This is a genomic window from Streptomyces sp. NPDC041796, from assembly GCF_055590785.1.
Genome location: NZ_JBVJAH010000013.1, coordinates 1 through 115,343, shown reverse-complemented (window position 1 = coordinate 115,343; position 115,343 = coordinate 1). Strand labels below are relative to the sequence as shown.

The 115,343-nt window shown below is 71.7% G+C and carries 73 protein-coding genes and 3 pseudogenes; 41 read left to right on the top strand and 35 right to left on the bottom strand.

Annotated elements, in window-relative coordinates:
- Window positions 1–130 precede the first annotated feature (130 nt).
- A complete protein-coding gene (locus tag ACZ6C1_RS25860) occupies window positions 131–844 on the bottom strand; it encodes a uridine kinase (RefSeq protein ID WP_469243658.1) in 714 nt (237 codons plus the stop codon).
- A 54-nt stretch (window positions 845–898) separates the two neighbouring features.
- Here ACZ6C1_RS25860 and ACZ6C1_RS25855 point away from each other — a divergent pair, with 54 nt between their 5' ends.
- Window positions 899–1,261 carry a hypothetical protein gene (locus ACZ6C1_RS25855; protein ID WP_469243657.1) on the top strand — a complete coding sequence of 121 codons (363 nt, stop codon included), beginning with the start codon at window positions 899–901 and terminating at the stop codon, window positions 1,259–1,261.
- Between the two features lie 78 nt (window positions 1,262–1,339).
- Here ACZ6C1_RS25855 and ACZ6C1_RS25850 read toward each other — a convergent pair whose 3' ends face one another.
- Genes ACZ6C1_RS25850 through deoC form a run of 3 tightly spaced genes read right to left on the bottom strand, consistent with a single transcriptional unit; the run spans window position 1,340 to window position 4,627 of the window.
- On the bottom strand, window positions 1,340–2,248 hold the full coding sequence (locus tag ACZ6C1_RS25850) for an aldehyde dehydrogenase family protein (protein ID WP_469243656.1): 909 nt from the start codon (window positions 2,246–2,248) through the stop codon (window positions 1,340–1,342).
- A complete protein-coding gene (locus ACZ6C1_RS25845; protein ID WP_469243654.1) occupies window positions 2,238–3,674 on the bottom strand; it encodes an aldehyde dehydrogenase family protein in 1,437 nt (478 codons plus the stop codon). Before ACZ6C1_RS25845 ends, ACZ6C1_RS25850 begins: the two co-directional genes overlap by 11 nt.
- A gap of 5 nt (window positions 3,675–3,679) precedes the next feature.
- A complete protein-coding gene (gene deoC, locus ACZ6C1_RS25840; RefSeq protein ID WP_469243838.1) occupies window positions 3,680–4,627 on the bottom strand; it encodes a deoxyribose-phosphate aldolase in 948 nt (315 codons plus the stop codon).
- A 251-nt stretch (window positions 4,628–4,878) separates the two neighbouring features.
- On the opposite strand from deoC, the gene ACZ6C1_RS25835 reads away from it, so the two are divergent.
- From ACZ6C1_RS25835 to ACZ6C1_RS25825, 3 genes are all read left to right on the top strand, one after another.
- Window positions 4,879–6,012: an LPXTG cell wall anchor domain-containing protein gene (locus tag ACZ6C1_RS25835; RefSeq protein ID WP_469243652.1), complete on the top strand. Its 1,134-nt coding sequence runs from the start codon at window positions 4,879–4,881 to the stop codon at window positions 6,010–6,012.
- A 175-nt stretch (window positions 6,013–6,187) separates the two neighbouring features.
- Window positions 6,188–6,793 (top strand): class F sortase, encoded by a 606-nt coding sequence (locus ACZ6C1_RS25830; protein ID WP_469243651.1) that lies wholly within the window; start codon window positions 6,188–6,190, stop codon window positions 6,791–6,793.
- A gap of 30 nt (window positions 6,794–6,823) precedes the next feature.
- On the top strand, window positions 6,824–7,408 hold the full coding sequence (locus ACZ6C1_RS25825) for a PH domain-containing protein (RefSeq protein ID WP_469243649.1): 585 nt from the start codon (window positions 6,824–6,826) through the stop codon (window positions 7,406–7,408).
- A 3-nt stretch (window positions 7,409–7,411) separates the two neighbouring features.
- Here ACZ6C1_RS25825 and ACZ6C1_RS25820 read toward each other — a convergent pair whose 3' ends face one another.
- From ACZ6C1_RS25820 to ACZ6C1_RS25805, 4 genes are all read right to left on the bottom strand, one after another.
- Window positions 7,412–8,602 carry a hypothetical protein gene (locus tag ACZ6C1_RS25820; protein ID WP_469243647.1) on the bottom strand — a complete coding sequence of 397 codons (1,191 nt, stop codon included), beginning with the start codon at window positions 8,600–8,602 and terminating at the stop codon, window positions 7,412–7,414.
- 123 nt (window positions 8,603–8,725) lie between these two features.
- Window positions 8,726–10,366 (bottom strand): phospho-sugar mutase, encoded by a 1,641-nt coding sequence (locus ACZ6C1_RS25815; RefSeq protein ID WP_469243645.1) that lies wholly within the window; start codon window positions 10,364–10,366, stop codon window positions 8,726–8,728.
- 419 nt (window positions 10,367–10,785) lie between these two features.
- Window positions 10,786–11,610 (bottom strand): purine-nucleoside phosphorylase, encoded by an 825-nt coding sequence (locus ACZ6C1_RS25810; protein ID WP_469243643.1) that lies wholly within the window; start codon window positions 11,608–11,610, stop codon window positions 10,786–10,788.
- A gap of 191 nt (window positions 11,611–11,801) precedes the next feature.
- A complete protein-coding gene (locus tag ACZ6C1_RS25805; protein ID WP_058941468.1) occupies window positions 11,802–12,239 on the bottom strand; it encodes a gamma-glutamylcyclotransferase family protein in 438 nt (145 codons plus the stop codon).
- A 139-nt stretch (window positions 12,240–12,378) separates the two neighbouring features.
- On the opposite strand from ACZ6C1_RS25805, the gene ACZ6C1_RS25800 reads away from it, so the two are divergent.
- Together ACZ6C1_RS25800 and ACZ6C1_RS25795 are read left to right on the top strand one after the other, a co-directional pair.
- Window positions 12,379–13,818 carry an NAD(P)H-quinone dehydrogenase gene (locus ACZ6C1_RS25800; RefSeq protein ID WP_469243640.1) on the top strand — a complete coding sequence of 480 codons (1,440 nt, stop codon included), beginning with the start codon at window positions 12,379–12,381 and terminating at the stop codon, window positions 13,816–13,818.
- Between the two features lie 188 nt (window positions 13,819–14,006).
- Window positions 14,007–14,969, top strand: a complete 963-nt coding sequence (locus ACZ6C1_RS25795; RefSeq protein WP_469243639.1) for a DeoR/GlpR family DNA-binding transcription regulator — start codon at window positions 14,007–14,009, stop codon at window positions 14,967–14,969.
- 117 nt (window positions 14,970–15,086) lie between these two features.
- On the opposite strand, the gene ACZ6C1_RS25790 is transcribed toward ACZ6C1_RS25795, so the two are convergent.
- Together ACZ6C1_RS25790 and ACZ6C1_RS25785 are read right to left on the bottom strand one after the other, a co-directional pair.
- Window positions 15,087–15,692 carry a TetR/AcrR family transcriptional regulator gene (locus ACZ6C1_RS25790; protein WP_469243637.1) on the bottom strand — a complete coding sequence of 202 codons (606 nt, stop codon included), beginning with the start codon at window positions 15,690–15,692 and terminating at the stop codon, window positions 15,087–15,089.
- Between the two features lie 106 nt (window positions 15,693–15,798).
- The gene (locus tag ACZ6C1_RS25785) at window positions 15,799–17,553 is read right to left on the bottom strand and encodes an acetyl/propionyl/methylcrotonyl-CoA carboxylase subunit alpha (RefSeq protein ID WP_469243635.1); all 1,755 of its coding nucleotides are present in this window, start codon (window positions 17,551–17,553) and stop codon (window positions 15,799–15,801) included.
- A gap of 357 nt (window positions 17,554–17,910) precedes the next feature.
- Here ACZ6C1_RS25785 and ACZ6C1_RS25780 point away from each other — a divergent pair, with 357 nt between their 5' ends.
- Window positions 17,911–18,357 (top strand): hypothetical protein, encoded by a 447-nt coding sequence (locus ACZ6C1_RS25780; protein ID WP_469243633.1) that lies wholly within the window; start codon window positions 17,911–17,913, stop codon window positions 18,355–18,357.
- Window positions 18,358–18,360: 3 nt separating this feature from the next.
- Here ACZ6C1_RS25780 and ACZ6C1_RS25775 read toward each other — a convergent pair whose 3' ends face one another.
- From ACZ6C1_RS25775 to ACZ6C1_RS25765, 3 genes are all read right to left on the bottom strand, one after another.
- Window positions 18,361–18,972 carry a Maf family protein gene (locus ACZ6C1_RS25775; protein WP_469243631.1) on the bottom strand — a complete coding sequence of 204 codons (612 nt, stop codon included), beginning with the start codon at window positions 18,970–18,972 and terminating at the stop codon, window positions 18,361–18,363.
- A gap of 49 nt (window positions 18,973–19,021) precedes the next feature.
- A complete protein-coding gene (gene mmpB, locus ACZ6C1_RS25770; RefSeq protein ID WP_469243629.1) occupies window positions 19,022–19,150 on the bottom strand; it encodes a morphogenic membrane protein MmpB in 129 nt (42 codons plus the stop codon).
- A gap of 70 nt (window positions 19,151–19,220) precedes the next feature.
- Window positions 19,221–19,829, bottom strand: coding sequence for a TetR/AcrR family transcriptional regulator (locus ACZ6C1_RS25765; protein ID WP_469243627.1), 609 nt, complete (start codon window positions 19,827–19,829; stop codon window positions 19,221–19,223).
- A gap of 85 nt (window positions 19,830–19,914) precedes the next feature.
- Between ACZ6C1_RS25765 and ACZ6C1_RS25760 the strand changes: the two genes are divergently transcribed.
- Window positions 19,915–21,054 carry an SGNH/GDSL hydrolase family protein gene (locus ACZ6C1_RS25760; protein WP_469243625.1) on the top strand — a complete coding sequence of 380 codons (1,140 nt, stop codon included), beginning with the start codon at window positions 19,915–19,917 and terminating at the stop codon, window positions 21,052–21,054.
- 4 nt (window positions 21,055–21,058) lie between these two features.
- Here the strand turns inward: ACZ6C1_RS25760 and ACZ6C1_RS25755 are convergent, their stop codons facing one another.
- Window positions 21,059–21,268: an acyl-CoA carboxylase epsilon subunit gene (locus ACZ6C1_RS25755; protein WP_469243623.1), complete on the bottom strand. Its 210-nt coding sequence runs from the start codon at window positions 21,266–21,268 to the stop codon at window positions 21,059–21,061.
- Between the two features lie 9 nt (window positions 21,269–21,277).
- Window positions 21,278–22,879 (bottom strand): acyl-CoA carboxylase subunit beta, encoded by a 1,602-nt coding sequence (locus ACZ6C1_RS25750; RefSeq protein ID WP_469243622.1) that lies wholly within the window; start codon window positions 22,877–22,879, stop codon window positions 21,278–21,280.
- 109 nt (window positions 22,880–22,988) lie between these two features.
- Here ACZ6C1_RS25750 and ACZ6C1_RS25745 point away from each other — a divergent pair, with 109 nt between their 5' ends.
- From ACZ6C1_RS25745 to hutH, 5 genes and pseudogenes are all read left to right on the top strand, one after another.
- A complete protein-coding gene (locus ACZ6C1_RS25745; protein ID WP_469243620.1) occupies window positions 22,989–23,840 on the top strand; it encodes a biotin--[acetyl-CoA-carboxylase] ligase in 852 nt (283 codons plus the stop codon).
- Between the two features lie 108 nt (window positions 23,841–23,948).
- Window positions 23,949–25,124 (top strand): adenylate/guanylate cyclase domain-containing protein, encoded by a 1,176-nt coding sequence (locus tag ACZ6C1_RS25740; protein ID WP_469243618.1) that lies wholly within the window; start codon window positions 23,949–23,951, stop codon window positions 25,122–25,124.
- Window positions 25,125–25,163: 39 nt separating this feature from the next.
- Window positions 25,164–25,952, top strand: coding sequence for an enoyl-CoA hydratase/isomerase family protein (locus ACZ6C1_RS25735; RefSeq protein ID WP_469243605.1), 789 nt, complete (start codon window positions 25,164–25,166; stop codon window positions 25,950–25,952).
- A gap of 30 nt (window positions 25,953–25,982) precedes the next feature.
- Window positions 25,983–27,122, top strand: a pseudogene (locus ACZ6C1_RS25730) (GGDEF domain-containing protein); the annotation flags it as partial.
- 423 nt (window positions 27,123–27,545) lie between these two features.
- A complete protein-coding gene (hutH, locus tag ACZ6C1_RS25725; protein ID WP_469243836.1) occupies window positions 27,546–29,087 on the top strand; it encodes a histidine ammonia-lyase in 1,542 nt (513 codons plus the stop codon).
- 33 nt (window positions 29,088–29,120) lie between these two features.
- Here hutH and ACZ6C1_RS25720 read toward each other — a convergent pair whose 3' ends face one another.
- The gene (locus ACZ6C1_RS25720; protein WP_469243603.1) at window positions 29,121–29,405 is read right to left on the bottom strand and encodes a hypothetical protein; all 285 of its coding nucleotides are present in this window, start codon (window positions 29,403–29,405) and stop codon (window positions 29,121–29,123) included.
- 106 nt (window positions 29,406–29,511) lie between these two features.
- On the opposite strand from ACZ6C1_RS25720, the gene ACZ6C1_RS25715 reads away from it, so the two are divergent.
- Both ACZ6C1_RS25715 and ACZ6C1_RS25710 read left to right on the top strand, forming a co-directional pair.
- Window positions 29,512–29,853, top strand: coding sequence for a hypothetical protein (locus ACZ6C1_RS25715; protein WP_469243602.1), 342 nt, complete (start codon window positions 29,512–29,514; stop codon window positions 29,851–29,853).
- Between the two features lie 213 nt (window positions 29,854–30,066).
- On the top strand, window positions 30,067–31,332 hold the full coding sequence (locus tag ACZ6C1_RS25710; RefSeq protein WP_469243600.1) for a L,D-transpeptidase: 1,266 nt from the start codon (window positions 30,067–30,069) through the stop codon (window positions 31,330–31,332).
- A gap of 103 nt (window positions 31,333–31,435) precedes the next feature.
- Here ACZ6C1_RS25710 and ACZ6C1_RS25705 read toward each other — a convergent pair whose 3' ends face one another.
- The gene (locus ACZ6C1_RS25705) at window positions 31,436–32,296 is read right to left on the bottom strand and encodes a helix-turn-helix domain-containing protein (RefSeq protein WP_469243598.1); all 861 of its coding nucleotides are present in this window, start codon (window positions 32,294–32,296) and stop codon (window positions 31,436–31,438) included.
- A gap of 128 nt (window positions 32,297–32,424) precedes the next feature.
- Between ACZ6C1_RS25705 and ACZ6C1_RS25700 the strand changes: the two genes are divergently transcribed.
- Together ACZ6C1_RS25700 and ACZ6C1_RS25695 are read left to right on the top strand one after the other, a co-directional pair.
- Window positions 32,425–33,468: an NAD(P)-dependent alcohol dehydrogenase gene (locus ACZ6C1_RS25700; RefSeq protein WP_469243596.1), complete on the top strand. Its 1,044-nt coding sequence runs from the start codon at window positions 32,425–32,427 to the stop codon at window positions 33,466–33,468.
- Between the two features lie 74 nt (window positions 33,469–33,542).
- Complete coding sequence (locus ACZ6C1_RS25695) at window positions 33,543–33,902, top strand: DUF1330 domain-containing protein (protein WP_469243595.1); 360 nt, start codon at window positions 33,543–33,545, stop codon at window positions 33,900–33,902.
- A 43-nt stretch (window positions 33,903–33,945) separates the two neighbouring features.
- On the opposite strand, the gene ACZ6C1_RS25690 is transcribed toward ACZ6C1_RS25695, so the two are convergent.
- From ACZ6C1_RS25690 to ACZ6C1_RS25660, 7 genes and pseudogenes are all read right to left on the bottom strand, one after another.
- On the bottom strand, window positions 33,946–37,320 hold the full coding sequence (locus ACZ6C1_RS25690; RefSeq protein ID WP_469243593.1) for a glycosyltransferase: 3,375 nt from the start codon (window positions 37,318–37,320) through the stop codon (window positions 33,946–33,948).
- Window positions 37,321–37,553: 233 nt separating this feature from the next.
- Window positions 37,554–38,259: pseudogene (locus ACZ6C1_RS25685) on the bottom strand (ATP-binding cassette domain-containing protein); the annotation flags it as partial.
- 102 nt (window positions 38,260–38,361) lie between these two features.
- Window positions 38,362–38,766 (bottom strand): hypothetical protein, encoded by a 405-nt coding sequence (locus ACZ6C1_RS25680; protein ID WP_469243591.1) that lies wholly within the window; start codon window positions 38,764–38,766, stop codon window positions 38,362–38,364.
- Between the two features lie 32 nt (window positions 38,767–38,798).
- Window positions 38,799–39,461: a peptide-methionine (S)-S-oxide reductase MsrA gene (gene msrA, locus ACZ6C1_RS25675; RefSeq protein WP_469243589.1), complete on the bottom strand. Its 663-nt coding sequence runs from the start codon at window positions 39,459–39,461 to the stop codon at window positions 38,799–38,801.
- An 87-nt stretch (window positions 39,462–39,548) separates the two neighbouring features.
- Window positions 39,549–40,649 (bottom strand): hypothetical protein, encoded by a 1,101-nt coding sequence (locus tag ACZ6C1_RS25670; protein WP_469243588.1) that lies wholly within the window; start codon window positions 40,647–40,649, stop codon window positions 39,549–39,551.
- 6 nt (window positions 40,650–40,655) lie between these two features.
- The gene (locus ACZ6C1_RS25665; protein WP_469243586.1) at window positions 40,656–42,269 is read right to left on the bottom strand and encodes a M48 family metalloprotease; all 1,614 of its coding nucleotides are present in this window, start codon (window positions 42,267–42,269) and stop codon (window positions 40,656–40,658) included.
- 279 nt (window positions 42,270–42,548) lie between these two features.
- On the bottom strand, window positions 42,549–43,658 hold the full coding sequence (locus ACZ6C1_RS25660; RefSeq protein WP_469243584.1) for a hypothetical protein: 1,110 nt from the start codon (window positions 43,656–43,658) through the stop codon (window positions 42,549–42,551).
- A 60-nt stretch (window positions 43,659–43,718) separates the two neighbouring features.
- On the opposite strand from ACZ6C1_RS25660, the gene ACZ6C1_RS25655 reads away from it, so the two are divergent.
- A complete protein-coding gene (locus tag ACZ6C1_RS25655; RefSeq protein WP_469243582.1) occupies window positions 43,719–44,873 on the top strand; it encodes a cystathionine gamma-synthase in 1,155 nt (384 codons plus the stop codon).
- A gap of 24 nt (window positions 44,874–44,897) precedes the next feature.
- Here ACZ6C1_RS25655 and ACZ6C1_RS25650 read toward each other — a convergent pair whose 3' ends face one another.
- The 3 genes from ACZ6C1_RS25650 to ACZ6C1_RS25640 are packed head-to-tail and all read right to left on the bottom strand — an operon-like array spanning window position 44,898 to window position 46,164.
- Entirely contained in the window at window positions 44,898–45,146 is a 249-nt protein-coding gene (locus ACZ6C1_RS25650; protein WP_469243580.1) for a hypothetical protein, read from the bottom strand.
- Window positions 45,143–45,595 carry a sigma factor-like helix-turn-helix DNA-binding protein gene (locus tag ACZ6C1_RS25645; RefSeq protein ID WP_469243579.1) on the bottom strand — a complete coding sequence of 151 codons (453 nt, stop codon included), beginning with the start codon at window positions 45,593–45,595 and terminating at the stop codon, window positions 45,143–45,145. The genes ACZ6C1_RS25650 and ACZ6C1_RS25645 overlap by 4 nt, the downstream gene beginning before the upstream one ends.
- Before the next feature lie 32 nt (window positions 45,596–45,627).
- A complete protein-coding gene (locus ACZ6C1_RS25640; protein WP_469243577.1) occupies window positions 45,628–46,164 on the bottom strand; it encodes a MarR family winged helix-turn-helix transcriptional regulator in 537 nt (178 codons plus the stop codon).
- 132 nt (window positions 46,165–46,296) lie between these two features.
- On the opposite strand from ACZ6C1_RS25640, the gene ilvA reads away from it, so the two are divergent.
- Complete coding sequence (gene ilvA, locus ACZ6C1_RS25635) at window positions 46,297–47,526, top strand: threonine ammonia-lyase (protein ID WP_469243574.1); 1,230 nt, start codon at window positions 46,297–46,299, stop codon at window positions 47,524–47,526.
- Here the strand turns inward: ilvA and ACZ6C1_RS25630 are convergent.
- Window positions 47,508–47,663, bottom strand: coding sequence for a hypothetical protein (locus tag ACZ6C1_RS25630; protein ID WP_469243572.1), 156 nt, complete (start codon window positions 47,661–47,663; stop codon window positions 47,508–47,510). The two genes, ilvA and ACZ6C1_RS25630, sit on opposite strands and share 19 nt — an antisense overlap.
- Before the next feature lie 205 nt (window positions 47,664–47,868).
- On the opposite strand from ACZ6C1_RS25630, the gene ACZ6C1_RS25625 reads away from it, so the two are divergent.
- Together ACZ6C1_RS25625 and ACZ6C1_RS25620 are read left to right on the top strand one after the other, a co-directional pair.
- Window positions 47,869–48,882, top strand: a complete 1,014-nt coding sequence (locus ACZ6C1_RS25625; RefSeq protein WP_469243570.1) for an ATP-binding cassette domain-containing protein — start codon at window positions 47,869–47,871, stop codon at window positions 48,880–48,882.
- Entirely contained in the window at window positions 48,879–49,730 is an 852-nt protein-coding gene (locus ACZ6C1_RS25620; protein WP_469243568.1) for an ABC transporter permease, read from the top strand. Before ACZ6C1_RS25625 ends, ACZ6C1_RS25620 begins: the two co-directional genes overlap by 4 nt.
- Before the next feature lie 72 nt (window positions 49,731–49,802).
- Here the strand turns inward: ACZ6C1_RS25620 and greA are convergent, their stop codons facing one another.
- Window positions 49,803–50,300, bottom strand: coding sequence for a transcription elongation factor GreA (greA, locus tag ACZ6C1_RS25615; RefSeq protein ID WP_469243566.1), 498 nt, complete (start codon window positions 50,298–50,300; stop codon window positions 49,803–49,805).
- Window positions 50,301–50,478: 178 nt separating this feature from the next.
- A complete protein-coding gene (locus tag ACZ6C1_RS25610) occupies window positions 50,479–50,880 on the bottom strand; it encodes a DUF4307 domain-containing protein (RefSeq protein ID WP_469243564.1) in 402 nt (133 codons plus the stop codon).
- A 151-nt stretch (window positions 50,881–51,031) separates the two neighbouring features.
- Here ACZ6C1_RS25610 and mca point away from each other — a divergent pair, with 151 nt between their 5' ends.
- Both mca and ACZ6C1_RS25600 read left to right on the top strand, forming a co-directional pair.
- Window positions 51,032–51,913, top strand: a complete 882-nt coding sequence (gene mca / locus ACZ6C1_RS25605; protein WP_469243562.1) for a mycothiol conjugate amidase Mca — start codon at window positions 51,032–51,034, stop codon at window positions 51,911–51,913.
- Complete coding sequence (locus tag ACZ6C1_RS25600) at window positions 51,906–52,148, top strand: hypothetical protein (RefSeq protein ID WP_469243560.1); 243 nt, start codon at window positions 51,906–51,908, stop codon at window positions 52,146–52,148. The genes mca and ACZ6C1_RS25600 overlap by 8 nt, the downstream gene beginning before the upstream one ends.
- Before the next feature lie 494 nt (window positions 52,149–52,642).
- Here ACZ6C1_RS25600 and ACZ6C1_RS25595 read toward each other — a convergent pair whose 3' ends face one another.
- A complete protein-coding gene (locus ACZ6C1_RS25595) occupies window positions 52,643–55,870 on the bottom strand; it encodes a tetratricopeptide repeat protein (protein WP_469243835.1) in 3,228 nt (1,075 codons plus the stop codon).
- A 225-nt stretch (window positions 55,871–56,095) separates the two neighbouring features.
- Here ACZ6C1_RS25595 and ACZ6C1_RS25590 point away from each other — a divergent pair, with 225 nt between their 5' ends.
- The 15 genes from ACZ6C1_RS25590 to ACZ6C1_RS25520 all read left to right on the top strand — a co-directional run bounded on the left by ACZ6C1_RS25590 (window position 56,096) and on the right by ACZ6C1_RS25520 (window position 107,076).
- Window positions 56,096–56,215, top strand: a complete 120-nt coding sequence (locus ACZ6C1_RS25590) for a hypothetical protein (protein ID WP_469243558.1) — start codon at window positions 56,096–56,098, stop codon at window positions 56,213–56,215.
- A gap of 84 nt (window positions 56,216–56,299) precedes the next feature.
- The gene (locus tag ACZ6C1_RS25585) at window positions 56,300–57,082 is read left to right on the top strand and encodes a thioesterase II family protein (RefSeq protein WP_469243556.1); all 783 of its coding nucleotides are present in this window, start codon (window positions 56,300–56,302) and stop codon (window positions 57,080–57,082) included.
- Between the two features lie 677 nt (window positions 57,083–57,759).
- A complete protein-coding gene (locus tag ACZ6C1_RS25580; protein ID WP_469243554.1) occupies window positions 57,760–59,343 on the top strand; it encodes a class I adenylate-forming enzyme family protein in 1,584 nt (527 codons plus the stop codon).
- 55 nt (window positions 59,344–59,398) lie between these two features.
- Window positions 59,399–60,634: a 5-aminolevulinate synthase gene (hemA, locus tag ACZ6C1_RS25575; RefSeq protein WP_469243552.1), complete on the top strand. Its 1,236-nt coding sequence runs from the start codon at window positions 59,399–59,401 to the stop codon at window positions 60,632–60,634.
- 2 nt (window positions 60,635–60,636) lie between these two features.
- A complete protein-coding gene (locus ACZ6C1_RS25570) occupies window positions 60,637–62,172 on the top strand; it encodes a long-chain-fatty-acid--CoA ligase (protein ID WP_469243833.1) in 1,536 nt (511 codons plus the stop codon).
- 163 nt (window positions 62,173–62,335) lie between these two features.
- Window positions 62,336–80,953: an SDR family NAD(P)-dependent oxidoreductase gene (locus tag ACZ6C1_RS25565; protein WP_469243550.1), complete on the top strand. Its 18,618-nt coding sequence runs from the start codon at window positions 62,336–62,338 to the stop codon at window positions 80,951–80,953.
- Between the two features lie 2 nt (window positions 80,954–80,955).
- Window positions 80,956–92,448: an SDR family NAD(P)-dependent oxidoreductase gene (locus ACZ6C1_RS25560; protein ID WP_469243548.1), complete on the top strand. Its 11,493-nt coding sequence runs from the start codon at window positions 80,956–80,958 to the stop codon at window positions 92,446–92,448.
- Between the two features lie 292 nt (window positions 92,449–92,740).
- Complete coding sequence (locus ACZ6C1_RS25555; protein ID WP_469243546.1) at window positions 92,741–94,351, top strand: MFS transporter; 1,611 nt, start codon at window positions 92,741–92,743, stop codon at window positions 94,349–94,351.
- Between the two features lie 37 nt (window positions 94,352–94,388).
- Window positions 94,389–96,416 carry a HelD family protein gene (locus ACZ6C1_RS25550; RefSeq protein WP_469243832.1) on the top strand — a complete coding sequence of 676 codons (2,028 nt, stop codon included), beginning with the start codon at window positions 94,389–94,391 and terminating at the stop codon, window positions 96,414–96,416.
- 491 nt (window positions 96,417–96,907) lie between these two features.
- A complete protein-coding gene (locus ACZ6C1_RS25545; RefSeq protein ID WP_469243544.1) occupies window positions 96,908–97,681 on the top strand; it encodes a helix-turn-helix transcriptional regulator in 774 nt (257 codons plus the stop codon).
- Window positions 97,682–98,172: 491 nt separating this feature from the next.
- Window positions 98,173–100,221 (top strand): thioredoxin domain-containing protein, encoded by a 2,049-nt coding sequence (locus tag ACZ6C1_RS25540; RefSeq protein ID WP_469243542.1) that lies wholly within the window; start codon window positions 98,173–98,175, stop codon window positions 100,219–100,221.
- A gap of 270 nt (window positions 100,222–100,491) precedes the next feature.
- The gene (locus ACZ6C1_RS25535; RefSeq protein WP_469243540.1) at window positions 100,492–101,748 is read left to right on the top strand and encodes a glycosyltransferase; all 1,257 of its coding nucleotides are present in this window, start codon (window positions 100,492–100,494) and stop codon (window positions 101,746–101,748) included.
- Window positions 101,745–103,421 carry an ArnT family glycosyltransferase gene (locus ACZ6C1_RS25530; protein ID WP_469243538.1) on the top strand — a complete coding sequence of 559 codons (1,677 nt, stop codon included), beginning with the start codon at window positions 101,745–101,747 and terminating at the stop codon, window positions 103,419–103,421. The genes ACZ6C1_RS25535 and ACZ6C1_RS25530 overlap by 4 nt, the downstream gene beginning before the upstream one ends.
- Window positions 103,418–104,635 carry a glycosyltransferase gene (locus tag ACZ6C1_RS25525; RefSeq protein WP_469243536.1) on the top strand — a complete coding sequence of 406 codons (1,218 nt, stop codon included), beginning with the start codon at window positions 103,418–103,420 and terminating at the stop codon, window positions 104,633–104,635. Before ACZ6C1_RS25530 ends, ACZ6C1_RS25525 begins: the two co-directional genes overlap by 4 nt.
- 50 nt (window positions 104,636–104,685) lie before the next feature.
- Entirely contained in the window at window positions 104,686–107,076 is a 2,391-nt protein-coding gene (locus ACZ6C1_RS25520; protein WP_469243831.1) for a galactose oxidase-like domain-containing protein, read from the top strand.
- Here ACZ6C1_RS25520 and ACZ6C1_RS25515 read toward each other — a convergent pair.
- Both ACZ6C1_RS25515 and trhA read right to left on the bottom strand, forming a co-directional pair.
- Window positions 107,066–107,699: pseudogene (locus ACZ6C1_RS25515) on the bottom strand (TetR/AcrR family transcriptional regulator). The gene ACZ6C1_RS25520 and the pseudogene ACZ6C1_RS25515 overlap by 11 nt on opposite strands.
- 84 nt (window positions 107,700–107,783) lie before the next feature.
- Window positions 107,784–108,461, bottom strand: a complete 678-nt coding sequence (gene trhA / locus ACZ6C1_RS25510) for a PAQR family membrane homeostasis protein TrhA (protein ID WP_469243534.1) — start codon at window positions 108,459–108,461, stop codon at window positions 107,784–107,786.
- Window positions 108,462–108,668: 207 nt separating this feature from the next.
- On the opposite strand from trhA, the gene ACZ6C1_RS25505 reads away from it, so the two are divergent.
- Together ACZ6C1_RS25505 and ACZ6C1_RS25500 are read left to right on the top strand one after the other, a co-directional pair.
- The gene (locus ACZ6C1_RS25505) at window positions 108,669–110,495 is read left to right on the top strand and encodes a phosphoenolpyruvate carboxykinase (GTP) (protein WP_469243532.1); all 1,827 of its coding nucleotides are present in this window, start codon (window positions 108,669–108,671) and stop codon (window positions 110,493–110,495) included.
- 232 nt (window positions 110,496–110,727) lie between these two features.
- A complete protein-coding gene (locus ACZ6C1_RS25500; RefSeq protein WP_469243531.1) occupies window positions 110,728–112,473 on the top strand; it encodes a WD40 repeat domain-containing protein in 1,746 nt (581 codons plus the stop codon).
- Window positions 112,474–112,531: 58 nt separating this feature from the next.
- Here ACZ6C1_RS25500 and ACZ6C1_RS25495 read toward each other — a convergent pair whose 3' ends face one another.
- Window positions 112,532–112,924 carry an SCO4983 family protein gene (locus ACZ6C1_RS25495; RefSeq protein ID WP_469243529.1) on the bottom strand — a complete coding sequence of 131 codons (393 nt, stop codon included), beginning with the start codon at window positions 112,922–112,924 and terminating at the stop codon, window positions 112,532–112,534.
- Window positions 112,925–113,006: 82 nt separating this feature from the next.
- On the bottom strand, window positions 113,007–114,218 hold the full coding sequence (locus tag ACZ6C1_RS25490; protein WP_469243528.1) for a pyridoxal phosphate-dependent aminotransferase: 1,212 nt from the start codon (window positions 114,216–114,218) through the stop codon (window positions 113,007–113,009).
- A gap of 119 nt (window positions 114,219–114,337) precedes the next feature.
- Between ACZ6C1_RS25490 and ACZ6C1_RS25485 the strand changes: the two genes are divergently transcribed.
- A complete protein-coding gene (locus tag ACZ6C1_RS25485) occupies window positions 114,338–115,117 on the top strand; it encodes an SDR family NAD(P)-dependent oxidoreductase (protein ID WP_469243526.1) in 780 nt (259 codons plus the stop codon).
- Window positions 115,118–115,343 lie beyond the last annotated feature (226 nt).

The following is a 115,343-nucleotide window of genomic DNA, read 5'->3' as shown; positions in this document are numbered from 1 at the left end:
ACGGCGGCCGGCGATCGGGGGGACACGGGGGAACGGGGGACCAGGGGGAACGGGGGACACGGGGGAAACACGCGGGGCCGGACAGGACGGGGGGTCTTGTCCGGCTCTGTGCTGTGTGCGGAACCGGCCGTCAGGTCCGTTCCGGAGCCCGGGCGGCGACCGGCGTGCGGTGGCGGCCGGCCGCGGCGGCGGCGAGGCGCCCCAGGGCCTCGGCCTTGTCGCAGGGATGGGCGCCCAGAGCCGTCTGGCGGGTGACGATCGACCGCTCGGCACGCATCAGGCGCCAGCCGCGGCGCAGCAGGACGGGTACCGACTTGCGGCCCTCGCGGAGGTCCCGCAGCAGCCGGCGGCGGAACGTGGTGGACGGCCGGCCGCGCAGGCACAGGGCGTCCGCGAGGACGTCGAGCTCCTGGCACCGGGCCACGATGTCCGCCGCGAAGATGCCCTCCGCCACGAAGAGCGGTGTGCGCTCGATGTCGAGGACCTCCCGGTCGACGCGCGAGCTGGTGGCGATGTCGTACACGGGGACGGTCGTGCGTCCGGTGGCGCACAGCTCCACGATGGCGGCGACGGCCGCGTCCGCGTCCCAGGACAAGGGGGAGTCCCAGTCGACGTCCGTACTCCCGGGGACGAGCGGGAGCGTCGGGTCGTGGCCCTCCTTGTAGAAGTCGTCGAGGCGCAGCACGGGCAGGCCGGTGCGGGCCGCGAGGGAGGACTTGCCGGAGCCGGAGGGGCCCGCGAGCAGCACGACGCGGGTCGGGATCGGTTGGGAACTCACGGGACACCAGTCTGAACCATTGACCCGGTCGGGGGACCCCGCGAGGGACCCGTTGGTATCCAGCATCACATCTCAAATACGGTGCGTACTCGACAGGTTACGCAGCTGGCAGGAGCTTCCATGACACGTCATACCTTGCTGAAGGCCGGGCTGGCCGTTTCGGCCCTGGGCGCCGCCCTCGGTGTCACGGGGGGCACGGCGCACGCCGCGGTACAGCCGCCGCAGTTGCCGCAGCTGCCGAAGACGGATCCCCAGGCGGCCCTCCAGGGCACGATGGGTGCCGTCCCGCATGTGACCGGGGTGGCCAAGAACCTGAAGGTCAACCCGCTGGCGCAGACCGGGGTGGACCCGCTCAACAACGGCATCGGCACGCAGGTCAGCGACTTCCGCCCGGTGGACACCACATCGGCGACCGGCTCCCTGACGAGCCTGCCGAACCTGCCGGTCGCCGGGCCCCTCCTGGGCGGGGTCGTCCCCGGCTGAGCCGCCCGTCGCCGCGAGCGAGAACGGCTCCGCTTCCCCCGGACGGAGGGGAGGCGGAGCCGTTCGGCATGGGGAGGCTCAGTAGGACGAGCCCGACGCGCCCAGCGAGCCCGTGGGGTGCCAGACCGTCTTGGTCTCCAGGAACGCGGTCAGGCGGTGCGTGCCCGGGTCGGCGGTGAAGTCCTCGCCGTCCACAGCCTGGGGACGAAGCACGCGCTTGAGGTTGTCGGCGGCGGCGACCTCAAGCTCGCGGGCCAGCTCGGCGTCCGCGCCGGTCAGGTCGATCGCGTTGACGTCCTGGTGCGCGGCGAGCGGGGCGGCGATCTCGGCCGCCTTGCCGGACAGGACGTTCACGACACCGCCCGGCAGGTCGGAGGTGGCCAGCACCTCGCCCAGGGTCAGCGCCGGGAGCGGGGCCTTCTCGGAGGCGACGACGACCACCGTGTTGCCGGTGGCGATCACCGGGGCGACGACGGAGACCAGCCCCAGGAACGACGACTCCCGCGGGGCGACGACCGCGACGACACCGGTCGGCTCGGGGGTGGAGAGGTTGAAGAACGGCCCCGCGACCGGGTTCGCCCCGCCCACGACCTGGCCGATCTTGTCGGTCCAGCCCGCGTACCAGACCCAGCGGTCGACGGCCGCCTCGACGACCTCGGCCGCCTTGGCCTTGGACAGGCCCTCCGCGTGCGCCACTTCGTGCACGAACTGGCTCTTGCGGCCCTCCAGCATCTCGGCGACGCGGTAGAGGACCTGGCCCCGGTTGTACGCCGTCGCGCCGGACCAGCCGCCGAACGCCTTGCGCGCCGCGACGACCGCGTCACGGGCGTCCTTGCGGGAGGAGAGCGGCGCGTTGGCCAGCCACTTGCCCTTGTGGTCCTGCACTTCGTACACCCGGCCGCTCTCGCTGCGGGGGAACTTGCCCCCGACGTACAGCTTGTAGGTCTTGAAGACGCTCAGACGGTTCTGCTCGGACTTATCGGACATCGAGGTACGCCTCCAGGCCGTGGCGGCCGCCCTCGCGGCCGAAGCCCGACTCCTTGAAGCCGCCGAAGGGCGAGGTCGGGTCGAACTTGTTGAACGTGTTGGCCCAGACGACACCCGCGCGGAGCTTGCCGGCCACCGCGAGGATGCGGGAGCCCTTCTCCGTCCAGATGCCGGCGGACAGGCCGTACTGGCTGTTGTTGGCCTTGGCGACGGCCTCGTCCGGGGTACGGAACGTCAGCACCGACAGCACCGGGCCGAAGATCTCGTCGCGGGCGATGGTGTGCGCCTGTGTGACGTTCGTGAAGAGCGTCGGGGCGAACCAGAAGCCCGAGGAGGGGATGTCGCAGGCCGGGGACCAGCGCTCGGCGCCCTCGGCCTCACCGGTCTCGGCGAGCGCCTTGATGCGGGCGAGCTGCTCGGCGGAGTTGATCGCGCCGATGTCGGTGTTCTTGTCCAGCGGGTCGCCCAGACGCAGGGTCGACAGACGGCGCTTGAGGGCGTCGAGCAGCTCGTCCTGGACGGACTCCTGGACCAGCAGGCGGGAGCCCGCGCAGCAGACCTGGCCCTGGTTGAAGAAGATGCCGGTGACGATGCCCTCGACGGCCTGGTCGATGGGCGCGTCGTCGAAGACGATGTTGGCGCCCTTGCCGCCCAGCTCCAGGGTGACCTTCTTCTTGGTGCCCGCCACCTGGCGGGCGATGGCCTTGCCCACGGCGGTGGAGCCGGTGAAGGCGACCTTGTTGACGTCCGGGTGCTCGACGAGCGCGGCGCCGGCGTCCCCGTAACCCGGGAGGATGTTCACGACACCCCTCGGCAGGCCGGCCTGACGGCAGATGTCGGCGAAGAACAGGGCCGACAGCGGGGTCGTCTCGGCGGGCTTGAGGACCACCGTGTTGCCGGTGGCGAGCGCGGGGGCGATCTTCCACGCGAGCATCAGCAGCGGGAAGTTCCACGGGATGACCTGGCCGGCCACGCCGAGCGGGCGCGGGTTCGCGCCGTAGCCCGCGTGGTCCAGCTTGTCCGCCCAGCCCGCGTAGTAGAAGAAGTGGGCGGCGACCAGGGGGAGGTCCGCGTCGCGGGTCTCCTTGATCGGCTTGCCGTTGTCCAGGGTCTCCAGGACGGCCAGCTCACGGCTGCGCTCCTGGATGATCCGGGCGATCCGGAAGAGGTACTTGGCGCGCTCGGCGCCCGGCAGCGCCGACCACTTCTCGAACGCCTTGCGGGCGGCCCTCACGGCCCGGTCCACGTCCTCGGCCCCGGCCTGGGCGACCTCGGAGAGGACCTCCTCGGAGGCGGGGGAGATGGTCTTGAAGACCTTGCCGTCCGCGGCCTCGGTGAATTCGCCGTCGATGAACAGGCCGTAGGACGGCGCGATGTCGACGACCGAGCGGGACTCGGGGGCGGGTGCGTACTCGAACTTAGTCATCGTGATCAGTCCACCGTCACGTAGTCGGGACCGGAGTAACGTCCGGTGGCCAGCTTCTGACGCTGCATCAGCAGGTCGTTCAGCAGGCTCGACGCGCCGAACCGGAACCAGTGGTTGTCCAGCCAGTCCTCGCCGACGGTCTCATTGACCAGGACCAGGAACTTGATGGCGTCCTTGGTGGTCCGGATGCCGCCCGCGGGCTTCACCCCGATCTGTACCCCGGTCTGGGCGCGGAAGTCGCGCACCGCCTCCAGCATGAGCAGGGTGTTCGCGGGAGTGGCGTTCACGCCGACCTTGCCGGTCGAGGTCTTGATGAAGTCCGCGCCCGCGATCATGCCGAGCCAGGAGGCGCGGCGGATGTTGTCGTACGTGGACAGCTCGCCCGTCTCGAAGATCACCTTCAGGCGGGCCCGCTCGCCGCAGGCCTCCTTCACGGCCCGGATCTCCTCGTACACCTTCAGGTAGTGGCCCGCGAGGAACGCCCCGCGGTCGATCACCATGTCGATCTCGTCCGCCCCGGCGGCGACGGCGTCGCGGGTGTCCGCGAGCTTGACGTCGAGGGCGGCGCGGCCGGCCGGGAAGGCGGTGGCGACGGAGGCGACCTTCACGTCGGTCCCCGCGAGGCCGGCCTTGGCGGTGGCCACCATGTCGGGGTAGACGCAGACGGCGGCCGTGTGCGGGGTGGTGCGGTCGGTGGGGTCGGGATTGACGGCCTTGGCGGCGAGCGCCCGGACCTTGCCCGGGGTGTCCGCGCCTTCGAGCGTCGTCAGGTCGATCATCGAGATGGCCAGGTCGATGGCGTACGCCTTGGCCGTGGTCTTGATCGAACGGGTACCGAGGGACGCGGCGCGCGCTTCCAGGCCGACGGTGTCGACGCCGGGCAGCCCGTGGAGGAACCGGCGCAGCGTGCTGTCGGACGCGGTCACGTCAGCGAATGCGGGTGCAGGGGGCATGGTCACCACTTGAGCATATCTACGCGCGTAGCGGCCTGTACAGCCCCGCGTCGGCGGTCCGTACGAAAGCCCTGGTAACCATGGGTGCAGTGAGCTCTGTCACGTGCCTGTGACAGGGAGTGGACGCCTCCCGCACACAAGATCCATAACGTTGTTCGTGCAGCCCGCCAGGACTCACCGGCCCCCACCCAACGAGCAGGCGGCATGCGGCTCTTCCTCCCTCATCCACTCTTCCGCTTCACGGAGTCGTCATGCGTTTCGCCCTCCGCACCGCCGTCGCCGGCGCCGTCCTCGCCGGTGCCGCACTCACCCCGGTGGTCACCGCCGGCGCCGCCTTCGCGACGGAGGTCACCCGGCCGGCCACCGGTCCGGCCGCCGGAAGCACCGAGCGCGAGCCGGTCCGGACCCTGACGTTCGCAGAGGGCATGACCGCGGAGCTCCACCGCGTGGAGGGTCCGCGCGGGGAGGGCTTCGAGGCCGACGTGTTCAAGGACGGCACGGGCCTGTTCACCCTGGAGGGGGGCGAGGGCAAGCTGTACAACGCCCTGTGGATCAGCCTGGACGTCGAGGGCAGCCTGACCATGGAGGAGACCCACGCCGAGTGGGGCGAGGTGAAGCGCACCGAGACGCTCGCCAACGGCACGTACGTCAAGTACTACGAGAACGACCTCGGCCGCTACCACGCCGCGGCCTTCGCCGCCGGTACCCCGGTCGGCGAGCTGGACGCCACGGTCGGCACCGCCGTGGGCCTGTACGGCGGCGAGTACGTCGTGCTGCAGCCCGCCGGCACCCGCGCGACCTGGTCCGACAACAGCAGCTCCGGCGGCAGGCCGGGCGTCTACGAGCTGCCCGACGGCAAGCTGGTGAAGCTGACCCGGACCGCCGACGGCCGCTGGGGGATCTCCGTCAAGACCGCCGTCGGCTGGCCGAAGGGCATCGTCATGGCGGACGGCACCCGTCAGGTCAGCGTCGACGAGGACATGATCACGGTCTACGCGCCGGACGGTAAGGCCTTCAGCCACTACCTCTTCGGCGCCGCCGAGCAGGGCCGCCCCGTCCACCTCGGCGCGGAGGACCCCACCGAGAAGCCGAAGCCGTCCACCCCCGCCACCCGCGGCAAGACCACCACCGGCACTACCGGCACCGTCGCTCCCGGCGAGAACGCCGTAGCCCCCGGCAAGAACACCGTCGCCCAGGGCGGCACCGTCCAGGCGGTGGCCCAGACGTCCGTCGTACCCAAGGGCGGCGTCGCGGCCGGTGCCCAGACGGCCGGTGACGACGGCAACACCGTGCTGGTCGCCGTCGGCGCGGGTGCCGCCGCACTCTCCGCGGCCGGTCTCGGTTTCGTCGCCATGCGCCGCCGGCAGACGGCCGACCGCGGCTGACCACCGTCCTTCCCGCCCCTCCCCTTCGCCTGTCATTGACCCGAGCAGGCCACCCCGGGCGGGGGGGGGGGGGGGGCCCCCCCCCCGCCCCCCCCCCCCCCCCCCCCCCCCACCCCCCCCCCACCCCCACCCCCCCCCCCCCCGCCCCCCCCCCACCCACGCCCCAGGAGCACCCGTGAAGCACCGGCTCGCCGCCGCGCTCCTCGCCCTGGCCGCCCCGGCCGCGCTCGCCGGGACGACCGGCTGCGGCGCCCCGGCGGACCGCCCCGAGGCCACCCCGCCCGCCCACGTCCGGCCCGCCACCGTCCCTCCCCGTGCGGCCGCCCCCATGGCCAGGTCCGAGCCGGTACGGGTCGAGATCCCCGCCGCGGGCGTCGACACCGGACCCGTGCTCGACCTCGGTCTCGCCGCCGACGGAACCGTCGAGGTGCCGTCCGTCGCCGACGCGGGCAGGATCGGCTGGTACGACAAGGGCGTCACGCCCGGCGAGAAGGGCCCGGCCGTGCTGATCGGCCACTTCGACACCGTGGAGGGCCCGGCCGTACTGAAGGACGTCGCCAAGGTGCGTACCGGCGACGAGATCACCGTCCGGCGCGCCGACGGCACCACCGCCGTCTTCCGCGTACGGGAACTGGAACAGGTCGCCAAGAAGGCCTTCCCCACGCGGAAGGTCTACGGCGACACCACCCGCCCCGAGCTGCGCCTCATCACCTGCGGCGGGGAGCTGGTGGACGGCCACCGGCCCGACAACATCATCCTGTACGCCGATCTGGTCGTGTGACGCTCGGGCCGGTGAGGCAGAATCGGCCGCATGACGACCAGCCAGGAGCCCCCGTACGCCGACCGGTCCTTCCGCTCGACCGCCGGGGTCGTGGGCGGTCTGCTGCTGCTCGGCTTCGCCGCCTGGATCGGCGGTGACGCCCTGGTCACCGGCGAAGGACGGGTGCGCTGGATCGCCGCCGCGGGGCTGCTGCTCGTGGTGCCGCTGATCGTCGCCTTCACCTTCCGGCCCGTGGTGTACGCCAACGACGACCGCATGCGCGTGCGCAACCCGTTCCGGACCGTCGACCTGCCGTGGGCATCGGTCGCGGACGTACGGGCGGGGTACTCCAGCGAGGTCATCACCCGGGACGGCACCAAGTACCAGCTCTGGTCGGTACCCGTCTCTCTGCGCGAGCGGAAGAAGGCGGCGCGCCGCGACCGGGCCGGGGCCGACGCCGCCGAGGCGCCCCGCACCGCCGGGGCCGACCAGACCGTCGCCGACCTGCGCGACCTGGCCGAGCGGTGCGCGTCGAGGCCCACCGCCCAGGGCGACCCGCACGTCCGCTGGGCCTACGAGATCATCGCCCCCGCACTCGCGGGCCTCGTCCTGCTCGTCGTCCTCCTCGTGGTCTGACGGTCACGGAGGCCCCGGCCACACCAGCAGCATGTAGGCGCCCAGCCACGCCGACGACAGCGCCGCGGCCCCCAGCACCAGACCCGCCACCACCGGCCGCGCCCGGCTCACGGCCACGGCGAGCGGCAGCAGCAGCGGGAACCCGGGCAGCAGGAAACGGGCACGCGGGAAGTACACCCCGCCGCTGCCCAGCACCACCAGCAGGAGCACCCCGCAGAAGAGCAGCAGCGGCAACGGCTGCCGGTCGGCCAGGCACAGCGCGTACAGCGCCACCGAGGCCACCAGCACCGCCGACACGGCCACCAGGAACAGCTGGGGCGTGCGGTCGTACGCCAGCAGCTCGCGCATCCAGCGGAGCGTGCCCGCGCCGCCGTCCCACGCGTTGCGCCACAGCCGCTGCACGGCGAAGTACCCGTCCCAGCGGCCCACCCGCACGCCCACCCACACGACGTAGCCGAGCCAGCCCAGCGGCGCGGTGAGCGCCGCGGCGAACGGGGCCCACGCGCGCGTGCGCGCCGCCACGAGCACGCCGGTCACCGTCACGGCCACGGCGAGGGCGATCCCGGTGGGGCGGGTCAGCCCGGCGAGCACGGCGAGGGCGGCGGCCGTGTACCAGCGGCCGGTGAGCACCGCGTACAGCGCCCACGCGGCGAGCGCCGTGAACAGCGACTCCGTGTAACCCATCCACTGGACGATCCCGACCGGCAGCGCGCCCCACAGGACGGCGAGCACCGTGCCGGTCCGGCGCCCGTACAGCCGGTCGCCGACCGCGTAGACCCCCCACGCCGCGACCAGCGAGAAGGCCACCGCCAGGACCAGCGCCACCGACGCGCGCGAGCCGGGGGTGACACCCGCGACCGCCTTGATCAGCACCGGGTACAGCGGGAAGAACGCCAGGTTGTTGGAGTCGTACGTGGTCCCGAGGCGGTCCTGGTACCCGTGGTCGGCGATGCCCAGGTACCAGTCCGAGTCCCACGAGGTGGCGAGCGTCGGCCACACGCCGTGCCGCTTGAGGTGCGCCCAGCGCGCCAGGACCAGCAGTCCGAGGAGCCGGACCGCCAGGTACCCGAGCAGCGCGGGGACGGCGTGCCGCAGCGAGCGGGCGGTCCGCTCCCGTACGCCCGCGCCCGCCGGCGACGGGGGCCGGCGGGACGCGGGGACGGTCGGGCGCGGGCTGATCACCGACGGCGGCACGGTGGCGCTCCAGGGGCTCGGCTGCGGTACCGGGGGTCACCCTGCTCGGTGACCCCCGGTCCGTACCGGGCCCCTCCGTCAAGTGCCGTACGAGATTCACCCGTACGGGGCCTGCTGGTGCGATCAGATTCCGGCGGCCGCCGCCAGGTCCCGCTTGATCGCGGCCAGGACGTCGTCGCCCTTCGCCCGCGCGTCGGCCAGCTCGCCGGCGTCGGCGACCGGGACCACGACCTCCAGGTAGCACTTCAGCTTGGGCTCGGTGCCGCTGGGGCGGACGATGACGCGGGCCCTGAAGGCGCCGTCCAGGTAGTACCGCAGACCGTCCGTGGGCGGAAGCCTGTCGGTGCCCTTGGTCAGGTCCTCCGCGGACGTCACGGTCAGCCCGGCGAGCGCGGCCGGCGGCTGCTCGCGCAGGCGGCGCATGGCGTTCGCGATGACGCTCAGGTCCTCCACGCGGACGGACAACTGGTCCGTGGCGTGCAGCCCGTGCGCGACGGCCAGGTCGTCCAGCAGGTCGGAGAGGGTGCGGCCCTGCTCCTTCAGCTCCGAGGCCAGCTCGGCGACGAGCAGCGCCGCGGTGATGCCGTCCTTGTCGCGTACGCCGCCGGGGTCGACGCAGTAGCCGAGCGCCTCCTCGTAGCCGTAGGCCAGGCCCTCCACGCGGGCGATCCACTTGAAGCCGGTCAGCGTCTCCTCGTACGGCAGCCCGGCCGCCTCGGCGATCCGGCCCAGCAGGCTGGAGGACACGATCGACTCGGCGAAGGTGCCGGTGGCGCCCTTGTGGACCAGGTGCTCGGCGAGCAGCGCGCCGACCTCGTCACCGCGCAGCATGCGCCAGTCGTCCTCGTGCGGTACGGCGACGGCGCAGCGGTCGGCGTCCGGGTCGTTGGCGATGACGATGTCGGGCCGGACCTCGCGGGCCTTCGCGAAGGCCAGGTCCATCGCCCCCGGCTCCTCCGGGTTGGGGAACGCGACGGTCGGGAAGGCCGGGTCCGGGTCCGCCTGCTCGGCCACGAGCGTCGGCGCGGGGAACCCGGCGCGCTCCCAGGCCGCGAGGACGACGTCCTTGCCGACGCCGTGCATGGCCGTGTAGACGACGTTCGCGGTCCGGGGGGACCCCGGGCTCAGGACGGCGTCCGTACGCGCCAGGTAGGCCTCCAGGACCTCGTCGCCGAGCGTTTCCCAGCCGTCCTCGGCGCGCGGCACGTCGTCCAGGCTCGTGATCGCGGCGATCTCGGCGGCGATCCCGGTGTCGGCGGGCGGCACGATCTGCGAGCCGTCGCCCAGGTAGACCTTGTAGCCGTTGTCGCGGGGCGGGTTGTGGCTGGCGGTCACCTCGACACCGGCGACGGCACCCAGATGCCTTATGGCGTACGCCAGGACGGGCGTCGGCAGCGGGCGCGGCAGGATCGCGGCGCGGAGTCCGGCGCCGACCATCACGGCGGCGGTGTCGCGGGCGAAGTCGGCCGACTTGTAGCGGGCGTCGAAGCCGATGACGACGAGGCCGCCGGTGTGGCCCCCGCCCTTGAGGTACGCGGCGAGTCCGGCGGCGGCCCGGATGACCACGGACCGGTTCATCCGCATGGGCCCGGCGCCCAGCTCGCCGCGCAGCCCGGCCGTCCCGAACTGGAGGGTGCCGCTGAACCGGGCGGCGAGCTCGTCGAGGTCCCGTGCCTCGAGGAGCTTGGCGAGCTCGTCCCGCGTCTCGGGGTCCGGATCCTCGGCGAGCCACGCCTCCGCCTGCGCGATGAGGTTCTGCTGCACGGTGTCTGCCTCTCTGGTGTCGTACGACTGGTCTGCGCTACGGCATACCGCTTACCGGTACCCCGGCGGGGTCGTCCCGTCCCGGCGCGGGACCCGCCACCGCCCACCGGGGGTGGCCGCCGGGAGGGCACCGCTCTCGTGGGCACCGGGAACAGGCACCGCCGTCGTGGGCACCGGGAACTGGCACTGCCCCGGGGTGACCGGAGAACAGGCGCCGCCCCGTCCCGTTGTGCCCACCCGTCCCGCCCACCCGTCCCGCCCTGCGGGACGTTTGCCCACAACGGGCAGGAGGAGAGCCGAGCGGGACGTTTGCCCACAACGGGCAGGAGGGGACCCCCGCGGGACCATTGCCCACAGCGGGGGCATCGCTCACGGCCTCCGCTCCACCGGCGGAGGCCGGACGCCTCGGGTCGGGCCGACTAGATCCGGTCCAGGACCCGGGTGAGGAGCTCGCCCATGCGGGCGGCCGAGTCGCGGCCCGCCTGGAGGACCTCCTCGTGGTTCAGCGGCTCGCCCGAGAGTCCCGCGGCGAGGTTGGTGACCAGGGAGATGCCGAGGACCTCCGCCCCCGCCTCGCGGGCCGCGATGGCCTCCAGGACGGTCGACATGCCGACCAGGTCGCCGCCGAGGACGCGGACCATGTTGATCTCGGCCGGGGTCTCGTAGTGCGGGCCGGGGAACTGGACGTACACGCCCTCCTCCAGCGTCTCGTCGACCTCCTTGCACAGCGTGCGCAGGCGCGGCGAGTACAGGTCGGTGAGGTCCACGAAGTTCGCGCCGACGATCGGCGAGGCGCCCGTCAGGTTGAGGTGGTCGCTGATCAGGACCGGCTGGCCGGGGCGCATGCCCTCGCGCAGGCCGCCGCAGCCGTTGGTCAGCACGACCGTCTTGCAGCCGGCGGCGACGGCGGTACGGACACCGTGGGCGACGGCGGCGACGCCACGGCCCTCGTAGTAGTGCGTACGGCCCAGGAAGACCAGCGCGCGCTTGTCGCCGATGGTGTACGAGCGGATCTTGCCGCCGTGGCCCTCGACGGCCGGGGGCGGGAAGCCGGGGAGCTCCGTGACCGGGAACTCGGCGTCCGGGGCGCCGAGCGCGTCGACGGCCGGCGCCCAGCCGGAGCCCATCACCAGGGCGACGTCGTGGGTCTCGGCGCCGGTCAGCTCGCGCAGGCGCGCGGCGGCGTCGGCGGCGGCGGCGTAGGGGTCGCCCTGGAGGTGGTCCGGGGTGGCAGTTGCGTTCACAGAGTCTCTCGCCTCGCGAAGTAACAGTCGCCCCGGACCGCTCACGAGGACCGGGGGTCCGGGGGCCGGCCCCGGAAAAAATGCAGTACGCACAAGAGCGTAGCCGGAAGTTGCCTACGCGCGTAGATGACGTTGCCCACGGAGCTCGGATCGTTGTCTTGTCGTTTCCGACAAAGGGCGTCGGCGGGCCCTCAGCAGGGGCGCTTGCGCAGCTCCATCACATAGTCGTGCGGCGCGCCCGCCGACTCCGCGGCGTCCGCGATCTCGCCCAGGTAGCGCGCGGACGGCAGACCGCCCTCGTATCCGTTGAGGACGTACACCCAGGCGGGTTCCTCACCGTCCAGGGTGTGCACCCGCAGCCGCATGCGCCGGTAGATGTCCAGGCCGACGCCCTCCCAGCGGTCCATGGAGTCCTCGTCCATGGGGGCGATGTCGTACAGCGCGACGAACACCTGGGAACGCGGCGCCTCCACGATCGTGGCCAGCGCTCCCTCCCAGCCCATCTGCTCGCCGCCGAAGGTGAGCCGCCAGCCGTTGAGCCAGCCCGTACCGCGCAGCGGGGAATGCGGGGCGCGGCGGGTCATCAGCCGCGCGTCGAGGTTGCCGGCGTACGCGGCGTAGAGCGACATGGGATCGAGGGTACGGGAGGGCCGGGGGTGAGCGCTGTTTCCCGTTGGAGGGCCCCGGGGGGAAGCCGCCCGGACCGTGCGGGACAATGGGGTACGTACTTGCATCCCTGCCGTGACGAGAGCGCGAGGCGTAACCCCAGTGACCCGGATCGTGATCATCGGTGGCGGACCCGGCGGATACGAGGCGGCCCTGGTGGGCGCCCAGCTCGGCGCGGAGGTGACCGTCGTCGACACCGACGGCCTCGGCGGAGCGTCCGTCCTGACCGACTGCGTACCCTCGAAGACCCTCATCGCCACGGCCGAGGTGATGACCAACTTCGACTCCTCCCACGAGGAGCTCGGCATCATCGTCGCGGACGACACCCCGCACATCGAGCAGGCCGCCCGGATCGTGGGCGTCGACCTCGGCAAGGTCAACCGACGCGTCAAGCGGCTCGCCCTCGCCCAGTCGCACGACATCACCGCCTCCGTCACGCGGGCGGGCGCGCGCGTGCTGCGCGGCCGGGGCCGGCTCGACGGGCGCCAGGCCATGGACGGCTCCCGGCAGGTGATCGTCACCGCCGCCGACGGCAGCGAGGAGACGCTCACCGCCGACGCCGTGCTGATCGCGACCGGCGGCCACCCGCGCGAGATCCCCGACGCCCTGCCGGACGGCGAGCGCATCCTCAACTGGACGCAGGTGTACGACCTGGACGAGCTCCCCGAGGAGCTCATCGTGGTCGGTTCCGGTGTCACCGGCGCCGAGTTCGCCGGCGCCTACCAGGCGCTGGGCTCACGGGTCACCCTGGTCTCGTCGCGCGACCGCGTGCTTCCCGGCGAGGACCCGGACGCGGCGGCCGTGCTGGAGGAGGTCTTCCGGCGCCGCGGCATGAACGTCATGGCGCGCTCCCGCGCCCAGTCCGCCAAGCGGGTGGGTGACCGGGTGGAGGTGACGCTCGCCGACGGGCGGGTCATCTCCGGTACGCACTGCCTGATGGCCGTCGGCGCCATCCCCAACACCGCCGGGATGGGGCTGGAGGAGGCCGGCGTACGGCTCAGGGACTCCGGCCACATCTGGACCGACAAGGTCTCGCGCACCTCGGCGCCCGGCGTGTACGCGGCCGGAGACGTCACCGGCATCTTCGCGCTCGCCTCGGTCGCCGCCATGCAGGGCCGGATCGCCATGTACCACTTCCTCGGCGACGCGGTGACCCCGCTGAACCTGAAGACCGTCTCCTCGAACGTCTTCACCGACCCCGAGATCGCCACGGTCGGTTACACCCAGGCGGACGTCGACGCGGGCAAGATCGACGCGCGGTGCGTGAAGCTGCCGCTGCTGCGCAACCCGCGCGCCAAGATGCAGGGGATCCGGGACGGTTTCGTCAAGATCTTCTGCCGTCCGGGCACCGGCATCGTCGTCGGCGGCTGTGTCGTGGCGCCGCGCGCCAGCGAGTTGATCCACCCCATCTCGATCGCGGTCGACAACAACCTGACGGTCGAACAGATCGCAAACGCCTTCACCGTGTACCCGTCCCTGTCGGGCTCGATCGCCGAGGTGGCACGACAGTTGCACACCCGGAAGACGAGCGCCGAGGCCTGACCGGCCGCCGCGGGGCGCCGGGGGAGGGACAACACCCGGCAACCCCCGGCAAGTCGGGACATCGATCAGTCAAGGAACGTTCTCGGACGGGCCCGCCTATACCACCTGGCAGGCCCGTCTGTTCGCACCTTCGCGTAATAGGCGCATACCGCTGCAAAGAAACGGTCGCTGGCGTTACTGTCAGTTTCGTGTTCGCTGCAGAACGTCGTCAGTTGATCCTTGAAATGGTGCGCGCCAACGGGGCGGTATCGCTCCGGGAGCTCGCCCGTGTCGTCCAGACCTCCGAAGTGACCGTACGGCGTGACGTGCGGGCGCTGGAGGCAGAAGGACTCCTCGACCGCCGGCACGGCGGTGCGGTGCTGCCGGGCGGTTTTACGCGAGAGTCCGGCTTCCCGCAGAAATCCCATCTCGCGACCGCCGAGAAGACGGCCATCGCCGACGTGGCCGCCGGGCTCGTCGAAGAGGGCGAGGCCATCGTGGTCGGCGCGGGGACCACCACGCAGGAGCTGGCCCGCCGGCTCGCCCGCGTACCCGGGCTGACCGTCGTCACCAACTCCCTGCTCGTCGCCCAGGCGCTCGCCCACGCCAACCGGGTGGAGGTCGTCATGACCGGCGGCACCCTGCGCGGCTCCAACTACGCGCTGGTGGGCAGCGGGGCCGAGCAGTCCCTCCAGGGGCTGCGGGTCTCGCGGGCGTTCCTGTCCGGGAGCGGGCTCACCGCCGAGCGCGGCCTGTCCACGTCCAACATGCTGTCCGCGAGCGTCGACCGGGCGCTGGTCCAGGCGGCGGCGGAGGTCGTCGTGCTGGCCGACCACACCAAGCTCGGGACGGACACCATGTTCCAGACGGTGCCGACGGACCTGATCACCCGGCTGGTCACCGACGAGCCGCCCGTCCACGACGACCGGGCGGGCACCGAGCTCCAGGCGCTGGCGGACCAGGGCGTGCAGATCACGGTGGCCGGACCGGGGCCCGGCGCTTCCGGCGCGGACGGCACCCCGCCGCCGGGCCGCCAGGCCCGACGGGACGTTCCCCTCCCGGGCCAGCGCGCCCGTCACCCCGGGGGCCCGCAACTGCGCACCGCCTCCCTCTCCGGTGACGGCCAGCCCCCGGAGCGCAGCGCACGGGTGGCGGACCTCCGCCGCCGCTGACGGCCCCCGCCGGGCCCCGTCCGCGGTGCGCCCGCCTCCGCGCCGCGAGGCACCCCCGCCGTGCGTCACGCCCGGACGGCGCGGGGCCGGCCGGGAAGCCCTCCGGCCGGGCGCGGGTCAGGGCCTGAGGCCGCGCAGCGTCAGGGTCAGGAGACGGTCGGCCAGCTCCGGGTCGTCCGGGGACTGCTCGGCGGCCAGGGCGATCGCGTTGGTGAGCTGCATCAGGTCACCGATCGACACGTCCGCCCGTACCGCGCCCGCCTCCTGGGCGCGGACCAGCAGCCGCTCGCCCGCCGAGCGCATCGGCGTGCTGCACTGCGACAGGGCCGAACTCGTGTCGTGCGACGCCGACATGAGCGCGCGGGCGAGGCCCCGGTACTCACCCGCGTGCGTGACGATGGCGCGCAGCCACTCCACGAGCGCCGTGCAGGGCTGCTCCGAGCCGGCCAGGTCGCGCGACCGCTCCAGCAGGGTGTGGAGCGCGTCCTGGAAGACGGCGTTCATCAGCGCGTGCCGGTTGGGGAAGTGCCGGTACAGCGTGCCGATGCCGACCCCGGCGCGGCGCGCGATGTCCTCCAGCGACGCGTCGGTGCCGTGCTCCGCGAACGCGGCCCGCGCCTCGCCCAGCAGCCGCTCGTAGTTGCGGCGGGCATCGGCGCGCATGGGGCGCGGCGCGCCCGGCGCCCTGTCCGGCGTCCCGTCCGCCGCCGTACTCGTCGCCATCGCGCCGTCCTCCCTCGCAGGCCCCGCCTCTGTCTCCAGGATGCCATCGTGCTCATGGCGAGGGGCCCGCCGGGCATGCGCCGACGGGCCCCTGTGGTGAGGTGTGTCAGTCCTTGATCTCGCAGATCGCGGCGCCGGACGTCACCGACGCGCCGACCTCCGCCGACAGACCCTTGACCGTGCCCGCGCGATGGGCGTTGAGCGGCTGCTCCATCTTCATCGCTTCGAGGACGACGATGAGGTCGCCCTCCTTGACCTCCTGGCCCTCCTCGACCGCGACCTTGACGATCGTGCCCTGCATCGGGGAGGCGAGCGTGTCGCCCGAGGCGGCGGAGCCGGCCTTCTTCGCGGCACGGCGCTTGGGCTTGGCACCCGCGGCCAGACCCGTCCGGGCCAGGCTCATGCCCAGCGAGGACGGCAGCGAGACCTCCAGGCGCTTGCCGCCGACCTCGACGACGACGGTCTCACGGCCCGGCTCCTCCTCCGCCTCGGTGTCGGCGGGGGCGGCGAAGGGCTTGATCTCGTTGACGAACTCGGTCTCGATCCAGCGCGTGTGCACGCGGAACGGGTCCGAGGTGAACGCCGGGTCGACGACGACCGCGCGGTGGAAGGGGATGGCCGTGGCCATGCCCTCGACCTGGAACTCGGCCAGCGCCCGCGCGGCCCGCTGCAGGGCCTGCTCGCGGGTCGCACCGGTGACGATCAGCTTGGCGAGCAGGGAGTCCCACGCCGGGCCGATGACGCTGCCCGACTCCACGCCCGCGTCCAGGCGCACACCCGGGCCGCTGGGCGGCGCGAAGGTGGTGACGGTGCCGGGGGCGGGGAGGAAGTTGCGGCCCGGGTCCTCGCCGTTGATACGGAACTCGAAGGAGTGGCCGCGTACGGCCGGGTCGTCGTACCCGAGCTCCTCGCCGTCGGCGATACGGAACATCTCGCGTACGAGGTCGATGCCGGAGACCTCCTCGGTGACCGGGTGCTCGACCTGGAGACGGGTGTTGACCTCCAGGAAGGAGATCGTGCCGTCCACGCCGACGAGGAACTCGACGGTGCCGGCGCCGACGTAGCCGGCCTCCTTCAGGATGGCCTTGGACGCCCGGTACAGCTCGGCGTTCTGCTCGTCGGACAGGAACGGCGCGGGGGCCTCCTCGACGAGCTTCTGGTGGCGGCGCTGGAGCGAGCAGTCACGCGTCGACACCACGACGACGTTGCCGTGCTTGTCCGCCAGGCACTGGGTCTCCACGTGGCGGGGCTTGTCGAGGTAGCGCTCGACGAAGCACTCGCCGCGGCCGAAGGCGGCGACGGCCTCCCGCACGGCGGAGTCGTACAGCTCGGGTACCTCTTCGAGCGTGCGGGCGACCTTCAGACCGCGTCCGCCGCCGCCGAAGGCGGCCTTGATGGCGATCGGCAGGCCGTGCTGCTCGGCGAAGGCGACGACCTCGTCGGCACCGGACACGGGGTCGGGCGTACCCGCCACCAGCGGCGCACCCGCCCGCTGGGCGATGTGCCGGGCGGCGACCTTGTCACCGAGGTCACGGATCGCCTGGGGCGGCGGGCCGATCCAGGTCAGCCCCGCGTCGATGACGGCCTGGGCGAACTCCGCGTTCTCGGAGAGGAATCCGTAACCCGGATGGATGGCGTCCGCGCCGGAATCCGCCGCGGCCTGGAGCACCTTGGCCATGTCCAGGTAACTGGCGGCCGGGGTGTCACCGCCCAGGGCGAACGCCTCGTCGGCCGCACGGACGTGCAGGGCGTCCCGGTCCGGATCGGCGTAGACGGCTACGCTGGCGATCCCGGCATCCCGGCAGGCACGGGCGACACGGACAGCGATTTCGCCACGGTTGGCGATGAGCACCTTGCGCACGATGGCTCCCTCCTTGAAACAAGCTGAGTTTAGGGACAGCCGACACGGCCTTACGACCCGTCCCCAATGGTGAGCTTGCCCACACGGAGCGTGATTCGAGGCGTAGTGGAGTCGTGAAATCCCTTGTCGCACCACGTTACGCAGGGCTTCTTGACGGAACAGTAACCCCGGGGTGTGGTCAAGGTCTCTGTCTTCCCGGCCAGCAGGGGATCCCGTTTCTTTGTGGAGTCCCTACGAATGGGCGAATGATTCTTTGCCGCCCTGTCAGAACCCTTGTCCCTACGTTTACCAGTCAGTAGCCTGCGCGCTGTCGTCCGTACCGACTCGTCGGGGCAGGTAACAGGCAGGGGAGAGCCCATGGTGGGCCGCAGACCGATAGCAGTGGCGGCCGGGACCGTGCTGGTCCTGGAGGCGGTGGGCCTGGTGCTGTTGCACATGGTGCTCGCCAGGGTCGTGGGCGGTCAGCGCATGTCGCTGGACGGTCTCGACCCGGACCTGATGGTCACGGCGATCTGGGTCATGGGCGGGGTCTTCGGCGCGTACGTGGCGCTGTGCGGCGTCCTGCTGGTGCTCCTCGGCGTGCGGGACCGGGAGCCGGGGCGGGCCGTGCGGATCGTGCTCGTCTCCTGTGCGATCACGCACGGGGTGCTGGGCGCCGTGACGGTGGGCCTGGTCGGGTGGGGCGCGTTCGCGTACATGATGGTCGTGCTGGGGCTCGTCGTCGCGTCGCTGGTGCTGTACGCGCCGGAGGGTGAGGAGGAGCCGGCGCCGCCCGTCGAGGAGGGCGGCGTGGCTCCGGCGTGACGGTCAGTCGCTCCAGAGGTCGGTGATGGCGATGCCCAGCTCGGCCAGCAGGCGGCGCAGCAGCGGCAGGGACAGGCCGATCACATTGCCCGGGTCGCCGTCGATGCCGTCGATGAAGGGGGCCGAGCGCCCGTCGAGGGTGAACGCGCCCGCCACGTGGAGGGGTTCGCCGCTGGCGACGTACGCGGCGATCTCCTCGTCCGTCGGGTCGCCGAAGCGGACGAGGGTGGAGGCGGTCGCGGAGGCGTACCGCTTGGCGGTGGTGTCGTAGACGCAGTGGCCGGTCTGGAGGATGCCGGCGCGGCCGCGCATCGCCTTCCAGCGGGCGGTGGCCTCCTCGGCGTCGGCGGGCTTGCCGAGGGCCTGCTTGTCCAGCTCCAGGACCGAGTCGCAGCCGATGACGAGGGCGCCGCTCGCCTCGGGCTTGGCGGCCACGTGGGCGGCCTTGGCCTCGGCGAGGGCGAGCGCCAGTTCGGCCGGGGTGGGGGCGGTGAACTTGTCCTCGTCGACCCCGCTGACGATCACCTCGGGGGTGAGCCCGGCCTGGCGCAGCAGACCGAGGCGGGCGGGGGACGCGGAGGCGAGGACGAGGCGGCGGCGCCGGGCAGCAGTCATGGGCGCCATCGTACGGAAAACGCCCCTGCCGGCGGGGGTGCCGGCCGTGTCAGTGGAGCCCCACCGCGAACATCGCCAGCACCATCGCGAGCGCCAGCAGAATCCCCGCGCGGCGCAGCATCGCCTGCATGTCGCGCATCTCTTTGGGGGGTTCGTTCTCGGGGTCGGACCACAGCATCCTTCGATCCTGCTGCCGGGATCCGCCCGGCGCCTGAGTATCCGTACTCAGGCGCCCCGGTGCTTACGGACTAATCGGGGGTGGTGAACACCCCCGCTCGGGTGGCCGTGAGCGCCGCCGCCACCGCGCGTTCCGCGTCCGCGGCGGTGAGCGGCTCGTGGCTGACGGCGAAGCGGTAGTAGAGCGGGGCGGAGACCGCGCGGAGGACCTCGACCGGGTCGGTGCCGGGCGGGGCCTCGCCGCGTTCGACGGCGCGTTCGACGGCGGTGGCCCAGGTGCGCAGGCGGGTGGCGTAGAAGCCGCGCAGGGCGGTGGCGCACTCCTGGTCGCAGGCCGCCGCCGCGATCACCGCGCGGAACACGGCCCCCATACGGGGGTCGGTGAGGGTCTGGACGACAAGGGTGGCGTTGTCGCGGAGGTCTCCTTCCAGGGAGCCGGTGTCGGAGGCCGGGACGGACCGTTCGGCCATGTCGCGCAGCAGGTCGGCGATCAGGCCGACGGGCGAGGCCCAGCGTCGGTAGACGGTGGTCTTGCCGACGCCGGCGCTCGCGGCGATGCGGTCCATGTTCAGGGCGTGGAAGCCCTCGGTGGCCAGGGCCTCCTCGGTGGCCCGCAGGACGGCCGCGCGGACCTTGGCGGTGCGGCCGCCGGGGCGGACGGTGCCGGGCAGGGATTCCAAATGGGACTCCTGTTTCGTTTAGTGCGATGACGATGGTACGGTCGGGTCCCAGCTTAATGGAACGTCAATCCCATTAGGAGTGCTGATGTACTGGACCGCCGCCTGGACCGCCTCCCCCCAGCTTCCCTCGACCGGCTTCACCCCCAACTGGTCCCAGGAAGGCTTCTCCGACCACACCGTCCGCCAGGTCGTCCGCGTCACCGCCGCCGGCGACCGGGTCAGGATCCGGCTCTCCAACGCCTACGGGACGAGCCCGCTCCGCATCACGGGCGCCACGCTCGCCCGTACGGACACGGGCGCGGCCGTCCTGCCGGGGACCCTGCGGCGCCTCACCTTCACGGGCGAGGCGTCGGTGGACGTCCCGGCGCACGGACGGATCGAGAGCGACCCCGCCGCCCTCACCCTCGAACGGCTGGACCGGCTGACCGTCACCCTCCACCTCGCCGGCACCACCGGCCCGGCCACCTTCCACGCCCAGGGCTTCACCGACACCTACCGAGCCGAGGGCGACCACCGTGACGACGTCACCGGGGCGCCGTTCACGGAGACGACCCGGTCCTGGTACTACCTGACCGGAGTGGACGTGAGCGGACCGGGCGTTCCCCCGCCGGGCGTCGTGCTGTTCGGCGACTCCCTCACGGACGGCTTCGGCTCCACCCCGAACGCCGACCGCCGCTGGTCCGACGCCCTCGCCGAGCGGATCGACCGACCCGTGCTCAACGCCGGAATCGGCGGCAACCTGCTGCTCAACGACTCCGCCTGGTTCGGTGAGCGCGCCTCGGCCCGCTTCCACCGCGACGCCCTCGACCTGCCCGGCGCAGGAACCGTCGTCCTCCTCCAGGGGCTCAACGACATCGGCTTCAGCGAGGCCCGGGACCAGCCCACCTACAAGCCCGCCCCGGTCCTGCCGGCCGCCGAACCGATCGCCGGCTACCGGACCCTGATACGGGCAGCGCACGCGCGGGGCGTACGTATCGTCGGTGCGACCATCCTGCCCTTCAAGGGCACCACCCACTGGGGCCCGCGCGCCGCCAAGGTCGGCGCCGAGGTCAACGACTGGATCCGCGAGTCCGGCGCGTTCGACGCGGTCGTCGACCTCCACCGGCTCATGGCCGACCCGGCCGACCCGGACCGGCTCAACCCCTCGTACGCGTACGAGGACGGCCTCCACCCGAACGACACGGGATACCGCGTCATGGCGGAGGCCGTCGCCGCGCTGCTGTGACGAGCTAGACGGGCCAGTACGAGCGCGCCCACGACCGCGGGCCCGGCTGCGGGCGGCGGCTCTGGGCGATCCTCGCCGGGTCCGACCAGCCCTCGGGGACGTGCGCCGCGCCGCCGGAGGCCGCCGCGGCGGTGGCGGCGGCGCGGGCCTGGACCACCGCCAGGGCGGCGGCCAGCTCCTCCGGGGTCGGGTTGCCCCGCAGAACCTTGATCATGGGGGCTCCTTAGAGGGGGATGTTGCCGTGCTTCTTCGGAGGCAGGTTTTCCCGCTTCGTCCGGAGCTGACGCAGGCCCTTCACGATCTGCGTCCGCGTCTCGGACGGCATCACGACCGCGTCGATGTACCCGCGCTCGGCCGCCGTGTACGGGTTGAGCAGGGCGTCCTCGTACTCCTGGATCAGTCGCGCCCGTGTCGCCTCGACGTCGTCGGCCTCCGCGATGGCGCGGCGGTGCAGGATGTTGACGGCACCCTGCGCGCCCATCACCGCGATCTGCGCGGTCGGCCACGCCAGGTTGAGGTCGGCGCCCAGGTGCTTGGAGCCCATGACGTCGTACGCGCCGCCGAACGCCTTGCGCGTGATCACCGTGATCAGCGGGACGGTCGCCTCGGCGTACGCGTAGATCAGCTTGGCGCCGCGCCGGATGATGCCCTCGTGCTCCTGGCCCACGCCCGGCAGGAAGCCCGGCACGTCGACGAACGTCAGGACCGGGATGTTGAACGCGTCGCAGGTCCGGACGAACCGGGCCGCCTTCTCAGAGGCGTCGATGTCCAGGCAGCCCGCGAACTGCATCGGCTGGTTGGCGACGACGCCGACCGGGTACCCCTCGACCCGGCCGAAGCCGGTGACGATGTTCGGCGCGAACATCCCCTGGGTCTCCAGGAATTCACCGTCGTCCAGCACATGCTCGATGACGGTGTGCATGTCGTACGGCTGGTTCGCCGAGTCCGGGATGAGGACGTCCAGCTCACGGTCCTCGTCGCTCAGCTCCAGGTCCGCCTCCTCCGGGAAGGCGGGCGCCTCCGAGAGGTTGTTCGACGGCAGGTACGACAGCAGGGACTTGACGTACTCGATGGCGTCCTTCTCGTCCCCCGCCATGTGGTGCGCCACACCGGAGGTGGTGTTGTGCGTCCGGGCGCCGCCCAGCTCCTCGAAGCCGACGTCCTCGCCCGTCACCGTCTTGATGACGTCGGGGCCGGTGATGAACATGTGCGACGTCTGGTCGACCATCACGGTGAAGTCGGTGATGGCGGGGGAGTAGACCGCCCCGCCGGCACACGGGCCGACCACCAGGCTGATCTGCGGAATGACGCCCGAGGCATGGGTGTTGCGGCGGAAGATCTCGCCGTACATGCCGAGGGCCATGACGCCCTCCTGGATACGGGCGCCGCCCGAGTCGTTGATACCGATGACCGGGCAGCCGGTCTTCAGGGCGAAGTCCATCACCTTGATGATCTTCTGCCCGAACACCTCGCCGAGGGCACCGCCGAAGACCGTGAAGTCCTGTGAGAACACCGCCACCGGGCGGCCGTCGACCGTTCCGTACCCGGTGACGACACCGTCTCCGTACGGGCGGTTCTTCTCCAGGCCGAAGCTGGTGGAGCGGTGGCGGGCGAACTCGTCCAGCTCGACGAAGGAGTCGTCGTCCAGCAGCAGGGCGATCCGCTCCCGCGCCGTCAACTTGCCCTTCGCGTGCTGCTTCTCGACGGCGCGCTCGGAGCCCGCGTGCGTCGCCTCGTCGATACGGCGCTGCAGATCCGCGAGCTTGCCCGCGGTCGTATGAATGTCGATCTTCTGGGGCTCTTGGGGCTTGGCCGGCTCGGACATCGGGATGCGGCTCCCTGCCTGGTCACGGGATCGTTGGCTACTGACCCGTAGCGTATCGGCGGCCATAGCCTTCGGCAGTGCGGTGTTTACCACACCTACGCTGGCTTGCATGACGCCCTCACTTGGTCCAGGGAGCCCCTGGTCCGACCTCGAACGACCGCCCCTGAACGCCGCCTCCCTGCGCCGCGCCCTGGTGCGGCACGGCGGGTTGTGGAGCTCCCTCGACATCGTGCCCGCCACCGGCTCCACCAACTCCGACCTGGCCGTCCGTGCCGCCGCCCTGCCCCAGGGCGCGGTGCTGGTCGCCGAGGAGCAGACGGCGGGGCGCGGCCGGCTGGACCGTACCTGGTCCGCGCCCGCCCGGTCCGGCCTGTTCTTCTCCGTCCTGCTCAAGCCCGACGTCCCCGTCACCCGTCTCGCCTGGCTGCCGCTGCTCACCGGCGTCGCCGCCGCCACCGGGCTGGCCCGCGCCGCAGGCGTGGACATGGCACTGAAGTGGCCCAACGACCTGATGGTGAAGGTCGCCGGGGAGGAGCGGAAGGCCGGCGGCATCCTCGCCGAGCGGGCCGGGGACGACGGCATCGTGGTCGGGCTCGGCCTCAACGTCACGCTCCACGAGGAAGAGCTTCCCGTGCCCACGGCCGGATCCCTGCTCCTCGCGAACGCGATCTCCACCGACCGCGACACACTGCTGCGCGCCGTCCTGCGCTCACTGGAGCAGTGGTACGGCCGGTGGACCGCCGCCGGCGGCGACCCGGCGGCCTCCGGACTCCAGGAGGCGTACGCGGCGGGCTGCGCGACCCTCGGCCGTACCGTCCGGGCCGAACTGCCCGGCGACCGGACCCTCACCGGCGAGGCGGTCGCCATCGACGGCGACGGCCGGCTGGTGGTGGCGCCGCCCGGCGGACAAAGGGAGGCCGTGGGCGCGGGCGACATCGTGCATCTGCGCCCGGTGGACTGACGCGCTCGGCCGCCGGGACGTGAGCCAGGGCACACCTGCCGTATCGTTGACGACGATCCAGCTACAGATCGGCAGGACAGTGCGCAGGGAACGGGCAGGAGGCGGCCGGTGACCGTCGACGACGCGAACTCGGGCGGGTCCGGGTCCGGGCCGAGCGGGGCGGAGCCGAGCGGGGCGGAGTACCCCACCCCCCACCATGTCGTCGACCATACGGCTGAGCCGACCGACGACCCCCTGGCCATCCGCCTGGAGCAGCTCATCCTCGGCGCCGAGCGCCGGTACACCCCCTTCCAGGCGGCCCGTACCGCCGGTGTCTCCATGGACCTGGCCTCCCGGTTCTGGCGGGCCATGGGCTTCGCCGACATCGGGCAGGCCAAGGCGCTGACCGAGGCGGACGTGCTGGCGCTGCGCCGGCTGGCCGGTCTGGTCGAGGCGGGCCTGCTGAGCGAGCCGATGGCGGTGCAGGTGGCCCGCTCCACCGGGCAGACCACCGCCCGGCTGGCCGAATGGCAGATCGACTCGTTCCTGGAGGGGCTCACCGAGCCTCCCGAGCCCGGGATGACACGCACGGAAGTGACGTATCCCCTGGTGGAGCTGTTGCTGCCGGAGCTCCAGGAGTTCCTGGTGTACGTGTGGCGGCGGCAGCTCGCGGCGGCGACCGGACGCGTGGTGCAGGCAGCCGACGACGAGGAGATGGTGGACCGGCGCCTCGCGGTCGGCTTCGCGGACCTCGTCGGCTTCACCCGGCTCACCCGGCGGCTGGAGGAGGAGGAGCTCGGCGAGCTGGTCGAGGCGTTCGAGACCACTTCGGCCGACCTGGTCGCCGCGCACGGCGGGCGGCTCATCAAGACGCTCGGTGACGAGGTCCTCTACGCGGCCGACGACGCCGGTACGGCCGCTGAGATCGCCCTCCGGCTCATCGAGACGCTCACCCACGACGAGACGATGCCCGCGCTGCGCGTCGGCATCGCCTTCGGCACGGTCACGACCCGGATGGGCGATGTCTTCGGTACGACGGTGAACCTGGCGAGCCGGCTCACCTCGATAGCGCCCAAGGACGCGGTCCTGGTCGACGGGGCGTTCGCCAAGGAGCTCTCCCGCTCGGGCGAGGCGCCCGTGTCGGAGGCCCAGGTCGCCGAGGAGGTCGCCCGTGCGGAGAAGGAGGGCGAGGCGCCTCCCTCGTACCGCTTCGCGCTTCAGCCCATGTGGCAGCGGCCCGTGCGTGGTCTCGGGGTGATCGAGCCCTGGCTGCTGACGAGGCGGGAGCCTAAGATCCCCGGATAGCGGTCGCTAACGTTCGTTAACCGGGAGGGTGTGTCACGCATGTCCGAGCAGCGCTTCGGTGAATTCGTCGCCGTTCGTCACCACGATCACGTCGCCGAGCTGGTGCTCGACCGGCCCAAGGCCATGAACGCCGTCTCCACGGAGATGGCCCGCTCCATCGGCGCCGCCTGTGACGCGCTGGCGGCCGATCCGTCGGTGCGCGTCACCGTGCTGACCTCCTCCAACGACAAGGCGTTCTGCGTCGGCGCCGACCTCAAGGAGCGCAACTCGTTGAGCGACGCCGAGCTGGTGCGCCAGCGCCCGGTCGCGCGCGGCGCGTACACCGGCGTGCTGGAGCTGCCGATGCCGACGGTCGCCGCCGTGCACGGCTTCGCCCTGGGCGGTGGCTTCGAGCTCGCGCTCGCCTGTGACCTGATCGTGGTCGACGCGACGGCGGTCGTCGGACTGCCCGAGGTGTCGGTGGGTGTCATCCCCGGCGGCGGGGGCACGCAGCTGCTGCCGCGCCGGGTGGGGGCCGCGCGGGCGGCGGAGCTGGTGTTCACGGCGCGGCGCGTGGCGGCGGCCGAGGCGGTGTCCCTGGGTCTGGCAGACCAGCTCGTGGACGACGCCCGCGAGGGCGCCCTGGAGCTCGCGGGCCGGATCGCCGCCAACTCGCCGGTCGGGCTGCGGGCCGCCAAGCGGGCCATGCGCCTGGGGCAGGGTCTGGACCTGCGGGCGGGCCTGGAGGTCGAGGACGCGGCGTGGCGGTCGGTGGCCTTCTCGGGCGACCGGGCCGAGGGCGTGGCGGCGTTCAACGAGAAGCGGAAGCCGGAGTGGCCCGGGGAGTGAAAAGTCGGTCATCCTCCCTAAGCTTGAGGAATGGGTGAGGATGTCCGGCTACGCGCTGTAGTGGCGCTCGCGCAGGCCATGGCGTCGGCGCACACTCCGCGTGAGACCTGGCGGGCGGCGGCGCTGGGCGCGAGGGACGCGCTGGGCGGGACGTTCGCCGCGCTCTCGATGTGGGAGCGCGACCTCGGCCGGCTGAAGGTGCTGGTGAACGCGGGGGCGCGGGCGCCGGACGAGGAGGAGTTCCCGGACTCCGAGACGTACCCGGTCCACCAGTTCTCGGAGATCACCGAATTCCTGCACGAGCGGTGGGCGGGCGGCGGCGAGCCGAACGCCTGGGTGGAGACGGCCGAGGGGCCGGAGACGTCCGGCGGCCCGGCCTACTCGGCGCTGCGCGGCCGGGTCGCCGCGCTGCGGCGGCGGGGCCGGGGGTGCTGTGTCGTGGCGCCGATAGTGATGCACGGGCGGGCGTGGGGCGAGCTGTACGTGGCGCGGCCGGTCGGGGCGCCGGTCTTCGACCGCCACGACGCGGACTTCGCGACCGTCCTCGCGTCGGTCGTCGCCGCCGGGATCGCGCAGACCGAGCGGCTGGAGGAGGTCCGCCGCCTGGCCTTCACCGACCCGCTGACCGGGCTCGCCAACCGGCGGGCGGTGGACATGCGGCTGGACGAGGCCGTCGAGCGCTTCCTGGCGGACGGGACGGTGGTCAGCCTGGTGGTCTGCGACCTGAACGGCCTCAAGCGCGTCAACGACACGCACGGGCACGCGGTGGGCGACCGGCTGCTGGAGCGGTTCGGCTCGGTCCTCTCCTACTGCGGGGCGATGCTCCCCGGCGCGCTGGCGGCGCGGCTGGGCGGTGACGAGTTCTGCCTGGTGTCGGTGGGGCCGGAGGCGGACGAGGTGGTGCGGGCGGCGGACGAGCTGTGCGTACGCGCCGGGGACCTGGAGCTCGGTGAGGGGGTGGCGTGCGGGGTCGCGTCGACCGGTGACCCGATCGGCCCGGTGCAGTCGGCTCGGCGCCTGTTCCGGCTGGCGGACGCGGCCCAGTACCGGGCCAAGGCGGCCCGGTCCGCCAAGCCGGTGGTGGCGGGCCGCGACGGTACGGTCATCGCGCTGGCGGATCACCCCCCGGCCCCCTCGCGCGACCGCCGCCGCTTCCGCGACGCCCCGCCGGACGCCGCCGTGCTGGGCCCGCTCCCACCCCCGCCGCCCGCGGGTGCCCGGCCCCCTGCGCCTCCCGCCCCGCAGGACGCGCCCGGCCCCACCGCCCCGGCGGACCCGTCCGGCCGGGCGAACCCGCCCGGTCCGGAGTACCCATCCGCCACGGGAGACCCGTCCGGCCCGGAGGACCCGCCCGGCCCCACCGCCCCGGGAGACCCGTCCGGCCCGGAGGACCCACCGGCCTCGGGTGGCGCCTAGGGGGAGCTGTCTCGCGTCGCCCGTAGGAAGCCGCTTCGGCGGCCCGTAAGGAGCTGCCCCGCCCCCGGAGGGCTGGACGCTCCAGGAAGCCGTCCCGGGCTGACGGGGCGTAAGGGGCTCCTGGGAGGCGGGGTAGTGACACGTTGGGATTCAGTCCGTACGCTGCTGAATATGGATATGCACACAGTCGTGGTGGGGACGTCCGGTACCACCGCCCAGGACGTCATCGCCGTGGCCCGCGGCAACGCCCGTGTCGAGCTCTCCCAGGAGGCGCTCGCCGCGCTCGCCAAGGCCCGGGAGATCGTCGACGCCCTCGCCGCCAAGCCCGAGCCCGTCTACGGCGTGTCGACCGGCTTCGGGGCGCTCGCCACCCGGCACATCAGCCCCGAGCTGCGCGCCCAGCTCCAGCGCAACATCGTGCGGTCGCACGCCGCCGGCATGGGCGCGCCCGTCGAGCGCGAGGTCGTCCGCGCGCTGATGTTCCTGCGGCTGAAGACCGTCTGCTCGGGTCATACCGGTGTCCGTCCGCAGGTCGCGCAGACCATGGCGGACGTGCTCAACGCCGGGATCACCCCCGTCGTCCACGAGTACGGCTCCCTCGGCTGCTCCGGCGACCTCGCGCCGCTCAGCCACTGCGCGCTCACCCTGATGGGCGAGGGCGACGCCGAAGGCCCCGACGGCCGCGTCCGGCCCGCCGGCGAGCTCCTCGCCGAGCACGGCATCGAGCCGGTCGAACTGCGCGAGAAGGAGGGCCTCGCCCTCCTCAACGGCACCGACGGCATGCTCGGCATGCTGATCATGGCCCTCGCGGACCTGGACACGCTCTACAAGTCCGCCGACATCACCGCGGCCCTGTCGCTGGAGGCGCTCCTCGGCACCGCGAAGGTCCTCGCGCCCGAGCTGCACGCCATCCGCCCGCACCCGGGCCAGGGCGCCGCCGCCGCGAACATGCTGGCCGTCCTCGAGGGCTCCGGCCTCACCGGCCACTTCCAGCAGGACGAGGCCCCGCGCGTCCAGGACGCCTACTCCGTACGCTGCGCCCCGCAGGTCGCCGGCGCGGGCCGCGACACCATGGCCCACGCCCGGCTCGTCGCCGAGCGCGAGCTCGCCTCCGCCGTCGACAACCCGGTCGTCCTGCCCGACGGCCGCGTCGAGTCCAACGGCAACTTCCACGGCGCGCCCGTCGCCTACGTCCTCGACTTCCTCGCGATCGCCGCCGCCGACCTCGGATCCATCGCCGAGCGCCGCACCGACCGGCTGCTCGACAAGAACCGCTCCCACGGCCTGCCGCCGTTCCTCGCCGACGACGCGGGCGTCGACTCGGGCCTGATGATCGCCCAGTACACGCAGGCCGCCCTGGTCAGCGAGCTCAAGCGGCTCGCCGTCCCGGCCTCCGCCGACTCCATCCCGTCCTCCGCCATGCAGGAGGACCACGTCTCCATGGGCTGGTCGGCCGCCCGCAAGCTGCGCACGGCCGTCGGCAACCTCGGCCGGATCATCGCCGTCGAGCTGTACGCCGCGACCCGGGCGATCGAGCTGCGCGACGGGCTCACCCCGGCGCCCGCCTCCCGCGCCGCGATCGAGGCGCTGCGCGCGGCCGGCGTCCAGGGCCCCGGGCCGGATCGTTTCCTCGCCCCTGACCTGGAGGCCGCCGACGCCTTCGTACGCGAGGGCAGGCTCGTCGAGGCCGTCGAGAAGGTCACCGGCCCGCTGGCCTGACGAGCCCGACCGCCGCGCACGGGGCGCGCACCGTCACAGGACGGTGTGCGCCCCTCGTCGTACGGCGAAGGCCACCAGGCCCGTCCCCATCGCGAGGAAGCCGGCCCCACCGATCAGGTACGGGGTGGTGTCCACGCTGCCGGTGTCGGCGAGCGCGAGGTCCTGGCCCGATGCCGACGAGGCCGTGGACGTTCTCGTTTCGTGCTGCTCCGCGGCCGGCCGTTCCACGGTGGCGTTGGCCGAAGGGACGAACCACAGCGCACCGAGCAGGGTCCCGGCGGCGGTGGCGGTCAGCAGCGGTCGACGTGCGACGGACACAGATTCAGATCCCCTTGCGGAACCGAGAATTGGTGGGTGCGCCGATGCTAATGAACACAGCGGGTCGCTGGAAAGTCGCGGGTCCCGGCAGCTTACGCTCCGTCATATGAGCCCTGCTGAGACATCACGGTATGTGCGCCTTCGGGTGGAACTGCTGCTGGAAGTCACGGACAACGATCAACTCACCGGAGCCGCCCTGGAGCGCGTGGACGCCGACGAATTCATGCCGGACGAGGAGCGTACGCACGCCCGGTCCGCGGTACGAGAAGACGAAGCGGAAGCTCTCGCATATCTCGTCGAGCCGGTCGATCTGGTCGGCCAGGTGCCGGGCGTCGAGCTCGCCCAGGCGTCGTGGACCAGCGAGCAGGTGGAGTACGACCCCGACGCGGACATGTGGGACCTGGACGAGGAGGATGATGAGGACCACCTCGACGACGTACGACCGTAGCGTGTGATATGCGTCACGCTCCGGGTCCCGGACCGCTGCCCGGCGGGCGCGTCCGGGGCCCATTTCACGCGCGTCCGTATACCTCGGGGAGATCGGGAACCACCGGCTCCCCGGGGTGCGTCGATCAGTGGGGTTCCCCACATCCATGCCTGATGTGGAACCGGACGGGTTGTTATGGGTGTTGTTGAGACAGTTGGCAGGGAATCGGCGACGATGGAGAAGCGTGTGATGACGGACGGCAAGCGGCGCAGGGGCCTGACGGCTGCGTCCGCACTGCTCGGCGGCGTACTGGTGCTCACCGGCTGCAGCGGCGGTGAGGACAAGGCCGATGCCTCCGACGGCTCGAAGGCGTCACAGTCCCAGGTCGACGCGGCGGCCGCGAAGGACGCCTCGCAGGCCCGAATAGCGATCTCCCCGAAGAACGGCGCGCAGAACGCCGGCATCAACGACGACGCCAAGGTCACCGTCAGCGAGGGAACGCTCACCCAGGTGACCATGACCTCCCCGGACGGCAAGACCGTCAAGGGCGAGATGGCCGCCGACAACAAGAGCTGGAAGCCCAGCGAGCAGCTCGAGCGGGCCACCACCTACAAGATCGCGGTCACGGCCAAGGACTCCGAGGGCCGGGAGGCCCACGAGAACTCCTCCTTCACCACCGTGTCCAAGGAGAACAGCTTCATCGGGAACTACACCCCCGAGGACGGCTCCACGGTCGGCGTCGGCATGCCCGTCTCCATCACCTTCAACAAGCCGATCACGGACAAGAAGGCCGTCCAGTCCGGCATCACCGTGTCCTCCAGCAGCGGCCAGGAGGTCGTCGGCCACTGGTTCAACTCCCAGCGCCTCGACTTCCGCCCCGAGAACTACTGGGCCGAGGGTTCCAAGGTCACGCTGAAGCTGGACCTCGACGGCGTCGAGGGCTCCGACGGCGTCTACGGCGTCCAGCAGAAGACCGTCACCTTCACCATCGGCCGCAACCAGGTCTCCACCGTCGACGCCGCCGCCAAGACCATGACGGTCACCCAGGACGGCAAGACGGTCAAGACCATCCCGATCTCCGCCGGCGCGCCGGAGAACCCGACCTACAACGGCCAGATGGTGATCTCCGAGAAGTTCAAGGAGACCCGGATGGACGGCTCGACGGTCGGCTTCACCAAGAAGGACGGCAAGGGCGAGTACGACATCAAGGACGTGCCGCACGCCATGCGGCTGTCCACGTCGGGCACCTTCATCCACGGCAACTACTGGGGCTCCGACTCGATCTTCGGCAACGTGAACACCAGCCACGGCTGCGTGGGCCTCAACGACGCCAAGGGCGCCGATGACCCCAAGCAGCCCGGCGCGTGGTTCTACGACAACTCGATCGTCGGTGACGTGGTCGTCGTGAAGAACTCCAAGGACAAGACCATCGCCCCGGACAACGGCCTCAACGGCTGGAACATGAGCTGGGCGGAGTGGAAGGCCGGCTCGGCCGTCTGAGCCCCCCGACGCACGAAGGCGGCGGTCCTCCTCCCGGAGGGCCGCCGCCTTCGTCGTACCCGTGCCCGTACCCGTCCCCCGGGGGCCGTGGGGACCCCGTGGCTCACCGCGCCTCGGCGACCTCGTCCACGCCCCAGTTCGCCAGCAGCCGCAGCGCGTCCGCGGACGGCGAGCCCGGCTCCGCCGTGTACGTCACCAGGGCCAGATCGTGATCGTCCGGCACCTTCAGCGTCTCGTACGCCAGCGTCACCTCGCCCACCAGCGGATGACGCAACTGTTTGGAGCCATGACCCTTCTCCTGCACCGTGTGCGCCGCCCACAGCCTCCGGAAGTCCTGGCTCTTCACCGACAGCTCGCCCACCAGCGCCGACAGGCCGGGATCGTCCGCCGAGCAGCCCGCGTACATCCGCAGCACGCTCACGACCTCCGTCGCCTTCGCCTCCCAGTCCACGTACAGATCCCGGGCGTTCGGCGCGAGGAACACCTGCCACGCCATGTTCCGCTCGTGCGGCTCCAGCGCCGCGAAGTCGCCGAGCAACGCCCGCGCCATCCGGTTCCAGGCGATGATGTCCAGCCGCCGCCCCAGCAGATACGCGGGCACGTCGTCCATCGCGTCGAGCAGGTGCCGCAGTCCCGGCCGCACCGACTGCGCCCGGGTGGCCGCCGCCCGTTTCCTCTTCTTGTGCGTCGGCTTCGCGAGGTGCGTCAGATGGGCACGCTCGGCGTCCGTGAGCCGCAGCGCACGGGCGATGGCGTCCAGCACCTCGGTGGACACATTGCGGCCGTTGCCCTGCTCCAGGCGCGTGTAGTAGGCGACGGAGACCCCGGCCAGCTGCGCCAGCTCCTCCCGGCGCAGCCCCGGTACGCGGCGGTGGCGCCCGAACTCGGGCAGCCCGACGTCGTCCGGCTTCAGCCGGGCCCGCCGGGAGCGGAGGAATTCACTCAGTTCGGCACGCTGATCCATACCGCAAGTATTCCGGGTCCTACGCACGGGGCCGGGAGCCGATCCTGACCCTGCCAGTAGTACGCACACCGGTCGTACGCACCACAGAGGCCTGGGTGACCTGCGCCGATGGCGGCAGGCTCATAGCCATGACCACGAACGTCACCGCTTACGCAGCCCCTGCCGCCAACGCCCCGCTGGAGCGCACCACCATCCCCCGCCGGGCGGTCGGTGAGCACGACGTCCTGATCGAGATCAAGTACGCCGGAATCTGCCACTCCGACATCCACCAGGCCCGCGACGGCTGGGGCGAGGGCATCTTCCCGATGGTGCCCGGCCACGAGATCGCCGGAATCGTCGTCGAGGCCGGTGCCGGAGTGACGAAGTACCGGGTCGGCGACCGGGTCGGCGTCGGCTGCTTCGTCGACTCCTGCCGCCAGTGCGCCTACTGCCGCCAAGGCATGGAGCAGTACTGCGCCGAGGGCATGACCGGCACCTACAACGCCCTCGACCGCAACGGCGAGCCGACCTACGGCGGCTACTCCACCCACCTCGTCGTCGACGAGAACTACGCCGTCCGCATCCCCGACGGCCTCGCCCTCGACGCCGCCGCACCCCTGCTGTGCGCCGGTATCACCCTCTACTCGCCGCTCGCCCGCTGGAAGGCCGGCCCCGGCAAGAACGTCGCCATCGTCGGCCTGGGCGGCCTCGGCCACATGGGCGTCAAGATCGCCCACGCGCTGGGCGCCGAAGTCACCGTCCTCAGCCAGACCCTGCGCAAGCAGGAGGACGGCCTGAAGCTCGGCGCCGACCACTTCCACGCCACGAGCGACCCGGAGACCTTCGAGAAGCTCGCGGGCACCTTCGACCTGATCGTCTCCACCGTCTCCGCACCCCTCGACCTCGACGCCTACCTCGGCCTGCTGAAGACCGACGGCGCGCTGGTGAACGTCGGCGCGCCCGAAGAGCCGGTCTCACTGAACCTCTTCTCCGTGATCACCGGCCGCAGGACCCTGGCGGGCTCCATGATCGGGGGGATCGCCGAGACCCAGGAGATGCTGGACTTCTGCGCCGAACACGGCCTGGGCGCCGAGATCGAACTGATCCGCGCCGACCAGATCAACGAGGCGTACGAGCGGGTGCTCAGGAGCGACGTCCGCTACCGCTTCGTCATCGACGCCGCGACGATCTGATGACCTCCGGGGTAATCGACCCCGGACGCACACCCCGTGAGCATGGGGTCATCCGAACCCACGAGGAGGACCCCATGCCCGCCTACGCCATCGGCAGCCTCAAGCCCCCGGCCGTGCTCGACGACGAGGTCTTCACCTACATGGAGCGCATCCAGGCCACCCTCGACCCCTTCGGCGGCCGCTTCCTCGTCCACGGCGCACCGGCCATGGAGATACGCGAGGGGGAGTGGAGCACCGCACTGGTCATCATCGGCTTCCCGTCGATGGACCACGCGCGCGACTGGTACGACTCCGACGCCTACCAGCGGCTCATCCCCCTGCGCACCCGCCACATGACCGGCGACATCCTGCTCATCGACGGCGTCGCCCCGGACTACGACCCGTCGGCGACGGCGGCGGCGCTGCGGGCGGCGCAGGTTCGGGCGCAGGCCTGACGCGCGGTCAAGACCGGTCCCCGCGCATGACGGTCGCGTCGGGCTACCGGGCGGGCGCCTCGGCGAGCACAGCCGCTGCGGCCTGTGCCCAGGTCACCTGCTCGGCAAGTGCCGAACGTAGCTCTGCCACCTGCCGGAAGGCACTCTCACGGTCCTTGCACACCCGGTCGATCGCGCGCGCCCACCGGTCGATGTCCCGCTCGTCGTCACCAGACATCGGTACGACGAAGCGAGCGGCCAGTTCGGCACCGATCTGAGCGCGCAGAAGCTCGGCCAGGCCGCTCTCCTCGCTGATCAGAACAGGGACGCCGGCGCTGATGGCTTCCACACCGACCAGCCCGAATCCCTCGGCGCGGGACGGCATGAGGACGAGGCTCGACCGGCCCAGGTCCTGCTGGATCCGGGGTTGGTCGGCGGTGTACGGACGGACCACCACGTCCAGCTTGGGATGGCCGGACCACTCCTTGATCTTTGATCGCTGCTGTGCGGCGGTGCCCTCCGGTGCCCCCCGTACCACCAGTTTGATCGGGGTGAGCTTGTCCTCCTCCAGCCACTTCGCGACACGGCCGCACGCCGCCGCTGCCAGGTCGAGCCCCTTGAGCGCGGCGTCCTCGACCCGGCCGAGGAGCAGCACTGACCACGGAGAGCCCGGAGGCGGTGTCCTGGCCGAGGAGGAGTCGAAGGAGTCGAACCCCGGGTCCACCCGCAGGGGCGTGAGGACGCCGGAGTCGGTGAACTCGGGGAGAAACCTGTTGTGCAGACGAGGGCCGACAGCGACGACGCGGTGCGCGGACGCACCCAGGTCCCGCTCGATCTCCGTACGCTGCTCGGCCACCAACCCCACGTCGGTTCCCCGGTCGAGCTTGTACCACTCGATCTCGTCCGGGGCCATGTGCACGAAGTGCAGTCTTCGGGCCTCGGGGAAGAAGTCACCGACCAGTTGCTGGGCTGCTGGCCCGGTGATGCGGCCATGTCCGATCACCAGGTCGGGAACCGTTCCCTCAGGCAGTTTCGGCCGACGGGTCAACTGGGTGTATTCGGGGGCTCCAGGAATGCGTGGCGCGTGAAGCAGCGTGACACCCGCCGCGCCCGCCGCTGCCGCTTCTTCGTCCGACGCGGTGAGCACCACGCAGTACACCTCCGCGCCGGCGCTCGCCAGCGCCCGGCACAGGTCCCGATTGAAGGTGCTCAGGCCCCCGTGGGCCGAGGCCCACTCGGTTGCCACGCACAGCACCACAGGGGGTTGCTTGACGGTGCAGGTCTCCTGGGGCTTCCCGGTTTCCTGGGCAGCTGTTTGTCGCGGCGGACATCCCAGGGCCGCCCGTACCTTCTGCATGACCGCGTACTGGTCGACGTCCACTTCTTCCCGGAGCGAGACGGTGGAGCCGGCGAGCTCGGGAACATGGAGGTAACCCATGATGTGTTCGGTCACCGGCAGGGTGTCCAACTCTTCCGAGGCGGCGGACAGTTCTCTTCCGGCGGCTTCCCGGTCGTCGTTCAAGAGGTGCGCCATCGCGGCGTTGTAGCGGCTGAGCGCCCTGTGTTTGGCGTCCTGGGCCAGGGACACCGCGCTCTCGGCCCAGGCGAGGGCTTCCTTCTGCCGGCCCTCGGTCAGCAGGACGTGGGCCAGATTGTTGGCCGGTTCCCAGCTCGGAGTGAGGTCGAAGGCGGTGCGCAGATGCGTCCGGGCCCCCTCGACGTCGCCCCTGTGATAGGCACCGAACGACGCGCCCAGGTGATTGTCGGCCAGAGCGAGGCGCACGCGCCCTGTCGACTGCTGGAACCACTCCGTCGCCGGCCAGGACCGGAGAGGTACGCGCACTCGCTCGGCAGTCAGCTCGCCACCGAGCGCGTTGATCCTCCGGACCGCGTCGTCGAACGCCGGGACTTCCTCGACACGGAAGTCCTCCGTGTCCGCGGAGTACAGCCACCGCACCACGCTCGTGCTGCCGTAGGTGCAGGTGACAGCGGTGACGTCGAGGGCCTTGGGTTCGCCCGCTTGCAGAATCGCCCCATGCAGAAGGGGCACGCGCGGTGTGGCGTCCGGCCCTTTCTCGTCCAACCTGTCCAGCGAGGTGAGGACTTTCTGGAGCTGCTTGGGGCCCATGCGGGTGCAGCAGGTCGGCATGGCCCACACGGCGGCGCCCTGGGTGAACTGCCCGAGCAGTCGCCTCAAACGCCTGACGAGCAGTCCTCGGACGTCATCGTGGCCGGTCAGCTGTGCGTGCGGGGCCCGCCCCAGCTTGCTCACGGTCCACAGCCTGACGTAGATCTCGTCGAACAAGTCCGTGTCCACGGCCAGCCGGACCACGTCACTGTCCTCGAGAACGGCGTCCTGCACCAGGGCCCGACGTACGCGGTCGAAGTCCTCCCGGCTGATGTCTGCCAGGCCGACCATGTTGTACGCGAACCATGTCTCTTCGGCCGTGGCCTGATCGAGCGCGGAGGTGAGCACGCTGAAGACGGCCAGCTCTCGCTCATTCATGCGGCGTACCGAGCGGATCAGCGGACGGTCGACGACGTTGCGACCCGACTCCATGCGGGACCGTACGCCCTCGAGCATCTGCGGGGTCAACTCCATGGCAGGCGCCGCGCCGGACTGCCACCGGGCGAACATCTCGTGGCAGTAGAGCTGGATCTCGTAAGGATTGCCGTCCGTGAGGTCCTTCAGGGCCGCGAGCGTCCCGTGAAAGTCCGCGAAGCACTGCGAGGACAGCCCAAGGCTCTGCAGTGGAAGAACCATGCAGTCGCGGACATCGTCGCCCTCGATGAACCGCTCGACTTTGATCTCCCGGAACTGCCGCAAGATGGGGGAATGCACGTCGGTGATGCGGTCAATCAGGCTCGAAGTCCCCGCCAGCACCAGAACCAGGCCGTCGACCCGCGTCGAGAGGAAGCGAAGGACCGACAGCACTTCGGCGTCCCCTGCCATGAGCTGCGCCTCGTCGACAAGCAGCAGAATCGGCCGGCCGAGAAGGCGGACGAAGTAGGCGAGGTCCGTCCGCAGGGCCGCCTCCGGAACGGGATCTCCCGGTCTGCAGAGCGCGACCGCTTCGGGGAACTCCAGCGGGTACCCGGCGGGTGGCGCGGCGCCGGTCATCACCCTCCGGCAATCGGCCGCCGTGAACGGGGCAGCCGCGGCGGGGTCGGCGCAGACCGCCGTGACGAGTTCCTCGAACACCTTGCGAAAAAAGACCAGTGGGGGAGCGCTCCCCTGCACCAGCTCCACCCGGACGGGTAGCAGCCCGAGCTGCCGCCCCCTTCTCTCGGTGGCGTTGAGCAGGCTCGTCTTTCCTGCGGCCCGTTGCCCGTGCAGCGCCAGGCAGAGAGACGGTCTGTCCACCGCGGCTTGCCCGAGCTCGTATTCGATCGCACGCATCTCGGTGCTGCGGCCGGCGAAGACAGCGGCATCACGCACCGGGTTCCGATAGTCGTACGGATTGCGCAACCTGGAGATGTCCACAAGCCCCCTTACCTCGAGCCGATCGTACGAGGCCGGGCGGGCTGAAGTGGCGGCATTGACCGTTCCGTTCGGCCTTCACGCCACCGCTCACGCAGAAGACCGCGGCGGTGCGGCCCTCTCGCGCGGCCCGGTCCCGGTGCCGGCCCCTCACGGAGGATGGCGGGCGCGGCGCGCCCCCCGCAACGGCTACGGTGGCGGCGCTGCGGGCGGCGCAGGTTCGGGCGCAGGTCACCGGCGATCACCCGCAGCAGGGTCGTCTTCCCGGCGCCGTCCGGGCCGGTCACCAGCAGCCGGTCGCCCGCCCCCCGACGGTCAGTCCCGCCATCCGCAGCCGGTCGCCGACGACCACGCCGTCCAGTTCCACGGCCACGTCGGCGGTGCCCGGCGCGGCCACCGGCCGGGACGCGAACCGCACGGCTCCGGGGACGCTGGGACCGGCTCCCGCCGCAGCCGCTCCCGCCGCTGCCGCGTGGCCCTGACCGCCCGGACGGCTTCGACTCGTGCGAGCGCCGGTGCTTGCCGAAGCCCTCGCGCGGGTCCCTGCCAGAGGCGGCCAGCCGCTGCCCGGCCGCCGCGACCAGGGCCTCCGCGTCCGCCAGGTCGTCCAGCAACGCCTGGTGGTCGAGCTCCCAACGGCGGCAGGCCGCGGCCTTGGCCGTCCGGTGACCGGCCCAGCCCTCCCCGTACCGGGTTACCGCCCGCGTGTCCCGGTCGACCTCCAGGATTGCGGTTGCCACCGCCTCACAGGAACGCCCGGTCGTGCGTCACCGCCAGCACCGTGCCGCGGTGCGCCCGCAGCCGCTCCTCCAGTCAGCCGGTCGCCGGCCGGTCGAGGTGATTGGTCGGTCCGTCGAGCAGCAGCAGCTCCGCGCCCGAGGCCAGCGCGCAGGCCAGCGGCCCCGTCCGCGACCGTGCGGGACGCCGTCGAGTAGTACGCACCCATGCGTTCGCTGGCAGGGGCGGCCCGCAGCCGCTCCACCGGACAACCCCCGCCGCCTACCAGGCGTAGGCGTACCGGTTGGCGGCCGGGTCGAAGGCCGCCTCCACCGGGTGGGTGGGCGGACCGAACTCCTCCTGCGCCCACAGCAGCAGCGCGGCCGCCAGCCCTTCCTGCTGGAAGTGGCACGGGTGGAACAGGACCCGGTGCACCGTGATCGTGGTGTGGGAGGACGGGCTCCGGGCCTGGACGGAGTCGGCCGCCAGGGCCGCCCCGTGCCGCAGCCAGGCCGCTTCGTCGTCGGCGATCCGCAACCCGGAGCGGTCGGCGGGCGGATGGTTCACGACCGGCGCGAGGTCCAGCCACACGCGCCCGGCGATGTGCTCGGCCCCGGGAGGAGGCTCCCGGGAGAGCGTGGCCTCGGCCGTGAGGTCGACGGCGATTCCCCACGGGCCGCGGCTCAAGCGGTACGACGTCGTCCGCACCCGACGACCGGTCAGCCGTCGGCCCTGGCGACACCGATCGGGCAGGAGACGCCCGTACCGCCGATGCCGCAGTAGCCGCCCGGGTTCTTGTCCAGGTACTGCTGGTGGTAGGGCTCGGCAGGGTAGAAGGGGCGGTCGTCGGCGGGGAGGATCTCCGTGGTGATCGACCCGTACCCCGACCCGGTCAGCACCTGCTGGTAGGCGGCGCGGGAGGACTCCGCGGCCTCCGCCTGGGCGGGGGAGTGCGTGTGGATCGCCGAGCGGTACTGGGTGCCGACGTCATTGCCCTGTCGGAAGCCCTGGGTGGGGTCGTGGGACTCCCAGAACAGCTTCAGAAGCGTGGCGTAGGAGACCACGGACGGGTCGAAGACCACGCGGACGACCTCCGTGTGGCCCGTGAGACCCGAGCAGACCTCTTCGTACGAGGGATTCTCCGTGTAGCCGCCCTGGTAGCCGACGAGGGTCGTCCACACGCCGTCGGTCTGCCAGAAATTCCGCTCGGCGCCCCAGAAACAGCCCAGGGCGAAGTCCGCGACCTCCAGGCCGGCCGGGTAGGGGCCGAGGAGGGGGTTGCCGAGGACGGTGTGGCGCGCGGGCACGGTGAACCCGGGCTCCGGGCGGCCGCGGAGGGCCTGGTCGGGGGTGGGGAGCACGGGGGTGCGGCCGAACAGCATGACTCGGTCTCCTTGTCGCGGGGACGCCGGGGCGGCACCGGAACAACGCTCCGCTGCCGCCCCGCATTCCGCGACGACCGCGGTACGTCAGCCGGCCGAAGCGGTCAGCGCCACGCTCTCGTCGCGGAGCCTGCAGTACAGGTCCGCCGGATCCGCCCGGTAGCGCCACGGCAGGGCGCCGATGTGCCCGTCCACCAGCCGGTACTGCTCCACCGCCGCCTCGTCGCGGCCCTGCAGCGACAGGTAGTACGCCAGCAGGTGGCGGACCTCCGGAAGACGCGGGTGGTCCGGGTCGGCGGCGGCCGCGTCGGCGAGCGCCGCGTCGACCAGCGCGTACATCTCGGGCGTACGGTCGGCGTCGGTCGTGTCGGACTCGTCGTGCTCGAAGTGCGCGATCAGCGGGAACGCCGTCATCAGGCTCCCCAGCGGTGCGTCCTTCGCGGCCCGTGCCGCGAAGTCACGGGCCAGCCGTTCCGAGCCGCGCCACTTGGCGCACCAGTACTGCAGTGCCGAGTAGTGGGCCTCGTAGTGGTGCGGGGCGCGCTCGGTGATCTGTTCCCACAGCCGGTCCATGTCGGCATGGGGACAGCCCAGCCCGAGGGCGGTCCACAGCTCGCCGACGTACGGGCACGGGTCCCCCTCGGGCGCCAGGGCCGCCGCGCGGGCGTGCTCCTCGCGGGACCGGACCAGGATCCGGCGGAAGCCCTCGAACTGCTCCCCGGTGGTGTACTGGGCGCGCTTCGCGCCCCGCACCCGCCACGCCAGGAACACGGTGCTCCGCGCCCGCAGCAGTGCCGCGCCCGGGTCGTCGGGGCGGGCCGCCTCCCAGGCGAGCAGCCAGGCGTCGTCCTCCGCCGCCAGGTCCGCCAGCCGTTCGCAGTGCCGGGCACGCAGCTCCCAGTCCCGCGCGGCCGCCGTCGCCTCGAACAGCGCGGCGGCCGGCTGCCAGTCGCCCGCCCTCGCCGCGGCCAGGGCGGCCGCCAGGGGGGCCGGGTCCGGGGCGGACAGCTTGGTGTTCAGCCGCTCGGGCGGCAGGAAACCGAGCGCGGTCGCGTCGACGACCGGTTCCGCGCTGCCCTCGCGCCAGCCCTCGACGGCCCCCTGGACGACGGCCTTCAGGAAGTACAGCCCGATCGCGGCCAGGCCGAGGACGATGGGCGTCAGGATGATCCAGAGAATGGTGGGCAACGCGGTCTACCGTCCGTGGGTGGAAGTGAGCAGGGCACGCAGGGGCGTGGTGTCGGGGGTGTCTGCGAGCGCCGCCTCCACGGCCCCGTCGAGGTCGGGCTCGGTCCCGTCGGCCGCCGCCGGCAGGCGTACGGCCGCGGGCTCGGACCACGAGAACTCCCAGCGCAGCAGGGCGCGGGCGGCCAGATCCGCGAGGACCATGCCGCTGAGCGACTTCCGGAGCGTGGGGCGCACGAACTCGCGGAAGACCCGGCCGTTCGCCGCGGCCGCCTCGTCGGACATCGGAACCCGCTGGGCCAGCTTCCACAGGTGCCCGTCCTCGATCACCTTCAGCAGCGCGGGCAGCGTCGGCTGCTGGTGCGTGTACATGGCCAGCGCGCGGTGCAGCGGCGACTCGAACGCCGCGAGCCGCGCGCCCATGGACGCGTCCAGCAGTTCCTGCCACCCGCCGGTCCGGCGGAAGGCGAGAACCTCGGGGGTGAGGACGGCGGTCTCCAGTGCCGTCAGCGTCCGGTGCTGGTCGGCCAGGAGGTCCGTCGCGGCGCCCCTCGCCTCGTCGGCCCGCCCGTCCGGCGGCAGCTCCTCGACGCGGCGGACGCGGTCGGCGATCGGCGGGTGCGAGTCGTATGCCGAGGCGGGCTCGGTGGGCAGTTCGGTGCGCAGCCCGACGAGTTCCAGTTCCCGGGCGGTCAGCAGGTGGCCGAAGCCCCCGAACACCTCGCCGGGCGGCGGCAGCAGCCCCGCGTCGGCGCCCAGCGTGGCGTAGGACTCCATGTAGAACCCGAACGCCGCGTCCAGGGCCGGGATCTCGCGCAGCGCGGAGGCGGTCGCGTCCCGGCCGGCGATCCGGGCGGCCGCGGTGTCCGCGGCGTACTCCTGGCGGCGGGAGTCGGCGAGCGTGGCGCGGAAGTAGAGCTTGGCGTAGGCGGTGTAGAGCCGGGCCATCGTGCGGTACGTGATGCCGGCGCGGCCCGTCTCGACCTCCTGGGCCTCCCGGCCCTTCGCCACCGCCTTGGCGTTCCGCTTCTCCTGGCGCGCCCGCTCGCGGTCGGCGGTCCTGGCGGCCCGCTCCTCGAAGTGGCGGACGGTACGCAGCACCTGGGCCCGGCCGCGCACGGTGAGGGCGCCGAGGCGGGTGTCGTGGTTCGCGTAGTGCCCGAGCTCGTGGGCGAGGACGGCCCGCAACTGGGCCTGGTTCAGCCCCTGCATCAGCGGTACGCCCAGGTAGAGGCGGCGCGGTCCGGGGAGCAGGCCGAGGAGGCGGGCGTTCTCGCTGACGGCCGCGTTGACATCACCGGTGAGCACGATCCGGGACGGCGCCCGGGTGCCGACCTCGGCGGCGAGCTCCCGCACCGTGCGCCACAGTTCGGGCTCGTCGGCCTCCGAGACGTCGAGGCCGGGGGCGCCGGTGTCCTTCGGCGTCCGCAGCATCAGCATCCCGCGCACGACCGGGATCGCCAGGAGCAGCGAGACGACGTACAGCTTGGCGGCGAGGCCGGAGGGCACGTACAGGTACAGCAGGTAGTCGGCGCCGGCGAGTACGCAGAGCAGCAGTACGCCGAGCAGATAGAAGCCTGCGAGCAGGACGAGGGCGCGCAGCGCGCGCAGGGATGCGCCCATCGGGCAGAGTTCCCCCCACGGGAAATGGACATGACGAAGAGGCGTGGGGGGAAGCGGAGTATCACCCACCGCGAACGCGCCTCGCAAGCGCGTTCCCCTGCCGGAAGCGGAGGCCGCCCCGGGGCGCCGGGCGCCCGGCCGGGACGCCGTCCCGCGGGCACGTCGCCCGGCACGGACGCAGTGGTGTCCGTACCGGGCCGGAGCCCGCCGGACGGAGGGACGGTGGGCGGAGGGACGGTGGGCGGATGGACGGTGGGCGGAGCCGGTGCGCGGCCTGGCTCAGTGCGGCAGCGTCGCCGGGCTGCCGCCGTTGGCCTCGTAGCCCGCGACCGCGAGCGCGCGGTAGACCGCGTACTCCGCAGCCGGGTCCTCGCTCAGCGTCCAGGGGAGCGCGCCGATGTGGCCGTCCACGTGCACCAGCTGGTGCATGGCCTCGGACCAGCGCTCCGCCCGTACCAGGAAGTGGATCAGCAGGTGGCGGACGTGCGCCAGCATGGGGTCGTCCGGGCGGGCCGAGTGGACCGCGTAGAGCGCCCCCTCCATGGCCTTCGACACCACCTCGGTGCCGTAGAAGTCCTGCACCAGCGACACCTCCGGCAGGTGCTCGAAGACCGCGAACAGCGGAAGCGCGGCGAGCAGCGAGCCCTGCGGGGCACGCGCGGCGGCCGCCGTGGCGAACCGGTCCGCGTCCTTCCGGGAGCCGTGCCACTTCTCGCACCAGAAGTGCAGGGCCGCCAGGTGGGCGCCCATGTGCTGCGGCGCCCGGTCGATGATCTTCGCCCACACCTGGTCGAACTGCTCGTGCGTGTACCCGAGGCCCCTCGCGACGGCCAGCTCCACGATGTACGGGACCGGGTCACCGGGGGCCAGCAGCGCGGCCTCCTCGCAGACCGTGCGCGCCTCCTCCAGGATGATGCGGAAGTCGTCCGTGCCCGCCGACGACGAACGCCACGCCTGCTGCACCAGGAACTCGGCGTGGACCTCCGCCCCGCCCGGGTCCTTCGGCTTCTCGGCGCGCCAGGCCCGCAGCCACGCGCCGCCCGTGCCGGGCTGCTGGGCGAGCTCCAGCGACGCGGCGCCCGCGAACGCCTGCACCCGCTGCCAGCGCACCTCGCCGTCCTTGTCGGTACCCGCCAGCAACTGCGACGCGGCCCGCCAGTCCTGCGTGCGCTGCACCACCTCCAGGACGTCCAGGAGGTCCTGGTCCGGCCCCGGCATCCGCACGTCGAGGTGCTCCTGGCGCACGAACCCGTACGCGCTCGGGTCGGCGGCGTCCGGCGAACCGGGCGGGACCAGACGGATACCGCCACCGGTGCGGCGGCGCCTCAGCCACGGCACGAGGACCATGGCGATCATGCCGACCGCCAACAGGAACCAGAGAATCTCCATGGGCCCATTGTCCCGGACGCGTCCGGTGCGTACAGCCGCCCGCGACTACGCTCGGACCTCATGAGCGACGAGCACACCCACCAGAACTTCGAGACCCGCGCCATCCATGCGGGCAACACCGCCGACCCGCTGACCGGCGCGGTCGTCCCGCCCATCTACCAGGTGTCCACCTACAAGCAGGACGGTGTGGGCGGCCTGCGCGGCGGCTACGAGTACAGCCGCAGCGCCAACCCGACGCGTACGGCCCTGGAGGAGAACCTCGCGGCGCTGGAGGGCGGCCGGCGCGGTCTCGCCTTCGCCTCCGGCCTCGCCGCCGAGGACTGCCTGCTGCGCACGCTCCTCGTCCCCGGCGACCACGTGGTCATCCCCAACGACGCGTACGGCGGCACGTTCCGCCTCTTCGCGAAGGTCGTCGCACGATGGGGCGTGGAGTGGTCGGTCGCCGACACCTCCGACCCGGCGGCGGTACGGGACGCGATCACCGACCGTACGAAGGCGATCTGGGTCGAGACCCCGTCGAACCCGCTGCTCGGCATCACCGACATCGCGGCCCTCGCGGACGTCGCCCGGACGGCGGGCGTCAGGCTCGTCGTCGACAACACCTTCGCCAGCCCCTACCTCCAGCAGCCGCTGGCGCTCGGCGCGGACGTCGTCGTGCACTCGCTGACGAAGTACATGGGCGGCCACTCCGACGTCGTCGGCGGCGCGCTGGTGACGGCCGACGAGACGCTCGGCGAGGAACTGGCCTACCACCAGAACGCGATGGGCGCGGTCGCCGGGCCGTTCGACTCGTGGATCGTGCTGCGCGGCATCAAGACGCTGGCGGTACGCATGGACCGGCACAGCGAGAACGCGACCCGCGTCGCGGAGATGCTCCAGCAGCACCCCAAGGTCACCCAGGTCCTCTACCCGGGCCTGCCCGAGCACCCGGGACACGAGGTCGCCGCCAAGCAGATGCGCAGCTTCGGCGGCATGATCTCCTTCCGCGTCGAGGGCGGCGAGGAGGCGGCCGTCGAGGTCTGCAACCGCGCCAAGCTCTTCACGCTGGGCGAGTCCCTGGGCGGCGTCGAGTCGCTCATCGAGCACCCGGGCCGTATGACGCACGCGAGCGTCGCCGGGTCGCTGCTGGAGGTCCCGGCGGACCTGGTGCGCCTGTCGGTCGGCATCGAGAACGTGGACGACCTGCTGGAGGACCTGCGCCAGGCACTGGGCTGAGCCCACTGGTCGCGGGCGGTCACGTCACCAGCCACGGAACGGTGGCGTGACCTCCGCCGACGGTGCCTGCCACGGCTCCGCCGCCGAGGCCCACACCGCGAACGCGACCGCCGCGGCCGTCAGCAGCACCCACCGGACGCGACGCAGCAGCCGCGCCCGGTGCCGCGCGCGTGTGCCGCGGCTGACCGCGCGGGGCAGCAGGTCCGGCGGCAGCGGGACGTGCGGCGGGGCGTCGAGCAGGCGACGGACCTCGTCCTCCTTGCGGTCCCTCACGGCTGCCTCCGCAGGACGGTCACCGCGCGCGTACACGTCGCCCGTACCCGGTCCACCGGCAGCCCCAGCAGCGCCGCCGTCTGCTCCTCGGCGACGCCTTCGTACAGCCGCAGCACGACGACCAGCCGTTCCAGCGGGCTCAGCGGGGACAGGACCCCGCCGTACGGGCGGTGGAAGCGCCAGGCCGCGCGGGCGAACCGGGCGGCCAGCTCACGACGGGTGAGGTCGTACGGGTCCTCGCCGCGCAGCCGGTCCCAGCGGGCGTACGTGGCGGCCAGCGCGGCCGTCAGCAGGGCCTGCGCACGCGGGGCACGGCCGGGCGGCTCGGCCGTCAGCAGCGTGGCGGCGTGCAGCAGCCGGCCCGCCGCGCCCGCGACGTACGCCTCGAAGTCCCGCTCCCGGGCGCGGGGGAGCTGCGCCGTGGCCTGATGCCGCCGCTGCTCTCGCACGTCCTCATATCAGGCCAGGCGCCCGGCCCGGGTCAAGAGGCCGGAGCCGCCTCCGTGTCCCGCTCGGCCGGCGGCAGACCGGCCTGCCGGGCGGAGAGCGCGGAGTTGAAGCGGGTGAGCAGGGTGCAGAACGACTCGCGCTCCGACTCGGTCCAGCCGTCCGTCACCTGGGCCATCAGCTCGCGCCGGGAGGAGCGGACCTCCTCCAGGCGGGCCTGCCCGCGCGGCGACAGCTGGAGCACGACGGCACGGCCGTCCTCCGGGTGCGAGGTGCGCTTGACCAGGCCGGTGTCGACCAGCGGCGCGACCTGTCGGGTGACCGTGGACGAGTCGATGCCCATCCCCGCCGCCAGCGCCTTGACGCCCATCGGGCCTTCCTGGTCGAGACGGTTGAGGAGCAGGTAGGCGGCGCGGTCCATCGAGTTGCGGAGCTGGCCGGTGCCGCCGAGGCGGGTCTGCTCGGCCCGCCGGGCGAAGACGGCCACCTGGTGCTGGAGGGCATCGAGGAGACCGTGGTCGCCCTGGTGTTCGGGGGTGGCCCCCGGGGAGACAGGCGCAGAACTCGTCATGTCCTGAGATGTGGGCATGGCTGCGGGGCTCTCTCGTGCGGTGGTGGTCGGTTGGTGGGGGACAGAGTACGCGGACCTGTGCGCCTTGGTACCAGCGCTGCACAAACGTGATGAGCTGCGAGACTGGGCGTCATGAGCTTCGGTACGCCACACCCCTCACACCCGGTCATTCTCGACGACGTCCGCGGCGCGCAGAAGATGCTGTCCGGGGTGGCCAGAGTGACCCCCATGGAGGGCAGCCGGTACCTGTCGCGGCTGGTGGGCTCGCCGGTCCACTTCAAGTGCGAGAACCTCCAGCGGACGGGGTCGTTCAAGCTGCGGGGCGCGTACGTGCGGATCTCGGGGCTGCGCCCGGAGGAGCGGGCGGCGGGGGTCGTCGCGGCGTCGGCCGGCAACCACGCCCAGGGCGTCGCCCTGGCCTCGTCGCTGCAGGGCGTGCGGTCCACGGTGTTCATGCCGGTGGGCGCCCCGCTGCCGAAGGTGGCGGCGACGCGGGAGTACGGGGCGGACGTGCGGCTGCACGGGCACGTGGTCGACGAGACCCTGGCGGCGGCGCAGGAGTACGCGCACGACACGGGCGCGGTGTTCATCCACCCCTTCGACCACCGGGACGTGATCGCCGGGCAGGGCACGGTGGGGCTGGAGATCCTCGAACAGTGCCCCGAGGTCCGGACGATCGTCGTCGGGGTCGGCGGCGGCGGGCTCGCGGCGGGCATCGCCGTGGCGGTGAAGGCGATGCGGCCGGACGTCCGGGTGATCGGCGTACAGGCGGAGGCGGCGGCCGCGTACCCGGCGTCGCTGGCGGCGGGCCACCCACTGGCGATCGACACCGCGCCCACGATGGCCGACGGCATTCACGTGGGACGCCCGGGGGACGTGCCGTTCGGGATCGTCGAGGAGCTGGTCGACGAGGTGCGCACGGTGACCGAGGACCAGCTGTCGTCGGCGCTGCTGCTCTGCCTGGAGCGGGCCAAGCTGGTGGTGGAACCGGCCGGGGCGAGCCCGGTGGCGGCGCTGCTGGACGCGCCCGAGTCGTTCACCGGGCCCGTGGTGGCCGTGCTGTCGGGCGGGAACGTGGACCCGCTGCTGATGCAGCGGATCCTGCGCCACGGCATGGCCGCGGCGGGCCGCTACCTGAGCCTCCGGCTGCGCCTCACGGACCGCCCGGGCGCCCTCGCGACCCTGCTGGGCGTCCTGTCGGTCGCCGACGCCAACGTCCTGGACGTCGGCCACGTCCGCACGGACCCGCGCCTGGGCCTGACGGAGGTCGAGGTGGAGATCCACCTGGAGACCAAGGGCCCCGAGCACTGCGACGAGGTCTCCTCCGCCCTGCGCGAGGCGGGCTACACGGTGATGCCCTGACCCGGCGACGGTCCGGCCCGTGCGGCCGCGACGGCGACGGTCCGGCCCGTTGCGGCCGCGCCGGCCCGTGCGGCCGCCTCCGTGATGGCCGCGTCCGTGATGGTCGCCTCCCGGGCGGTCGCCTCCGGGACGGCCACGTGTGACGGCCGCGGTTGACGGGCGCGCGCGTGCGGCCGCCTCTGTGACGGCCGCCTCCGGACGCGGATTGTCCGGGGCGGAGCCTCTTGTGAGTCGCGATGTATCGCGTTAGTCTGTGGCCGCAGTCACACAATTGCCGGGCGGGTCCCGTCCGGCATCCCTACGCTTCGGGTAGCGATTCACCCCATCAACGGGAGAACCCACATGCCAGGCGCAATTCACGCCGAAGGCCTTGTGAAGACCTTCGGTGACGTACGGGCTCTGGACGGCGTGGACCTCGACGTCCCCGAAGGGACGGTCCTGGGGCTCCTCGGCCCCAACGGTGCCGGCAAGACCACCACCGTGCGCGTACTCACCACGTTGCTCAAGCCCGACAGCGGCAAGGCGGTCGTCGCGGGCATCGACGTCCTCAAGCACCCCAACGAGGTCCGCCGGGCCATCGGCCTGTCCGGCCAGTTCGCCGCCGTGGACGAATACCTCACCGGCCGCGAGAACCTCCACATGGTCGGCCAGCTCTACCAGATGTCCGGCAAGGCGGCGAAGATACGCGCGGGCGAGCTGCTGGAGCGGTTCAACCTCGCCGAAGCGGCCGACCGCCCCGCCAAGACCTACTCCGGCGGCATGCGCCGCCGGCTCGACCTCGCCGCCGCGCTCGTGGTGTCGCCGCCCGTGATGTTCATGGACGAGCCGACCACCGGACTCGACCCGCGCAACCGGCAGCAGTTGTGGGACGTCATCCAGGAACTGGTCGCCGGCGGTACGACCCTGCTGCTGACCACCCAGTACCTGGAGGAGGCCGACCACCTGGCCCACGACATCTGCGTCGTCGACCACGGCAAGGTCATCGCCCGCGGCACCTCCGACCAGCTCAAGGTCCGCACCGGCGGCGAGCGCGTCGAGGTCGTCGTCCACCAGCCCGACCAGATCGACCCCGCCCGCGCCGTCCTCGCCGGCTTCGGCAAGGGAGAGGTCGCCGTCGAGACGCACACCCGCAAGCTCACCGTCCCGGTCACCGGCGGTGCGAAGCTGCTCGCCGAGGTCATCCGGGAACTGGACACCCGGGGCGTCGAGATCGACGACATCGGCCTGCGCCGCCCCACCCTCGACGACGTGTTCATCTCCCTGACCGGCCACGCCGCCGAACTGGCCGACGAGGACAACACCGACGGCACACCCAAGGACGACCGCAAGGGCGGACACAAGGAGGCAGTGAAGTGAGTGCCGTGTCCGACACCACCCCCCGGCTCGCCGCCCCCAAGCCGCGCGGCGGCATCGCCCAGTCGGTGGCCGACTCCCTCGTCGTCGCCCGCCGGAACCTGATCCGTATGTCCCGGATCCCGGAAATGATCATTTTCGGGCTGATCCAGCCGATCATGTTCGTGGTGCTGTTCAGCTACGTCTTCGGCGGCTCGATGAACATCGGCGGCACCACGGACCCGGACGTCTACCGCAACTTCCTGATGGCCGGCATCTTCGCCCAGACCGTCACCTTCGCCACCGCGGGTGCGGGCGCCGGCATCGCCGACGACATGCACAAGGGCCTCATCGACCGCTTCCGGTCCCTGCCCATGGCCCGGGGCGCGGTCCTCACCGGCCGTACGCTCGCCGACCTCGTGCAGACCGCGCTCACCGTCGTCGTCCTCGCGGTGGTCGCCCTGCTCGTCGGCTGGCGCATCCACGAGGGCGTGCCCAAGGCGCTCGGCGCGTTCGCCCTGCTGCTCCTGCTCGGCTACGCGTTCTCCTGGATCGGCGCGCTGATCGGCCTCTCCGTGCGTACCCCCGAGGCCGCCACGTCGGGCGGGCTGATCTGGCTCTTCCCCGTGACGTTCGTGTCCAACGCGTTCGTGGACTCGTCCCAGATGACACCGTGGCTGCGGCACATCGCCGAGTGGAACCCGTTCAGCGCCACCGTGCAGGCCTGCCGCGAGCTGTTCGGCAACCCCGGCGTCTCGGACTCCACCGCCTGGCCCATGCAGCACTCGGTGTGGGCCTCGATCCTCTGGTCGCTGCTGATCATCGTGGTGTTCCGGAGCCTCGCCGTGCGCAAGTACCGCTCGGCCTCCTGACAACCCGAAGGGCCGGGCCGCGCGAGAGTGCGCGGCCCGGCCCTTCGGTGTCGTACGTCCGGATCCGGTGTCTCAGCCCGAGTACGGCTTGGCGTCGAGGATGGTCACCGACGCCTTCTTGCCGTTGGGCAGCTCGTACTCCGCGTCCTCGCCGACCTTCTTGCCGTTGACGCCCGAGCCGAGCGGCGACTGGGGGGAGTACGTCTCGATGTCGGAGCTCGCGTACTCCCGCGAGGCCAGCAGGAAGGTCAGCGTGTCGTCCTCGTCGCCGTCGAACGCGATCGTGACCACCATGCCGGGCGCCACGACGCCGCTCTCCGCGGGAGCCTCGCCCACCTTCGCGTGCTCCAGGAGCTGGGTGAGCTGGCGCACGCGGAGCTCCTGCTTGCCCTGCTCCTCCTTGGCCGCGTGGTACCCGCCGTTCTCGCGCAGGTCGCCCTCCTCGCGCGCAGCCGCGATCTTGGCGGCGATCTCGGTTCGCGCGGGACCAGACAGGTACTCCAGCTCGGCCTTGAGCTGGTTGTACGCCTCCTGGGTGAGCCAGGTGACGTTTTCGCTGGTCTGGGTCACAGGTGCTCCTCGTCGGTACTGGGAATACAAAGCATCGCCCTACCCAGAAGGATTGTGCCTTCCTGGATGGGCGAAACCACGAGCCTAACAATTTCGGCGGGCAAGGGGGAGGACGAAAGCCACGGAATCTGTGTCCGCGCAGGTCACGCTGTGGACACGGACCGGATGCCTGGCGCGTCTACTCCGAGGTACAGCCGAGCAGCTCGGCGGTCGTCGCCCTGGCCGTCGTACGTACGGTGACCACCTGGTCGATCCGCTCTTCGGCCCGGTCGAACCGGACGTCCTTGTGGCCCACCTCGCCACCGTCCTCCGCCAGGGCGCGCAGCGTGCAGGAGCCCTTGGCGTCCCTGTCCTTGCGGACCTCCAGGTGCACCTGCACCCGGTCGTCGGCCGAGAGGTCGAACTTGATCACTTCGGCGCTGATCCGCTGGCCGGCGACGTAGTCGTACCCGAACCAGCCGACCATGGCGAGCAGCCCGACGCCCAGCACCGAGCCGACGATCTTGAGTTTGCGGTCGGCACGCTCGTCCGCCGAGCGGCCGTAACGGCCCTCGGGCAGCCCTTCCCGCACCGCACTCATGATCGTTCCTCTCCTCGGCCGAACGGCGGAATTTTCCGCCCACCGATTCCGTCACTATAGAAGCCGCCCTCCCACCGCCCGACCGCCACCCCGCATCGACGTCCCTTGGGGACGGCCCCTATTGACCGTGACAATTCATGAGGATCGAGTCTTGACTGAGCAGCTGCGACTGATGGCCGTTCACGCCCACCCCGACGACGAGTCGAGCAAGGGCGCGGCGACGATGGCCAAGTATGTGTCCGAGGGGGTGGACGTGCTGGTCGTGACCTGCACCGGGGGCGAGCGCGGTTCCATCCTCAACCCGAAGCTCCAGGGCGACCCCTACATCGAGGAGAACATCCACGAGGTGCGCCGCAAGGAGATGGACGAGGCCCGGGAGATCCTGGGCGTCAAGCAGGAGTGGCTGGGCTTCGTCGACTCGGGTCTTCCCGAGGGCGACCCGCTGCCGCCGCTGCCCCAGGGCTGCTTCGCCCTGGAGGACGTCGACAAGGCCGCCGGCCGCCTGGTGAAGTCCATCCGGGCCTTCCGCCCGCAGGTGATCACCACGTACGACGAGAACGGTGGTTACCCGCACCCCGACCACATCATGACCCACAAGATCACGATGGTGGCCTTCGACGGTGCGGCGGACGCCGAGAAGTACCCGGAGTCGGAGTTCGGCCCCGTCTGGCAGCCGCTGAAGGTGTACTACAACCAGGGCTTCAACCGTCCCCGCACGGTCGCCCTGCACGAGGCGCTCCTCGCCCGTGGTCTGGAGTCGCCGTACGGCGACTGGCTGAAGCGCTGGAAGGAGTTCGAGCGCGCCGAGCGGACGCTGACCACGCACGTTCCGTGCGCCGACTTCTTCGAGATCCGCGACAAGGCCCTGATCGCCCACGCGACGCAGATCGACCCGGACGGCGGCTGGTTCCGCGTGCCGATGGAGATCCAGAAGGAGGTATGGCCCACGGAGGACTACGAGCTGGCCAAGTCCGTGGTGGACACCTCCCTCCCCGAGGACGACCTCTTCGCGGGCATCCGCGACAATGCCTGACATGAGCGCACACCAGGCACTGACCCAGCTCGTCCCGCTCGCCGCCAAGGAGCTCGACGAGAACAAGGTGACCCCCGGCGTCCTCGGTTTCATCGTCTTCGCCGTCATGGCGCTGGGCGTGTGGATGCTGATGAAGTCGATGAACCGCCACATGGGCAAGGTCGACTTCGAAGAAGCCCCCGAAGCCCCCGCGCAGGCGGGCACCGAGGCGAAGGCCGCCAAGAGCGCGCGGTAGCGACTCCCGCGCGGAGTCTCCGCGCCGGTCGCCGCCACGGCTCCATGACCACCCCGGGTGGTCATGGAGCCGTGGCCTGCCCGCGCCCGGCCGGCGCCGGCCTGGTTGCGCGTGCTCCATGCCGGCGATGCCTTCAGGCGGGGTGGTCTGGGCGGGGGCCTGAGGTCCCGACGGGGTGCCCTGAGGTCCCGGCGGGGTGCCCTGAACGGGTGGGTCGGGCAGGGGTGCCCGGAGCGGCGTGCTCCCTGTCGGCGGTGCTCCGAGTGGGCAGTGTCCTGAGCAAGGTGGGTCGCGCGTGCTCCGAGCGCGTGCTCCCTGGCGGCGTGCCCCCGGGTGGCGTGGTCCGGCGGGGTGCCCTGAGCGAGGTGGGTCGGGCGGGGGTGCCCGGAGCGGCGTGCTCCCTGTCGGCGACGTCAGAGCGGGGTTCTTGGCGGGCGGTGCCCTGAGCGGGGGCGTCCGGGTGTTCCAGGCCGGCGGCGCCCGGCGCGCGGGCGTCAGGGGTGGGCCTCGGCTTCGGTGGGGACGCCCATCACCTCCCGGGCGTGCCGGTCGGGGGTCAGGCCCAGGGGCCAGGCCTGCCAGGGCGACTCCAGGCGGATGCCGCGCTCCAGTACCAGGGACCAGGCCGCCATGGCGTCCGGCACCCGGGGGTCGCGGGCCGGGTGCCCGGCGTCCGTCAGTGCGGTGAGCTCCTGCTGGGCGACGACCGTGCCGACCTCCACGCCGCCCGGCGAGGCGTACGGCAGCAGGGTGCAGCGCAGGAAGCGGGACCAGTCCGCGCCACGGAGATCACCGTACGAGTCGAACAGCGCGGTCGCCTCGTCGCACAGAACCAGCGCCTGCGGGGCGCGGCTGTTGCCCGCGTCGATGACCGCGAGCTCCAGGCACGTCCACGCCTCGCCGTGCGCCACACCGATGCGGCGGAAATCCGCCCGGGCGTCCACCAGGAGCTGGCGGGCGAAGCCCGAGTTGCGGAGGTTGCCCGTGTGGGCGGCCCGCTGGTCGCGGGTGGCGCGGCCCGAGTGGTGGCGGGCGCACGCCAGCCCGTACACGTCCCGCATCCGGGAGAACATCGTGCGGGCCCGCTCCAGCTCCCGTACCGCCTGGTCCGTCTCGCTCCGGTCCTCCAGCGCCTGGCCCAGGTAGTACAGCGTCCACGCCTCACCGCGCGCGTCCTCGTTGTCCCGGTGGCGGGCCAGGGCTGTGCTTAGCTGCTCGGCCGCCGGGCCGGGGTCGCCGTCCACCAGGCGGGCCCTGCCCAGCTGGGTCAGCGCCCACGCCTCACCGCGCGCGTCGTGCGTGCGCCCGTACAGCTCCAGCGCCGTACGCAGCTCCTCCTCCGCGCGCGGCACGTCACCCATCCGCAGGCACACCTGGCCGAGCTGGAAGTGCGCCCACGCCTCGCCGTGCAGCGACTCGCTCTCCCGGTGCAGCGCGAGCGCCGTACCGAGCAGGCCGAGCGCCTCCGCGAGGTTCGCCCGGTCCCGCTCCACGGCCGCCAGGGCGTGCAGGGTCCAGGCACGGTCCGCCGCCAGCTCGGGGGACGCCTGGAGCTCCAGCGCCTCGCGCAGCCTCGCCGCCGCCTCCGGCAGATTGCCCTGGTGCTGGAGCGTGATGCCCAGCGAGCACAGCGCCAGCGCCGCCCCCGCGTCCTGGTGGGCCTCCTGGTACAGCGACACCACCGACGTCAGCGTCGTACGCGCCGTGTCCAGCTCGCCGAGCTGCCGCGCCGCGATACCCGTACGCCACTGCACCGACCGCACCAGCAGCCCCTGGTCCACCGCCTCCGTGAGCTGCTGGAGCTCGCCCAGCCGGTGCAGGTCGCCGCGCAGCAGGCAGTAGTCGCACAGCGCGCCCAGCAGGTCCAGCACCGTCTGCCGGCCCACGCCCTCCGCGCCTCGCAGTGCGGCCGTGAGGAACGCCGACTCGTCGTCCAGCCAGCGCAGCGCCGCGTCCAGCGACGCGAAGCCGTGCCCGTCGAAGCGGGCCCCGTGCCCGGCGCGCGTCGACATCTTGCCGTCGACCATGCGGATCACCGCGTCGGCCAGCTCCGCGTAATTGCGGATCAGCCGCTCCTGCGCGGCCGCGATCGTCTCCGCGTCCTCCTCCTCACGCAGCCGTGCCGCCGCGAACGCCCGTACCGCGTCGTGCAGCCGGAACCGGTCGCCCCGCACCTGGTCCAGCAGCCCCGCCCGCGCCAGCTCCCTCAGCCGCTGCCGCCCCTCCGCCTCGCCCGCCGCCAGCAGCGCCGCGGCCGCCGCCGCACCGAGCGACGCCCGGCCCGCCAGCGCCAGACGCCGCAGCAGCCGGCGCTGGTCGTCGTCCAGGTCGGTGGCGTAGCACGCCGCCAGGGCCCGCCCGACGGGGTCGCCCGCCTGCCCGGCCAGCAGCCGCACCACCTCGCCCGCCGGGCGGGGGCCGATCGCCGATCCCGCCACCCGCAGGGCCAGCGGCAGCCCGCCGCACAGCTCCCGCAGCCGGTCCGTGGCCTCCGCGTCGTACGGGCCGGCGCGCGGCCCGTCGGCAGCCGACCGCAGCAGCTCCTCGGCGTCCGCCTCGTCCAGTCCGCCCACCGGCAGGTGGTGCACCCACGCCGGCACGTCCTCGCCCAGGTCCAGCGGCTCGCGCGCCGTCACCAGTACCAGGCCGTCGGAGCGCTCCGGGATCAGCGTGCGGACCTGCCCGGAGTCGTGCGCGTCGTCCAGCACCACCGTCACCGGCAGCCCGGTCAGGTGCTGGTGGTACACCTCGGCCAGCCTGCGCACCTGCTGCTCCGCCGACGACCGGTCCCGCGGCAGCAACTGCTCGCGCGGCGCGCCCAGCCGGTTCAGCAGGTTCAACAGCGCGTCCCGCGTCGTGAGCGGGGGCTCGTCGCCGCCCGCGCCCCGCAGATCCACCAGGCACGCCCCGCGGAACAGGTCCCGCAACCGGTGCGCGGCCCGTACGGCCAGCGCGGTGCGGCCCGCGCCGGGCTCACCGTGTAGCACCACGACCACCGGCCGTGTCTCGGTCGAGGCCCGCGCCGATCGCACCCACCGCTCGATCCGCTCCAGCTCCGCACGCCTCCCCGCGAACGGTGCGTCCGGCTCCGGTAGGTGCCCGTAGGACTGCTCCAGGGCTGCGCGCCGACGGGCGATCGCACTGCGGTCCAGCCCGCGCAACCGCGGCGCCGCCTGCGGCTCCGGGGCCTTCCCGGCGGCCGCCGACAGGATCCGCTGCTGGTCCAGGAACGGGCGTATGCCCCGTACCTCCAGCGCCGTCAGCCACTGCAGCCGCAACTGCTCCGGCCCGCCGGGCCGGCCCAGGGCGCCGGCCCGGCGGTGCGCGGCCGGCCAGTGCGCCGCGGTCGCCCTCAGCACCGTCGTCGCCACCCCGGCGACCGCCACCACCGCCCCGGCCCCCATCGCCGTGCCCACCGCCGTGCCCAGCGCCAGGTCCGCGCCGGTCGCCGCCACCGCCGCGACCACGGTGACCAGTCCCGGCGCCGCGAGGGCCTGCCCGCTGAACCGCTCGGACAGCACTGGCCGGCCGGCCTCCGCCTCGTCCAGCGCCGCCGTGTACGCCGCGTACTCCTCGGCGGCGCTCGCCGCCAGGGTGTCCAGCGCGTCCCGGCCCCGCGCCAGCAGCACTCCCGCGCCGGCCCGGCCGCCTGAGCGCCGCACCTCCTCCTCCACGGCCCGGGCCAACAGCCGCTCGGCCTCCGCCCGGTGACTCTCCCGCATCGGCGTCATCCGCGTCCCCCTCCGCAAGCGATCGCTCCGGGGACAAGTGTCCGCCGCACGGCTGATCGGCGCGAGGGGCTGTGGACAACCTCGGGACACGCGAGGCGCCCGGTACGCGCCTCCTTCAGCACGCCGACAACCCGGCCCAGTGGTAGCACTGTTGGGGCGAGGCGTTCCATCGACGCGGACCGGTCCTTCGCCCGGCCGACCCATAGGATCGCCGTCATGGGCGCGGCAGGCGCGGCGCACGTGGTGGTCCGCCGGGAGATCGCGGCGGCGGACGACCCGAGGCCGTGCGGGCCCGACGGACCCAGGTGGACCGGCAGATCCGATGCATCCCCGTGACGCCGCCGAACGCGGGCTCCTGGGCGGTGTGACCGGCCCCCGCCGAACCAGAACCCGTACCGATCGAGGGGAAGTCCAAGAACCATGACAGGTGACACCAGGCACGACGGAGCGTGGCTGCGCCGATTCCACCCGGCGCCGGACGCCGCTGTCCGGCTGGTCTGCTTCCCGCACGCGGGAGGCTCGGCCACCTTCTACTTTCCTGTCTCCCGTGCGCTGTCACGGTCGATCGAGGTGCTGTCGGTCCAGTACCCGGGCCGCCAGGACCGGCGCGGCGAACCGTGTGTCAGTGACATCGGCGAGCTGGCCGACCACGTCGTCGAGGAGCTGCTGTCCCTGGACACCAAGCCGCTGGCCCTGTTCGGTCACAGCATGGGCGCCATGGTGGCGTACGAGGTCGCCAGGCGCCTGGAGAGCAAGGCGATCAAGCCTCTGCGTCTCTTCGCGTCCGGCCGGCGCGCCCCGTCGCGTACGCGGGAGGGGAACGTGCACCTGCGGGACGACAACGGCCTGATCGACGAGCTCCAGAAGCTCAGTGGGACCGACTCCCAGATCCTGGGCGACCCGGACATGCTGCGGATGATCCTCCCGGCCGTCAGGAGCGACTACAAGGCGGTGGAGTCGTACCGCCACGTTCCAGGCCCTCCGCTGGACTGCCCCGTCGTCGCCCTCACCGGCGACGACGACCCCCAGGTGACGCTCGACGAGGCGAAGGCCTGGAGCGAGCACACGGTCGGCGGCTTCGAACTCAAGGTGTACGAGGGCGGTCACTTCTACCTCAACTCCCATGCGGCGGCGGTGATGGAGGCGATCTCCGCCGGCATCGCGGAGCCGTCGCCGACCGGCCCGCCCGCGTCGGACCGGTGACGGACGGCCCGCGGCCGACGACCGACTGCTGGTCGCCGGTGACGCCGGGGAGCTGACCGAGGACTTCGAGTGGGCGCGCACGGGCGAGCGCGCCCTCCACCTGCCCCCTGTCCCAGCCGTGAGGCCTGGTGCGACGCTCGGGTGCGGGGGAGCGAACGGCGCCTCGCCGCGTGCGACCCCGGCCTGGCCAGGGTGCCGGTGTCGACCACTGTCCGCCGGTGCGCCATCCGGCCACTTCCTGTTGCTCGGCCGGCCGGCGCGACCGCCCTGCCCGCCGCACGATCCGCTCGGCCCGCGTCCTGGTGGACCCGCCTCCCGGTAGACCCGCGTCCCTGGTGGACCCGCCTCCTCGCAGGCCCCTGGCAGCACACCCGGCTCCCGCCCGGCCGCCACCCTGGCACCGCCAGAACCCCACGCCTCGCTGCTCCGCCCCGCGAACGGCGACACCTCATTCGCAGCCGGTGGCTTCCCCCCGCACTGCCGCTCCCGGACCGCCGTCCTCGCCCCACCCGGGGTAGCCGTTCGGGGCGCACCGAATGGCTACCCCGGGCGGGATGCCGTCCGGTACTCCGTTATGGCCACTCGAACGATCTACCGCTTACTTCGGTTGCGTGACGAAGATTGAACCGCCCAATTGGATAACGTCGTTAGAGTTGGCAAAAGCAAAGGAAGGTCCCATGAGCCTGCCCGAGCATTGGTGGAGCGCAAGTCGGAGTTATGCCTCGGAAATCCTCTCACTGCTCGCGGACGCGCCGGATCGAGATGTCGTTCATTGGCGTGGCGAAGCCTTCTCCGGTGGTGACCTGGTTCGGTCCGTGACCGAAACATTCCTTGCGCTGCGCAATCGCGGAGTGGGCAAGGGGGATGTGGTGGCGATTCTGGTCGCACCCAACAGCCCCGAGATGCTCACCGTGCGGTACGCGACACATCTGCTCGGCGGCGCCGTGTGCTATTTGCGCACCACTAATCCCGGTACCAGGCAAACGGTCCTCCCGCTGGATCACCAGATCCAGATCTTGCGCGACACCGAAGCCGTGACCATCTATGCCGATGCCGAAGGTGCGGAGCGCGCGGCAGAGCTCGCCGATGGCAGTGGGCTCCCGGTGACACGCATTCAGCATGGGGAGCGCGATGAGGTCGGCCGGGTCGACGTTGCCGATACCCCGGACGCCGTGGCGTGGGATCCGGATGCACTGGCCTTCATCGGCTTCACGAGTGGCAGCACGGGACGGCCCAAGGGCATCCGGTTGGCGGGCCGGGCATGGGAAGCCACCATGCGTGCCTGGATGGGGGTCGGTCGCGAATACGACTGTGCGTCGATCCTGGTGTCGACCCCTCTGAGTCATGGCGTTGCCACGATGGCGGACGCGGTCTTCGCCCTGGGCGGAGCGCTCTATCTCCATGAGAGCTTCGATGCCGAGAAATTTGTGGACACCGTCTCCGCGGAGAAGGAGGTCTCGTGGACGTTCATGGCGACAAATCACGTGTTCCAGGTCATCGACCATCTGCTGGAGCGAGGAATCCGTGACAGGGACGCCGTGGAAGCCGCGGGCCTTTCTTCGCTGAAGCGGATTGTCTACGGTGGCAGCCCCGCGGCACCCGCCAGAATCGCACAGGCTTTTCAGCTTTTCGGCCCCATTCTCGCGCAGGGGTATGCCACGAGTGAGAGCGGCCGGATCACGATCCTGACACCTTCGGAGCACGGGGACCCGGAGCTCGCGGCCACTGTCGGCCGGCCCTTCCCTGAGGTGGAGGTCGTTGTCTGCAACTCGGACACGGGTGCGCAACTGGCGGCCGGGGAAGTGGGTGAGGTTCGTGTCCGTTCGCCTCAGATGATGGACGGCTACAACGGCAACCCGGAATTGACTGCTCAAGTTCTTCGTGACGGCTGGTATTTCACCGGCGATATCGGCTCCCTCGACGAGCGAGGATATCTGACCCTCTTGGGTCGGGTGGCCCACGTCATCAAGGTCGGCGGCGTCAAGGTTCACCCCATAGTTCTCGAGGCGGAAATTCTCTCCCACCCGGGTGTCCGGCACGCCGCCGTCTACGGCGTGCAGGACGAGGACGGAAGCGAGCACATCCACGCCGCAATCGAATGCGATCCGGCCGAGGTCGTCGAAGTGGAAAACATCCGCACAAGAATCGCTGAGACCCTGTCCCCGATTCACGTGCCCGAAAAGATACACATCTTGAGCGCTCTGCCGATGAACAGCAATGGCAAGCCCGACAAGGTGCTCCTCAAATCGCAATACGCATAGCGTAGACATTTCGGTTCGCAGAACCATCAAACCGCTACGTCGAGAAGGCGAATCAATGAACGCTCACCTGGAATCGTACCTGAGTGGGAACACCGCTGAAGATCTTGCCGGCAGCAAGCGCGAGTTCCTGGAGATCGGCCGTCGTTCCGGTAACTACCCCATGGCCACCGCGCGGCGCGACGGGGTGGATTCGGAAGTAAGCGTCTGGTGCAGCAACGACTACCTGGGAATGGGTCAGAACCCCCAGGTCATCGCGGCCATGCAGGCCGCGATCGATACCCACGGTGTAGGCTCCGGAGGTTCCCGGAACATCGGTGGAACCAACCATTATCACGTCCTTCTCGAAAATGAGCTGGCGGATCTGCACGGCAAGGAAGCCGCTCTCCTTTTCACCTCGGGATACACGGCCAACGAGGGATCTCTCTCCGTGCTGGCGGGGCTGCCGAAGGACACCGTCGTATTCTCCGACGCGAAGAACCATGCCTCGATCATCGACGGTCTCCGGCACAGCGGCGCGAAGAAGCACGTCTTCAGGCACAACGACGTCGCCCACCTGGAAGAGCTGATCGCGGCCGCTCCCGCCGACTGCCCGAAGCTCATCGTCGTGGAATCGGTCTATTCCATGTCGGGCAACGTCGCACCGCTCGCCGAGATTGCCGACATTGCGGACAAGTACGGTGCCACCACCTTCATCGACGAGGTCCACGCGGTCGGGATGTACGGCCCGCAGGGCGCCGGCATCGCCGCGCGGGAAGGCATCGCCGACCGGTTCACGGTCGTGATGGGTACCTTGGCGAAGGGCTACGGAACGGTCGGCGGCTACATAGCGGGGCCGGCGGCCCTCGTGGACGCGGTGCGGACCTACTCGCGCTCGTTCGTCTTCACGACCTCGCTGCCGCCGGCGGTCGCGGCCGCTTCGCTGGCGTCGGTTCAGTACCTGCGGTCCTCCGATGTGGAGAGGAAGAGTCTCTCGGAGAACGCGCGGCTTCTGCACAGCCTTCTGACCGCGGCCGACATCCCGTTCCTTTCCACCGACTCCCATATTGTTTCGGCCTTCGTCGGTGATGACGACATGTGCAAGCGGGCGTCCCAGCTGCTGTTCGAGCGGCACGGGATCTACGTCCAGTCCATCAATGCCCCCAGCGTCCCCGCGGGCCAGGAGATCCTTCGGATCGCTCCATCCGCCGTGCACGATCAGAGCGATGTCGAGAACTTCGCCCAGGCCCTGCACGGAATCTGGAAGGATCTGGGCATCCCGACCGCGAGTGCCCGGGGCCGGCTGCCGCAGTGACCATGTCAGTTGCCGGCGTGCTGGCCGACGCGGCGGCGCAGCGACCCGACCACTCCGCCCTGATCCACGAGTCCGAGCATGTCACCTACGGGTGGCTGTGGGACCGGGCACGTCGCTACGCCTCCGTGCTGCAAGCCCACGGGGTACGACCAGGAGACCGGGTCGCTGTGCTCCTGGTCGACACCCCGCAGTTCCCCGTCGTGTACTTCGGCGTGCTGGCGGCCGGAGCCGTCGCGGTCCCCTTGAACGTCATGTCGACCGCGTCGGAGATCGATCACGTACTCACCGATGCGGACGCCCGTTTTCTGGTGTGCGCCGCCTCACTCCTCGCCCGGGCGAGAGAGGCGGCGGAGCCGCTCGGCACGGTGCTCCTCACCGTCGGCCCGGACCCCGCGGGCACCGTGGACCTGGAGAACGAGGCGCGGAACACCGTGCCGATCGACGATGTCGTGGTGCGGGAACCCGACGCTGTCGCGGTCGTGTTCTACACGTCCGGTACGACGGGTGAGCCGAAAGGGGTGATGCTCACCCACCGGAACATCCTGTACAACGTCGAGAGGATGGTCACCACTCCCTACGCGTTTCGGAGTGACGACGTATTACTCGGGTGTTTGCCGCTGTCGCACGGCTTCGGTCAGATTTGCGGCATGCTCACTGGATTCCGCGCCGGTATATCCATCGTCATGATGTCGAAGTTCTCCGGCCGTGAGGCCCTGGCGCTCATGACGAAACACCGATGCACGGTATTCATGGGCGTACCGACCATGTACGTCAAATTGCTCGACGCGGTGGCCCAGGGAGAGCCGGTTCCTCGTCTCGACCGCGTGTACAGCGGGGGATCGGCGCTTCCGGTCAAGACCCTCGAAGACGTCCGAAGCGCATTCGGATGTCCTGTGTACGAGGGCTACGGGATGACCGAGACCTCCTGCAGCGTTGCCTATCACTATCCCGGCCTGACTTTTCGATCCGGAACGGTCGGTGTTCCGATCACCGGCATCACGGTCGGTATAGCCCGGCCGAACGCCGACAGGATCGATCTCCTGCCCGTCGGTGAGGTGGGCGAGATCGTGGTGCGCGGTCCGAACGTCATGGCCGGATATCTCGGCCGCCCGGACCTCACCGCCGAGGTGTTGATCGACGGCTGGTTCCTCACCGGCGATCTCGGCAGGCTGGACGACGACGGCTACCTTTCGGTCGTGGGCCGTAAGAAGGACTTGATTCTTCGTGGCGGCTACAACGTCCATCCGCGCGAAATCGAGGAGGTCCTCCTCGGACATCCTGCGGTGGCACAGGTGGCGGTTATCGGTGTTCCCCACCCTGTGCTCGGTGAGGAGGTGTGGGCGATTGTTGTGCCTGCCCGGCCGGAGGACGTCACCTCTGCATCGGATCAAGAGATCATCGAATGGGGCAAACAGCGGCTCGCCGCATATAAATACCCTCGTCGAGTCGAGTTCATCGACGCTCTCCCGATGGGAACCAGCGGAAAAGTTCTCAAGAGGGCACTCGTCTCGACATACGAGGCGACCGCCGGTTCGTAGCCGCAATCACTCTCGGACCGGCTTTGAATCGTCCAGTCCCCCATGCGGCTGACCGATCGCCACAGAACCATTTCGCGTAACACCCGTAGCACCCGTAGCACGGCTGCGGGTGCTACGCCTCCGCTCAAGCATCGTACGTAACAACAGGTAGGGCAGCCCGACCATGGTTGAATTCCAAGCGGACACGTCGACATCGACCGAGGCGATCGCCATTGTCGGTATGTCCTGCCGACTGCCGCATGCGGAGAACCCCGCTGAGCTGTGGCAGCTGCTGCGTGACGGCCGCAGTGCGATCGGCGCGCCCCCGGCGGGCCGCCCCGAACTGCCCTCTCGGCCCGGGGGATATCTCGAGGACGTCAGCGGCTTCGACGCGGGCTTCTTCGGCATCAGTCCGCGTGAGGCGTCGTCGATGGATCCGCAGCAGCGGCTGATGCTTGAGCTCGCCTGGGAGGCACTGGAGGACGCCAGGGTCCTCCCGTCCGATCTCGCCGACAGCCGGACCGGTGTCTTCGTCGGCGTCATGGCCGACGACTATGCCGCCCTCACGCATCAGCACGGGGCCGACGGCATCACCCGCCACACGCTGACGGGTCTCAACCGCGGCGTCATCGCCAACCGGATCTCCTACACCCTGGGTCTGCACGGACCGAGTGCGGCCGTGGACACCGGCCAGTCCTCCTCCCTGGTCGCTGTACACCTGGCGGTCGAGAGCCTGCGCCGCGGCGAGTCCGCCATGGCCGTCGCCGGCGGTGTCAACCTCAATCTGGTGCCGGACAGCACCATCGGCGCGGAACGCTTCGGGGCACTCTCACCGGACGGCCTCAGCTTCACTTTCGACGCGAGGGCGAACGGCTATGTACGCGGTGAGGGCGGCGCGTTCGTCGTGCTCAAGCCGCTGCACGCCGCCATGGCGGACGGCGACCCGGTCTACTGCGTGCTGCACGGCAGCGCGATGAACAACGACGGGACGACCGAGGGCCTCACCGTACCGAGTCCGGCCGGCCAGCAGGATGTCCTGCGGCAGGCGTACGAGCGGGCCAAGGTGTCCGCGGAGCAGGTGCAGTACGTCGAACTGCACGGCACGGGTACCAAGCTGGGCGATCCGATCGAAGCGTCGGCTCTGGGCGCGGTGCTCGGTGACAGCCGCGCGGACGGGGCTGAGCTGCGGGTCGGATCGGTGAAGACCAACGTCGGACACCTCGAGGGTGCCGCCGGCATCGTCGGCCTGCTGAAAGCGGCGCTCTGCATACGTAACCGCGAGCTCGTGCCGAGCCTGAACTTCGAAACCCCCAACCCGGACATTCCGTTCGACGAGTGGAAGCTCGCCGTACAGCGGAGCGTCGAGCCATGGCCGCGTCCGGACGAGCCGCTCTACGCGGGTGTCAGCTCGTTCGGTGTGGGCGGTACGAACTGCCACGTCGTGCTCTCGGACTGGCGCACCGAGGTGGCCGCGGAGGAGATGCCCGGCGCTGAGTCCGGCTCGGGTGTGGTGCCGTGGGTGGTGTCGGGCAAGTCGGCCGAGGCTGTGGCTGGTCAGGCGGAACGGCTGGTGTCGTTCCTGGAGGGGCGTCCCGAGCTGGACGCCGCGGCCGTGGGTCGTTCGCTCGCGGTGTCGCGTGCTCGTTTCGATCACCGTTCGGTGGTGGTGGGGGAGACTCGCGAGGAGCTTCTGGCGGGGGTTCGGGCGTTGGCCGCGGGTATGCCCGCGGCTGGTGTGGTGTCGGGTCGTGCGGTGCCGGACGGTGCGGGCAAGACGGTGTTCGTGTTCCCGGGTCAGGGTTCGCAGTGGCAGGGCATGGCGTTGGAGCTCTTCGAGTCCTCCCCGGTGTTCGCTGCCCGGCTGGTGGAGTGTGAGCGGGCGCTGGCGCCGTTCACGGACTGGTCGTTGCTGGATGTGCTGGGTGGTGTGGAGGGTGCGCCCGGTTTCGACCGGGTGGATGTGGTGCAGCCCGCGTTGTGGGCGGTGATGGTGTCGTTGGCGGCGTTGTGGCGTTCGGTGGGTATTGAGCCGGATGCGGTGGTCGGTCACTCGCAGGGGGAGATCGCGGCTGCGGTGGTCGCCGGTGCGTTGTCGCTGGAGGACGCGGCGAAGGTCGTGGCGTTGCGCAGCCGGGCGATCGTGAAGCTGGCGGGTACGGGCGGGATGGTGTCGGTGGCCCTGCCGGCCGACGAGGTCCGCGAGCTCATCACCCAGTGGGACGGCGCGATCGACATCGCCGCACACAACGGCCCCGCGAGCACGGTCGTCTCCGGCGACCCGGAGGCCCTGGCCGACCTCGTCGCACAAAGCGAGGTCAAGGGATACCGTGCCCGCACCATTCCGGTCGACTACGCCTCTCACTCCGCCCACGTCGACTCGTTGGAGGACGAGCTCCGGGAGCAGTTGGCCGGCGTCACGCCGCGTACCAATGACATCACGTTCTTCTCCACCGTCACCGGACAGCCGCTGAACGGTGAGGAGCTCGACGGCGGGTACTGGTTCCGCAACCTCCGCCGGACTGTCCGGTTGGAGGACGCCACTCGTGCGCTGCTTGGCGACGGGCACCGCGTCTTCATCGAGGTCAGTGCCCACCCGGTGCTCACCTCGGCCCTCGGTGACACGGCCGAGGAGGCCGGCGTCGGCGGCACTGTCGTGGTCGGATCGCTGCGGCGTGACGACGGTGGCTGGGATCGCTTCCTGACCTCGGTCGCAGAGGCGCACGTCAACGGCGTGGGGGTGGAGTGGGAGCAGTTCCTGCCCGGTTCGGGTGTGGTGGATCTGCCCACGTACGCCTTCCAGCGTCAGCCTTTCTGGCTGGAGGGTTCGGCGACCGGGCCCGTCCAGGTCCGGACCGTCGCGGCAAGGCCGAGCGGGCCGAAGCGGGCCGCGCCGCGAGGCGATGAGCTGGAGCTGGTCCGTGCGCACGTGGCAGCGGTGCTCGGCCACGGAACGGCACGCGACGTGGACGTCGACACGACCTTCAAGGACCTGGGTTTCGACTCCCTCTCGGCCGTCGAGCTCCGGAACGCGCTGAATGTGGCCACCGGGCTTTCGCTGCCCTCCGGCCTCCTTTTCAACTACCCGACCCCGGCCGTACTCGCCGGACACCTCGGTGACCAGCTCCGCGGCCTGGACCAGGGCGAGGACGACGACGCGTACGAGGCCATGGCCCTCGACGAGCCGATCGCGATCGTGGGCATGGCGTGCCGGCTGCCGGGAGGCGTCGCCTCTCCGGAGGACCTGTGGCGTCTGGTCAGCAGCGAGGTCGACGCGGTCGACGGATTCCCGGCCAACCGGGGCTGGGACCTCGGTGCGCTCTTCGCCACCGATCCGGACAGTCCCGGCAAGACCTACGCCACCCAGGGTGGTTTCCTGCACGACGCGGACCGGTTCGATGCCGAGTTCTTCGGCATCAGCCCCCGCGAGGCGGCGGCGATGGAGCCCCAGCAGCGGCTGCTGCTGGAGACGGCCTGGGAGGCCTTCGAGCAGGCGGGCATCGACCCCGCCGCGCTGCGCGGCACCCGCACCGGTGTGTACGTGGGCGCGACGGCACAGGAGTACGGGCCGCGGCTGCACGAGTCGTCCGGCGGATACGACGGCTACCTGCTGACGGGCAACACCGCCAGTGTGGCCTCGGGCCGGCTGGCCTACACCTTCGGGCTGGAGGGCCCGGCGGTGACGGTCGACACCGCCTGCTCGTCCTCGCTCGTCGCGCTCCACCTCGCCGCGCAGTCGCTGCGCCAGGGCGAGTCCTCCGTGGCCATCGCCGGCGGTGTGTCCGTCATGGCCACGCCCGGCATGTTCGTGGAGTTCTCCCGGCAGCGCGGGCTGTCGCCGGACGGGCGGTGCAAGGCGTTCTCCTCGTCGGCGGACGGCACGGGCTGGGCCGAGGGTGTGGGTCTGCTGGTGCTGGAGCGGCTCTCGGACGCGGAGCGCAACGGGCACCGGGTGCTCGCGGTGATCCGTGGTTCCGCCGTGAACCAGGACGGTGCGAGCAACGGTCTGACGGCCCCGAACGGGCCTTCACAGGAGCGGGTCATCCGCGCCGCGCTGGCCAATGCCCGCCTGTCGGCGTCCGAGGTGGACGCGGTGGAGGCGCACGGCACGGGCACCAGGCTCGGCGACCCGATCGAGGCGCAGGCGCTGCTGGCCACCTACGGCCAGGACCGTGAAGAGCCGCTTCGGCTCGGCTCACTGAAGTCGAACATCGGCCACACGCAGGCCGCGGCGGGTGTCGCGGGCGTGATCAAGATGGTCATGGCCATGCGTAACGGGGTGCTCCCGGCAACGCTGCACGTGGACGAGCCGACCTCGCACGTCGACTGGTCGGCCGGCGCGGTGGAGCTGCTGACGCAGGCCCGGAAGTGGCCGGAGCTCGACCGTCCGCGCCGGGCGGGCATCTCGTCCTTCGGCATCAGCGGCACCAACGCACACCTCATCGTCGAGCAGGTCACGAAGAGCGAGGCTCCGGTGGAGGAGCCGCCGGTGTCGGGTCCGGTGCCGTGGGTGGTGTCGGGCAAGTCGGGGGCTGCTCTTGCGGAGCAGGCGGACCGGCTGGTGTCGTTCCTGGAGGAGCGGCCGGAGCTGGACGTCGCGGCTGTGGGCCGCTCGCTGGCCGTATCGCGTGCCCGCTTCGACCACCGTGCGGTGGTCGTGGGGGAGACCCGTGAGGAGCTCCTGGACGCTCTGCGGGCGCTGACCCCGGGCGAGGCCGTCTCGGCGGGTTCGGTGGCGTTCCTGTTCTCCGGGCAGGGCAGCCAGCGTGTGGGCATGGGCCGTGAGTTGTACGCGGCGGAGCCGGTGTTCGCGGCCGCGTTCGACGAGGTCGTCGCGGCTCTTGACGTGCATCTGGACCGCTCGCTCGCCGGGGTGATCGAGGGCGAGCCGGAGCTGCTCCGGCGGACGGTGTTCACTCAGCCGGCGTTGTTCGCGGTCGAGGTGGCCCTGTTCCGTCTGCTGTCCCATTACGGGGTGATCCCGGACTATCTGGTGGGTCATTCGGTCGGTGAGCTTGCGGCGGCCCATGTGGCGGGTGTGCTGTCTCTCGAGGACGCGGCGCGGTTGGTGTGCGCGCGGGCGCGTCTGATGGAGGGTGTTGCCGAGGGTGGGGCGATGGTTGCCCTGAACGCGGGTGAAGCGCGCGTCGCCGGGTGGCTCGAAGGTCGTTCCGGTGTGGACGTGGCCGGGTTCAACAGCCCTGCCGGCACGGTGATCTCGGGTGACGAGGCGGCCGTGCTCGAAGTCCTGGAGCTGGCTCGCGCGGAGGGTGTGAAGGCGACACGGCTGAAGGTGAGCCACGCCTTCCACTCCGCGCACCTGGACGGAATGCTGGCGGAGCTCACCGAGGTCGCCCGGACGCTGACCCACTCGGCTCCCCGGATCCCGGTCGTTTCGAACGTCACCGGCGAGGTCATCGAGGAGTTCACCGCCGAGTACTGGGCCGTCCAGGCCCGTTCGGCGGTCCGATTCGCCGACGGCATCGCCACGCTGGCCGGTCTCGGTGTGACGGCCTTTGTGGAGCTGGGCCCCGACGGGACGCTTGCGGGCCTGACGGGCGAGTGCCTGGCCGGCACCGAGGGCACCGTCGTGGTTCCGGTGCTGCGCAAGGACCGTGCCGAGAAGCGTTCCCTCCTCACCGCCTTGGGCGCCGTGCACGCCCATGGTGTGGATGTGGACTGGGAGGGGTTCCTCCCGGGTTCCGGTCCGGTGGAGCTGCCCACGTACGCCTTCCAGCGGGAGCGTTTCTGGTTGGACGCGCCGCGTTCCGGTGATGCGGCGGGTCTGGGTCTGACGGCTGTGGACCATCCGTTGCTGGCCGCGGTGATCACGGAGCCCGATGGTGACGCGGTGCAGTTCTCGGCTTCGGTGTCGCTGTCCTCGCATCCGTGGCTGGCCGACCACACGATCGGTGGCACGGTCCTGGTTCCGGGGACGGTGTTCCTGGAGCTCGCGGGCACCGCGGCCGAGGAGCTGGGTTACACCACCGTGGAGGAACTCACCCTCCAGGCACCCCTGAGCCTCTCGGAGAAGGCGGGCGCTCAGCTCCGGCTGACCGTCGACCGGGCCGACGCGCGCGGCGATCGTCGGTTCACCGTGTACTCGCGCACCGGCGAAGAGCAGTGGACCGCCCACGCGGCGGGCCTGCTCACGTCCTCCGTCCCCTCACCGGGCGTTCCGCTGGACCAGTGGCCCCCGGCCGACGGCACCCCCATCGCGCTGGACGGCGTCTACGACCGCCTCGACGACTTGGGTTACGGCTACGGTCCGGCCTTCCACGGTCTGCGCGCCGCCTGGCGCGCCGGCGACGACCTCTTCGCCGAGGTCGCCCTGCCCGACCGGCTCCGGACCGAGGCCGCGCGCTTCGGCGTGCACCCCGCCGTCCTCGACGCGGTTCTGCACCCGCTCGTGCTGGAGGCCGCGGCCTCGGCGCAGGACGACAGCACGATCCGTCTGCCGTTCTCGTTGTCGGGCTTCGTGCTGCACGCGGTCGGTGCCACGGTGCTGCGCGTCCGCTGGACCCGTACCGGCCAGGACACGGCCCGTCTCGTTCTCGCCGACGGCGCCGGCGCTCCGGTGGCGGCGATCGAGTCGGTCACCCTGCGGCCGATCGCCCGCGATCAGCTCGCCGTCGGCGGCCCGGCCGTGGAGTCCCTCTACCGGGTGGCCTGGGAGGCCGTCCCGGCGGCCGAGCCGGTCGCCGACCAGCAATGGGTCCGGCTGGGCGAGGGGCCCTACCCCGACCTCGCCGCGCTCGGCGCCGCGATCGACGCCGGATCCGCCGCACCGGAGTTCGTGGTGATCGGCGAGCGGGAGCTCGTCGTCGGCACCAGCGGTGACGTACTCGACCAGACCCACGCCACGGCGGCGCGCGGGCTGGAGGCGGTGCGGGAATGGCTGGCCGCCCCGCAGTTCGCGGAGAGCCGGCTCGTCCTCGTCGTGCCGGACGGCACGCTGCACACGGCCCCGCTCGTGGGCCTGATCCGTACCGCGCAGACCGAGCAGCCCGGCCGACTGGTCCTCGCCCACGTGGACGAGGGTGGTGCCGAGCTGCTGCCCGCGGTGATGGCCTCGGGTGAGCCCGAGGTGGCGGTGCGGGGCGGCGGATTGTTCGTGCCGCGCCTTGCGCGTGCCGCGGGTGTCGTGGCGGGTGCGGTGGAGGGCCTGGATCCGGAGGGCACGGTCCTGGTGACCGGTGCTCTGGGTACGTTGGGCCGACTGGTGGCGCGTCGGCTGGTGACGCACCATGGCGCGCGGCACCTGCTGTTGGTGTCGCGTCGTGGTGGTGGGACTCCGGGTGCCGCCGAGTTCGTGGCGGAGCTGGCGGAGTTGGGCGCGCGGGCCCGGGTGGCGGCCTGCGACGTGTCGGACTTCGACGCGCTGGCCGGTCTGTTGGACGAGGTCGCGGTCGAGCGTCCGCTGACGGCCGTGGTGCATACGGCGGGTGTCCTGGACGATGCGACGGTCGCGTCGCTGTCGGCCGGTCATCTGGAGCGGGTGATGCGTCCCAAGGTGGACGCGGCCTGGAACCTCCACCGCCTCACCGAGTCCCTCGGCCTCGCCTCGTTCGTCATGTTCTCGTCCATCGCGGGTCTCCTGGGCAACGCGGGCCAGGCCAACTACGCGGCGGCGAACACCTTCCTCGACGCCCTCGCACACCACCGCCGCGCCCAGAACCTGCCCGCCACCTCCCTCGCGTGGAGCCTGTGGGACAGCGCCGACGGCATGGCCGGCACCCTCGCCGACGCCGACGTCGCGCGGTGGAAGCGGAACGGAATCGTCGCGCTGACCCCGGAGCTGGGTCTCGATCTGTTCGACGCGGCGCTCGCCTCGGCGGAGCCGCTGCTGGTCCCCGCCGAACTCGACCTGGGCGCCCTGCGCGCCCGGGCCGAGGAGAACGCGCTCCCCGAGCTGTTCACCGGCCTGGTCCGCGTCCGCCGCCGCCAGGCGGCCGGCGCCGCCCGCGGCGCCGACTCGTCGTGGGTCCAGCGGCTGGTCGCGATGGCCGCGGAGGAGCGGGCGCAGGCCGTGCTCCAGACCGTACGGGAGACCGTGGGGCTGGTCCTCGGGCACGGGGCCAACGCCGACATCGACCCGGCCAAGGCATTCACGGACACCGGCTTCGACTCCCTCACGGCCGTCGAACTGCGCAACCGGCTGGGCTCGGTGACCGGGCTGCGACTGCCCACCACCCTCGTGTTCGACCACCCGTCGCCGCAGGCGGTGGCGGACTTCCTGCTGGACCGGCTCGACGCGACCGGAACGCCCGTCGTCCCGTCGGTGGCCGCCCACACCCCGGGACTGGACGAGCCGATCGCCGTCGTCGGTATGGGCTGCCGCTACCCGGGCGGGGTCTCCTCGCCGGAGGACCTGTGGCGGCTCGTGGCGGAGGGCCGGGACGCGATCGACGAGTTCCCGTCCGACCGCGGCTGGGACGTGGAAGGCCTCTTCGACCCGGACCCCGAGAAGATCGGCAAGTCGTACACGCGCAAGGGCGGATTCCTCTACGACGCCGCCGAGTTCGATGCCGAGTTCTTCGGACTGAGTCCGCGTGAGGCGATCGCGACCGACCCGCAGCAGCGGGTGCTGCTGGAGGTCGCGTGGGAGGCGCTGGAGCGTGCGGGAATCGACCCCGCCTCGCTGCGCGGTTCCTCGACCGGTGTCTACGCGGGTGTGATGTACAACGACTACGGGTCGCGGCTGGGAAGTGCCCCGGAGGGCTTCGAGGGGCATTTGCTGACGGGCACGATCGCGAGTGTCCTGTCGGGCCGGGTGGCTTACACGTTCGGTTTCGAGGGGCCGGCGGTGACGCTGGACACGGCGTGTTCCTCGTCGCTGGTGGCGGTGCACCTGGCCGCTCAGGCGCTGCGCCAGGGCGAGTGTTCGATGGCACTCGCGGGCGGTGTCACCGTGATGTCCACGCCGACGACCTTCGTCGAGTTCTCCCGTCAGCGCGGTCTGTCGCCGGACGGGACCTGCAAGTCGTTCGCGGCCTCGGCGGACGGTACGGGCTGGGGCGAGGGCGCGGGCATGCTGGTGCTGGAGCGCCTGTCGGACGCTCAGCGGCTCGGGCACAACATCCTTGGTGTGATCCGTGGCTCCGCGGTCAACCAGGACGGTGCGAGCAACGGCCTCACCGCCCCCAACGGGCCCTCGCAGGAGCGTGTCATCCGCCAGGCCCTCGCCAACGCCCGCCTCGCTCCCCACGAGGTGGACGCGGTCGAGGCACACGGCACCGGTACCCGGCTCGGTGACCCGATCGAGGCGAACGCGCTGCTGGCCACCTACGGCCAGGACCGCGAAGAGCCGCTGCGCCTGGGATCGATCAAGTCGAACATCGGTCACACGCAGGCCGCCGCGGGTGTCGCGGGCATCATCAAGATGCTGATGGCCATGCGTAACGGGGAGCTTCCGGCGACGCTGCACGTGGACGAGCCGACGCCGCACGTCGACTGGTCGACGGGTGCCGTGGAGCTGGTCACCGAGCGTCGGGCGTGGCCGGAGGTGGCGCGTCCGCGTCGCGCGGCCGTCTCCTCGTTCGGTATCAGCGGGACGAACGCGCATGTGGTCCTGGAGCAGGGCCCGGAGCCGGTCGTGGCCGCCGAGCCGGTGGTGGCGGGGCTTCCGCTGGTGGTCTCGGCGAAGAGCGAGGCGGCCCTGGCGGCGCGTGCCGGCCAGGTGCGGGAGCTGCTGGCCTCGGAGACCGTCGACCCGGCGCGGCTGGCTTCGGCCCTCGCGACCCGGGTCCCGCACCTCCCCTTCCGGGCGTCGGTTTCGGGCACCGGCCGGGACGAGCTGTTGGCGGGTCTCGAGGCGCTGGCCTCGGGCGGGTCCGCGGCGAACCTGGTGCAGGGCGCGGTCACGGGCTCGGCCAGGACGGTGTTCGTGTTCCCGGGTCAGGGTTCGCAGTGGCAGGGCATGGCGTTGGAGCTCTTCGAGTCCTCCCCGGTGTTCGCTGCCCGGCTGGTGGAGTGTGAGCGGGCGCTGGCGCCGTTCACGGACTGGTCGTTGCTGGATGTGCTGGGTGGTGTGGAGGGTGCGCCCGGTTTGGACCGGGTGGATGTGGTGCAGCCCGCGTTGTGGGCGGTGATGGTGTCGTTGGCGGCGTTGTGGCGTTCGGTGGGTATTGAGCCGGATGCGGTGGTCGGTCACTCGCAGGGGGAGATCGCGGCTGCGGTGGTCGCCGGTGCGTTGTCGCTGGAGGACGCGGCGAAGGTCGTGGCGTTGCGCAGCCGGGCGATCGTGAAGCTGGCGGGTACGGGCGGGATGGTGTCGGTGGCCCTGCCGGCCGACGAGGTCCGCGAACTCATCACCCGTTGGGACGGCGCGATCGACATCGCCGCACACAACGGCCCGCGTTCCGTGGTGGTCGCCGGAGAGGTGACCGCTCTCGAGGAGATGGTCGCCCACTGCAAGGACAACAAGACGCGCGCCAAGCGCATCCCGGTCGACTACGCCTCCCATTCCGCGCACGTCGAACACCTGCGGGACGAGCTTCTCGACGCCCTGTCCTCGCTCACCCCGCGCGCCGTCGAGGTGCCCTTCCTCTCCACCGTCACCGGGCAGCCGCTGGACGGCACGGAGCTCGACGGTTCGTACTGGTTCCACAACCTCCGCCGGACCGTCCAGCTCGAGGAGGTCACCCGGACCCTGCTCGACCAGGGCCACCGCGTCTTCATCGAGGCCAGCGCCCACCCGGTGCTGACCGTCGCGCTCCAGGAGACGATCGACGACACGTCGTACGACAGCGCCGTCACCGTGCCCTCGCTCCACCGTGACGAGGGCGGACTCGACGACTTCCTCGCCTCCGCGGCGCAGGCCCACGTCTGGGGCGCCCCGCTCGACTGGGCCGCCGTGGCCGGCGGACCCGATGGGGGTCCCCCCGGTCGAGCGAAGTCGAGACTGGGGGAGGTCGTCGACCTGCCGACCTACCCCTTCCAGCGCCGGCGCCACTGGCTGGAGGGCCCGGCGCCGGCCGGTGACGCGGGCGGGCTCGGCATGGCCGCCGAGCGGCACCCGCTCATCGGTGCGGCGCTCCGGATGGCCGACGAGGACAAGCTGGTCCTGAGCGGCAGGATCGCCCTGAACACGCAGCCCTGGCTGGCGGACCACGCCGTGGCCGGCACCGTGCTGCTCCCCGGTACCGCCTTCGTGGACCTCGCCATCCGGGCGGGGGACCACACGGGCCTCGACCAGCTCGACGAACTGACCATCCAGGCGCCGCTGGTCCTGGCCGGCCGCGGCGGAGTACAGCTCCAGGTCGTGGTCGACGCTCCGGACGCGGAGGGCCGGCGCGCCCTGTCGGTCCACTCCCGCCCGGAGCCCGAGTCCGACGACGCCGCGCTCCACCCGTGGACCCTGCACGCCACCGGCGTACTGGGGCACGCGGAGGGACGGGCGGGCGTACCGGCCGACACCGCCTGGCCCCCGGCCGGCGCCGAGCCGGTCGACCTGACGGCGGCGTACGACACGCTCGCCGAGCGGGGCTTCCAGTACGGACCCACCTTCCGGGGCCTGCGGGCGCTGTGGCGCGCCGGCGAGGAGATGTTCGCCGAGGTCGCGCTCCCGAAGGACGTCCCCCTGGACGCGTTCGGGATCCACCCGGCCCTCCTCGACGCCGCCCTGCACCCGCTGGCGCTAGCCGAGGACGGCCGCCTGTCGCTGCCGTTCGCCTGGACCGGCGTTCGGCTGCACGCGGTGAACGCCAGCGTGCTGCGCGTACGGATCACTCCGGAAGGCTCGGGTGCCGCGCTGTCCCTCGCCGACGCGAGCGGTGCGCCGATCGCGTCGGTGAAGACGCTCAGCCTGCGGGCCGTGGACCCCGCGCGGCTGGCCGGCTCGGGCACCCCCCACCGGCCGGTGCTGCAGGTGGAGTGGACGACCGCCCCGGAGGCCGCCCCGGTCGCCGGATGGGCCGTCCTCGACGACCCCGGCAGCGGCCGGAGGCTGCCCGCCCCTCTGGGCAGCTACCCGGACCTCGCCGCCATGGCCGGAACCCCGCCGCTCGTCGTGGTCCCCTTCCCCGGCGAGGACGGCCCCGGCGCCGTGGCACACCGGGCCCTGCGGCTGGCCCAGGAGTGGCTCGCCGAGGAGCGGTTCGCCGACTCGCGCCTGGTCTTCGTGACCCGGGACGCGACCACCGCCCGTACGGAGGCCGGACTCGGCTCGGCTCCCGTCTGGGGGCTGGTGCGTACCGCCATGGCCGAGAACCCCGGCCGGTTCGGCCTGCTCGACCTGACGGACTGGGACCTCTCCGAGGCCGAGCTCGGCCGTGCGCTGGCCGTACCGGACGGGCAGGTGAGCCTGCGGGACGGGGCACTGCTCGTACCGCGGCTGGTCACGTCGCCCGCGACGGGCGACACCGTGCCCGCCCTGAACCCCGAGGGCACCGTGCTCATCACGGGCGCCACCGGCACCCTGGGCCGGCTGTTCGCCCGCCACCTCGTCGCCGAACACGGCGTACGGCACCTGCTGCTGGCGAGCCGACGCGGCCGGGACGCGGCGGGCATGGAGGCGCTGGAGGCCGAACTCACGGCCCACGGAGCCGACGTGTCCGTGGTCGCCTGCGACACGGCCGACCGCGCGGCGGTCGCCGCGATGCTGGACGCGATCCCCTCGGAGCACCCGCTCACCGCGGTCCTGCACACCGCCGGCGTCCTCGACGACGGCACGCTGCACACCCTCACGGCCGAGCAGCTCGACACCGTACTGCGTCCCAAGGTCGATGCCGCCCGGCACCTGCACGAGCTGACGGCCGACCTGGAGCTGGACGCGTTCGTCCTGTTCTCCTCGCTGGCCGGTACGGTCGGCACCGCGGGACAGGCCAACTACGCGGCCGCCAACACCTATCTGGACGCCCTCGCGCACCACCGCCAGGCCCTGGGCCTGCCCGGTACGTCGCTGGCCTGGGGCCTGTGGGCCGAGGGCAGCGGGATGACCGGCCACCTGACCGACGCCGACCTCGCCCGCATGTCCCGGGGCGGCATCGCCCCGATCGGCAGCGAGCAGGGGCTGGCGCTGTTCGACGCGGCCCTCGCGGCCCGTCGGCCGGTGCTCGTCCCGGCGCTGCTGGACTACACCGGACTGCGCGCACAGAGCGAGGACGGCACGCTGCCCGCGCTCTTCCACGGCCTGGTGCGTCCGGCGCGCCGCGCCGCCGTCGGCGAGCAGGCGGGCGGGAACTCCCTCCGGGACCGCCTGGCACCCCTGGCTCTCCAGGACCAGGAGCGCGCGCTGCTGGAACTGGTCCGCGGCGTGGTGGCCTCCGTACTGGGGCACACCGACGCCGACCAGGTCGCGCCCGACCGGGCCTTCAACGAGCTGGGCTTCGACTCGCTCAAGGCAGTGGAACTGCGCAACCGGCTGAACGCGGCCGCGGGTCTGAAGCTGCCCGCGACGCTGGTGTTCGACTACCCGAACGCGGTCGAGCTGGCCGGCTTCCTGCGGACCGAACTGCTCGGCTCGGCCGCCGCGGTGGCCGTGGCCGAACCGGTCGCCGGCGCCTCCGACGAACCGATCGCGATCGTCGCGATGGCGTGCCGCTACCCGGGCGGGGTCAGCTCCCCGGAGGAGCTGTGGGCGCTGCTGTCCGACGAGCGGGACGCCATCGGCCCGTTCCCGACCGACCGCGGCTGGGACCTGGACGGCCTGTACGACACGGACCCCGACCACGTGGGCACCTCGTACACCCGGCACGGCGGATTCCTCTACGAGGCTCCGCAGTTCGATCCCGAGCTCTTCGGGGTGAGCGCACGGGAGGCCGTCGCCATCGACCCGCAGCAGCGCCTGCTGCTGGAGATCTGCTGGGAGGCCTTCGAACGCGCGGGCATCGACCCGACCTCTCTCAAGGGCAGCCAGACCGGGGTGTTCGCCGGTGTCATGGCCAACGACTACGCGGCACGCCTGAAGGACGCCCCCGAGGCCTTGGAGGGCTACCTGTCGGTCGGCAGCACGGTCAGCGTCGCCTCCGGCCGCGTCGCCTACACCTTCGGCCTGCAGGGACCGGCGATCACCGTCGACACCGCCTGCTCCTCCTCGCTCGTCTCCGTCCACCTCGCCGCCCAGGCGCTGCGGAACGGCGAATGCGGGCTGGCCCTGGCCGGCGGTGTGACCGTACTGGCCGCGCCCACCCTGTTCGTGGAGTTCAGCCGGCAGCGCGGCCTGGCACCGGACGGCCGGTGCAAGGCCTTCTCCGCGCGGGCGGACGGGGCGGCGTGGGCCGAAGGCGCCGGAGTCCTCCTGCTGGAGCGGCTCTCCGACGCCCGGCGCAACGGCCGCCGGATCCTCGGTGTGATCCGCGGGACCGCCGTCAACCAGGACGGTGCGAGCAACGGCCTCACCGCCCCCAACGGCCCCTCCCAGGAGCGGGTGATCCGCCAAGCCCTGACCAACGCGGGCCTGACCACCGCGGACGTGGACGCCCTGGAGGCGCACGGCACCGGCACCACGCTGGGTGACCCGATCGAGGCCCGGGCCGTACTCGCCACCTACGGGCAGGAGCGCCCGTCCCCCCTGCTGATGGGCTCCCTGAAGTCCAACATCGGACACTCCCAGGCCGCCGCCGGTGTCGCCGGCGTCATCAAGATGGTCATGGCGATGCGGCACGGGGTGCTCCCCAAGAGCCTTCACATCGACGAGCCCAGCCCGCACGTGGACTGGTCCGCCGGCGAGGTGGAACTGCTCACCGAGGCGGTGCCGTGGCCCGAGTCCCGTCGGCCGCGCCGGGCAGGCGTGTCCTCCTTCGGCATCAGCGGCACCAATGCCCACGTCATCGTGGAGCAGCCGCCGACCGGGGGGACGGTACCGCCGTCCGAGCCGATGCCGGTCGTGCCGCTGCTGCTGTCCGCGCACAACGACGCGGCCCTGCTGGCGCAGGCGGACCAGGTGGGCGCGGCCCTCGCCGGCACCGGGCGGCAGGACCTGGCGGCGACGGGCCGGACCCTGGCCGTCGGACGGGCCGCACTGCCGCACCGCGCAGTGGTGGTGGCCTCCACCGCCACCGAAGCGGTCGACGGATGCGCGGCACTGACCGTGCGGGGTACACCCGTGGACGGCCGTACGGCCTTCCTCTTCACCGGTCAGGGCAGCCAGCGCCTCGGCATGGGCCGGGAGCTGTACACCGCCTACCCCGTCTACGCCCAGGCCCTGGACGCCGTATGCCGAGAGCTCGACCAGTGGCTGGAAACGCCGCTGCTCGACGTCCTCTTCGGTGAGGACCCGGCGCCGCTGGACCGGACCGGCTTCACGCAGGCCGCCCTGTTCGCGACCGAGGTCGCGCTCTTCCGGCTCCTCGAAGACTGGGGCGTACGGCCGGACTTCCTCGCGGGCCACTCCATCGGTGAGCTGGCCGCCGCGCACGTCGCCGGTGTCCTCTCGCGAGCGGACGCGGCGCAGCTCGTCGCGGCCCGCGGCCGGCTGATGCAGGCACTGCCCGGCGGGGGCGCGATGCTCGCCGTGCAGGCCGAGGAGCAGGAGGTGCTGCCGCTGCTCGCCGGACGGGAGCACCTGCTGGGCATCGCCGCCGTCAACGGCCCCACCTCCGTGGTGCTCTCGGGCGACGCGGAAGCCGTCGAGGCCGTCGGCGCCGAACTCTCCGCCCGGGGACGCAAGACCAAGCGACTGCGCGTCAGCCACGCCTTCCACTCCCCGCACATGGACGCGATGCTGGACGAATTCCAGACGGTCGCGAAGGGGCTCACGTTCGCCGCGCCGACCATCCCGATCGTCTCCACCCTGACCGGGCAGCCGGTCGGCGCCGAGGAACTGACCACGCCCGAGTACTGGGTCCGGCACGTCCGCCGGCCCGTGCGCTTCCTGGACGCGGCACGCGCCCTGGAAGCCGAAGGCGTACGGACCTTCCTGGAGCTCGGCCCGGACGGCGTGCTCAGCGCGATGGGGCAGGACTTCCTCGACGCGGGATCGCTCATGGTCCCGGTGCTGCGCGGCGGGCGCCCCGAGCCGCACACCGCCGTCACCGCCGTGGCCCACGCCCATGTACGGGGCGTGCCGGTGGACTGGCGCGCACTGTTCGGCGAGGACGCCGGACCGGCCGCGGACCTGCCGACCTACCCCTTCCAGCGCCGGCGCTACTGGCTCACGGAGGGGCCCGGCGGCGGCGACGTCACCTCAGCGGGACTCGACTCCGCACGGCACCCGCTGCTGGGGGCCGCGGTTCCGCTCGCCGACTCCGACGGCGTCCTGTTCACCGGCCGGATCTCGGCCCGCAGCCACCCCTGGTTCGCCGACCATGCCGTCGCCGGGACCCTGCTGGTCCCGGGCACGGCCCTGGTGGAGCTCGTGCTCCACGCGGGCGCCGCACTCGGCTGCGAGCGGCTGGAGGAACTCGCCCTCCAGGCACCCCTGGTCCTTCCCGACGAGGGCGCGCTCCAGCTCCAGATCACCGTCGGCGGCCCCGACGGAGAAGGCCGCAGGCCTGTCGCCGTCCACTCGCGCGGGGACCAGGAAGGCGACGTCTGGAACCGGCACGCCACCGGAACCGTGGTGGCCGCCGTTCCCGGCGGCCCCGAACCCGACCTCGCGTCCTGGCCTCCGGCCGGCGCCGAAATCCTGCCGGTCGAGGACCTGTACGACCGCCTCGCCGACCAGGGCTACGGCTACGGCCCCGCCTTCCAGGGCCTGCAGGCGGCATGGCGTTCGGGCGGGGACCTCTACGCCGAGGTACGGCTGTCCGTCGACCCCGAGGGATTCGCCCTGCACCCGGCACTGTTCGACGCCGCGCTGCACGCACTGCTCCTGGAGGAGTCGGCCGAACTGCGGCTGCCCTTCTCCTTCGGCGGCGTCCAGCTGACCGGGTCCCGGGCCGGCACCCTGCGGGTCAAGCTGTCGGCCGGCCCGGACGGAACGGTCGCGGTCGGCATCGCCGACGAGACGGGCTCGCCGGTCGCCACCGTCGCCTCGCTCGCCCTTCGGGCCCTGCCGGCGGGGACCGCGCCGACCCGCCCCTCCGACCAGCACGTGTACGCGGTGGAGCGGGCCGCTGTGGAACTCCCCACCGGTGGCGACAAGACCGTCGTGGTCCTCGGCGAGGCCGACCTCGGGCTCGCCGCCGAGCACCACGCCGACCTGGCCGACCTGGCCGCCTCGACGGCGGACGGCGCGGCCGCACCCGACGTGGTCGTCCTTCCGGTACGCCAGGCCACCGCGCAGGAGACCGGCCGGGTCACGGAGGAGGTGCTGGCGGTACTGCGGCAGTGGCTCGCCATGGACACGTCGGCCGGAGCGCGGCTCGCCGTGGTCAGCACCGGGGAACTGGCGCACAGCGCACTGACCGGGCTGATGCGGACCGCCGATTCGGAGCACCCGGGACTCTTCCAGCACGTGATCACCGATGGCCTCCCGGCCGGCCGCGAGCTGCTCGCCGCGGCCCTGGCCGATCCCCGACCGCAGCTCGAACTGCGCCAGGGACAGGCGTATGTGACGCGGCTCGCCAAGGTCCCGTACCCGGTCCGGACCCCGGACGCCGACGACGCGTTCGACCCGGAGCGCACGGTGCTGATCACCGGTGGCACGGGCGCACTCGGAGCCCAGGTCGCCCGGCACCTGGTGACCGGCCGCGGCGCCCGTCGCCTGCTGCTCACCAGCCGGCGGGGCGGGGCGGAGGACCTGGTCGCGGAACTGACGGCGCTCGGCGCGGACGTACGGGTCGCGGCGTGCGACGCGGCCGACCGCGACGCGCTGGCCGGGCTGCTCGCCTCGATCCCGGACGAGCACCCGCTCACCGCGGTCGTGCACGCGGCCGGCGTCGTCGAGGACGCCACGCTGGAGGCCATGAGCCCGGAGAGCCTCTCCCGGGTCCTGCGGCCGAAGGTGGAAGCCGCCTGGAACCTGCACGAGCTGACCGCCGGACTGGAGCTGACGGACTTCGTCCTCTTCTCCTCCGTCGCCGGCCTGGTGGGCAACGCCGGACAGGCCAACTACGCCGCCGGCAACACTTTCCTGGACGCGCTCGCCGAACACCGGCGCGCCGAGGGCCTGCCGGCCGTGTCCCTCGCCTGGGGCATGTGGCAGGACGGGATGGCGAGCGACCTCGACCATGCCGACCGGGCCAGGCTCGCACGCAACGGGATCCTGCCGATGCCGGCCGACCGGGCACTCGCCGCCCTCGACACGGCCCTGGCCGGAGCGAAGGCGCCGCAAGCCGACGGCGAGGCGGGGATCCGACCGGTGCTCGCGCCGGTGGCACTCGACCTCGCGGCGCTGCGGGGGCTCGGGGAGGCACTGCCCGAGCTGTACCGGGGCCTGGTGCGCACCGAGCGCCGGGCCGGCCGGCGTACCTCCGCTCCGGCGGAGATCCCGCTGGCGCAGCGGCTCACGGGCCTGGACGCGGAAGAGCAGCAGCAGCTGCTGCTCGACGTCGTCAGGGAACAGGTCGGCATCGTCCTGGCCCACCCGGCCCCGCGGACGATCGACGTCCAGCGCGGGTTGCTGGACCTGGGCTTCGACTCCCTGACCGCGGTCGAACTGCGCAACAGGCTGAACACCGTCACCGAACTGCGGTTGCCCAGCACGCTCGTCTTCGACCACCCGACCACCCGAGCCGTCGCCGAGTACCTGTGGGGCGAGCTGGTCGGCGAGGTGGCGGACCCGGTCCAGGCGGCCCTGGACGCACTTGAGGCGGCTCTCGCGGCCGCCGGCCCGTCGGACGGCGACGGACCGGCCGGAACGTACGCCGCGCGACTGCGCGGCCTGCTGCGGACGGTGGACGGCGGCCCCGACGGCGCCGACCTCGACCTGGCAACCGACGACGAACTCTTCGCGGCACTTGACAACGAACTCGGCAGGTAGACATGAACAACGAGCAGAAACTTCGCGACTACCTCAAGCGGGCGACGGTCGACCTGCGGGAGAGCCGTCAGCGTGTGCAGGACCTGGAAGAGCGCGCGCACGAGCCGATCGCGATCGTGGGCATGGCATGCCGGCTCCCGGGCGGTGTCGCCTCCCCGGACGACCTGTGGGAGCTGCTGGGCGCCGAACGTGACGCGGTCGGCCCCTTCCCGGAGGGCCGCGGCTGGGACCTGGAAAACCTGTACCACCCGGACCCCGACCACCTCGGGACCTCGTACACCCGCGAAGGCGGCTTCCTGTACGAGGCGGACCGGTTCGACGCCGAGTTCTTCGGCATCAGCCCTCGCGAGGCCGCGGCGATGGACCCCCAGCAGCGGTTGCTTCTGGAGACGGGCTGGGAGGCTTTCGAGCACGCGGGCATCGCCCCGACCGCGCTGAGGGGCACCCGTACCGGGGTGTACGTGGGCGTCATGTACGACGACTACGGCTCCCGGATCCCCCACGCGCCCGAGGGTTTCGAGGGCTACCTGCTCACCGGGAGCGCGGGCAGCGTCGCGTCGGGTCGTCTGGCCTACACCTTCGGGCTGGAGGGGCCGGCGGTGACGGTCGACACCGCGTGTTCGTCCTCGCTCGTCGCGCTCCACCTCGCCGCTCAGTCGCTGCGTCAGGGTGAGTGCTCGATGGCGCTCGCCGGTGGTGTGACGGTGATGGCGACACCGGGCACGTACGTGGAGTTCTCCCGGCAGCGTGGGTTGGCGCCCGATGGGCGGTGCAAGGCGTTCTCGTCGTCGGCGGACGGCACGGGCTGGGCCGAGGGCGTGGGCGTACTGGTGTTGGAGCGGCTGTCGGACGCCGAGCGCCGTGGGCACCGGGTGCTGGCGGTGATCCGTGGTTCCGCGGTGAACCAGGACGGTGCGAGCAGCCAGCTGACCGCGCCGAACGGGCCGTCGCAGGAGCGGGTCATACGGGCCGCGTTGGCCAACGCGCGCCTGTCGGCGTCCGAGGTGGACGTCGTGGAGGCGCACGGTACGGGTACGCGGCTGGGTGATCCGATCGAGGCGCAGGCGCTGCTGGCCACGTACGGGCAGGCCCGTGGGGACGACAACCCGTTGTGGCTGGGTTCCGTCAAGTCGAACATCGGTCACACGCAGGCCGCGGCGGGTGTCGCGGGCGTGATCAAGATGGTCATGGCGATGCGCGAGGGGGTCATGCCCTCGACGCTGCACGTGGACGAGCCGACCCCCGAGGTCGACTGGTCGGCGGGCGCGGTGAAGCTGCTGACGCGGGCGCAGCAGTGGCCTGAGCTTGATCGTCCGCGTCGGACGGGTGTGTCGTCCTTCGGCATCAGCGGGACCAACGCCCACGTGATCCTCGAAGAGGCGCCGCGCGAGCGTGCTGCCGATCCGGTGACAGCACCGGATGCCGCTGGACAACAGCCGGAGCCGGGCTCGCCGACGCTGCCGGCACCGTGGTTGCTTTCGGCCACGTCGGAAACCGCGCTGCGGGCACAGGCGAGCCGGCTGCTGGCCTGGCTCGCCGACCACCCCGAGGTGGACGACGCCGATGTCGCCGCCGTCCTGACCGCTGCGCGGGCTCAACTGGGGCGGCGGGGCGCGGTGCTCGGCGCCGACCGGGACGGTCTGCTCGCCGGCCTCACGGCCCTGGCCGCGGGTTCGGCGTCCCCGCACGTGGTGTCGGGTGTCGCCACCACCGGCGAGACGGCCTTCCTGTTCACCGGTCAGGGCGCGCAACGTCTCGGTATGGGCGCGGGACTGGCCGCCGCGTTCCCCGTGTTCTCCGCCGCCCTCGACGAGGTGTGCGCGGAATTCGACGCCCTGCTGGGGGTGTCGCTGCGCGAGGTCATGTTCGGCGAGACCGGTGGTGCCGGTGGTGCCGGGAACGGCGTCGGCGACCCCGGGCGCACGCCCCTGCTCGACCGGACGGAATTCACGCAGCCCGCGCTGTTCGCGTTCGAGGTGGCGCTGTATCGCCTCGTGGAGTCGTTCGGCGTGACCCCGGACGTGGTGGTCGGGCATTCGATCGGTGAGCTGGCCGCGGCCTACGTGGCCGGCGTGTGGTCGCTCGCCGACGCGTGCCGGCTCGTCGCCGCCCGTGGCCGGTTGATGGGCGCGCTGCCGACCGATGGAGCGATGCTCGCCGCCGCCGTGTCGGAGGAGCGGGCGCGGGAACTGCTCGCCGCCGGGACGGTCTCCTTGGCGGCCGTGAACGCGCCCGCGGCGATGGTGTTCTCGGGCGAGACGGCGGCGATCGTCGCGCTGGAGGACCGGCTGGCGGACGAGGGGGTGAAGACGACCCGGCTGACCGTCAGTCACGCCTTCCATTCGGCGCTGATGGAGCCGATGCTCGCCGAGTACGAGCGGGTCGCCGGATCGGTGGCGTACCGGGCGCCACGCATTGCCGTGTGCTCCACGGTGTCCGGTGCGCCGGCCGGCCCCGAGCTGCTGACGCCGCGGTACTGGGTGCGGCAGGTGCGCGAGGCCGTGCGGTTCGCCCCGGCAGTGCAGTCACTCGCCGACGCCGGCGTACGCCGGTTCGTCGAGGTGGGTCCGGACGCCGTGCTGGCGGCGCTGACCCGCCAGACGTTGATCGACGAGGTGGCGTCCCGCTCGCTGGTCGCGGCGGCGTCACGGCGCGGCGTCGACGAGGTCGACCAGTTCCTCCGGTTGCTCGCCGCCGCCCATTGCTCGGGCGTCGACGTCGACTGGGCGCCGCTGTCACAGGGAAGGCCCCGCACCCACCTCGACCTGCCGGTCTACGCATTCCAGCATCGCCGTTACTGGGTGGATCCCGACGACGACGCGCTCGGTGACATGAGCCGCGCCGGTCTGTCCGCGCTCGACCATCCGATGCTGCGCGTCGCCGCGCAGCTTGCCGGTCGCGACGAATGGCTCTTCAGCGGCAGGCTCTCCACCACCGCCCAGCCGTGGATCGCCGACCACACGGCCTTCGGAACGGTGCTTCTGCCCGGCACCGGGTTCGTGGATCTCGCGCTGGCCGCCGGCCGGCGCCTGGACCTGCCCGTGCTGGACGAACTCGTCCTGGCGACGCCGCTGCTGTTCGACGGTGACGCCGCCGTGGACGTGCAGGTCTCGGTGACCGAGCCCGACCACACCGGCCGTCGGCGCCTGTCGGTCCACTCGCGTGCCGTCACCGGCACCGAGCGGTCCGACCCGGGCGAGCCGGACTGGACGCTGCACGCCACCGGCACCCTCGCCCCCGCCGACGGCGTGACGCCGGAGTGGACCGACCCCGACTGGCCGCCGGCCGACGGCGCGCCGCTCGACGGAACGCGCCTGTACGACCGGCTCGCCGATCTGGGGTTCGGCTACGGCCCGGGCTTCCAGGGCGTGCGCGCCTCATGGACCAGCGGTGACGAGGTGTTCGCCGAGGTGACCCTGGACGAGGCGACAGCGGGCCGGGCGGCGGCCTTCGGGGTGCATCCGGCGCTGCTGGACGCGGCCTTCCACGCTGCCATCGATGTGCTCGCCGACGACCTGCCCGACGGCAGGCTGCCGCTTCCGTTCTCCTTCGGCGGCGTCCGCGTGTTCCGGTACGGCGCCACCGCGGTCCGCGCCCGCATCATCCGTTCGGGGCCCGAGAAGGTGCGCATCGACGCCTGCGACGCCACCGGCGCCGCGGTGCTGTCGATCGACGCCGTGCTCGCCCGCCCCGCGGACGCGAGCGCTCTCGCCGGTGCCCGCAGCCCCCTCTACGCTCTCGACTGGACGCCGGTGACGGCGCCCGCGGCGCCGGACCGGCACCTGGTCGCACTGGGCCGACCCGTCGCGGGCTGCACCGAGACGTTCGAGGACGTCGCGGCGTTCGCGACAGGCGGGGGCCACACAGGCGCGGCCGTCGTCTGGTCGCCCGAGACGGCGTCGGCGGACGGCGACGACGTCCCCGCCACCATCCGCACCGCCGTGCACAACGCCCTCGCGGTGCTGCGCGACTGGCTCACCGAACCGGGCTGCGCCGACTCGACGCTGATCGTGCTGACCCGCAAGGGAGCAGGGCTGCCCGGTGAGACGCCGGATCCCGCGGCAGCGGCCGTCCGTGGCCTGGTACGCAGTGCGCAATCGGAATACCCGGGGCGTATCGTGCAGGTCGACGTCGACGACGACCTCACGGACCCGCACCAGCGGATCGCCGCCGCAGTCGCCATGGACGAACCACAGCTCGCCATCCGTGACGGCGTCACGCTGGCACCCCGGCTGATGCGTGCGACGGCCCCCGAACCGACCGGCGGGCACTTCGGTGACGGTACGGTCCTGATCACCGGCGGCGCGGGCGGACTGGGCGCCGTCACCGCACGCCACCTGGTCACCCGGCACGGGGTGCGCCGGCTGTTGCTCGCCTCGCGCCGTGGCTTCGCCGCGCCGGGTGTCGAGGAGCTGGTCACCGAGCTGACCGCGCTGGGCGCCGACGTACGCGTCGCCGCGTGCGATGTCAGCGACCGCGGCGCGGTCGCGGCGCTGCTGGAATCCGTACCGGCGCACGAACCGGTGACCGCTGTCGTGCACACCGCCGGCGTGGTCGACGACGGCACCATCGAGACCTTGACCGCCGAGCAGGTGGATCGGGTGCTCGCCCCGAAGGTCGACGCCGCCTGGCACCTGCACGAACTCACCCGCGACATGGACCTGTCGGCGTTCGTGCTGTTCTCCTCCGCCGGGCCGCTGCTCGGCGGGCAGGGCCAGGGCAACTACGCGGCCGCGAACGCGGCGATGGACGCGCTCGCCCAAGCGCGCCGCAGCGCCGGCCTGCCCGCGCACTCGCTGGCCTGGGGGCTGTGGAGGCGCGGCATGGCCGAGGCGCTGAACGACCCGGGTGGCGAACATCTGGTGCGTCAGATCCGCACGCGTCTCGGTCTGTCCCCGATCGAGCCGGACACCGGCATGCGGATGTTCGACAGTGCGTTGACCACCGGCGAACCCATGCTGATGACCGCCCTGCTCGACGCACCCGCCCTCACCGCGCTGGGCCGGCTCGGCACGCTCCCCGCGGTGCTGCGCGGCCTGATTCACGTACCGTCGCGCGGCCGGATCGCCGACAGCCCGTTGCGCCAGCGGTTGCTCGACGCCCCCGCCGACCAGTGGGAGGCGCTGATCCGCGACGAGGTCCGCGCGATCGCCGCCGCGGTCCTCGGCCACGAGTCGGCCGACGCCATCGACCCCGAAACACCGTTCACGACACTGGGCTTCGACTCCCTCGGCGGAGTCGAGTTCCGCAACAAGGTGACCGCCGCCACCGGTGTCCAGCTTCCGTCCACGCTGGTGTTCGACTATCCGACCGCCGCCGCTGTCGCGGGCTTCCTGCGCACCCGGGTCGACGGTTCGGCACCGACGCGACCGCGTGGTACCGCTTCGACCAGGGCCAGGTCGAGGACCGACGAGCCGATCGCGATCGTCGGCATGAGCTGCCGGTATCCCGGCGGCGTCGAGAACCCCGACCAGCTCTGGAAACTGATCACCGGGCGCGTCGACGCGATCACCCCGATCCCGGGCGACCGCGGCTGGGACCTCGACCACCTGTACGACGCCGACCCCGGCAAACCCGGCAAGATCTACACCCGGGAAGGTGGATTCCTGCACGCCGCAGGTGATTTCGATGCCGCCTTCTTCGGCATCGGACCCCGCGAGGCAGCGGCGATGGACCCGCAGCAGCGGTTGATGCTCGAGGCGTCCTGGGAAGCGCTCGAAGACGCCGGTATCGACCCGACCTCGCTGCGGGGCAGCGACACCGGGGTGTACGCGGGCGTCATGTACCAGGACTACGGCTACTCGGCGCGCGAGGCCGCCGACGGAGCCGCGGAAGGCTATCTGGCGACCGGATCGGCCGGCAGCGTCGTCTCCGGCCGGGTGTCCTACGCCCTCGGTCTGGAAGGACCCGCGATGACGGTGGACACGGCGTGTTCCTCGTCGCTGGTGGCCCTGCACCAGGCGGTGCAGGCCTTGCGCGCCGGGGAGACGTCGCTGGTCCTGGTCGGCGGGGTGACGGTGATGTCGACTCCGCTGCTGTTCCAGGAGTTCTCCCGGCAGCGCGCGCTGTCACCGGACGGGCGCTGCAAGGCGTTCTCCAGTGCCGCGGACGGTGTCTCGTGGGCCGAGGGCGTCGGCGTGCTCGCCCTCGAGCGGTTGTCCGACGCGCGGCGCGACGGGCGCCCGGTGCTGGCCGTGATCCGCGGTAGCGCGGTCAACCAGGACGGCGCGAGCAACGGCTTGACCGCACCGAACGGTCCGTCCCAGGAGCGGGTGATCGCGCAGGCACTGGTCAACGCCGGGGTGACCGCGGCCGAGGTGGACGCGGTGGAGGCGCACGGCACCGGCACCACGCTGGGCGACCCGATCGAGGCGCAGGCGCTGATCAACGCCTACGGACAGGATCGCGTCGAACCGCTGCGGATCGGGTCGTTGAAGTCGAACATCGGGCACGCGCAGGCGGCCGCCGGTGTCGGCGGCGTGATCAAGATGGTGCAGGCGCTGCGGCACGAGGTGCTGCCGCCCACCCTGCACGTCGACGCGCCGTCGCCGCACGTGGACTGGTCGGCGGACGCGGTACGGATCCTGACCGAGGCCGAGCCGTGGCCGGCCGGGGAGCGTCCGCGCCGGGCGGGCGTGTCGTCGTTCGGGATCAGCGGGACCAACGCGCACGTCATCCTCGAAGAAGCGCCCGCGCTCCCGCCGCGGCCGGTCGACGCCCCGCGCCCGGAGGCCTTGCCGTTGCTGCTGTCCGCGCGGACGACCGACGCGCTGCGGACCCAGGCGCGCCGTCTGCACGACGCGCTGAGCGAACGTCCGGAGCTCGACCTGACCGACGTCGCGATGACGCTCGCCCTGCAACGCGCGCAGCTCGAACAGCGCGCCGCCGTCGTGGGCCCGGACCGGGAGACGCTGCTGGCGGCCTTGGCGCGCCTGGCAGCCGACGAGCAGGACCCGGGCCTCGCCGACCGCGCCGGCCAGACAGGCACGACAGCGTTCCTGTTCACCGGTCAGGGCGCGCAGCGGATCGGGATGGGCGCCGGACTGTACCGGGCGTTCCCGGCCTTCGCCGCCGCGCTCGACGAGGTGTGCGCGGAATTCGACGCACACCTGGAGCATTCGCTGCGGGATGTGATGTTCGGCGCGCAGCACACCGGAACCGGGCAGGAAGCGGGTGAGCTCGACGCGCAGGCCGCTGCGAGTGGCGCGACCGCCGAGACTCTGCTGGACCGCACCGAGTACACCCAGCCCGCGCTGTTCGCGTTCGAGGTGGCGATGTATCGCCTCGTCGAGTCGTTCGGCGTGACGCCGGACGCGGTGGCCGGGCACTCGATCGGCGAGCTGGCCGCGGCGTATGCGGCCGGTGTGTGGTCGTTGCCGGACGCGTGCCGACTCGTCGCGGCCCGGGGCCGGTTGATGGGGGCGCTGCCGACAGGCGGGAGCATGCTGGCCGCCGCGGTGCCGGAGGGGCGGGCCCGGGAGCTGCTGGCGGCGGCTCATGCCGGTCCGGCAGCCGCCGCGGTCTCGCTGGCCGCTGTGAACGCGCCCGATGCGGTGGTCTTCTCCGGAGACACCGACGCGGTGTCGGCGCTCGAGTCGAAGCTGGCGGCCGAGGGCGTCAAGACCAGCAGGCTGCGGGTGAGCCACGCGTTCCACTCCGCCTCGATGGAGCCGATGCTGGCCGAGTTCGCGGAGATCGCCGCGGGCCTGACGTATCACGAGCCCCGCATACCTCTGTGCTCCACGGTCTCCGGCGCATTCGCCGGTGAGGCGGTGGGTACGCCCGAGTACTGGGTGCGGCAGGTGCGCGAGGCGGTGCGCTTCGCCCCGGCGGTGCGGTCACTGCTCGATTCGGGTGTGCGCCTGTTCGTCGAGCTGGGCCCGGACGCGGTGCTGACTGCCATGACCCGCGCCACCCTGGCGACGGACCCCGCGGCGCGCGCATCGGTGGTCGCGGGATCCCGTCGCACAGTCGCCGAACCGGAGCAACTGGTCACCGCGCTGGCCACCGCGCACTGCGCGGGCCGGCCGGTGCGGTGGGCGGCCTACTTCGGAGCTCGACCGCAGGCACGTATCGCGTTGCCCACCTATCCCTTCCAGCACGAACGATTCTGGCTGCTGCCCGCGGAGTCCGCCGCGCCGCTCGCCGGGGCCGACTCCGCCGGCCATCCGCTGCTGCACGCCCAGGTGCAGCTCGCCGGCAAGGACGAGTGGCTGTTCACCGGCAGGCTCTCGCTGCGCACACACCCGTGGCTCGCCGACCACGCCGTCTTCGGCACGGTCGTGATGCCGGGTACCGGATTCGTGGAACTGGCTCTGGCCGCCGGCGCCCGGCTCGGCGTGCCGCGCCTGGCCGAACTGGTGCTCGCGGCGCCGCTGACTCTCACGACCGAGGGCGCCGCGGACATCCAGCTCGCCGTGGGCGAACCCGACGCCGACGGGCACCGGACCGTCGCCATCCACGCCCGTGCCGCCGACGCCTGGGTGCTGCACGCCCGTGGCCTGCTCACACCCGCCGTGCCGACCACGGCGCCGGACTGGTCCCAGGTGTGGCCTCCGGTCGCGGGCGATCCGGTCGACGGGCAGGAGGTGTACCGCGTGCTCGGCGACCTCGGCTTCGGGTACGGCCCGGTTTTCCAGGGTGTTCGCGCCGCGTGGTCGCGTGGGGAGGAGGTGTTCGCCGACCTGGCGCTCGACACCGACACCGCAGCGCGCGCCACCGCCTTCGGACTGCATCCGGCACTGCTGGACGCGGTGTTCCACGCGGCTGTGGACCCTCTCGTCGAGGGCGGGTCCGACGGCCGGGTGTCACTGCCCTTCGCCTTCGACGGGGTCCAGCTCGCACAGTCCGGCGTGGCCGCCTTGCGCGTCCGTATCGCCCGCATCGCACCGGACACCGTGCGTGTGGACGCGGTCGACGCGACCGGTGCCCTCGTGCTGAGCGTGGAGTCGGTGCGGTCCCGCCCGATCGAGCAGCGGGCGCTGGCACAGCTGCGCGGCGCGGCACCGCTGTTCGACCTCGAGTGGGTCGACGTGCCCGCCGTCGCCAAGGCGGACGCCGGGCGCATCGTCGTGCTCGGCGACCCGGCGACCGTCGAGGCCCCTGAGCCCCCGGCAAGCTGTGCCGACCTCGCGGAACTCGCCGCGCTGCGGGATGCTCCCGACACGGTGGTGTGGCCGGCGCCCCGCGGAACCGGTGCCGGCGCGGCCGACGTACACGCCGGCGTGCTGGCGACGCTCGCTCTGTTGCAGGACTGGATGGGCGCCGATCGCCCCGGCCGGCTCGTGATCGTGACGCGCACGGCCGCCGGACTGCCCGGCGAGGCACCCGATCTGGTCGGAGCCGCCGTGGCGGGCCTGGTGCGCAGCGCACAGTCCGAGCACCCGGGCCGGTTCCTGCTCATCGACCACGACGGCGACGCCCTGCCCATCACGTCGCTCGCCGACGCCGTCGCCCAGGACGAACCGCACCTCGTCGTCCGCGAGGGCCGGCTCCTGGCACCGCGACTGCGGCCGCTGCCCGCCACCGGACAGGGCGTGTCACTGTCGTTCGACCAGGGCACGGTGCTCATCACCGGTGGTACCGGCGGCATCGGCGCGATCGTCGCCCGGCATCTGGTCGCAGCGCACGGCGCACGACGGCTGCTGCTGGCATCGCGGCGCGGTGCCGCCGCGGACGGCGCCGCCGAGCTGGTCGCCGAGCTGACCGACCTCGGCGCTCACGTCCAGGTCGCGGCGTGCGACGTCACCGAACGCACCGCGGTCCAGGCCCTGCTGGCCGGCATCGACCCCGACGCCCCGCTGACGGCCGTCATCCATACGGCGGGCGTCCTGGACGACGGCACGCTCGACACCCTGACCACCGCGCAGACGACACGGGTACTGGCCCCGAAGATCGATGCGGCACTGCACCTGCACGAGCTGACCCGTGACCTGGATCTGTCGGCGTTCGTGCTGTTCTCGTCCGCGGCGCCGTTGCTCGGCGGACAAGGACAGGGCAACTACGCCGCCGCGAACAGCGCGCTGGACGCGCTGGCACGCGTGCGGCACAGTGCGGGCCTGCCCGCGCACTCACTGGCCTGGGGCCTGTGGACCGTCGGCATGGCGGGGATTCTCAGCGGGGACGGTGCCGAGCAGTACGCCCGCCAGATCCGGACCAGGCTGGGCCTGATCCCGATCGACCCGGAGTCCGGGATGGCGCTGTTCGACAACGCACTCGCGACCGATCGGGCGACACCGACGACGGCACTGCTGGACACGGCGGCGCTCACCGACCTGGCGCGCGGCGGCACACTGCCCGCGGTACTGCGCGGCATGGTCCGGGTTCCCCCGGCCGCCGCGAGTACCGGTGTCGGCCTGGCGCGGGAGCTGGCCGCACTGCCCGAGGCCGACCGCGACGGTGCGAGCCTCCGAGCGGTGCGCAACGCCGCCTCGGCGGTACTCGGCCACCTGTCCGGCGACGCGATCGACCCGTACGCGCCGTTCACCGAGCTCGGATTCGACTCCCTCGGTGCCGTCGAATTCCGGAACCGGCTCGCACAGCTGACCGGACTGACGTTGCCGTCGACGCTGATCTTCGACCACCCGACCGCCGCCGACGTGGCGAAGCTGGTGCGATCGCGGATCGACGAGTCCGGCACCGGCGTGGTCGAGCAGGCACCGGCCGGCGTGCGCGGCACGATCACCGACCTGGTGTCGGCGGCGCACCGCCGCGGTGAGCTGGCGGGGGCGATGCCGCTGCTGACCGCGAGCGCGGCTCTGATGACCACGTACTCCGCCGGCGAGGCCGCCGCTCGGCGCCCGGCTGTGCAGCTCCTGGCGCGCGGGGCCGCGGCGCCGGCGCTGATCTGCATCCCCTCGTTCCTGGCGGGATCGGGCCCGCACCAGTTCGCCCGCCTGGCCCGCGAACTGGGCGGCGAGCGGCAGGTCAGCGCGTTGCGGCTGCCCGGCATGCGCGCGGGCGACGCCCTGCCGGCGACATGGGAGGCGGCGATCGACAGCCTCGCCGCGGCCGTCGCACCGGAACTCGAGCGACGCCCGGTGGCGCTCATCGGCTATTCGGCCGGTGGTGCCGTCGCCCATGCGGTCGCCCGGCGGCTCGAGGACGACGGCGGCGAGCTCGCGGGCGTCGCGATGATCGACACCTACTCGCCGGAGGACCTCGAACTCAACCGCCACGTGCTCACCGACGCGCTGGGGCAGATCCTGTCCCGGGACAACGCCTTGATTCCCGTCGACGACCACAGCCTGGTCGCCATGGGTGGCTATGTGCGGATATACCCGGAGCGCGAGGCCAAGCCGATCGCCGCGCCGACGCTGGATCTGCGGGCCACCGTGACGCTGAGCAGCTTCGGGGACGTCGCCCCCGTTCCCGACTGGCAACACGGTGGACCGATGGAGCACATCGAGGCGGATCACTTCTCGATCATCGAGGACCGGGCGGCAGAGACCGCCGCGCACCTCCGGCGCTGGCTCGATTCGCTCAGCTCGAACTAGCCCGGCAGTTCCCCCCTCTCGGAGCCGTCGAGATCCTCGACGGCTCCGAGAGGGGGGCGGCCACACCGGACGGCCGGCGGAACGCGGTGCGACAGCTCCCCGGAGGCATGAAATTCTTCGACTCGCAAATCCGCCGGAGACATAAAACTGCTCAGTCCGCAAATCTCGCGGAGGCATACAGTTCCTTCGGTCGCAATAGTTTTGGGCGAGGAATTCCGAGCTTGACAGCGTTGTGGAGCTTGCTTATATTCCAGTCGGTCAAGCTCTCGCCGATCGATATCCGAAGGTGTTCATGGCCGCGTCTTTAACATTGCCCAAGTCCAGGCAGCGGTTGATTCTCGCCATTCTCATGCTGTGTTCCCTGCTGATTTGGCTGGAGAATACTGTCCTGAGCACTACGCTGGAGACCCTCGCGGACCCGGTCCGTGGACTGGGGGCGGACCCCGGTCAGCTGCAATGGGCCACAGGCGCATACACCCTGGTCTTCGCAACCCTGATGTTCACCGCCGGCGCACTGGGCGACAGCTTCGGCCACCGGAATGTCCTCGCAGTCGGCCTGGTGATCTTCGGCGCGGCCTCGATCTGGGCTGCGTACGCGGGCGACGCGAGCCAGCTGATCGCCTCCCGGGCCGCGATGGGAGTCGGCGCCGCACTGATCATGCCCGCCAACTTCGCCATCCTGCTGTGGACCTTCACCGGCCCCGGGCGGGCAACCGCAATCGCCATTTCCTCGACCTCCACCGGTGTCGGAATGGCAGCGGGCCCGGTGCTGGCGGGAATCCTTCTCAGTAATTTCTGGTGGGGTTCGGTCTTCCTCGTCAACGTCCCCATTGTCGTGCTGACACTGGCCGGGGTCGTCCTGTTGGTTCCCAATTTCCGCAGCCCCACCGTGCGGCCGATGGACCCGGCAGGGATCCTGCTGTCGATCAGCGGACTCGGGGCGTTGACCTACGGCCTTATCCGTGCCGGGCAGGTGGACGCCTGGAGCCGTTGGGACGTCTGGGCACCGATCGCGCTCGGGGTTGTCCTGCTGGCCGCCTTCGTGATCGTCGAATTGAGGACCAAGGCACCGAGCTTCGATCCCCGGATGCTCGCGCAGCGGATGTTCGGTGCCGGCAACGCGTCCATGGCGTTGCTGCTCTTTTCTGTGGCCGCCGTCACTTTCTACAACGCGTTCTATATGCAGGGGGCGTTGGGCTACTCGCCGTTGAAGGCCGGCTTGGCCAATGTTCCGACCGCGGTCGGCGCTGTCGTAGGGGCGCCCCTGGGCGCACGTCTGGTCAGCCGTTGGTCGCTGCGCCCCGTCGCCGTGCCGTCGATCACCGTGGCGGCGTTCAGCTTCGGCGCGGTCGGATTCCTCGATCTGCACACCCCGCTCGTCTGGATCGAGATCCTGTTGCTGGTGCAGGGCCTTTCCGTCGGCATGGTGCTGGCCCCCGTGACCGGAGCACTGCTCAGCAGCCTGCCGCTGGAACAGTCCGGTGCCGGGTCGGCCGTCACCAACACGGCGCGACAGGCCGGCAGTGTGATCGGGATCGCGGTGGGCGGCACGATCATGTCGATCGCCTACCGAGGCGCGATCGAACCCTCGCTCGGCGATGTCCCGGAGGCGCATCGGGACAGCGCCCGGGTTTCCGCGGAACAGGCCCGCCATGTCGCCGCCTCTCTCGACCGGCCCGCTCTCGCAGAGGCTGCCGATCGCGCGTTCATCCACGCCATGCACGTCGGCGCGTTCTGGATCATGCTCATCGCCCTCGTCGCCACAGCCGTGCTGCTGATCGCCCTGCCCGCCGCCGGAAAGAGGAAGAGCCCGACACCGCAGCCGGACCACGAGGAGGTCCACAGCTCAGAGCCTCGGCCCGCCGCACGAATCGAAGGAGCCCTCGTTGTCGACAAGGATTGATCCCGCTGTGCGTGCGGTGGAATCGGAGCAGGCTTATGTGTCCTCCTTGTACACGTTGCTCACCGAGCGGATTTCCGAGGCACGAGAGCAGCGCGCGAGCCTGCTGAAGGCCCAGACGGAAAGCGCCGGTGAGGCGTACGAGCGGGAAATCGCCGCCGAGCGCCTGGCCAAGGAGATCGTCCGGCTGGAGGGCGCCGAAAAGGGGCTGGTCTTCGGACGCATCGACTGGACCGACGGCATGGCCCTGCGCATCGGGCGGATCGGACTGCAGACGGAGGAGGACGACCTGCCCCTGCTCGTGGACTGGCGCGCGAACGCGGCACGGCCCTTCTACGAGGCGACACCGGTCCACCCGATGGGCCTGCGGCGCCGCCGGCACCTGGGCCTCGACGAGCGCACGGTCGTCTCGGTGAGCGACGAACTGCTGGACGGGACCGCCCCGACCGACGAGGACGTCGTGGGGGACGGCCCGCTGACCGAGGCTCTGTCGGCACGGCGTACGGGCAGGATGCAGGCCGCCGTCGCGACGCTCCAGGCCGAGCAGGACGAGATCGTCCGCTCCGCCCACCGCGGGGTGACCGTGGTGCAGGGCGGGCCCGGTACCGGCAAGACGGTGGTCGCCCTGCACCGGGCGGCCTACGTCCTGTACGCGTTTCCGCGCGCCGCGGAAGAGGGTGTCCTGGTGGTGGGCCCGAACGCGCGGTTCCTCGACTACATCTCCCAGGTCCTTCCCTCGCTCGGAGAGAACGACGTCGTCCTGGCGACCTGCCAGGAACTGGCCGGCGTGTTCACGGACGTGGCGGGCCCGTTCGACACCGCGCGTCTCAAGGGCAGTTCCGACCTCGCCGGCGCCCTGGCCGGCCTGGTGCGCGTCCACCAAGCCCCTGCCGGTGACTTCACCGTGCGGGTCGGACAGGAACTGGTTCACCTCCCCGGCAAGGAAGTCGCCGCGGCACGCGACGCCGCCGTGGCGGCCGTACAGGGGCACAACCCCGCGCGCCAGGTGTTCAAAGAGCTCTTGGTCGACGCCGTGACCGACGCGATGCAGCGAGACATGGGCGACCTCCTGGAGCAGATCGACGCCGAGGCCGAAAGCATGACGGGCATCAACCTCGACCGGTTCACGGGAGCCGCCCAGCGCCGTGTCGAAGGTGCGGCCGACCCGGGCCCGGTCCACGAGCTGGACCTGGACGCCATCCGAGCCGATCTCCTCGACGACGCCGGAGTCGACCGAGCGGTCGAGGCGTTGTGGCCGCGGCTGGTACCCGGTGACCTGGTGAAGGCGCTCCTGACGGACGCCGACGTTCTCGCCGAGCGCCTGCCCCGCCTGACCGCCGACGAGCGGTCCCTTCTGCTGCGCGGTCCGGACGACCCGTGGACCGATGCCGACGTGCCGTTGCTGGACGAGGCGGCGAGCCTGGTCGACGGTCCCCCCGAGCGGACGTACGGGCACGTCGTCGTCGACGAGGCGCAGGAACTGACCGCCATGCAATGGCGGATGATCGTCCGCCGCTGCCCGTCGAGGGGCATGACGCTGGTGGGTGACTTCGCCCAGGCGGGCCCGGTCGCCACGGCCCGCGACTGGAAGGAAGCGCTGAGCCCCCACGTCGGACCGCGGTTCAGACTGCACAACCTGACCGTGAGCTACCGCACGACGCAGGAAATCCTGGAGAGCGTCCGGGACCTGCTCACGCGGATCGCTCCCGACCAGAAGCCCACACGGTCCCTGCGAAGCGGTGAGAGCCCTCGCACCGTGACCACACCTCCGGACGGGCTGGTCGGCGCCGTCGTTCAGGAACTCCGCGCCCAGAGCACCGCGCACCCGGGCGAGCTTCTGGGAGTGATCTGCGCCGACACCAGGGTGAGCGAGCTGACGGCCCGGGGCGTCGCCGACCACGCACGCATCGTGCCGGCGTCCGAAGCGCGCGGCCTGGAATTCGACGGGGTCGTCGTGGTGAACCCCGAGGAGATCATCACGACCCGCCCCGGTGGCGAAAGGGACCTGTACGTAGCCCTGACCCGGGCCACCAAGCGCCTCTGCACCATCACCGTCCAGCCCGCCTGACGGCCCGGCGCCCACGCGGCCCCGGCGCCCGGTCCGGTCTCCACCCGGCCCGCGCGCCGGGGCCGCTCGCCGTCCCACCGCTCGTCGCGCACCCGGCATCACACGGCCCGGTCCGACTCGACGACGCCTCTGCGATTTCCCGCTCGGACCGAGTACATCGCTCGGCCAACCGGATGGTCGGAATGAATCCGGCATCGCGTTCAGGCCGGGGTCATCGAACGCGGCAAACAGTTCCCCCGGCCTGTGCAAAACCTTCACCTTCAGAGGTGCCTTGTCGCCCCAGCGTGGTAGAGGGCCAGAACTCCCGCCACCGCAGGTCAGCAGGCACCTCTTCCTATTCCCCCTCCACCGACGGCCCATGCGGCGTGACCAGGACCGGGGTGGACAGTTCCCGTCACTCCGTGCCATGCTCATCTATCAGAGGTTGAACCTTCGAGATTTTAACGAAATAAAACGGGGGATCACTGATATGGGTAACGGGGATCGCTGATATGGGTAGCGTAAAAAACAGGTTAGCGTGGCAGCCGATTCCGAGCAGCGGAAATCGCGAAAACTATGGCAGCAACCTGGGCTACCTGACGCCTGACATGGCCGGCAGAAGAGCTTCCCCGCGGGCTGGACGATCCCTGTTCCAGGCTGAGATAGGGCTGCTGATCGAAGACGACATCCGCCGATACAGCATCGAGGGAATGCTTCGTTCGCTCGACATCCAGCTGGCCGTGCAGCCCATCAGGGATGTCGAGGATCTCTCGACGTTCTGCGACGGCCGGCTGATCATCTCGGACGGCAACGCCCTGGGCTCCATACCTGGTGAGATCGCCGAGAAGGTGCGTCTCCAGGACGCCCACGTACTGATCCTTGTGGACTCGGCCAACGTTGTCGGGCAATCGTGGGTCGATCAGGCGAACGGTTTCCTGGACTGGGAAGATCTCCGCCCCGAGACCCTGCGCGAAGCGATCGGCGACGTGCAGGCCGGACGTTTTCACGTGTCAGCGACCCTGGCGCGACGATCCGTGACGGCGCCCGGCCCGGCCGGTGACGACACCACCTCGAAGCGCACGTCGATGATCGCCCTGACAGCACGTGAACACCAGGTTCTGCGCCTGATCGCCGAGGGGCTCAGCAACCGGCAAGTCGCTCGATCGCTGAGTATCTCCGAGCATGGGGTCAAGCGCACGGTCGGCATCATTCTGGCCAAGCTGAACTGCCCAAATCGGACTCTTGCGGTTGTTCGGGCCATGGAGTCGGGTCTTCTCGTCATGTGAGGTGTCGACCCATTGGCGAAGTTCTGGCCGTCGGTATTGGGACGTCGGCCCGGTTTGTCGGTACGGGTTTGCCGGCACGGGTTCGTCGGCGTGGTCCGGAAAGAGACTCCTTGGTGACCGGCGCGCGGATCGGCGATGCGGGTGTGACCGGGCCGCCCACAGTAGTGGCTGTCCTTTTCCTGACGAGTAAGCCGCAGAGTGCGCCGGGGTATTCGCGAATGCCCCGGCCCTTGAATGGGTGAATGCAGCCCTGGGCTTCTCCTTCCGATTATCGATTCCGGACGGAATGAGCCACTGGGGACCGGACGTGTTTTTTCCTTCCGTCCCGGCGGCCTCGACAAGCACTTCGGACGTCGCGGCCGATCCCGCCCCGGGCGAGGCGGCGCCCCATGAAGAGGAAGGCCTCTTGGGGAGGCGCCCCGGGGCAGGCGGCGAAACCCTCGATCATGCCTGTACTGGGCCGACGATCCGGATCATGCGACGATGCTGGTATGAACCGACTGGCTGACGAACAGTCGCCCTACCTCCTCCAGCACGCCGACAACCCGGTCGACTGGTGGCCCTGGTCGGGCGAGGCGTTCGAGGAGGCCCGGCGCCGCGACGTGCCCGTGCTGCTCAGCGTGGGCTACAGCTCCTGCCACTGGTGCCATGTCATGGCGCACGAGTCGTTCGAGGACGAGACGACCGCCGCGTACATGAACGAACACTTCGTCCCCGTCAAGGTCGACCGCGAGGAGCGCCCGGACGTCGACGCCGTGTACATGGAGGCCGTGCAGGCCGCCACCGGCCACGGCGGCTGGCCCATGACCGTCTTCCTGACGCCCGACGGCGAGCCGTTCTACTTCGGCACGTACTTCCCGCCCGCGCCCCGCCACGGCATGCCGTCGTTCCACCAGGTACTCCAGGGCGTCGCCGTCGCCTGGGCGGACCGGCGCGAGGAGGTCGACGAGGTCGCCGGGAACATCGTGCGGGAGCTCGCGGGGCGCTCCCTCGCCCACGGCGGCGCCGGCACGCCGGGCGAGCAGGAGCTCGCCCAGGCGCTGCTCGGGCTCACCCGCGACTACGACGACCGGCACGGCGGCTTCGGCGGGGCACCGAAGTTTCCGCCGTCCATGGTGGTCGAGTTCCTGCTGCGCCACTACGCCCGCACCGGCGCCGAAGGTGCCCTCCAGATGGCCGCCGACACCTGCGAGGCGATGGCCAGGGGCGGTATCTACGACCAGCTCGGCGGCGGCTTCGCCCGCTACTCGGTGGACCGCGAGTGGGTCGTGCCGCACTTCGAGAAGATGCTGTACGACAACGCCCTGCTGTGCCGCGTGTACGCCCACCTGTGGAGGGTCACCGGCAGCGACCTGGCCCGCCGGGTCGCCCTGGAGACCGCCGACTTCATGGTGCGGGAACTGCGGACCGCCGAGGGCGGGTTCGCCTCCGCTCTGGACGCCGACTCGGACGACGGCACGGGGCGGCACGTCGAGGGCGCCTACTACGTGTGGACGCCCGGGCAACTGCGCGAGGTCCTCGGCGAGGAGGACGCCGCCTACGCCGCCCAGCACTTCGGCGTCACCGAGGAGGGCACCTTCGAGCACGGCTCCTCGGTGCTGCAACTGCCGCAGGGCGCCGGGGTGGTGGAGGCCGAGCGCCTCGACCGGATCCGGCGGCGGCTGCTCGCCGCCCGGGAGGAGCGCCCCCGTCCCGGCCGCGACGACAAGGTCGTCGCCGCCTGGAACGGGCTGGCGATCGCCGCCCTCGCGGAGACCGGCGCCTACTTCGACCGCCCCGACCTGGTCGAACGGGCCACCGAGGCCGCCGACCTGCTCGTGCGGCTGCACATGGACTCCGGGGCGCGGCTCGCCCGTACCTCCAAGGACGGGCACGTCGGCGCCAACGCCGGGGTGCTGGAGGACTACGCCGATGTCGCCGAGGGGTTCCTGGCGCTGGCGGCCGTGACGGGCGAAGGCGTCTGGCTGGAGTTCTCCGGCTTCCTCCTCGACAGCGTGCTCGACCGGTTCACCGGTGAAGGCGGCACGCTGTACGACACCGCGCACGACGCCGAGCGGTTGATCCGCCGCCCCCAGGACCCCACCGACAACGCCACCCCCTCCGGGTGGACCGCCGCCGCGGGCGCCCTGCTGTCGTACGCCGCGCACACCGGCTCCGAGGCCCACCGCACCACCGCCGAGGGCGCCCTCGGCGTGGTCAAGGCCCTGGGCCCGCGCGCGCCCCGGTTCATCGGCTGGGGTCTGGCCGTGGCGGAGGCGCTCCTCGACGGGCCGCGCGAGGTCGCCGTCGTCGGCCACCCGGACGACGCCGCCGCCCGGGCGCTGCACCGCACCGCCCTGCTCGGCACCGCGCCCGGAGCCGTCGTCGCCTTCGGCGCGCCCGGCGGCGACGGGCAGCCGGCCGGTACCGACGAGGAGTTCCCGCTGCTCCGGGACCGTCCCCTGGTCGACGGGCGGCCCGCCGCGTACGTCTGCCGCCACTTCACCTGTGACGCGCCTACCACGGATCCGGACAGCCTGGCGCGCACTTTGGCCAACTGAGGCCGGAAACACAGTTTTTATCGGGAGAGCTCCTGACTGTCACTGTCTGCCTCTATTCTCATCGGACAAAGGAGTGGAGACTCCGCGCACGTTCTGGGGAGGGCGTGTGCGGACGTTGCACGAGGGCGTCGACGGCCAGGGGGGTCCTGCCGCGATTCGCCCCTGACATGTCTCTTGGGGAACGACCGTTCTGCGGCGGCGTGACACCGGTGCGATCACCGGCGTACGCACCTGCTCCGCCGTGGCGTGGTCGGAGGGGGGAACCTTTCCGTGCTCATTTCCGTGTCCGTCGCCGCCATATCACTGGCGCTCTTCTGGATGGCCGCCTTCACGCTGTGGTGGCAGATGCATGCCTGGCGTACGCCCGAAACGCTCGCCGCCACCCGCTTCGAAAGCCCGGACGGCCAACAGGGGTTGTCCTTCTCGCTGTTGCTGCCCGCCCGCCATGAACAACTCGTCCTGAAGCACACGATCGACCGGCTGCTCGAGTCCAGCCACCAGGACTTCGAGATCATCGTGATAGTCGGTCACGACGACCCGGAGACCACCGAGGTCGCCGAACGGGCCGCGGCCCGCGACCCCGGCCGCGTACGCGTCGTCGTCGACACCCATGAGGCCAAGAACAAGCCCAAGGCCCTCAACACGGCCCTGCCGTACTGCCGGGGCGACGTCGTGGGCGTCTTCGACGCCGAGGACCAGGTCCACCCGGAACTGCTCGCGCACGTCGACCACGCCTTCACCGCCACCCGCGCCGACGTCGTCCAGGGCGGGGTCCAGCTGATCAACTTCCATTCCAGCTGGTACTCCCTGCGCAACTGCCTGGAGTACTTCTTCTGGTTCCGCTCCCGCCTCCACCTGCACGCCGCCAAGGGCTTCATCCCGCTCGGCGGCAACACCGTCTTTGTCCGCACCGACGTCCTGCGCGAGGCCGGCGGCTGGGACCAGAACTGCCTGGCCGAGGACTGCGACCTGGGCGTGCGGCTGTCCAGCGTCGGCAAGAAGGTCGTCGTCGCGTACGACGCCGACATGGTCACCCGCGAGGAGACCCCCGGCACCCTGATGAGCCTGCTCAAACAGCGCACCCGCTGGAACCAGGGCTTCCTCCAGGTGTACCGAAAGAAGGACTGGAAGCAACTGCCCACCCTCGGGCAGCGGATGCTCGCCCGCTACACCCTGATGACCCCGTTCATGCAGGCCTTCACCGGCATCATCATCCCGCTGAACGTGGCGATCGCGCTCTTCCTGGACGTCCCCATCGGCGTCGCCGTCATCACCTTCCTCCCCCTGCTGACCGCGATGGTGACATTCGTGTTCGAGATCGTCGGACTGCACGACTTCGGCAAGCAGTACGGGCTCCGCGTCCGGGCCGTCCACTACCTGAAGCTCATCGTCGGCGGGCCGTTCTACCAGGTGCTGCTGGCCGGCGCTGCCGTCCGCGCCGTCTGGCGCGAGCAGCGCGGGCGCAACGAGTGGGAGCTCACCAGCCACGTCGGCGCCCACCTCGTGCGCGAGGAGGCCACCCGATGACCGCCACCCTGCCCGCCGCGCCCGCGGCTCCCGAGCCGGTCACCACCCCGGCACCGCACGACAAGAGACGGCTCGTCATCCGGCCCGTCATACGCTTCCGCAGTTCCCGGCCGGACCTGATCCTGTGCGGAGTGCTGCTCGCCGCGATCCTGCTCGTCCAGGGCTGGAACATTCAGCAGTACCCCACGCTCAGCGACGACGAGGGCACCTACCTCGCCCAGGCCTGGGCCGTGCAGAACGGCCGGGGCCTCGCCCACTACACGTACTGGTACGACCACCCGCCGCTCGGCTGGATGCAGCTCGCCGCCCTCACCTGGATCCCGTCGCTGATCGCGCCCGAGACGATGACCGTCGCCTCCATGCGCGTGGCGATGCTGCTGGTCAGCGCCGCCTCCGCGGTGATGCTGTACGTCCTGGCACGCCGCCTGTGGCTGCCGCGCTGGGCCGCGGGCCTGGCCATGGCACTGTTCGGGCTCTCCCCGCTGTCCGTCGTCCTCCAGCGGGAGATCTTCCTCGACAACCTCGCCGTGATGTGGATGCTGCTGGCGTTCTGCCTCGCCGCCTCGCCCAACAGACACCTGTGGCACCACTTCGGGGCCGGGATCGTCGCCGCCGTCGGCGTCCTGACCAAGGAGACGATGCTCGTCGTCCTGCCCGCGCTGCTGGTGACCATGTGGCGCCACAGCCACCGCGACACCCGCAAGTTCGCCGTCACCGGCGCCATCACCGCCTGCGCGCTGATCGGCTTCTCCTACCCGCTGTTCGCGCTCCTCAAGGGGGAGCTGCTGCCCGGCGAGGGACACGTCTCCCTGTGGGACGGCATCACGTACCAGATGAGCCGCCCCGGCTCCGGCTTCATCCTGACCGACGGCACCGGCTCCAACGGGGTGCTCGACTCGTGGCTCTACTACGACAGGGTCCTGCCGCTCGGCGGCCTCGCCGGCGCCGCCCTGCTCCTGGTCACCGTCCGCTGGTCGGTCACCGCCCGGGCGCTGGCCGGACCCGCGCTGGCCGTCGCCATCCTGGCGCTCGTCGCGATGCGCCCCTCCGGCTACCTGCCCGCCATGTACGTCATCCAGGCGTTGCCCTTCCTGGCCCTGGTCCTCGCCGGCGGCGCGGCGAGCGTCGCCCACGCCGTGCTGCGCAAGGGCCGCAGAACCCCGGCCCTCCTCCCGGTCCGCCGGGCGGCCGCCGCCCTCCTCGTGGCCACGGCCGCCCTGTACGTCGTCCCCCGCTGGTACGACGGCGACCGCACCGCCATGACCGCCGACGCCAACGCCCCCTACCGGGCCGCCGCGGCCTGGCTCGGGCGCGAAGTCCCCGACCCGGCCGACGCGCGCGTGCTGGTCGACGACGCGCTCTGGCTCGACCTCGTCCACGCCGGGTACGACCCCGGACTCGGCGTCATCTGGTTCTACAAGGCCGACCTCGATCCGGCGGTGACGAAGACCATTCCCCGCGGCTGGCGGGACCTGGACTACGTCGTCGCCTCCCCGACCGTACGGCGCGACGCGCGTGACCTGCCCAACGTCAAGGCGGCGCTGGAGCACTCGACGCCCGTCGCCACCTTCGGCGAGGGCGAGGAACGGATCGAGATCCGGAAGATCACCGGAAGCGGGACCACCGGCGACGGGACCACCGGAGACCGGATCAGCCGAGCGGAGGCCTCTTGACCATCCAGCCCACCGGCGCCGAACACGTCGCCCCGGTCACCGACGACGTACCCGAGCCGGGTGCCGTCACCGTCGTCATCCCCACCTTCAACGAGTCGGCGAACGTACGGGAGCTGCTGCGCCGGATCGCCGCCTCCGTGCCCGACCGCCTCCCGTGCGAGGTCGTCTTCGTCGACGACTCCACCGACGACACACCCGCCGTGATCGCCGACGCCGCGCGGGACTGCCCCTTCCCCGTCTCCGTCATCCACCGCGACGCTCCCGAGGGCGGCCTCGGCGGTGCCGTTGTCGAGGGCCTCAAGGCCGCGACGTCGGACTGGATCGTCGTCATGGACGCCGACCTCCAGCACCCGCCCGCCCTCGTCCCCGACCTCGTCGCCACCGGCGAGAAGGAGGACACCGACCTCGTCGTCGCCAGCCGCTACCTGCCCGGCGGCAGCCGTGCCGGGCTCGCCGGCGGGTACCGGGTCGCCGTCTCGCGGGGGGCGACCTGGCTCGCCAAGGGGCTCTTCCCGCGTGCCCTCCGCGGCATCAGTGACCCCATGAGCGGGTTCTTCGCCATCCGGCGCAGCGCCGTGACCGCCGACGCCCTCAAGCCCCTCGGCTACAAGATCCTGCTGGAGCTGGCCGTACGGTGCCGCCCGGCCCGGGTCGCCGAGGTGCCGTTCGTCTTCGAGGAGCGCTTCGCCGGCGAGTCCAAGTCCACCGCCAGGGAAGGCGCACGGTTCCTCCGCCACCTCGTCGAGCTGCGCACCGCCTCGCCGCTCGCCCGGATGGTCGCCTTCGGACTGATCGGCCTCACCGGCTTCGTACCGAACCTCGCCGCCCTGTACGCCCTCACCGGCGCCGGGCTGCACTACCTGCCCGCCGAGATCCTCGCCAACCAGCTTGGCGTCGCCTGGAACTTCCTCCTCATCGAGGTGCTGCTGTTCCGCGACCGCCGCCACCACCGGCACCTCGCCGACCGGGTGGGGCGCTTCGCGCTCCTCGCCAACGCCGACCTCGTCCTGCGCATCCCCCTGATCGCCCTGTTCGTCGGGCAGCTCCACATGGCGGTGCTGCCCGCCACCGCCCTCGCGCTGCTGACCACCTTCGTCCTGCGCTTCGCCGGGACCGAGGCGCTGGTGTACGCGGGGGTCCGGGGGTCGTCCCCCGGGAAGGCACGGCTGCCCCGCAGAGCGCGTGGGGCCCGCACGGGAAGGAACGTCCGGTGAAACCGACCCCTCGACGAAGGCGGAGAGTGGCGCTGCTCGCCATCGGCGCCATGACCTCCGGTCTGCTTCTGGCCGCCCAGCCCCCGGCCGCCGCCGGGATCAACCTGATCAAGAACCCCGGTTTCGAAACCCCGGGAACCGGCCATGACGGCATGCCCGAGTGCTGGTCCAGATCCGGCTGGGGCGACAACGACTTCACCTTCAGCACCACCACCGACGCCCACTCCGGCACCGGCGCCATGAAGGTCGAGCTGACCCGGCGCGTCGACGGCGACCGCAAGGCCCTGATCACCGAGTCGAACGCCTGCGCCCCGACCGTCGTCGCCGAGCGGCAGTACGACCTGTCCCTCTGGTACAAGTCGACGACCCCCGACACCGCGATCACGCTCTTCCGGCACGACACGAACGCCGGCTGGCAGTACTGGACCGACCTCAAGACCCTCCCGGTGGCGGACGCGTACACCCGCGCCGAGGTGCGGACCCCGGTCGTGCCGCCGGGCACGGACCGGATCGCCTGGGGCGTGTCCGTCTTCGGCACCGGCAGCGTCACCACCGACGACTACGTGATGGAGGAGGTCACCCCGCCCGCGCCCGACCCGGTGTGCACCGGCACCGCCGAGGAGTGCGCCAAGGGCAGGTGGGAGGTCCTCCCGACCAAGAACCCGGTCCGCTCGATGCACTCGGTCGTCCTCCACAACGGCAAGGTGCTGCTGATCGCCGGCTCGGGCAACGACCCGGAGATGTTCAAGGCCGGCACCTTCACCTCCGCCGTGTACGACCCGGCGAACGGCTCGTTCACGACCGTCCCCACCCCCGTCGACATGTTCTGCGCCGGCCATGTGCAGCTGTCCGACGGCCGCGTGCTGGTGATGAGCGGCAACAAGGGCTATCCCTCCGCCGACGGCAGGATCGGCTACCAGGGCCTGAAGGACTCGTACATCTTCGACCCGGCGACGTTGACGTACAGCAGGACGAACGACATGCACGACGGGCACTGGTACCCGTCGGCGACGATCCTCGGCAATGGTGACGTGATCTCCTTCGGCGGCCTGAAGGAGGACTCCACCGGCAATGTGACGGCGGAGAAGTTCTCGGCCACGCAGAACAAGTGGCTGCCGATGAACGAGGTCAAGCAGACCTGGTCGTACTGGGGTCTGTACCCGTCGATGATCCTGATGCAGGACGGGCGGCTGTTCTACTCCGGCAGCCACACCTTCGGCAACGGCACCCCCGGCACCGGCGCCTCCATCTACGACTACGACGCCAACACCATCACCGACGTCCCCGGCCTGCGGAACAAGGACGAGCGGGACGAGTCGGCGAGCGTCCTGCTGCCGCCCGCCCAGGACCAGCGGGTGCTGACCATCGGCGGCGGCAACAACGAGCGCAACCCCGCCGCCAACCGCCTCACCGACATCATCGACCTCAAGCAGCCCAGCCCGGCCTACGTCGCCGGCCCGCCGATCCCGCAGGGCCTGGTCGACCAGGGGCAGGGCAAGCGGCCGCAGACCGGCGACGAGGGCAAGATGTTCGTCTCGGCGGTGCTGCTGCCGGACGGCAAGGTACTGGAGACCGGCGGGGGCCTGCACGACCGGGCCGACCCGGTGTACGAGGCGTCGTTCTTCGACCCGGTCACCAACACCTACGAGGCCGGTCTGGCCGCCGACCCGGTGCCGCGCACCTACCACTCCTCGGCGTTCCTCCTGCCCGACGGCCGCGTCATGGCGGTCGGCGACAACCCCGGAAACGGCTCGTACAACCACGACGTGTCGATCTACACGCCGCCGTACCTGCTCAAGGGCCCGCGCCCGAAGATCACCTCCGTGATCGACGGCCGGTGGAACTACGGCGACACGCAGCGGATCACCGTCGACCGGCCGATCGCCAAGGCGGAGCTGATCCGGCCGGCCGCCGTCACCCACTCCTCCGACCCCAACCAGCGGTTCGTGGACCTGCCGCTGTCGGTCGTCGACGACCGTACGGTCGACCTGAACGTCACCGGCAACCCGAACCTCGCCCCGCCCGGCTGGTACATGCTCTTCGCGGTCGACGCCAACGGCATCCCGTCCATCGCCCAGTGGGTGCACCTCGGCGGACCGGCGGCGATGGCCGCGGAGGCGGAGAGGTCGGCGCACGTCCACGACTTCGCGGGCGACCTGGCCGCCACCCCGAAGAAGCCGCAGAAGAAGCGGGACTCCGCCCCGGTCAGCCCGCGGATCGCCGGCTGCGACCGGCACTACGGCTCGGCAGGGGTGTGCGTACCGACGGTGTTCCCCCAGGTGGTGGAGGCGACCACGAAGGCCCGCTGCGCGTGGCTGGCGGACCACGACTACGGCCGTCTGAAGGTCAACGGCAAGGACGACCCGCTGCGCCTCGACCCGAACCGGGACGGCGTGGCGTGCGGGAAGGGGGACGTGCCGAAGAAGCCGCCTACAAGGTGAGCCCGCCCCTGAGGGTGTCCAGGGTGCGGTGGACGAGCGTGACCAGATCGTCCCGCTGGTCACGCTCGGCCCAGTAGACCGTCGCCTCGGCGAGGGCGCCCATCACGGCGGCGGTGAAGACCCGCACCTCCAGGTCGTCCGCCGCCCGGCCGGTGCGGTCGGCCAGCACACGGGACAGCACCTGGGAGGTCTCGGCCATCGTCCCCGTCATCCGGGCGCGCACGGCCGGGACCTCCACCATCAGCCGGGCGCGTCGGCGGGTCTCCTCCGGCTCGTGCTCCAGCAGGGCGGCCACGGCCCGGGTCAGGACGAAGCGCAGGGACTCCAGAGGATCCTCGCCCGCGGGCCGCTCGCGGAGGGCCTCCTCCATGAGCGGGTCGTACTCGTCGGTGAGGACGATGTCCTCCTTGGTGGGGAAGTACCGGAAGACGGTGCTGGGCGACACCTCGGCCGCGTCGGGCGATCTGCTCGACGGTGGTCGCCTCGTACCCCTGCTCGGCGATCAGGCGGTAGGTGGCCCGGCGGATCGCGACGCGGGTCTTGAGCTTCTTGCGCTCACGCAGCCCCATGGGCCGGTGTGCCCGGGTGAGCGGATCGAGCGAGGCGGGGAATTCGGCGGCCATGCGGCTCATTGTCGGCCATCGCCCGCAACGGCGAACGGCCGTGACGCGGGGGCGTCACGGCCGTTTCGTGTCGGGCGGTGCGGGTCATGCGTTCCGGTAGGCCACCAGGGAGATGCCGACGTAGTGGGCGACGAACGCCGCGACCGTGAGGGAGTGGAAGACCTCGTGGAAGCCGAACCACCGCGGCGACGGGTTGGGGCGCTTGAGCCCGTAGACCACGCCGCCGAGGCTGTAGAGCACCCCGCCGACGACCACCAGGACCAGCACCGCTATGCCGCCGGCGCGCAGGAAGTCGGGCAGGAAGAAGACGGCCGCCCAGCCCATCGCGATGTAGCACGGTGTGTACAGCCAGCGGGGAGCGCCGACCCAGAACACTCTGAACGCGATCCCCGCCACCGCGGCAGCCCAGACCGCCCACAAGAGCACCCGCCCGGTGGAGTCGGGGAGCAGGAGCAGGGTCAGCGGGGTATAGGTGCCCGCGATGATCAGGAAGATATTGGCGTGGTCGAGCCGGCGCAGGACGGCCGTGGCGCGCGGGCCCCAGTCGCCCCGGTGGTAGAGGGCGCTCACTCCGAAGAGCAGGCAGGCGGTGAAGGCGTAGATGCCGCAGGCGATCCGGGCGCGCGTCGAGTCGGCGAGCGCTGTCAGGACGATGCCCGCGACGAGGGCTGCGGGGAACATGCCCGCGTGCAGCCAGCCGCGCAGCCTCGGTTTCACCGGCGGAGGCTCGATATCGGTCACTTCGGACACGGCTGGAGTCATACGGGAAATGCTACCGACGGGTCCGTAGGGTCCGCGCGCGAGTGGCAATGCTCACGTGAGAGGCCCTCTGGACATATGCGCACAAGGCACGGATGATCAGATGAGTGCGGTCGGCACCGGATGAGCGCCAGAGGTTTATGCAGTGAAGCATCCGGGTCGCAGCCCCCACGGGGCAGACAACCCAAAACCCCTCTACAAGGAGCAATCGTGGCGCGCGGTAATGCGGCTCCCACCACCGTCCCCACCCACCACCAGGGGCTGATCTCCTGGGTCGACGAGATCGCAAGCATCACGCAGCCGGACAACGTCGTCTGGTGTGACGGTTCAGAGGCCGAGTACGAGCGCCTGTGCGAGGAGCTCGTCGCCAAGGGCACGTTCCGCAAGCTCGACGCCGTCAAGCGTCCGAACTCGTACTACGCCGCATCCGACCCGACCGACGTCGCGCGCGTGGAGGACCGCACCTTCATCTGCTCCGAGAAGGAGGAGGACGCGGGCCCGACCAACCACTGGAAGGCCCCCGCCGAGATGCGGGACATCTTCACCGGGGACAAGGGAATCTTCCGCGGCTCCATGAAGGGCCGCACGATGTACGTCGTGCCCTTCTGCATGGGCCCCGTCGGCTCGGAGCTCTCCGCCATCGGCGTCGAGATCACCGACTCCGCGTACGTCGCGGTCTCCATGCGCACCATGACCCGGATGGGCCAGGCGGTCCTCGACGAGCTCGGCGAGGACGGCTTCTTCGTCAAGGCGGTCCACACCCTCGGCGCCCCGCTGGAGCCGGGCCAGGAGGACGTGCCCTGGCCGTGCAACTCCACCAAGTACATCTCGCACTTCCCCGAGGCGCGCGAGATCTGGTCGTACGGCTCCGGCTACGGCGGCAACGCCCTCCTCGGCAAGAAGTGCTACGCCCTGCGCATCGCGTCCGTCATGGCCCGCGACGAGGGCTGGCTCGCCGAGCACATGCTCATCCTCAAGCTCACCCCGCCGCAGGGGGAGTCGAAGTACGTCGCCGCCGCCTTCCCGTCCGCCTGCGGCAAGACGAACCTCGCGATGCTGGAGCCCACGATCTCCGGCTGGACCGTCGAGACGATCGGCGACGACATCGCGTGGATGCGGTTCGGCGAGGACGGCCGGCTGTACGCGATCAACCCCGAGGCGGGCTTCTTCGGCGTCGCGCCCGGCACCGGCGAGCACACCAACGCCAACGCCATGAAGACCCTGTGGGGCAACGCCGTCTTCACCAACGTCGCGCTCACCGACGACAACGACGTGTGGTGGGAGGGCATGACCGAGGAGGCGCCGAAGCACCTCACGGACTGGAAGGGCAACGACTGGACGCCGGACTCCGGCACCCCGGCCGCCCACCCCAACGCCCGCTTCACCGTGCCCGCCTCGCAGTGCCCGATCATCGCGCCCGAGTGGGAGGACCCCAAGGGCGTGCCGATCTCGGCGATCCTCTTCGGCGGCCGCCGCGCCACCGCCGTCCCGCTGGTCACCGAGTCCTTCGACTGGCAGCACGGCGTCTTCCTCGGCGCCAACGTGGCGAGCGAGAAGACCGCCGCCGCCGAGGGCAAGGTCGGTGAGCTGCGCCGCGACCCGTTCGCCATGCTGCCGTTCTGCGGCTACAACATGGGCGACTACATGGCCCACTGGATCAAGGTCGGCAAGACCGCCGCCGACCGGTCCAAGCTGCCGAAGATCTACTACGTGAACTGGTTCCGCAAGAACGACGCCGGGAAGTTCGTCTGGCCCGGCTTCGGCGAGAACAGCCGCGTCCTGAAGTGGATCGTCGAGCGCCTCGAAGGCAAGGCCGAGGGCGTCGAGACCCCGATCGGCATCCTGCCGACCCGCGAGGCCCTCGACACCGACGGGCTCGACCTGCCGGAGGAGGACCTCGACTTCCTGCTGAAGGTCGACACCGAGGTCTGGCGCGAGGAGGCCGCCCTGGTGCCCGAGCACCTCAACACCTTCGGCGACCACACGCCCAAGGAGCTGTGGGACGAGTACCGCTCGCTGGTCGAGCGCCTGGGCTGAACCCCCGCCTCATGACTCGTGGCGGGCTGCCCCGACAACCGCCCTGACCAGTGGGGTCACGACGGTCCGCCACGATCCGATCGGCCCCCGAAGTCCCCTCAGGCTTCGGGGGCCGAACTTTTCCCACCCCTTCTTTTCGAACCCATGTGCACAAGCTGTGCACGGCAGTTACATTTCCCCCACGTGTCCCTCTCCTCACGGAGGGGGCCAAGCATGCCTGTGGGGGGCCCAGTTGAGTACATCCGTACGTTCCCGGCGACGCGTCACGTCCACGCTCGTCGCCCTCTCTCTCACGCTCGGCACGACCGGCCTGGTCGCGGCCGCCGCACCCGCCGCGTACGCCGCCGAGGCGAGCGAGGTCGTCGCGAAGCTGCCGATCGCCTCGTACTCCGCGCTGGCCGTCGACACCGCGCGCGAACGCGTGTACATCGCGGACAAGAGGTCCTACTACTACAACGACAAGGGCACCGTCCTCGTCTACAACTTCGAGGGTCAGCGGGTCGCGACCCTGACCGGCACCGGCCCGGTCACCGGACTCGCGCTGAGCACCGACGGCGCGACCCTGTACGCCGGCGAGCGCGAGTTCATCGCCGCGTACGACACCGGCACGCTCCAGCTGACCGGCCGGACCCCGGCGTACAGCGACACGTGCGGGCGGGAACTCGCCTTCTCGGGCGGCAAGCAGTGGCACACCAGGGGGAACGCCGCCGACTCCGAGTGCGCGTACGCCGTTCACTCACTCGACTACGTCAACGGCGGCGTCCAGAGCGTCACCGACTGGAACGTCACCGGCCGGATGCTGCTGGAGGCCGGCCCGGGCGCCGCCAACCGTCTGTTCATGGGCCAGGTCAAGAACGAGAAGGCCGGCGACCCGGCCCTGACGTCCTTCGACACCAGCGGCGAGACTCCCGTACGGGCTGACGCGCGCCGCTTCGCGGACGCCGAGGGCAAGGGCGGCCTGGAGCTGAAGGACCTCGCGGTCAGCGCGGACGGCAAGCACCTCGCGGTCGCGGACGCCGCCCACGGCACCCGGTTGCTGAACGCCGGCGACCTTCTCGACGCCACGACCCCGTACCAGCCGCTGCCCGCCGGAGCGGTCGCCTCCGGGGTCGCCTTCAGCGGCGACGGCAAGTACATCGCCCGCGGCGCCTCGGCCGGCGGCTCCACGCCCGACCTGCTGATCCAGCCGGCCGACCCGGCGAACGGCACCACCGCGCTGGAGTTCGCCTACGAGGGCGAGCTCGACGGCAACCGGATCGTCCCGCGCGGCATGGAGTGGTCCGCGGACGGCTCCCGGCTGTTCGCGCTCACCACCAACGCGGCGGGCAGCGCCTTCTGGCTGCACATCATCCAGCCGCCCGCCGCCCAGTACGACTCCCGCTTCACCGGCGGGCTGACCTCCACCCCGGCCCAGGCCGTGGTCGGCGAACCGGTCGGCATCCGGGGCCGCCTGGAGCTGGACGGCCCCGCGCCCGCCGAACCGGTCCGGGTCACGGCCGTACGCACCGACGCCGACGGCACGCGCAAGCTCGCCGCCGCCGAGGTGGCCGCGGACGGCACGTTCACCGTGCTCGACGTGCCCGCCCGGGTGGGGGAGTCGACGTACACGCTGTCCTTCCTCGGCGACCTCACCCACCGCCCGGCCGAGGACGTCAGCGTGACCGTGTCCGTGGCCAAGGCGCCGAGCGCGATCACGCTCACCGCCCCCGCCGAGGCGTCCAAGAGCGCCGGCCTGGAGATCACCGGCAAGTTCACCGCCCAGGGACCCGCGCTGCCCGCGGGGATCACGCTCGGTGTGCAGCGCGCCGACCGGCTCGGCACCGGCACGCTCACCTCAGTGGCGGTCGCGGCCGACGGCACGTTCAGGATCAACGACCTGCCGCGGGTGCGGGGTTCGGTGACGTACACCGTCAGCTACGCGGGGGACGACGTCCACGCGGCGTCGACCGCCGAGGCGACCGTGCTGGTACGCCGCTGATCCGGCGTAGGTGAGTGGCAACCCGGTCCGCGCCCTCCCCGGGCGCGGACCGGGGCCGTCAGAGGGCGCCGACCGGGCGGAGCTGCTCCAGTGCGGCGGTGTGCGCGTCCATGCGCTCGGCCGCCAGGATCGCGGCGGCCGTGTCGGCCCGTGAGGCGGCGACGACCAGGGCGCGGCCCGCGAGGGCGTGGGCGCGGCTGTGCAGGGCCACCGGATCGGCGCCGGTGAGGCCCGCGTGCCGGGCGGGTGGGGCACCGCGCAGCCGGGCGACCTGCTGGGCGATGCGCTCGGCCGCCGTGTCGTCGCCGAGCTCGTCGGTCACGGCGAGCAGGGCGGCGAGGTGCGCGGCGAGCTGGATGTCCAGCTCCTCCTCGCGCGAGCGGTGCGGAATGCGGTCCTGGGCGTCGTCGGCCATCCGGTGGACCGACTTGGTGCGGATCGGTTCGTACATGGTGGACAGCCTCCTGCTCAGTGACAGGAGACCATCCTACCTTGGATTCTGTCTAAAGTTGAGTTGACTCCATGCGCTGGTGTCAGTGCTGGCCGTAACCGTCCAGGAAATTGCCGATCCTCGTCACCGCGTCCGCCAGGTCCGCCGCGTTCGGCAGCGTGACGATCCGGAAGTGGTCCGGCTCGTGCCAGTTGAAGCCCGTCCCGTGCACCACCATGATCTTCTCGGCCCGCAGCAGGTCCAGCACCATCTGCCGGTCGTCCTTGATCTTGTAGACGTCCGGGTCGAGCCGCGGGAACAGGTACAGCGCGCCCTTCGGCTTCACGCACGTCACACCCGGGATCTGCACCAGCAGCTCGTACGCCACGTCCCGCTGCTCCAGCAGCCGCCCGCCCGGCTGCACCAGCGCCTCGATCGACTGCCGGCCCTGGAGCGCGGCGGCGATCGCGTGCTGCGCCGGCATGTTGGCGCACAGCCGCATGTTGGCCAGGATCGTCAGGCCCTCGATGTACGACGAGGCGTGCGCCTTCGGCCCGCACACCGCCAGCCAGCCGCTGCGGTAGCCGGCCACCCGGTAGTTCTTCGACATGCCGTTGAAGGTCAGCACCAGCAGGTCGGGCGCGATCGCGGCGGTCGGCGTATGGGTGGCGCCGTCGTACAGGATCTTGTCGTAGATCTCGTCGGAGCAGACGACCAGGTTGTGCCGCCGGGCGATCTCCGTCAGACCCCGCAGCATCTCGTCGTCGTACACCGCACCCGTCGGATTGTTCGGGTTGATGATGACGAGCGCCTTGGTCCGGTCGGTGATCTTGCGCTCGATGTCGGCGAGGTCCGGCATCCAGTCGCTCTGCTCGTCGCACCGGTAGTGCACCGCCGTACCGCCCGAGAGGGACACGGACGCCGTCCACAGCGGATAGTCCGGAGCCGGTACGAGGACCTCGTCGCCGTCGTCGAGCAGCGCCTGCATCGCCATCTGGATCAGCTCGGAGACGCCGTTGCCGAGGTAGATGTCCTCGACCGACAGGGGGATGCCCCTGGTCTCGTAATGGCTCATCACGGCACGCCGCGCCGACAGCAGCCCCTTCGCGTCGCCGTATCCGTGCGACTCGCCGAGGTTGCGGAGCATGTCCTCGAGGATCGCGGGCGGGCACTCGAAGCCGAAGGCGGCGGGGTTGCCGGTGTTCAGCTTGAGGATCCGGTGACCCGCAGCCTCCAGCCGCATCGCCTCCTCGAGCACCGGGCCCCGGATTTCGTAACAGACGTTGGCGAGCTTCGTGGACTGGATCACCTGCATGTCGCGAGCTTACGGCGGTGACGGGTGGGGCGCCTCGTGTTTTGTGCCACTTCGCCCCTGCGCGGCCCCTGCGCGGGGCGCCCTTGATCACCGCGCGCCGGTGCGGGCATCATCGGCGGATGGCCGCTCAGGGGCGTTTCGACGGGTACGGCGTACTGGTCACCGGGGCCGCGCGCGGGATCGGCGAGGCCACCGCGCGCCGGTTCGGCGCCGAGGGGGCCCGGGTGCTGGTGGTGGACCTCGACGAGGGGCCCGCCCGCGCGGTGGCCGGGACGATCCCCGGCGCGGTGGCGTACGGCTGCGACGTGGCCGACCGCGCGGCGGTCGAGGCGGCGGTGGCGTACGCCGTGGAGACCCTGGGCCGCCTGGACGTGCTCGTCAACAACGCCTTCGCGCGCGTCCCGGACGCGCCCCGCTTCGAGGACGAGGCGGACGAGGTCTGGCAGACGTCCCTGAATGTGACGCTGCTCGGCGCGCTGCGGTGCGCGCGGGCGGCGCTCGGGCACCTGGCGGCGTCGGGGCGCGGGGCGGTCGTCAACATCGGGTCGGTCAACGCCGAGCAGGCCTTCGGCGGCCACGCCTACAGCGCGGCCAAGGGCGGGCTCACCTCGCTCACCCGCACCCTCGCGGCCGAGGCCGCCCCGCGCGGCGTCCGGGTGAACCAGGTCAACCCCGGCACGATCCGCACCCGCGGCTGGGAGGGGCGGGAGCGGGAGCTGGAGGCTCTCGCCGAACGCGTCTACCCGCTGGGCCGAGTGGGTGAACCCGAGGACGTCGCGGCGGCGGTGGCCTTCCTGTCCTCCCCGGACGCCTCCTGGATCACCGGCACCACCCTCCGCGTGGACGGCGGCCTCCTCGCGGTGAACACCGGCTTCGCGAGGGCCCTCGCGGACGGCTGACGCCGCGCCGCGCCGCGCCGCGCCGCGCCGCGGTGCGGCCGGCGTTCCGGGTCGGGGCCCCTCCGGGCTCACCTCCTCGCGGTCGGCGGGGTGCCCGAGCACTCTCCTCACCGTTTCGCGCCGCCGATCCGCTGCGGGGGCGACCCTGCACGGCCCCTCCTCGCCGTGGTCGACGAAAAGCGCGCCCGCACCCGGCGGACGACCGGGGTGCGGCCGTGCAGGGTCG

Coding starts and splice junctions, on each gene's coding strand:
- ACZ6C1_RS25860 (WP_469243658.1), bottom strand. CDS start 844: ATGCTGGATACCAACGGGTCCCTCGCGGGGTCCCCCGACCGGGTCAAT.
- ACZ6C1_RS25855 (WP_469243657.1), top strand. CDS start 899: ATGACACGTCATACCTTGCTGAAGGCCGGGCTGGCCGTTTCGGCCCTG.
- ACZ6C1_RS25850 (WP_469243656.1), bottom strand. CDS start 2,248: ATGTCCGATAAGTCCGAGCAGAACCGTCTGAGCGTCTTCAAGACCTAC.
- ACZ6C1_RS25845 (WP_469243654.1), bottom strand. CDS start 3,674: ATGACTAAGTTCGAGTACGCACCCGCCCCCGAGTCCCGCTCGGTCGTC.
- deoC (WP_469243838.1), bottom strand. CDS start 4,627: ATGCCCCCTGCACCCGCATTCGCTGACGTGACCGCGTCCGACAGCACG.
- ACZ6C1_RS25835 (WP_469243652.1), top strand. CDS start 4,879: ATGCGTTTCGCCCTCCGCACCGCCGTCGCCGGCGCCGTCCTCGCCGGT.
- ACZ6C1_RS25825 (WP_469243649.1), top strand. CDS start 6,824: ATGACGACCAGCCAGGAGCCCCCGTACGCCGACCGGTCCTTCCGCTCG.
- ACZ6C1_RS25805 (WP_058941468.1), bottom strand. CDS start 12,239: ATGTCGCTCTACGCCGCGTACGCCGGCAACCTCGACGCGCGGCTGATG.
- ACZ6C1_RS25790 (WP_469243637.1), bottom strand. CDS start 15,692: ATGGCGACGAGTACGGCGGCGGACGGGACGCCGGACAGGGCGCCGGGC.
- ACZ6C1_RS25780 (WP_469243633.1), top strand. CDS start 17,911: ATGGTGGGCCGCAGACCGATAGCAGTGGCGGCCGGGACCGTGCTGGTC.
- ACZ6C1_RS25775 (WP_469243631.1), bottom strand. CDS start 18,972: ATGACTGCTGCCCGGCGCCGCCGCCTCGTCCTCGCCTCCGCGTCCCCC.
- mmpB (WP_469243629.1), bottom strand. CDS start 19,150: ATGCTGTGGTCCGACCCCGAGAACGAACCCCCCAAAGAGATGCGCGAC.
- ACZ6C1_RS25760 (WP_469243625.1), top strand. CDS start 19,915: ATGTACTGGACCGCCGCCTGGACCGCCTCCCCCCAGCTTCCCTCGACC.
- ACZ6C1_RS25755 (WP_469243623.1), bottom strand. CDS start 21,268: ATGATCAAGGTTCTGCGGGGCAACCCGACCCCGGAGGAGCTGGCCGCC.
- ACZ6C1_RS25750 (WP_469243622.1), bottom strand. CDS start 22,879: ATGTCCGAGCCGGCCAAGCCCCAAGAGCCCCAGAAGATCGACATTCAT.
- ACZ6C1_RS25745 (WP_469243620.1), top strand. CDS start 22,989: ATGACGCCCTCACTTGGTCCAGGGAGCCCCTGGTCCGACCTCGAACGA.
- ACZ6C1_RS25735 (WP_469243605.1), top strand. CDS start 25,164: ATGTCCGAGCAGCGCTTCGGTGAATTCGTCGCCGTTCGTCACCACGAT.
- hutH (WP_469243836.1), top strand. CDS start 27,546: ATGCACACAGTCGTGGTGGGGACGTCCGGTACCACCGCCCAGGACGTC.
- ACZ6C1_RS25715 (WP_469243602.1), top strand. CDS start 29,512: ATGAGCCCTGCTGAGACATCACGGTATGTGCGCCTTCGGGTGGAACTG.
- ACZ6C1_RS25710 (WP_469243600.1), top strand. CDS start 30,067: ATGGAGAAGCGTGTGATGACGGACGGCAAGCGGCGCAGGGGCCTGACG.
- ACZ6C1_RS25705 (WP_469243598.1), bottom strand. CDS start 32,296: ATGGATCAGCGTGCCGAACTGAGTGAATTCCTCCGCTCCCGGCGGGCC.
- ACZ6C1_RS25700 (WP_469243596.1), top strand. CDS start 32,425: ATGACCACGAACGTCACCGCTTACGCAGCCCCTGCCGCCAACGCCCCG.
- ACZ6C1_RS25695 (WP_469243595.1), top strand. CDS start 33,543: ATGCCCGCCTACGCCATCGGCAGCCTCAAGCCCCCGGCCGTGCTCGAC.
- msrA (WP_469243589.1), bottom strand. CDS start 39,461: ATGCTGTTCGGCCGCACCCCCGTGCTCCCCACCCCCGACCAGGCCCTC.
- ACZ6C1_RS25665 (WP_469243586.1), bottom strand. CDS start 42,269: ATGGGCGCATCCCTGCGCGCGCTGCGCGCCCTCGTCCTGCTCGCAGGC.
- ACZ6C1_RS25660 (WP_469243584.1), bottom strand. CDS start 43,658: ATGGAGATTCTCTGGTTCCTGTTGGCGGTCGGCATGATCGCCATGGTC.
- ACZ6C1_RS25655 (WP_469243582.1), top strand. CDS start 43,719: ATGAGCGACGAGCACACCCACCAGAACTTCGAGACCCGCGCCATCCAT.
- ACZ6C1_RS25640 (WP_469243577.1), bottom strand. CDS start 46,164: ATGACGAGTTCTGCGCCTGTCTCCCCGGGGGCCACCCCCGAACACCAG.
- ilvA (WP_469243574.1), top strand. CDS start 46,297: ATGAGCTTCGGTACGCCACACCCCTCACACCCGGTCATTCTCGACGAC.
- ACZ6C1_RS25625 (WP_469243570.1), top strand. CDS start 47,869: ATGCCAGGCGCAATTCACGCCGAAGGCCTTGTGAAGACCTTCGGTGAC.
- ACZ6C1_RS25610 (WP_469243564.1), bottom strand. CDS start 50,880: ATGAGTGCGGTGCGGGAAGGGCTGCCCGAGGGCCGTTACGGCCGCTCG.
- ACZ6C1_RS25600 (WP_469243560.1), top strand. CDS start 51,906: ATGCCTGACATGAGCGCACACCAGGCACTGACCCAGCTCGTCCCGCTC.
- ACZ6C1_RS25595 (WP_469243835.1), bottom strand. CDS start 55,870: ATGCGGGAGAGTCACCGGGCGGAGGCCGAGCGGCTGTTGGCCCGGGCC.
- ACZ6C1_RS25590 (WP_469243558.1), top strand. CDS start 56,096: ATGGGCGCGGCAGGCGCGGCGCACGTGGTGGTCCGCCGGGAGATCGCG.
- ACZ6C1_RS25585 (WP_469243556.1), top strand. CDS start 56,300: ATGACAGGTGACACCAGGCACGACGGAGCGTGGCTGCGCCGATTCCAC.
- ACZ6C1_RS25580 (WP_469243554.1), top strand. CDS start 57,760: ATGAGCCTGCCCGAGCATTGGTGGAGCGCAAGTCGGAGTTATGCCTCG.
- hemA (WP_469243552.1), top strand. CDS start 59,399: ATGAACGCTCACCTGGAATCGTACCTGAGTGGGAACACCGCTGAAGAT.
- ACZ6C1_RS25570 (WP_469243833.1), top strand. CDS start 60,637: ATGTCAGTTGCCGGCGTGCTGGCCGACGCGGCGGCGCAGCGACCCGAC.
- ACZ6C1_RS25565 (WP_469243550.1), top strand. CDS start 62,336: ATGGTTGAATTCCAAGCGGACACGTCGACATCGACCGAGGCGATCGCC.
- ACZ6C1_RS25560 (WP_469243548.1), top strand. CDS start 80,956: ATGAACAACGAGCAGAAACTTCGCGACTACCTCAAGCGGGCGACGGTC.
- ACZ6C1_RS25555 (WP_469243546.1), top strand. CDS start 92,741: ATGGCCGCGTCTTTAACATTGCCCAAGTCCAGGCAGCGGTTGATTCTC.
- ACZ6C1_RS25545 (WP_469243544.1), top strand. CDS start 96,908: ATGGGTAGCGTAAAAAACAGGTTAGCGTGGCAGCCGATTCCGAGCAGC.
- ACZ6C1_RS25540 (WP_469243542.1), top strand. CDS start 98,173: ATGAACCGACTGGCTGACGAACAGTCGCCCTACCTCCTCCAGCACGCC.
- ACZ6C1_RS25530 (WP_469243538.1), top strand. CDS start 101,745: ATGACCGCCACCCTGCCCGCCGCGCCCGCGGCTCCCGAGCCGGTCACC.
- ACZ6C1_RS25520 (WP_469243831.1), top strand. CDS start 104,686: ATGACCTCCGGTCTGCTTCTGGCCGCCCAGCCCCCGGCCGCCGCCGGG.
- trhA (WP_469243534.1), bottom strand. CDS start 108,461: ATGACTCCAGCCGTGTCCGAAGTGACCGATATCGAGCCTCCGCCGGTG.
- ACZ6C1_RS25495 (WP_469243529.1), bottom strand. CDS start 112,924: ATGTACGAACCGATCCGCACCAAGTCGGTCCACCGGATGGCCGACGAC.
- ACZ6C1_RS25490 (WP_469243528.1), bottom strand. CDS start 114,218: ATGCAGGTGATCCAGTCCACGAAGCTCGCCAACGTCTGTTACGAAATC.
- ACZ6C1_RS25485 (WP_469243526.1), top strand. CDS start 114,338: ATGGCCGCTCAGGGGCGTTTCGACGGGTACGGCGTACTGGTCACCGGG.